101 protein-coding genes, 1 tRNA gene and 2 pseudogenes (1 of these 104 only partly in view) are annotated in these 113725 nt (G+C 71.2%); 37 read left to right on the forward strand and 67 right to left on the reverse strand.

The features are described 5' to 3' along the window. Positions 1-126: 126 nt before the first annotated feature. From ACFY2B_RS17350 to ACFY2B_RS17380, 7 genes are all read right to left on the reverse strand, one after another. Positions 127-1347 (reverse strand): hypothetical protein, encoded by a 1221-nt coding sequence (locus ACFY2B_RS17350; RefSeq protein ID WP_390763953.1) that lies wholly within the window; start codon positions 1345-1347, stop codon positions 127-129. Then, positions 1344-2018 (reverse strand): SigE family RNA polymerase sigma factor, encoded by a 675-nt coding sequence (locus tag ACFY2B_RS17355; protein ID WP_390763954.1) that lies wholly within the window; start codon positions 2016-2018, stop codon positions 1344-1346. Before ACFY2B_RS17355 ends, ACFY2B_RS17350 begins: the two co-directional genes overlap by 4 nt. Positions 2019-2483: 465 nt before the next feature. After that, on the reverse strand, positions 2484-3536 hold the full coding sequence (locus ACFY2B_RS17360) for an aspartate-semialdehyde dehydrogenase (protein WP_390763955.1): 1053 nt from the start codon (positions 3534-3536) through the stop codon (positions 2484-2486). Continuing rightward, positions 3533-4810 carry an aspartate kinase gene (locus tag ACFY2B_RS17365; RefSeq protein ID WP_376524894.1) on the reverse strand — a complete coding sequence of 426 codons (1278 nt, stop codon included), beginning with the start codon at positions 4808-4810 and terminating at the stop codon, positions 3533-3535. The genes ACFY2B_RS17360 and ACFY2B_RS17365 overlap by 4 nt, the downstream gene beginning before the upstream one ends. Positions 4811-5136: 326 nt before the next feature. Next, positions 5137-5811 (reverse strand): DUF5063 domain-containing protein, encoded by a 675-nt coding sequence (locus ACFY2B_RS17370; protein ID WP_390763956.1) that lies wholly within the window; start codon positions 5809-5811, stop codon positions 5137-5139. After that, the gene (gene recR / locus ACFY2B_RS17375) at positions 5804-6403 is read right to left on the reverse strand and encodes a recombination mediator RecR (protein WP_390763957.1); all 600 of its coding nucleotides are present in this window, start codon (positions 6401-6403) and stop codon (positions 5804-5806) included. Before recR ends, ACFY2B_RS17370 begins: the two co-directional genes overlap by 8 nt. A 96-nt stretch (positions 6404-6499) precedes the next feature. Next, positions 6500-6844 (reverse strand): YbaB/EbfC family nucleoid-associated protein, encoded by a 345-nt coding sequence (locus ACFY2B_RS17380; RefSeq protein ID WP_390763958.1) that lies wholly within the window; start codon positions 6842-6844, stop codon positions 6500-6502. A gap of 245 nt (positions 6845-7089) precedes the next feature. Here ACFY2B_RS17380 and ACFY2B_RS17385 point away from each other — a divergent pair, with 245 nt between their 5' ends. Further along, positions 7090-7839: an SLATT domain-containing protein gene (locus tag ACFY2B_RS17385; RefSeq protein WP_390763959.1), complete on the forward strand. Its 750-nt coding sequence runs from the start codon at positions 7090-7092 to the stop codon at positions 7837-7839. Positions 7840-7896: 57 nt separating this feature from the next. Here ACFY2B_RS17385 and ACFY2B_RS17390 read toward each other — a convergent pair whose 3' ends face one another. Then, positions 7897-9513 carry a PstS family phosphate ABC transporter substrate-binding protein gene (locus ACFY2B_RS17390; protein WP_390763960.1) on the reverse strand — a complete coding sequence of 539 codons (1617 nt, stop codon included), beginning with the start codon at positions 9511-9513 and terminating at the stop codon, positions 7897-7899. 183 nt (positions 9514-9696) lie between these two features. Next, positions 9697-12036, reverse strand: coding sequence for a protein kinase (locus ACFY2B_RS17395; protein WP_390763961.1), 2340 nt, complete (start codon positions 12034-12036; stop codon positions 9697-9699). Between the two features lie 298 nt (positions 12037-12334). Here ACFY2B_RS17395 and ACFY2B_RS17400 point away from each other — a divergent pair, with 298 nt between their 5' ends. From ACFY2B_RS17400 to ACFY2B_RS17420, 5 genes are all read left to right on the forward strand, one after another. Then, positions 12335-13690, forward strand: a complete 1356-nt coding sequence (locus ACFY2B_RS17400; RefSeq protein WP_390763962.1) for an aspartate aminotransferase family protein — start codon at positions 12335-12337, stop codon at positions 13688-13690. Between the two features lie 109 nt (positions 13691-13799). Further along, positions 13800-14492, forward strand: coding sequence for a GntR family transcriptional regulator (locus tag ACFY2B_RS17405; RefSeq protein ID WP_390764085.1), 693 nt, complete (start codon positions 13800-13802; stop codon positions 14490-14492). Further along, positions 14489-16936, forward strand: coding sequence for a dolichyl-phosphate beta-glucosyltransferase (locus tag ACFY2B_RS17410; RefSeq protein ID WP_390763963.1), 2448 nt, complete (start codon positions 14489-14491; stop codon positions 16934-16936). The genes ACFY2B_RS17405 and ACFY2B_RS17410 overlap by 4 nt, the downstream gene beginning before the upstream one ends. Before the next feature lie 80 nt (positions 16937-17016). Then, a complete protein-coding gene (locus tag ACFY2B_RS17415; protein ID WP_390763964.1) occupies positions 17017-17667 on the forward strand; it encodes a hypothetical protein in 651 nt (216 codons plus the stop codon). Positions 17668-17835: 168 nt separating this feature from the next. After that, positions 17836-18684: a poly-gamma-glutamate hydrolase family protein gene (locus tag ACFY2B_RS17420; RefSeq protein WP_390763965.1), complete on the forward strand. Its 849-nt coding sequence runs from the start codon at positions 17836-17838 to the stop codon at positions 18682-18684. 66 nt (positions 18685-18750) lie between these two features. Here the strand turns inward: ACFY2B_RS17420 and ACFY2B_RS17425 are convergent, their stop codons facing one another. The 3 genes from ACFY2B_RS17425 to ACFY2B_RS17435 form a co-directional block, all read right to left on the reverse strand. Then, positions 18751-23472: a hypothetical protein gene (locus ACFY2B_RS17425; protein WP_390763966.1), complete on the reverse strand. Its 4722-nt coding sequence runs from the start codon at positions 23470-23472 to the stop codon at positions 18751-18753. A 20-nt stretch (positions 23473-23492) separates the two neighbouring features. After that, positions 23493-23909, reverse strand: coding sequence for a hypothetical protein (locus tag ACFY2B_RS17430; protein WP_390763967.1), 417 nt, complete (start codon positions 23907-23909; stop codon positions 23493-23495). 179 nt (positions 23910-24088) lie between these two features. Continuing rightward, positions 24089-25372, reverse strand: coding sequence for an adenylosuccinate synthase (locus ACFY2B_RS17435; RefSeq protein ID WP_390763968.1), 1284 nt, complete (start codon positions 25370-25372; stop codon positions 24089-24091). 199 nt (positions 25373-25571) lie between these two features. Here ACFY2B_RS17435 and ACFY2B_RS17440 point away from each other — a divergent pair, with 199 nt between their 5' ends. Then, entirely contained in the window at positions 25572-26435 is an 864-nt protein-coding gene (locus tag ACFY2B_RS17440) for a diacylglycerol kinase family protein (protein ID WP_390763969.1), read from the forward strand. A 24-nt stretch (positions 26436-26459) separates the two neighbouring features. On the opposite strand, the gene ACFY2B_RS17445 is transcribed toward ACFY2B_RS17440, so the two are convergent. Both ACFY2B_RS17445 and ACFY2B_RS17450 read right to left on the reverse strand, forming a co-directional pair. Further along, entirely contained in the window at positions 26460-27083 is a 624-nt protein-coding gene (locus tag ACFY2B_RS17445; protein WP_390763970.1) for a Uma2 family endonuclease, read from the reverse strand. Positions 27084-27218: 135 nt separating this feature from the next. Then, a complete protein-coding gene (locus ACFY2B_RS17450; RefSeq protein WP_390763971.1) occupies positions 27219-27713 on the reverse strand; it encodes a GbsR/MarR family transcriptional regulator in 495 nt (164 codons plus the stop codon). Between the two features lie 104 nt (positions 27714-27817). Here ACFY2B_RS17450 and ACFY2B_RS17455 point away from each other — a divergent pair, with 104 nt between their 5' ends. The 3 genes from ACFY2B_RS17455 to ACFY2B_RS17465 all read left to right on the forward strand — a co-directional run bounded on the left by ACFY2B_RS17455 (position 27818) and on the right by ACFY2B_RS17465 (position 30839). Further along, positions 27818-28807, forward strand: a complete 990-nt coding sequence (locus ACFY2B_RS17455; RefSeq protein WP_390763972.1) for an ATP-binding cassette domain-containing protein — start codon at positions 27818-27820, stop codon at positions 28805-28807. Then, complete coding sequence (locus ACFY2B_RS17460) at positions 28804-30435, forward strand: ABC transporter permease (RefSeq protein WP_390763973.1); 1632 nt, start codon at positions 28804-28806, stop codon at positions 30433-30435. The genes ACFY2B_RS17455 and ACFY2B_RS17460 overlap by 4 nt, the downstream gene beginning before the upstream one ends. 176 nt (positions 30436-30611) lie before the next feature. After that, the gene (locus ACFY2B_RS17465) at positions 30612-30839 is read left to right on the forward strand and encodes a hypothetical protein (RefSeq protein ID WP_390763974.1); all 228 of its coding nucleotides are present in this window, start codon (positions 30612-30614) and stop codon (positions 30837-30839) included. An 8-nt stretch (positions 30840-30847) separates the two neighbouring features. Here the strand turns inward: ACFY2B_RS17465 and ACFY2B_RS17470 are convergent, their stop codons facing one another. From ACFY2B_RS17470 to ACFY2B_RS17490, 5 genes are all read right to left on the reverse strand, one after another. Next, positions 30848-32050, reverse strand: coding sequence for a cytochrome P450 (locus tag ACFY2B_RS17470; protein WP_390763975.1), 1203 nt, complete (start codon positions 32048-32050; stop codon positions 30848-30850). A 290-nt stretch (positions 32051-32340) separates the two neighbouring features. Further along, a complete protein-coding gene (locus tag ACFY2B_RS17475) occupies positions 32341-32679 on the reverse strand; it encodes an XRE family transcriptional regulator (RefSeq protein ID WP_390763976.1) in 339 nt (112 codons plus the stop codon). Positions 32680-32885: 206 nt separating this feature from the next. Further along, on the reverse strand, positions 32886-33086 hold the full coding sequence (locus tag ACFY2B_RS17480) for a DUF397 domain-containing protein (protein WP_390763977.1): 201 nt from the start codon (positions 33084-33086) through the stop codon (positions 32886-32888). 101 nt (positions 33087-33187) lie between these two features. After that, complete coding sequence (locus ACFY2B_RS17485) at positions 33188-33388, reverse strand: DUF397 domain-containing protein (protein WP_390763978.1); 201 nt, start codon at positions 33386-33388, stop codon at positions 33188-33190. Continuing rightward, entirely contained in the window at positions 33388-34239 is an 852-nt protein-coding gene (locus tag ACFY2B_RS17490) for a helix-turn-helix domain-containing protein (RefSeq protein ID WP_390764086.1), read from the reverse strand. The genes ACFY2B_RS17485 and ACFY2B_RS17490 overlap by 1 nt, the downstream gene beginning before the upstream one ends. Positions 34240-34472: 233 nt before the next feature. On the opposite strand from ACFY2B_RS17490, the gene ACFY2B_RS17495 reads away from it, so the two are divergent. Further along, on the forward strand, positions 34473-34898 hold the full coding sequence (locus ACFY2B_RS17495) for an ATP-binding protein (RefSeq protein WP_390763979.1): 426 nt from the start codon (positions 34473-34475) through the stop codon (positions 34896-34898). A 34-nt stretch (positions 34899-34932) separates the two neighbouring features. On the opposite strand, the gene ACFY2B_RS17500 is transcribed toward ACFY2B_RS17495, so the two are convergent. From ACFY2B_RS17500 to ACFY2B_RS17520, 5 genes are all read right to left on the reverse strand, one after another. Then, the gene (locus ACFY2B_RS17500) at positions 34933-35598 is read right to left on the reverse strand and encodes a response regulator (protein ID WP_390763980.1); all 666 of its coding nucleotides are present in this window, start codon (positions 35596-35598) and stop codon (positions 34933-34935) included. Next, the gene (locus ACFY2B_RS17505) at positions 35595-36947 is read right to left on the reverse strand and encodes a sensor histidine kinase (protein WP_390763981.1); all 1353 of its coding nucleotides are present in this window, start codon (positions 36945-36947) and stop codon (positions 35595-35597) included. The genes ACFY2B_RS17500 and ACFY2B_RS17505 overlap by 4 nt, the downstream gene beginning before the upstream one ends. Positions 36948-37069: 122 nt before the next feature. Further along, a complete protein-coding gene (locus tag ACFY2B_RS17510) occupies positions 37070-37957 on the reverse strand; it encodes an alpha/beta hydrolase (protein WP_390763982.1) in 888 nt (295 codons plus the stop codon). Between the two features lie 305 nt (positions 37958-38262). Continuing rightward, a complete protein-coding gene (gene kynU, locus ACFY2B_RS17515; protein WP_390763983.1) occupies positions 38263-39552 on the reverse strand; it encodes a kynureninase in 1290 nt (429 codons plus the stop codon). Further along, positions 39545-40393, reverse strand: coding sequence for a tryptophan 2,3-dioxygenase family protein (locus ACFY2B_RS17520; RefSeq protein WP_390763984.1), 849 nt, complete (start codon positions 40391-40393; stop codon positions 39545-39547). The genes kynU and ACFY2B_RS17520 overlap by 8 nt, the downstream gene beginning before the upstream one ends. Positions 40394-40709: 316 nt before the next feature. Between ACFY2B_RS17520 and ACFY2B_RS17525 the strand changes: the two genes are divergently transcribed. Next, on the forward strand, positions 40710-41129 hold the full coding sequence (locus ACFY2B_RS17525; protein ID WP_390763985.1) for a DUF3151 domain-containing protein: 420 nt from the start codon (positions 40710-40712) through the stop codon (positions 41127-41129). A 176-nt stretch (positions 41130-41305) separates the two neighbouring features. On the opposite strand, the gene ACFY2B_RS17530 is transcribed toward ACFY2B_RS17525, so the two are convergent. The 8 genes from ACFY2B_RS17530 to ACFY2B_RS17565 form a co-directional block, all read right to left on the reverse strand. Further along, positions 41306-42847, reverse strand: a complete 1542-nt coding sequence (locus ACFY2B_RS17530; protein WP_390763986.1) for an MFS transporter — start codon at positions 42845-42847, stop codon at positions 41306-41308. Positions 42848-42936: 89 nt separating this feature from the next. Then, on the reverse strand, positions 42937-43959 hold the full coding sequence (fbaA, locus tag ACFY2B_RS17535) for a class II fructose-bisphosphate aldolase (RefSeq protein WP_390763987.1): 1023 nt from the start codon (positions 43957-43959) through the stop codon (positions 42937-42939). A 159-nt stretch (positions 43960-44118) separates the two neighbouring features. Continuing rightward, the gene (pyrE, locus tag ACFY2B_RS17540) at positions 44119-44667 is read right to left on the reverse strand and encodes an orotate phosphoribosyltransferase (protein ID WP_390763988.1); all 549 of its coding nucleotides are present in this window, start codon (positions 44665-44667) and stop codon (positions 44119-44121) included. A 32-nt stretch (positions 44668-44699) separates the two neighbouring features. Then, the gene (locus ACFY2B_RS17545) at positions 44700-45488 is read right to left on the reverse strand and encodes an aldose 1-epimerase (RefSeq protein ID WP_390763989.1); all 789 of its coding nucleotides are present in this window, start codon (positions 45486-45488) and stop codon (positions 44700-44702) included. A gap of 75 nt (positions 45489-45563) precedes the next feature. Continuing rightward, complete coding sequence (locus ACFY2B_RS17550) at positions 45564-46583, reverse strand: SRPBCC domain-containing protein (protein ID WP_390763990.1); 1020 nt, start codon at positions 46581-46583, stop codon at positions 45564-45566. A gap of 82 nt (positions 46584-46665) precedes the next feature. Then, on the reverse strand, positions 46666-48306 hold the full coding sequence (locus ACFY2B_RS17555; RefSeq protein ID WP_390763991.1) for a polyamine aminopropyltransferase: 1641 nt from the start codon (positions 48304-48306) through the stop codon (positions 46666-46668). 179 nt (positions 48307-48485) lie between these two features. After that, on the reverse strand, positions 48486-49082 hold the full coding sequence (locus ACFY2B_RS17560; RefSeq protein WP_390763992.1) for a DUF2617 family protein: 597 nt from the start codon (positions 49080-49082) through the stop codon (positions 48486-48488). Positions 49083-49463: 381 nt separating this feature from the next. Continuing rightward, complete coding sequence (locus ACFY2B_RS17565; RefSeq protein WP_390763993.1) at positions 49464-49793, reverse strand: hypothetical protein; 330 nt, start codon at positions 49791-49793, stop codon at positions 49464-49466. Positions 49794-49932: 139 nt separating this feature from the next. On the opposite strand from ACFY2B_RS17565, the gene ACFY2B_RS17570 reads away from it, so the two are divergent. Continuing rightward, a complete protein-coding gene (locus ACFY2B_RS17570; RefSeq protein ID WP_390763994.1) occupies positions 49933-51123 on the forward strand; it encodes a pyridoxal phosphate-dependent aminotransferase in 1191 nt (396 codons plus the stop codon). 552 nt (positions 51124-51675) lie between these two features. Here the strand turns inward: ACFY2B_RS17570 and ACFY2B_RS17575 are convergent. The 8 genes from ACFY2B_RS17575 to ACFY2B_RS17610 form a co-directional block, all read right to left on the reverse strand. Further along, on the reverse strand, positions 51676-52317 hold the full coding sequence (locus tag ACFY2B_RS17575) for a hypothetical protein (protein ID WP_390763995.1): 642 nt from the start codon (positions 52315-52317) through the stop codon (positions 51676-51678). A gap of 40 nt (positions 52318-52357) precedes the next feature. Continuing rightward, a complete protein-coding gene (locus ACFY2B_RS17580; protein ID WP_390763996.1) occupies positions 52358-52990 on the reverse strand; it encodes a hypothetical protein in 633 nt (210 codons plus the stop codon). Next, the gene (locus ACFY2B_RS17585; RefSeq protein WP_390763997.1) at positions 52977-53390 is read right to left on the reverse strand and encodes a hypothetical protein; all 414 of its coding nucleotides are present in this window, start codon (positions 53388-53390) and stop codon (positions 52977-52979) included. The genes ACFY2B_RS17580 and ACFY2B_RS17585 overlap by 14 nt, the downstream gene beginning before the upstream one ends. A 9-nt stretch (positions 53391-53399) precedes the next feature. Beyond that, positions 53400-54749 (reverse strand): hypothetical protein, encoded by a 1350-nt coding sequence (locus ACFY2B_RS17590; protein WP_390763998.1) that lies wholly within the window; start codon positions 54747-54749, stop codon positions 53400-53402. Then, on the reverse strand, positions 54746-55036 hold the full coding sequence (locus tag ACFY2B_RS17595) for a hypothetical protein (protein ID WP_390763999.1): 291 nt from the start codon (positions 55034-55036) through the stop codon (positions 54746-54748). Before ACFY2B_RS17595 ends, ACFY2B_RS17590 begins: the two co-directional genes overlap by 4 nt. Before the next feature lie 39 nt (positions 55037-55075). Beyond that, complete coding sequence (locus tag ACFY2B_RS17600; protein WP_390764000.1) at positions 55076-56167, reverse strand: hypothetical protein; 1092 nt, start codon at positions 56165-56167, stop codon at positions 55076-55078. Next, the gene (locus ACFY2B_RS17605) at positions 56158-56829 is read right to left on the reverse strand and encodes a hypothetical protein (RefSeq protein ID WP_390764001.1); all 672 of its coding nucleotides are present in this window, start codon (positions 56827-56829) and stop codon (positions 56158-56160) included. Before ACFY2B_RS17605 ends, ACFY2B_RS17600 begins: the two co-directional genes overlap by 10 nt. A 253-nt stretch (positions 56830-57082) precedes the next feature. Then, positions 57083-57268: a hypothetical protein gene (locus tag ACFY2B_RS17610; RefSeq protein WP_390764002.1), complete on the reverse strand. Its 186-nt coding sequence runs from the start codon at positions 57266-57268 to the stop codon at positions 57083-57085. 156 nt (positions 57269-57424) lie between these two features. Here ACFY2B_RS17610 and ACFY2B_RS17615 point away from each other — a divergent pair. Next, positions 57425-57865 (forward strand): annotated as a pseudogene (locus tag ACFY2B_RS17615) (aminotransferase class I/II-fold pyridoxal phosphate-dependent enzyme); the annotation flags it as partial. 136 nt (positions 57866-58001) lie between these two features. On the opposite strand, the gene ACFY2B_RS17620 reads toward ACFY2B_RS17615, so the two are convergent. Together ACFY2B_RS17620 and ACFY2B_RS17625 are read right to left on the reverse strand one after the other, a co-directional pair. Then, positions 58002-58352 carry a hypothetical protein gene (locus ACFY2B_RS17620; RefSeq protein ID WP_390764003.1) on the reverse strand — a complete coding sequence of 117 codons (351 nt, stop codon included), beginning with the start codon at positions 58350-58352 and terminating at the stop codon, positions 58002-58004. After that, on the reverse strand, positions 58349-58834 hold the full coding sequence (locus tag ACFY2B_RS17625) for a prevent-host-death family protein (protein ID WP_390764004.1): 486 nt from the start codon (positions 58832-58834) through the stop codon (positions 58349-58351). The genes ACFY2B_RS17620 and ACFY2B_RS17625 overlap by 4 nt, the downstream gene beginning before the upstream one ends. 183 nt (positions 58835-59017) lie before the next feature. On the opposite strand from ACFY2B_RS17625, the pseudogene ACFY2B_RS17630 reads away from it, so the two are divergent. The 3 genes and pseudogenes from ACFY2B_RS17630 to ACFY2B_RS17640 all read left to right on the forward strand — a co-directional run. Beyond that, positions 59018-59458 (forward strand): annotated as a pseudogene (locus tag ACFY2B_RS17630) (aminotransferase class I/II-fold pyridoxal phosphate-dependent enzyme); the annotation flags it as partial. Between the two features lie 163 nt (positions 59459-59621). Beyond that, positions 59622-59879: a type II toxin-antitoxin system Phd/YefM family antitoxin gene (locus tag ACFY2B_RS17635; RefSeq protein ID WP_388925984.1), complete on the forward strand. Its 258-nt coding sequence runs from the start codon at positions 59622-59624 to the stop codon at positions 59877-59879. Between the two features lie 10 nt (positions 59880-59889). Beyond that, positions 59890-60150: a Txe/YoeB family addiction module toxin gene (locus tag ACFY2B_RS17640; RefSeq protein ID WP_390764005.1), complete on the forward strand. Its 261-nt coding sequence runs from the start codon at positions 59890-59892 to the stop codon at positions 60148-60150. On the opposite strand, the gene ACFY2B_RS17645 is transcribed toward ACFY2B_RS17640, so the two are convergent. Then, positions 60138-60623: a WD40 repeat domain-containing protein gene (locus ACFY2B_RS17645; protein ID WP_390764006.1), complete on the reverse strand. Its 486-nt coding sequence runs from the start codon at positions 60621-60623 to the stop codon at positions 60138-60140. The two genes, ACFY2B_RS17640 and ACFY2B_RS17645, sit on opposite strands and share 13 nt — an antisense overlap. Positions 60624-60986: 363 nt before the next feature. On the opposite strand from ACFY2B_RS17645, the gene ACFY2B_RS17650 reads away from it, so the two are divergent. Beyond that, entirely contained in the window at positions 60987-62201 is a 1215-nt protein-coding gene (locus ACFY2B_RS17650; RefSeq protein WP_390764007.1) for a hypothetical protein, read from the forward strand. 160 nt (positions 62202-62361) lie between these two features. Here ACFY2B_RS17650 and ACFY2B_RS17655 read toward each other — a convergent pair whose 3' ends face one another. Beyond that, the gene (locus ACFY2B_RS17655) at positions 62362-62889 is read right to left on the reverse strand and encodes a YbjN domain-containing protein (RefSeq protein ID WP_376524970.1); all 528 of its coding nucleotides are present in this window, start codon (positions 62887-62889) and stop codon (positions 62362-62364) included. A 309-nt stretch (positions 62890-63198) separates the two neighbouring features. Then, complete coding sequence (gene clpB / locus ACFY2B_RS17660) at positions 63199-65796, reverse strand: ATP-dependent chaperone ClpB (RefSeq protein WP_390764008.1); 2598 nt, start codon at positions 65794-65796, stop codon at positions 63199-63201. A gap of 274 nt (positions 65797-66070) precedes the next feature. Between clpB and ACFY2B_RS17665 the strand changes: the two genes are divergently transcribed. Continuing rightward, positions 66071-66496, forward strand: a complete 426-nt coding sequence (locus tag ACFY2B_RS17665; RefSeq protein ID WP_390764009.1) for a pyridoxamine 5'-phosphate oxidase family protein — start codon at positions 66071-66073, stop codon at positions 66494-66496. 290 nt (positions 66497-66786) lie between these two features. Here the strand turns inward: ACFY2B_RS17665 and ACFY2B_RS17670 are convergent, their stop codons facing one another. Continuing rightward, entirely contained in the window at positions 66787-67083 is a 297-nt protein-coding gene (locus tag ACFY2B_RS17670; RefSeq protein WP_376525039.1) for a (2Fe-2S)-binding protein, read from the reverse strand. Positions 67084-67437: 354 nt separating this feature from the next. Here ACFY2B_RS17670 and ACFY2B_RS17675 point away from each other — a divergent pair, with 354 nt between their 5' ends. After that, entirely contained in the window at positions 67438-68448 is a 1011-nt protein-coding gene (locus ACFY2B_RS17675; RefSeq protein WP_390764010.1) for a helix-turn-helix transcriptional regulator, read from the forward strand. On the opposite strand, the gene ACFY2B_RS17680 is transcribed toward ACFY2B_RS17675, so the two are convergent. The 7 genes from ACFY2B_RS17680 to ACFY2B_RS17710 all read right to left on the reverse strand — a co-directional run bounded on the left by ACFY2B_RS17680 (position 68411) and on the right by ACFY2B_RS17710 (position 77172). After that, entirely contained in the window at positions 68411-69457 is a 1047-nt protein-coding gene (locus tag ACFY2B_RS17680; protein ID WP_390764011.1) for a LuxR C-terminal-related transcriptional regulator, read from the reverse strand. The genes ACFY2B_RS17675 and ACFY2B_RS17680 overlap by 38 nt on opposite strands. An 851-nt stretch (positions 69458-70308) precedes the next feature. Next, the gene (locus tag ACFY2B_RS17685) at positions 70309-71421 is read right to left on the reverse strand and encodes a sugar ABC transporter substrate-binding protein (protein WP_390764012.1); all 1113 of its coding nucleotides are present in this window, start codon (positions 71419-71421) and stop codon (positions 70309-70311) included. Between the two features lie 406 nt (positions 71422-71827). Next, on the reverse strand, positions 71828-72274 hold the full coding sequence (locus tag ACFY2B_RS17690; protein ID WP_376524981.1) for a heat shock protein transcriptional repressor HspR: 447 nt from the start codon (positions 72272-72274) through the stop codon (positions 71828-71830). A gap of 5 nt (positions 72275-72279) precedes the next feature. Continuing rightward, on the reverse strand, positions 72280-73458 hold the full coding sequence (gene dnaJ / locus ACFY2B_RS17695; RefSeq protein WP_390764013.1) for a molecular chaperone DnaJ: 1179 nt from the start codon (positions 73456-73458) through the stop codon (positions 72280-72282). A 33-nt stretch (positions 73459-73491) separates the two neighbouring features. Continuing rightward, on the reverse strand, positions 73492-74214 hold the full coding sequence (gene grpE, locus ACFY2B_RS17700) for a nucleotide exchange factor GrpE (RefSeq protein ID WP_390764014.1): 723 nt from the start codon (positions 74212-74214) through the stop codon (positions 73492-73494). Further along, positions 74211-76058 carry a molecular chaperone DnaK gene (gene dnaK / locus ACFY2B_RS17705; protein WP_390764015.1) on the reverse strand — a complete coding sequence of 616 codons (1848 nt, stop codon included), beginning with the start codon at positions 76056-76058 and terminating at the stop codon, positions 74211-74213. Before dnaK ends, grpE begins: the two co-directional genes overlap by 4 nt. Before the next feature lie 94 nt (positions 76059-76152). Then, positions 76153-77172 (reverse strand): MraY family glycosyltransferase, encoded by a 1020-nt coding sequence (locus ACFY2B_RS17710; protein WP_390764016.1) that lies wholly within the window; start codon positions 77170-77172, stop codon positions 76153-76155. Between the two features lie 289 nt (positions 77173-77461). Between ACFY2B_RS17710 and ACFY2B_RS17715 the strand changes: the two genes are divergently transcribed. Further along, on the forward strand, positions 77462-79744 hold the full coding sequence (locus ACFY2B_RS17715; RefSeq protein ID WP_390764017.1) for a (Fe-S)-binding protein: 2283 nt from the start codon (positions 77462-77464) through the stop codon (positions 79742-79744). Between the two features lie 138 nt (positions 79745-79882). Here ACFY2B_RS17715 and ACFY2B_RS17720 read toward each other — a convergent pair whose 3' ends face one another. Then, positions 79883-80215, reverse strand: a complete 333-nt coding sequence (locus tag ACFY2B_RS17720) for an antibiotic biosynthesis monooxygenase family protein (RefSeq protein WP_390764018.1) — start codon at positions 80213-80215, stop codon at positions 79883-79885. Between the two features lie 221 nt (positions 80216-80436). On the opposite strand from ACFY2B_RS17720, the gene ACFY2B_RS17725 reads away from it, so the two are divergent. Both ACFY2B_RS17725 and ACFY2B_RS17730 read left to right on the forward strand, forming a co-directional pair. Next, positions 80437-81699 (forward strand): recombinase family protein, encoded by a 1263-nt coding sequence (locus ACFY2B_RS17725; protein ID WP_390764087.1) that lies wholly within the window; start codon positions 80437-80439, stop codon positions 81697-81699. 224 nt (positions 81700-81923) lie between these two features. Next, a complete protein-coding gene (locus tag ACFY2B_RS17730; RefSeq protein ID WP_390764019.1) occupies positions 81924-82982 on the forward strand; it encodes a Yip1 family protein in 1059 nt (352 codons plus the stop codon). A gap of 181 nt (positions 82983-83163) precedes the next feature. Here ACFY2B_RS17730 and ACFY2B_RS17735 read toward each other — a convergent pair whose 3' ends face one another. From ACFY2B_RS17735 to ACFY2B_RS17745, 3 genes are all read right to left on the reverse strand, one after another. Then, a complete protein-coding gene (locus ACFY2B_RS17735; protein WP_390764088.1) occupies positions 83164-83673 on the reverse strand; it encodes a phosphoribosyltransferase in 510 nt (169 codons plus the stop codon). A 14-nt stretch (positions 83674-83687) separates the two neighbouring features. Next, positions 83688-84263 (reverse strand): dCTP deaminase, encoded by a 576-nt coding sequence (gene dcd, locus ACFY2B_RS17740; protein ID WP_376524999.1) that lies wholly within the window; start codon positions 84261-84263, stop codon positions 83688-83690. Between the two features lie 291 nt (positions 84264-84554). Beyond that, the gene (locus tag ACFY2B_RS17745) at positions 84555-84680 is read right to left on the reverse strand and encodes a hypothetical protein (protein WP_376525048.1); all 126 of its coding nucleotides are present in this window, start codon (positions 84678-84680) and stop codon (positions 84555-84557) included. Between the two features lie 315 nt (positions 84681-84995). On the opposite strand from ACFY2B_RS17745, the gene ACFY2B_RS17750 reads away from it, so the two are divergent. After that, positions 84996-85069 (forward strand) — tRNA-Gly (locus ACFY2B_RS17750). A gap of 365 nt (positions 85070-85434) precedes the next feature. Here the strand turns inward: ACFY2B_RS17750 and ACFY2B_RS17755 are convergent. Next, on the reverse strand, positions 85435-86118 hold the full coding sequence (locus ACFY2B_RS17755) for a TetR/AcrR family transcriptional regulator (protein WP_390764020.1): 684 nt from the start codon (positions 86116-86118) through the stop codon (positions 85435-85437). 154 nt (positions 86119-86272) lie between these two features. On the opposite strand from ACFY2B_RS17755, the gene ACFY2B_RS17760 reads away from it, so the two are divergent. Beyond that, positions 86273-87223 carry a zinc-binding alcohol dehydrogenase family protein gene (locus tag ACFY2B_RS17760; protein WP_390764021.1) on the forward strand — a complete coding sequence of 317 codons (951 nt, stop codon included), beginning with the start codon at positions 86273-86275 and terminating at the stop codon, positions 87221-87223. 589 nt (positions 87224-87812) lie between these two features. Here ACFY2B_RS17760 and ACFY2B_RS17765 read toward each other — a convergent pair. Further along, the gene (locus ACFY2B_RS17765) at positions 87813-88859 is read right to left on the reverse strand and encodes a medium chain dehydrogenase/reductase family protein (RefSeq protein ID WP_390764022.1); all 1047 of its coding nucleotides are present in this window, start codon (positions 88857-88859) and stop codon (positions 87813-87815) included. Between the two features lie 105 nt (positions 88860-88964). Between ACFY2B_RS17765 and ACFY2B_RS17770 the strand changes: the two genes are divergently transcribed. Further along, positions 88965-89618, forward strand: coding sequence for a TetR/AcrR family transcriptional regulator (locus tag ACFY2B_RS17770; RefSeq protein ID WP_390764023.1), 654 nt, complete (start codon positions 88965-88967; stop codon positions 89616-89618). Positions 89619-89749: 131 nt separating this feature from the next. Here the strand turns inward: ACFY2B_RS17770 and ACFY2B_RS17775 are convergent, their stop codons facing one another. Both ACFY2B_RS17775 and ACFY2B_RS17780 read right to left on the reverse strand, forming a co-directional pair. After that, positions 89750-90382 carry an ester cyclase gene (locus ACFY2B_RS17775; protein WP_390764024.1) on the reverse strand — a complete coding sequence of 211 codons (633 nt, stop codon included), beginning with the start codon at positions 90380-90382 and terminating at the stop codon, positions 89750-89752. Between the two features lie 480 nt (positions 90383-90862). After that, entirely contained in the window at positions 90863-91408 is a 546-nt protein-coding gene (locus ACFY2B_RS17780; protein ID WP_390764089.1) for a TetR/AcrR family transcriptional regulator, read from the reverse strand. 135 nt (positions 91409-91543) lie between these two features. Here ACFY2B_RS17780 and ACFY2B_RS17785 point away from each other — a divergent pair, with 135 nt between their 5' ends. The 5 genes from ACFY2B_RS17785 (at position 91544) to ACFY2B_RS17805 (ending at position 96185) form a co-directional block, all read left to right on the forward strand. Continuing rightward, on the forward strand, positions 91544-92557 hold the full coding sequence (locus ACFY2B_RS17785) for an NADP-dependent oxidoreductase (protein ID WP_390764025.1): 1014 nt from the start codon (positions 91544-91546) through the stop codon (positions 92555-92557). 238 nt (positions 92558-92795) lie between these two features. Beyond that, the gene (locus ACFY2B_RS17790) at positions 92796-93089 is read left to right on the forward strand and encodes a hypothetical protein (RefSeq protein ID WP_390764026.1); all 294 of its coding nucleotides are present in this window, start codon (positions 92796-92798) and stop codon (positions 93087-93089) included. Positions 93090-93226: 137 nt separating this feature from the next. After that, positions 93227-93787, forward strand: a complete 561-nt coding sequence (locus ACFY2B_RS17795) for a TetR/AcrR family transcriptional regulator (protein WP_390764027.1) — start codon at positions 93227-93229, stop codon at positions 93785-93787. A 135-nt stretch (positions 93788-93922) separates the two neighbouring features. Continuing rightward, positions 93923-95152: an MFS transporter gene (locus ACFY2B_RS17800; protein WP_390764028.1), complete on the forward strand. Its 1230-nt coding sequence runs from the start codon at positions 93923-93925 to the stop codon at positions 95150-95152. Positions 95153-95264: 112 nt separating this feature from the next. Continuing rightward, positions 95265-96185: an MBL fold metallo-hydrolase gene (locus tag ACFY2B_RS17805; RefSeq protein WP_390764029.1), complete on the forward strand. Its 921-nt coding sequence runs from the start codon at positions 95265-95267 to the stop codon at positions 96183-96185. Positions 96186-96494: 309 nt separating this feature from the next. Here the strand turns inward: ACFY2B_RS17805 and ACFY2B_RS17810 are convergent, their stop codons facing one another. Next, positions 96495-97043, reverse strand: a complete 549-nt coding sequence (locus tag ACFY2B_RS17810; RefSeq protein WP_390764030.1) for a DUF4232 domain-containing protein — start codon at positions 97041-97043, stop codon at positions 96495-96497. 379 nt (positions 97044-97422) lie between these two features. Here ACFY2B_RS17810 and ACFY2B_RS17815 point away from each other — a divergent pair, with 379 nt between their 5' ends. Next, on the forward strand, positions 97423-97578 hold the full coding sequence (locus tag ACFY2B_RS17815; protein ID WP_390764031.1) for a hypothetical protein: 156 nt from the start codon (positions 97423-97425) through the stop codon (positions 97576-97578). 160 nt (positions 97579-97738) lie between these two features. Continuing rightward, entirely contained in the window at positions 97739-99907 is a 2169-nt protein-coding gene (locus tag ACFY2B_RS17820; RefSeq protein ID WP_390764032.1) for a PQQ-binding-like beta-propeller repeat protein, read from the forward strand. Between the two features lie 82 nt (positions 99908-99989). Here the strand turns inward: ACFY2B_RS17820 and ACFY2B_RS17825 are convergent, their stop codons facing one another. Beyond that, entirely contained in the window at positions 99990-100166 is a 177-nt protein-coding gene (locus tag ACFY2B_RS17825; RefSeq protein WP_390764033.1) for a hypothetical protein, read from the reverse strand. A gap of 686 nt (positions 100167-100852) precedes the next feature. On the opposite strand from ACFY2B_RS17825, the gene ACFY2B_RS17830 reads away from it, so the two are divergent. Then, the gene (locus ACFY2B_RS17830) at positions 100853-101326 is read left to right on the forward strand and encodes a hypothetical protein (protein WP_390764090.1); all 474 of its coding nucleotides are present in this window, start codon (positions 100853-100855) and stop codon (positions 101324-101326) included. Between the two features lie 432 nt (positions 101327-101758). Here the strand turns inward: ACFY2B_RS17830 and ACFY2B_RS17835 are convergent, their stop codons facing one another. Beyond that, positions 101759-102058, reverse strand: coding sequence for a hypothetical protein (locus ACFY2B_RS17835; RefSeq protein ID WP_390764034.1), 300 nt, complete (start codon positions 102056-102058; stop codon positions 101759-101761). Here ACFY2B_RS17835 and ACFY2B_RS17840 point away from each other — a divergent pair. From ACFY2B_RS17840 to ACFY2B_RS17850, 3 genes are all read left to right on the forward strand, one after another. Further along, positions 102057-104546 carry a tachylectin-related carbohydrate-binding protein gene (locus ACFY2B_RS17840; protein ID WP_390764035.1) on the forward strand — a complete coding sequence of 830 codons (2490 nt, stop codon included), beginning with the start codon at positions 102057-102059 and terminating at the stop codon, positions 104544-104546. The genes ACFY2B_RS17835 and ACFY2B_RS17840 overlap by 2 nt on opposite strands. Before the next feature lie 182 nt (positions 104547-104728). Beyond that, complete coding sequence (locus tag ACFY2B_RS17845; protein WP_390764036.1) at positions 104729-108625, forward strand: polymorphic toxin-type HINT domain-containing protein; 3897 nt, start codon at positions 104729-104731, stop codon at positions 108623-108625. A gap of 139 nt (positions 108626-108764) precedes the next feature. Then, positions 108765-109535 carry a barstar family protein gene (locus ACFY2B_RS17850; RefSeq protein WP_390764037.1) on the forward strand — a complete coding sequence of 257 codons (771 nt, stop codon included), beginning with the start codon at positions 108765-108767 and terminating at the stop codon, positions 109533-109535. A 79-nt stretch (positions 109536-109614) separates the two neighbouring features. On the opposite strand, the gene ACFY2B_RS17855 is transcribed toward ACFY2B_RS17850, so the two are convergent. The 3 genes from ACFY2B_RS17855 to ACFY2B_RS17865 form a co-directional block, all read right to left on the reverse strand. After that, positions 109615-109986, reverse strand: coding sequence for a hypothetical protein (locus ACFY2B_RS17855; RefSeq protein WP_390764038.1), 372 nt, complete (start codon positions 109984-109986; stop codon positions 109615-109617). A gap of 227 nt (positions 109987-110213) precedes the next feature. After that, complete coding sequence (locus ACFY2B_RS17860; RefSeq protein WP_390764039.1) at positions 110214-111833, reverse strand: ABC transporter substrate-binding protein; 1620 nt, start codon at positions 111831-111833, stop codon at positions 110214-110216. A 4-nt stretch (positions 111834-111837) separates the two neighbouring features. After that, on the reverse strand, positions 111838-113725 hold the 3' portion of the coding sequence (locus tag ACFY2B_RS17865) for a hypothetical protein (RefSeq protein ID WP_390764040.1). Its footprint extends 389 nt past the window's final position; the window shows 1888 of its 2277 coding nt (coding positions 390-2277); the start codon falls outside the window, past its right edge — the gene reads right to left on this strand; its stop codon occupies positions 111838-111840.

The following is a 113725-nucleotide window of genomic DNA, read 5'->3' on the forward strand; positions in this document are numbered from 1 at the left end:
CTGGGCCGCCGGAGGCCGTGCCGCCCGATCCCGCCGGGCCCGGCGTCCGGTCCGCCGACGGCCGGTGGCGTCCGGTCCGCCCCTGGCCGGTGGCCTCCGGGCAGGTGGAATGCCGGAGGCGGGTGTCTAGGAGCCGGCCAGCACGCCGGTCCAGTAGACCGTCCCGGCGCAGGCGCCGGGCACCGTCGTGGAGACGGTCGGCGCGCCCGCCTGCGGGGTGTGGGACACCTGGACGCTGCCGTCGGCCGTGCCCTCCGCGGGGAGCAGCTGCGTACTGGTGCCGGCCGCGCCGCCGTCGGACGTACTGCCCGAGGCGGCCGGGGGCTGGCTGGGGCTCGGGTCGCCGGTGGGTCCGCCGGTGCCGGGGCTGCCGGTGCCGCCGTTGCCCGGGGGACAGGTCTCCGAGGGAACGAAGGCGAACTTCTCCTCGTAGGCGGCGCCGGGCAGCAGGAGCAGGCCGGTGGCCTCCTGGGACGGGGCGGGCAGGCCGGCCGCGGCGTCGCCCGCGATGTGCCGGACCGTACTTATCCTGGTCGGGTCGGCGGCGCCCTGGGCGAGAGCGCTCACGGTGCCCGTGCCGTCGACGCTGCAACCGGCGGTGGAGACGTTGGTGACCCGGAAGGTGCCGTAGACGACGCCGGCGGAGTCGGGGGCTTCCACGGTGGCGGTGGCCTGGCCCAGCTGGGTGGCCGTGCACGCCGGGGCGACGGCGCCCTTGGTGGACACGGGGCCGGTGGCGCCGTCCGTGCCGCCCTCGGTGCCGCGGTCCTTGTCCGGGTTCACGTCCTTCGTGCCGCCCTTGTCCTGGCCTGCGGTCTCGTCGTGGCTGCCGCGCGTGGCGGTGGTCCCGCGGTCCGGGTCCTTGCCCCGGCCCGCGCCGCCCTGGGCCTGGGAGGCGTCACCGGCGATGGAGGTGTGGGGATCGGTGCCGCCGGACTGGGAGACGTGGACGAGGGCCGGGACGGCGGTGCCGACGAACAGGGCCGCCGCCGCCATGCCGACCGCGGCGTGCCGCCTGCGGGTCCGCCGGGCGGGCACCGCGCGCCGCAGGTGGTCCAGGGCGTCGTTGCGCGGCTGAAGGTCCTCGACCGCCGAGTGCAGCAGCCGGCGCAGGTCCGGTTCGTCCGGGTCGGGTCCTTCCGGCCCCGTGGGGGCCATGGACAGGCCCCGTTCCTCCTGGCCGAACCCGTCGGGCCCGGTGGGGGCCTGATCGTCGGGGCCGTGGTTCACAGTTCCGTTCCCAGCGTGCGATGGCGTCTTCTCTTGGTCGTGCCGCCCCGGCGGCTCGGGCCGGGCACCGGGCTCGGGACGGCCGAGGGACTCGCCTGACTCGCGGGGCTCGCTCATGTGGCCGCCTCCATGGCCAGCCGCAGCGCCGCGATGCCGCGCGAGCCGTACGCCTTCACGGAGCCGAGCGAGATGCCGAGGGACTCGGCGACCTGCGCCTCGGTCATGTCCGCGAAGTACCGCAGCACCAGGACCTCGCGCTGGCGGCGCTGGAGGCCCTTCATCGCCTTGATCAGGGAGTCGCGCTCCAACTGGTCGTACGCGCCCTCCTCCGCGCTCGCCATGTCGGGCATCGGTTTGGAGAGCAGCTTCAGCCCGAGGATGCGGCGGCGCAGGGCGGAACGGGACAGGTTGACGACCGTCTGGCGCAGATAGGCGAGGGTCTTCTCCGGGTCCCGGACGCGTTTGCGGGCCGAGTGGACGCGGATGAACGCCTCCTGGACGACGTCCTCGCAGGAGGCGGTGTCGTCGAGGAGGAGCGCGGCGAGGCCGAGCAGCGAGCGGTAGTGCGCCCGGTAGGTCTCGGTGAGGTGGTCGACCGTCGTACCGGCCGCCGCGGTCTCCTCGGCGCCCTCGCGCTGGCCGGGGATGCGGGCGGGCCGCGCTGCGGGCATGGGCGCGATCACCGGCATGCCGCCGGGCGCGCCGGGGACGCGGGGGCGCAGCGCCGCGGGGCGGGGGCGCAGGGACGCGCCACGCACCGCCGTACTGAATTCGAGTACCTCTGCCACGCCAGTTGGACACGCTTCCCCCCACAGGGGTTGTACGTGCCGGACGTCACTTTTGCGTCGGACGGCGCGACCGGCGACGCCTGCACGCCGGGCAGCCCGCCCGACGATTCCTCATATGTCGCCATGCGCCCCGTTCTTCCCCTGTGTCCCATATGAACGGGCGTCCCCACGCCCTGATCACGGCGTCCCCACGCCAGGATCATCGCGTCCCCACGCCCCGACGGGGGGACGTTCGCACGCACCGCCCCGGAGAGGCGATCGCAAAGACGCTCCCCGCCCTGCGCACGGTTGCGGAGAGCGGGGAGGAAAATTTTCGGATGCAGAGGGCACCCTGATCAAGTGGTCCGAACCATGCTCCCCGCCACACTGTCCCGCGGATCCGGCCCCCCGATCCCCACCGGACCAGGGCATTTCCGGCGTCCGGGCCTTTCCGGTGACCTCAGGTGAGTACGGAGCCGGCACCGGTCACGCGTACTCCGCCGCCACCAGCTCCGCGATCTGCGCGGTGTTGAGCGCCGCACCCTTGCGCAGGTTGTCCCCGCAGACGAAGAGTTCGAGCGCCGTGGGATCGTCCAGCGCCCGCCGCACCCGGCCCACCCAGGTCGGATCGGTCCCCACCACATCGGCGGGGGTGGGGAACTCGCCGGCCGCCGGGTTGTCGAACAGCACCACGCCGGGTGCCGTGGCCAGGATCTCCCGGGTGCGCTCCACGGTGACCTCGCCCTGGAAGCGGGCGTGGACGGTCAGCGAGTGCGCGGTGACCACCGGCACCCGGACGCAGGTCACGGCGACCGGCAGCTTCGGCAGCCCGAGGATCTTGCGGGACTCGTCCCGCACCTTCATCTCCTCCGACGACCAGCCGTCCTCCCGCGGCGACCCCGCCCAGGGCACGACGTTCAGCGCGACCGGCTCCGGGAACGGCCCGGTGCGCTCCCCCACGGCCCGCCGTACGTCACCGGGGCTGGTCCCCAGCTCCGTGCCCGCGACCAGGGCCAGCTGAGCCCGCAGCGTCTCCACTCCGGCCTGGCCCGCCCCGCTCACCGCCTGGTACGACGACACCACCAGCTCGCGCAGCCCGAACTCGGCGTGCAGCGCGCCCAGGGCGACGATCATCGACAGGGTGGTGCAGTTGGGGTTGGCGACGATCCCGCGCGGCCGGATGCGGGCGGTGTGCGGATTGACCTCGGGGACCACCAGGGGCACGTCCGGGTCCATCCGGAAGGCGCCCGAGTTGTCGACCACCACCACGCCCTTGGCCGCGGCGATCGGCGCCCACTGCGCGGAGACCTCGTCCGGTACGTCGAACATGGCGACGTCGACCCCGTCGAAGACCTCCTCGGACAGGGCCGCCACCTCGACCTCCTCCCCGCGCACGGTCAGCTTGCGGCCGGCCGAGCGCGGAGAGGCGACCAGACGGATCTCGCCCCAGACGTTCGCCCGCTGGGACAGGATCTGGAGCATGACCGTGCCGACCGCTCCGGTCGCTCCCACGACCGCGAGCGTCGGACGTGCGGTCATCGGCCGGTGCCCCCGTAGACGACTGCCTCGTCGCTCTCGGAGTCGAGGCCGAAGGCGCTGTGCACCGCGCGGACGGCCTCCGCCACGTCGTCGGCACGGGTGACCACCGAGATCCGGATCTCGGACGTCGAGATCAGCTCGATGTTCACGCCCGCGTCGGACAGCGCCTCGAAGAACCCGGCGGTGACCCCGGGGTTGGTCTTCATACCGGCGCCGACCAGGGAGATCTTGCCGATCTGGTCGTCGTAGCGCAGAGAGTCGAAGCCGATGCCGGGACGGTTCTTCTCCAGCGCGTCGATGGCCTTGCGGCCCTCGGTCTTCGGCAGCGTGAAGGAGATGTCCGTGAGGCCCGTGGCCGCGGCGGACACGTTCTGCACGACCATGTCGATGTTGATCTCGGCATCGGCGATCGTACGGAAGATGGCGGCGGCCTTGCCGGGCTTGTCGGGCACGCCGACGACCGTGATCTTGGCCTCGGAGGTGTCGTGCGCGACACCCGAGATGATGGCCTGCTCCACCTTCGCGTCCCCTTGCTCGATCGGCTCGCTGCTGACCCACGTGCCCTTGAGCCCACTGAAGGAGGAGCGGACGTGGATCGGGATGTTGTACCGGCGGGCGTACTCCACGCAGCGGTGGAGCAGCACCTTGGACCCGGACGAGGCCAGCTCCAGCATGTCCTCGAAGGAGATCCAGTCGATCTTCCGGGCCTTCTTCACCACCCGCGGGTCGGCGGTGAACACGCCGTCCACGTCGGTGTAGATCTCACAGACCTCGGCGTCGAGCGCGGCGGCGAGCGCCACGGCCGTCGTGTCGGACCCGCCGCGGCCGAGGGTGGTGATGTCCTTCTTGTCGGCGCTGACGCCCTGGAAACCGGCGACGATGGCGATGTTGCCCTCGTCCAGCGCCGTACGGATCCGGCCCGGTGTGACATCGATGATCCGGGCTTTGTTGTGGACGGAGTCGGTGATGACGCCCGCCTGGCTGCCGGTGAAGGACTGGGCCTCGTGGCCCAGGTTTTTGATCGCCATCGCCAGCAACGCCATGGAGATACGCTCTCCGGCGGTCAGCAGCATGTCGAACTCTCGCCCGGCAGGCATCGGAGACACCTGTTCGGCGAGTTCGATCAGCTCGTCCGTCGTGTCGCCCATCGCGGAAACGACGACAACCACCTGGTTGCCGTTCTTCTTCGCTTCCACGATCCGCTTGGCGACGCGCTTGATGCCCTCGGCATCGGCTACGGAGGAGCCTCCGTACTTCTGCACGACAAGGCCCACGTGCGCTCCTAGCTCATTGTGTCGATTGCCCGCCCAGTCTAACGATCGCCCGAATATCCCCTCCTGAGTACCGCATGGTGAGATGTCCGGACGTTCGGGCCGAGCGCTTGTCGGGTGAGTCCCTGCCCAAAGTTTTGCGACTGATACGCATGTGACCGCTGTGTGTCGGCTTACAGTTTCCGATGGTCGGCGCCCCGAAGGAGCCGAGAGCGGCGGACCTCCACAGCCGCGAGCCCCCACCCGGCCGTGGACGCACGACCGTCCGCCCCGCCCCGCTCAAGCGCACCCGCCCCTGTCAGGCGGCGTGCCCCGCGGCGCAGCGCCCGTCAGGAGCCGTCCACCGGAGCGCCCGCGCGCAGCCCCAGCGGTGTGGCGATCTCCTGCTGCATCACCCGGCCCGCCTCGAACTCCAGGGTCTCGTCGCCCATGCCCTGGTCCGTGTCGAGGCCGTCCAGCTCCTCCAGGGGCTGGTCGAGGCGGACGTGGGCGAGGACCGAGTGCAGGGCGCGCAGGGTGGCGGAGGCGGTGGAGCCCCAGTTGGAGAAGTAGGAGAACTGCCACCACCACAGCGCCTCCGTGGTGCGGCCGGCCCGGTAGTGGGCCATGCCGTGGCGCAGATCGGTGATCACGTCGGCCAGGTCGTCCGAGATGCGGGCGGGCACCGGTGCCGTACGCGGCTCGTAGGGGTCGAAGACCTCCGAGTACACGTCGACCGGCTCCAGGAGGCGGGCGAGGTTCTCGCGCAGTTGGTCCGCGTCCGGGTCCGGGCCGGTGTCGGTCTCGTAGCGCTCCTCGGGGACGATGTCCTCGTGGGCGCCGAGCCGGCCGCCGGCCAGCAGGAGCTGGGAGACCTCCAGGAGGAGGAAGGGGACCGCCGAGTCCGGCTGGTCGCCCCTGGCCACCTCCGTGACGGCCACCAGGAAACTCTCCACCTGATCCGCGATCTGGACCGCGAAATCGTCCGGGTTCTGCGTCGTGGCGTGCAGCGTGGCGTCAGACATCTAGGAGTCGTCTCCCCTCGAAGGCGCGGCCGAGGGTCACCTCGTCCGCGTATTCCAGGTCGCCACCCACCGGGAGGCCGCTGGCCAGGCGGGTGACCTTCAAGCCCATCGGTTTGATCATGCGGGCGAGGTACGTGGCCGTCGCCTCGCCTTCGAGATTGGGGTCCGTGGCCAGGATCAGCTCGGTGACGGAGCCGTCCGCCAGGCGGGCCAGGAGTTCCCGGATGCGCAGGTCGTCGGGGCCCACGCCCTCGATCGGGCTGATCGCGCCGCCCAGCACGTGGTACCGGCCGCGGAACTCGCGGGTGCGCTCGATCGCCACCACGTCCTTCGGCTCCTCGACCACGCAGATGACCGAGGGGTCGCGACGGGGGTCACGGCACACCGCGCACAGCTCCTCCTGCGCCACGTTGCCGCAGACCGCGCAGAACCGGACCTTCGCCTTCACCTCCAGCAGCGCCTGGGCGAGGCGCCGCACGTCCGTCGGCTCCGCCTGGAGGACGTGGAAGGCGATCCGCTGCGCGCTCTTGGGACCGACGCCGGGCAGCCGCCCCAGTTCGTCGATGAGGTCCTGGACCACGCCTTCGTACAACGGACTGCCCTTCCTGAAGTCGTTCCCGGTACGTAACGGTAGATGGCCGCCGCCCTCCCTAGGAAGGCGGTGCGGGTGGCCTGCGGGTGGCGAACGTCAGAACGGCAGGCCGGGGATGCCGGTGCCGCCGCCGAGACCCTGGGCCAGCGGGCCGAGCTTCTGCTGCTGGAGCGCCTGCGCGTTCTGGTTGGCCGCCTGCACGGCGGCGACGATCAGGTCGGCGAGGGTCTCCGTGTCCTCCGGGTCGACCGCCTTCGGGTCGATCTTCAGGCCACGCAGTTCACCGGCGCCGGTCACGGTCGCCGTCACCAGGCCGCCGCCCGCCTGGCCGGCGATCTCCGTGTTCGCCAGCTCCTCCTGGGCCTTCGACAGTTCCTGCTGCATCTTCTGGGCCTGCTGCAACAACTGCTGCATATTGGGCTGGCCTCCACCGGGAATCACGATCAGCTCCTGGTTCGGTGTCGTCTTCCTCCGTTGTGCACGAGCCTACGTGGTCCATGCGACCGTCGCTCCGCCACTCTTTCGAGTGAGAGCAGCACGGCTCCTATACCTGATTAAGCCCCTCTTACGGGTTGAAAAGCCGTGAAAGCTATGTCTTCGCCACCCATTGGGCGGTAGGAAGGACGCCGCGCGTGAGCATCCGTTGTCACGCGACGTGACCGGTCGTGATCAGTAGGGAGTGCCGGGTGGGTCAGCCGGAGATGCAGCCCGAGGGTCCCCCTCAGGACGGGCGGGGCGAGGGCGCGGCCGGGCTGCGGCCGGGCGACCTGACCGGCCGGGCCTTCCCGCCCGGGGACTGGGGAGAGCCGGCCGACCGGCTCGACGAGCTGTACCGGTGGGTGGAGCGGGGGGCGCTGGACACGGCGGCCTGGTACCTCGCGGGCCGGGTGTGGAAGCGGCGCGGGGCGCTGGTGCTGCGGGTGGGGACGGCCTCCGGGGCGGTGGGCGGGGCCACGCTCCCGCTGCTCGATCTGACCGGGGTGACCGACCGGGCCGCGCCCTGGGGGTACCTGGCCCTGATGCTCGCCGGGGCGTGCCTCGGGGTCGACCGGTTCTTCGGGGTGACGTCCGGGTGGATGCGGGACGTGGCGACCGCGCAGGCCGTGCAGCGGCGGCTCCAGGTGTTGCAGTTCGACTGGGCGTCGGAGAACGTGCGCGAGGTGCTGGGCCCGGCGGAGGGGACCGCGGGCGAGGCCGCCGACCGGTGCCTCGCGGTGCTGCGGCGGTTCTCGGAGGACGTGACGGAACTGGTGCGCACGGAGACGGCGGACTGGATGGTGGAGTTCCGCACCGGGACGGCCCCGCTGGGCCTCCAGACGGCCCTGGCCCCGGGCCCGCGCCCGGACCCGGCCGGCGCACCGGGCCGCTACCCCAGCCCGCCGGGCACCCCCACCCGCCCGAACATGCCGCGGCAACGGCCGCCGGAGCCGCGGTGAGCGTGCCTCACCACGGCGTCACGGCGGCCGGGGCCGGGGTCCGGTCGGCGGCGGCCGTCAGCGGGCGGTGGCGGGCGCGGGCGGACCGGGCGCCGGCGGAGGTGTGCGGGCCCACGCGCCGCAGTCCGCGTTCCCGGCCGAATTCTTGCAGTCGATGTAGCCGTGTTTCTGGATGATGTCCTGGCCGTCCCCGTCGGCGACGTAGTTCCTGAACTCGAGGGCCAGGGAGCCTTCGCGCGGCGTGCCCCGCGTGTAGACGTACTCGATCTCGCGGTACGGGTAGTCGTACGGCTTGAGGTTCTTCGCGCTCTCGTACGCGTCCCCCGGGGCCTCGCCGTTGATGTCCACGACGTGCAGTTTCCCCTTGGACTCCTGCTCCGCGAGGTTCCATTCGCTGTACCCGACGGCGCCTGGGATCTCGCCCACCTTGTCCAGCACCTCACTCGTGGAGTCGAGTTCGCAGCGCGGCACCCGGTCGCCCGAGGTCCGGTCGTAGTCCAGGTTCGCGCAGTCGAGGGCGGTGTGGGCGGGCTCTCTCCGGCCGAGCACCCGCCGCTGGAAGACCTGCCGCGTCCCGGAGCTGACGTCGCGGCTGACGAGGTGGACCGCCAGGTCCGGGAATCCCTCGCCCAGCTCCCGCCAACGGGTGACGTCGCCGCTGTACAGCTTCTGTATCTGCGCCGTGGTGAGGTTTCCCAGGGGCTTGCCGTTCACCCGCACGTCGTTGTTCACCACCAGCGCGTAGAACGGCATCGCCACCATTTCCGCTTCCAGGTCGGGCAGATTCTCCGGGTTGGGGGTGTCGGAGAAGGCGATGCCGGGGCCGTCCGCGCCCGGCCGTGCCAGTTCCCGCAGACCCGCCACCGAACCCTTCAGCTTCAGCTCGATCGCCGCGTCCGGGCACTTCTCCTCGTAGGCGTCCGCCACCGCTTCGAGCGCGGGCTGGAACGCCGTCGAGCCGACGACGTCCAGCGTGCCCGCCGCGCAGTAGGCCGGCGGTGGCTTCCCGTCCCTGCCCTGGGCCACGACGATGCTCGCGAGGGTGAGGACACCGGCCGTGAGCAGGATGCTGATGAGCCGCGCGGGCCGGCTGAACAGCGGCGGCTTGTCGTCCACGGGGATCGCGCGGTTGAGGCGGACCTGGCCGTTGCGAATGCCGCCCGTGACCCGTATCGGCCGCCCGACACCGCCGCCGGACAGCAGCACCAGCAGCTTGAAGTAGTCCCCCCGGTTGAGCGGGACCCGCGGGATGCGCAGACTGCTGCCCTCGTAGCCGAAGCCCCGCTCCGGCGCGAAGTGGCCCATCAGGTGGTCGGTGTGGTTCGGCTGGGTGACCGACACGCCCCGGACGATGCGGTCGGTGAACACCGCGGTCAGACCGTACTGGTCAGGGCCGGTGTAGTCCTCCCGGTCGATGCCCCCCGAGCCGTCGTTCTCGATGCGCAGCAGCACCAGGGTCGCGTCTGCCATGTCCGGCGCCTCGTCGAACAGACCCAGGCGGCGGTTGAGGTTGTCGGCCGCGCCCTCCCCTATGGGGTTGTCCATCTGCACGCGGTAGCCGATCCTCTTGCTGCGCGGTACCCGGCGCTCGTACCAGACCATGCCCGCCGACGCGGCGATGCCCACCACCGCGGTGCCGACGGCTACGACGTTCTCCGGATCCAGCCACCCCATGGTGAGCGCCCCCGCCACTGCTCCGAGTCAAGGTGGGGTCACCGTACGCGTATGCGAAGGGACATTCCGGTGGCGTTCGCAGAAGTTCTCCGGACGTTCAACCGCCCCACGGGAAACGGTGGTTCGGCGCACGGACCGCACCCGGACCACCGGTCGCGCCCGCCGTCCGCGCGCCCGCCGCGCTCATCCCCGGCTGTACGTCAGGGTCTCCCCGCTGCTCTGCGTCATGCGCCGGATCCGGCCGTCCGGCAGCAGGCTGATCTCGGTGGCCGATCCGGGAGTGCACGACGACGCCGGTTCGGCGGTGGCGACGCTGGAGGGGCCGATCCGCAACGGGCCCTCGCTGCCGGGCTGTTCGGTCAGCTCCGCCCGGAACACACAGTGGTAGGTGCCGCCGCCGTCGCTCGGCCCGTCGGCGACCAGCGTCAGGACGGAGTCCCCCACCTTCCCCTGCTCGATGGTGAGTTCGCGGGTGTTGTGCCCGGCGGCGTTCTCGATCGACGCCGTCCAGGTGCCCAGGTACGCGGTCGGCACCGCACCGTCCGCGGACCCCGAGGAGGGCGGCGCACCGGTCGTGGCCCTGCCGCTGTCCGGTGGGGCGGTGGTGGCGGTGCCGCCACGGGCGTCGTCGTCCGGGGCGCCCTGGTTCAGCACCGCGTACACCGAGCCGCCCGCGGCGAGCGCGGCGACCAGCGCGATCGCGACGAGCAGCACGGAGGCCCGGCTGCCGCGCCGCTCCTTTTTCGGGCCGGGTCCGGGTCCGTACGCGTCCGGGGCGACCGGCGAGGGCCCGTACCGCGGGGTCGGGCCGGAGCCGTCGCCGTACAAGGGGTACGGCTGCTGCGGGTGGCCGTGGCCGGCCGGCTGGGGGTGCTCCCGCGCGTGGCCGTACGCGCCGGGCGCCCCCGGATCCGCGTACCCGCCCGGAGCGCCGAACGCGCCGGGTGCGGGGGCTGCCGGGGAGGCGTCCGGCGGGGGTGTCCGGCCCGCGGCCATCGTGGGGAGGTGGTCGAGCGGCGGTTCGCCGGCCGGGCCGCCCTGGCTCCCGGGCCACGGCGGGGCGGCCGGGGCATGTTCCGGGGAGGCGTCCGGGGCGGGCGCGGCGGGCTCCCGCGCGGGCGGCACCCGGTCCCGCGCCGTCCCGCCCCCGTCCGGCACGGTCGCGCTTCCGTCCGGGGCGGTCGCGCCTCCGTGCGGATCCGCCGCGCCCCCGTCCGGGACCGTCGCGCCGCCGCGCGCAGACGCCGTGTCACCGTGCGGCACCGCCATGCCGCCGAGCACGGGCGCCGTATCACCGTTGCGAACCGGCACACCGCCGTACGGAGACGCCGCGTCACCGCCCGGCACCGCCGCGCCGCCGAACACAGGCGCCGTATCACCGTTGCGAACCGGCACACCGCCGTACGGAGACGCCGCGTCACCGCCCGGCACCGCCGCGCCGCCGAACACAGGCGCCGTATCACCGTTGCGAACCGGCACACCGCCGTACGGAGACGCCGCGTCACCGCCCGGCACCGCCGCGCCGCCGTCGTCGCGAACGGGTCCGCGGCCCGGCCCCGCCGGATCCGTGCCCGGTGCCGGGCCGGCCGCGGTGGTGCCGCCCTCCGGGTCCTCCGTGTCGAGCAACTGCACGGCGTGCCGGCCGAGTTGTGCCACCAGGGAGGCCGGCAGCCACGGGTCCCGTGACCGGCCGTCGGACACCATGTCCTCGGCGTCGGTGTGCGCAAGGATCCGGTCGAGCGTCGGCCGCGCGGCCGGATCCTTGCGCAGGCACTCCCGGACGAGGTCGGCGATGCCCTCGGGGACGCCCGTGAGGTCGGGGTCCTCCTGGGCGATGCGGAACATCAGGGCGGGCACCCCGCTCTTGGCACCGCCGAAGGGAAGCGCGCCGCTCGCCGCGTAGGCGAGCAGGGAGCCGAGGCAGAAGACGTCGCAGGCGGGGGTGATGCGGTCGCCGCGCACCTGCTCGGGCGCCATGAAGCCGGGCGAGCCGACCAGCGAGCCGATGCTGGTGAGCCCGTCGCCGTGCGCGGTCTCCAGGGCGCGCGCGATCCCGAAGTCGATGACCCGCGGCCCGTCGATGGTGACCAGCACGTTGGACGGCTTGAGGTCGCGGTGGACGATCCCGGCGGTGTGGATGTCCTTCAGGGCGTGGGCGAGACCGGCCGCGAGGATCCGTACCGACCGCTCCGGCAGCGCCCCGTGATCGTGCTCGACGACCTGCTGGAGGCTGGGCCCCGCGACATACCCGGTGGCCACCCACGGGACGGCGGCCTCGGTGTCCGCGTCCAGGACCGGCGCCGTCCAGGCTCCGCCGACCCGCTGTGCGGCCTGCACCTCCCGCCGGAACCGCGCCCGGAACTCCTCCTTCCGGGCGTGCTCCTCGCGGACCAGTTTCACGGCGACGGTGCGGCCCCGGCCCGACCGGGCCAGGTACACCTGCCCCATGCCGCCCGCGCCCAGCCGCGCCAGCAGCCGGTACGCCCCGATCTCGCGCGGGTCGCCGGGCCCAAGCTTCTCCACGGAACCGCTCCCTCCCCCAAGTGTGTGTGCCGCGCACCGAGAATAGTGCGACCCTCGAACATGTCGGCCGACACCGTCCGCGCGACTGCGGCATCCCCTGCTCCGGGCGACACCGAACCCGGCATCCCCTGCCGGCACCGGGTACGGCACGGAGCGCGGCACCGAGCACGAGCGCGGCGGAGCACCCAGCACGGGCGCGGCGGAGCCGACGCCGTCGACAACCTGTCGCGGAAACCCCTCCACCACAGAACAGGACGCCGATGTCCGACCCGCGTCCCGGACATCTAACCTCACCGCCATGACCCCTCAGCCCAACCCCGCCGCCGGCGCCGCAGTGAAGGCGGCGGACCGTGCGCATGTGTTCCATTCCTGGTCCGCCCAGGAGCTGATCGACCCGCTCGCCGTGGCCGGCGCGGAAGGGTCGTACTTCTGGGACTACGACGGCACGCGCTACCTGGACTTCACCAGCGGGCTCGTCTTCACCAACATCGGTTACGGGCATCCCAAGGTCGTCGCCGCCATCCAGGAGCAGGCCGCGTCCATGGCCACGTTCGCGCCCGCGTTCGCGGTCGAGGCCCGCTCCGAGGCGGCCCGGCTGATCGCCGAGCGGACGCCCGGCGACCTGGACAAGATCTTCTTCACCAACGCCGGCGCGGACGCCGTCGAGCACGCCGTGCGCATGGCCCGGCTGCACACGGGCCGCCAGAAGGTGCTGTCGGCGTACCGCTCGTACCACGGCGGCACCCAGCAGGCCGTCAACCTCACCGGCGACCCGCGCCGCTGGGCCTCCGACAGCGGCTTCGCCGGCGTCGTCCACTTCTGGGCGCCGTTCCTCTACCGCTCCCGCTTCTACGCCGAGACCGAGGAGCAGGAGTGCGCGCGAGCGCTGGAGCACCTGGAGACCACGATCGCCTTCGAGGGGCCGCACACCATCGCCGCGATCATCCTGGAGACGATTCCCGGCACGGCGGGCATCATGATGCCGCCGCCGGGCTACCTCGCGGGCGTGCGGGAGCTGTGCGACAGGTACGGGATCGTCTTCGTCCTGGACGAGGTGATGGCCGGGTTCGGGCGGACCGGCGAATGGTTCGCGGCCGACCTGTTCGACGTCGTACCGGACCTGATGACCTTCGCGAAGGGCGTGAACTCCGGATACGTGCCGCTCGGCGGGGTGGCCATCTCCGGTGAGATCGCCGAGACCTTCGGCAAGCGCCCCTACCCGGGCGGGCTGACGTACTCCGGCCACCCGCTGGCCTGCGCCGCCGCCGTCGCCACCCTCAACGCCATGGAGGAGGAGGGCATCGTCACGGGCGCGAAGCGGCTGGGCGAGTCCGTGGTGGGGCCGGCGCTGCGCGAGCTGGCCGAGCGGCACCCCAGCGTGGGCGAGGTGCGCGGCGTCGGCATGTTCTGGGCGCTGGAACTGGTCAAGAACCGGGAGACCCGCGAGCCGCTGGTGCCGTACAACGCGGCGGGCGAGGCGAACGCCCCGATGGCCGCGTTCGGCGCCGCCGCCAAGCAGCACGGACTGTGGCCCTTCATCAACATGAACCGCACCCACGTCGTGCCGCCCTGCACCGTCTCCGAGGCCGAGCTGAAGGAGGGGTTCGCGGCCCTGGACGCGGCCCTGACCGTGGCCGACACCTACACGGAGTGAGCGCTCCCGGACACCGAGGCTCACCGGCTGCAACCCGAACGCGTAAGGTGGCGTGCTCGTAGACATAAGCGAGTACGTCACCCGTTCGTGTGAGGAGAGGCCGCCGACGATGCCGGGCAACGGCGCCGTGACGCGCAGCACCCTGCGCCAGCAGATCGCGGACGCGCTTCGTGACGAGGTGCTCGCGGGGCGGCTCCAGCCGGGGCTGGCGTTCACGGTGAAGGAGATCGCCGACCAGTACGGCGTGTCGGCGACCCCCGTCCGGGAGGCGCTGGTCGACCTGTCCGCGCAGGGCATCCTGGAGGCCGACCAGCACCGCGGCTTCCGGGTCCCCCAGTACTCGCCGGCCGACTTCCGCGCCATGGTCGCGGCCCGCAGCCTGGTCACCGACGGCATGTTCCGGGCACTGTCCGAGGAGCACGACGCCTTCCGGGACCCCGCCGACCCGCGGGCCACGGCGGCGCTCGCCGCGGTCCGGCGGCGCGGCGAGGAGGCCGAGCGGGCCGCGCGGGCCGGTGAGCTGACCGTGCTCATCGGCTACGACCTGCGGTTCTGGCGCGAGCTGAGCGCCCTGTTCGGCAACCCCTACCTGTCCGGCTTCCTGCACCGGCTGCGCCTGCTGTCCTGGATGTGCGCGGTGCAGCACCTGCGCCGCCTGCCGGAGGTGCGCGGCCTGCTGTGGTCCGGCCACACCGAGCTGGTCGACGCGCTGGGCCGCCGGGACGCCGCCGCGGCCCGCGCGGTCGTCGCCGCGTACAACGCGCACTCCCTCGCCCTCATCGAACGGCTGGCGGCGCGGTGAACGGCGGCCCGGGGACGGTCGACACGGTCGACCTCAGCGTCGTCGTCCCCGCCTACAACGAGGAGGCACGCCTCGGCCCCACCCTCGCCGCGATCACCCGCTATCTGAGCGAGACCGAGGGCCGCTGGGGCGCATGGGAGATCGTCGTCGCCGACGACGGCTCGACCGACGGCACCCGGGACGTCGTCACCGGTCTCGGGCATCCCCGGGTCCGGCTGGTCCGCTCGCCCCGCAACCGCGGCAAGGGCCACGCCCTGCGGCTCGGCGTCGCCGACTCGCGCGGACACCGGGTGCTGGTCACCGACGCCGACCTGGCCGCCCCCATCGAGGAGCTGGAGCGGCTGGACAAGGCGCTCAGCGAGGGCAACACGGGGGCGATCGGCTCGCGTTCCGTGCCCGGCGCGGACATCGCCCACCGGCAGCACCCGGTGCGCGAATGGCTCGGCCGGGCCGGGAACCTCCTGATACGCGCGACGGCGGTGCCCGGCATCCGGGACACCCAGTGCGGCTTCAAACTGTTCGACGGCGACCGGGCGCGCACCGCGTTCGCGGCCTCCCGGCTGGACGGCTGGGGCATCGACGTGGAGGTGCTCCACCACTTCCACCGCTCGGGCTGGCCGGTGGCCGAGGTCCCGGTGCGCTGGAGCCACCAGCCCGGCTCCAAGGTCGGTCCGCTCGACTACGCGCGCGTGCTGGCCGACCTGGTCCGGCTGCGGGCCCGGGCACTGCGCCCCGCCGACCTGCTGGCGGCCGTCCTGTTCCTGCTGATGGCCGTCGCCCTCTACTCGGGCCGCTTCTTCGACCCGGGCCACCGCTACTTCCCCGACTCCCTCCAGGACCAGAACCAGTGGGAGTGGTTCTTCGCGGTCACCGCGCACAACGTCGCCCATCTGCACAACCCGCTCTTCTCCGACCTCCAGGGCTTCCCCGACGGCGTCAACCTGATGGCCAACACGGTCATGCTGGGCGGGTCGGTGCCCCTCGCCCCGCTGACGCTGCTGGCCGGACCGGCGGTCGCGCTGAGCGTCTGCATGGCGCTGGGCCTGGCCGCCACCGCGGCGGCCTGGTACTGGCTGATCGTGAAACGGGTGGTGCGGCACCGGGCCGCCGCCTTCCTCGGCGCGTCCCTGGCCGCCTTCGCCCCGCCGATGGTCAGCCACGCCAACGCGCACCCCAACTTCGTGGTCCTGTTCATGGTCCCGCTGATCATCGACCGGCTGCTGCGGCTGTGCGCGGGCACCCGGGTGGTGCGGGACGGCATCGTGCTGGGCCTGATGACGGCGTACCAGATCTTCCTCGGCGAGGAGCCGCTGCTGCTCGCCTCGCTCGGCCTGCTGCTGTTCACCGCCGGGTACGCGGTCGTCCGCCGGGACGTGGCGCGGCTCGCCTGGCGGCCCCTGGCCAAGGGCGTGCTGATCGGCGCGGCGGTCTGCCTGCCGCTGGTCGCCTACCCGCTGTACTGGCAGTTCGCCGGACCACAGAGCTACAAGAGCGTGCTGCACGGCGACAACGCGGGCAACAGCCCGCTGTCCCTGGTCGCCTTTGCCGAGCGCTCGCTGATCGCCGGCGACGCGCAGACCGCGAACTCCCTCTCGCTCAATCCCACCGAGCAGAACGCCTTCTACGGCTGGCCCCTGGTCGCCCTCGCCCTCGCGATCGTCGTACGGCTGTGGGAGCGGGCCCTGGTCAAGGCGCTGGCGTTCACGGCGGTGGCCGCGGCGGTGCTGTCGCTCGGCCCGAAGATCCGCATCCCGCTCACCGACACGGTCTTCCCCGGTCCGTGGGCGTGGCTCGGCCGGCTGCCGCTGTTCGAGTCGGTCATCGAGGGCCGGGTGGCGATGATCTGCGCGCCCGCGCTGGGCGTGCTGCTCGCCGTCGCCGTGGCACGGCTGGCCACCGCGGTGCGCACCCCCGAGGCCCGGTACGCCGGGTACGCCGGACTGCTCGGTGTCGCCCTGGCGCTGCTGCCGCTGGTCCCGGCGCCGCTGAAGTCGGTGGAGCGGGCGCCGGTGCCGGCGTTCATCGCGGACGGGATGTGGAAGCCGTACGTCCACCAGGGCGAATCACTCGTCCCGGTGCCGCTGCCCGACCCGGGGGCCGCGGAGGCGCTGCACTGGCAGACCGCGGCCGGCCTCGGCTTCAAGCTGCCCGGCGGCTATTTCAACGGCCCCTACGGCGCGGACCGCATCGGCATCTACGGCGCCGTCCCGCGCTACACCTCCGACCTGCTGCGCGACGTGCGCTACTCGGGTGTCGTCCCGGACCTCGGCAAGGACTGGCAGGCGCAGGCCCGGCGGGACTTCGCGTACTGGAAGGCGGGCGCCCTGGTGCTCGCCCCGCAGACCAACGACGGTCCGCTGCGCGAGGCCCTGACGAAGCTGACCGGGGAACCGGGGAAGTGGACCGGCGGCGTATGGGTATGGGACCTGCACGAGGGGAGCTGACTCCGCACCGCAGCGACTACCCTTCCCTGACCACCTGCTGTGCGGGCAACCGTGCCGCGCGCCGATGCGAGGAGCCCTCTTTGGCCTGTGACCTGTGGCTGGTACCGCTCGTCGACGTGTTGTGCCACACCCCCGACAACCCCTTCGCCGAGGAACTCGCGCTCTACAACAAAGTGCTCGCCGAGGCCGGGCTCCCGCCGGTTCCGGTGTACCAGTACATGCCGGGCCTGTCCGGCGACGTCGCCCCGGTGGCCGGTTTCGACTACGACGCGCTGCACTTCCTGCGCCGGGCCCATCTGCTCCAGATCTGCGGACTGCCGGTGACCCCGGTGGACGACCTGGGGGGTGACTACGAGCAGCTGCTGGAGATGTTCGAGTCGACGGCCCAGCAGTCGCACCTGGTCTGGCACTACGACCACGCGGGCGCCTATGTCCCGGTCGACTTCCCGCAGCCGCTGTCGAATGACGAACTCCTGGCGGGCAACGGCCCGTTGGGCTCCTCGCACGGCCTGCTGCGGGAGCTGGAACAGGTGGCTCCGGCGATCGGCATCGACCCGGCGAACCCACCGGCCGCCCCGGCGGCGCCGAGCGCGCCCACGACGCTGGAGGAGCCGGCCTCGCCCGCGCCGTACGACCCGAGCCCGTTCGCCCGGGAACGGCACGTCTGGCTCGGCCTGCACGCCGCGGCCACCCGGAGCCTGGCCCAGGGCTCGATGATCGTCTTCAGCTGACGGGCCCGCGACGCCTTCGGCCGGGGGTCCTGGTCGCCTTCGGCCGAGGGTTCGTCGAGCCGGGTCCGGCATCGTGTTCGGCATCCACTTCGGCCGAGGGTCCGCGCGTGTTCCGCCGGCCGTTTCCAGAGGGGCGCGGTTGTCGTAGCCCTCTGCCATCATCACGAGGTGATCACAGCTTCCCGACGTTCCGTCCTCACCGTTCTCGCCGCCGCCGGGCTCGGCACCGCGCTGCCCACCGCGCTGGGTGCCGTGCCCACGGCCGCCGCGGCCGACAACTACGCCTCCAACACGGACCTCTACCAGCAGCTCGCCGGGCTCGAAGGCATCGACTTCGCCCGCCGCTACAGACGTCACGCGTACACCGACGACGACCAGTCCACGACCCCCGCCACGTACGCCAGAACGGCCGTCCTCGCCCTGCACGGCGGCGGCATCGAGACCGGCACCTCCGAACTGTGCCTGGGCATGGCGGGCTACCACCCGAAGGACCTCACGCCGCACTACGGGGCCGGGGCACCGCTGTACGACTACTGGATGTTCGAGGGCATCAAGTCCAGCGGCAACTCGGCGCTCCACGTCACCGCCACCCACTGCGACGACCGCGTGGCCCGCTCGCTCGCGGCCGGAGTCCTCAACGTCGTGAGCGTGCACGGCTGCAAGGCCGACCAGGCGGGCGCCCCCGCGACCCGCCCCGAGGCGGTGGTGATCGGGGGCCGCAACACCGTCCTGCGCCAGTACCTCGACGAGGAGCTGAGCGCGGCGGGCGTCCAGACGATCGACGTGGCCGCCGACGACGACATCGCCGGCGTCTCCCCGGACAACATCTGCAACCGGACCCTGCTCGGCATGGGCGCCCAGCTGGAACTGACGACGGAACTGCGGGCTTCCATGTTCGACACCAACACCCTCAAGGGCAGGGCGGGTTCGGTCAACGCCGAGTTCTGGAAGTTCACGGACGCGGTGCGGGCGGCGGTGGCCCGCATGGAGGCGGATCCGTCCCAGGCCGTCCTCTGACGGAGCCCGGTGGGGGCGGGCCCCGGCGGTCGGTCGAACGCCGGGGCCCGCCCGCACGGCGGAGCGTCAGTCGCAGGACTCGCGGTAGGACAGGTGCGGGAACAGCCCTTCCCACTGGTCCCGCGGGACGTTCAGGGGGTACGACGCGCACATCTGCGTGTAGAGGCGGTCGGTGTCGAAGTCGAGGAGGTAGGTGGTTCGTTCGCGGACGAAGAGGCTCCCGCCCCCGTCGATGTTCACCGCCATCCGTCGAGAGTCCTCGGGTGAGTCCGAGGGGGGTACCTGGACATCGTCCGCGCCCGGCAGCTCGGCGAACTCCGGGGTGTCCCACCTGCCGTCAGGGCCGACGGTCCAGACGCGGTACGGGTCGCCCGTCACGACACGGCGGCCGTTCGGGGTCATGGCGATGGAGGAGATCTCACGGTCGAACAGCTGCTCGTGCTTCTTCCTGGGGTGGGCGGGGTCGCTGATGTCCCAGAACTCGACGGTGCCGTCGCTGAGCGCGGTCGCCAGCTCTCCCTTGGCGGTGGGGTAGTAGTTGCCGGGGGCTCCTGGAAGCAGGGCGCCTTCGACCACCTTCGCGGGGCGGGACAGGTCCCACACCCGGATGTTGTCCCCGGTCTCCTCGGTGATGAGCTGCTGGGACCCGGCGACGTACATCGCGCCCTGCATCGCCGCCACGTCCTTGACGCGATCGCCCTTGCGGGGACGGGCCGGGTCGGAGAGGTCCCACAGCCGGAGATCCGCCTCGTTCTCGACGGTCGCCAGTGAGTGGTTCCCCGTGAACCAGAGCGCTCCCATGCCGATGAGTCCCGGGCTGATCGAGGCATCGACCGTGCCGACCCGTACCGGTTTCGCCGGGTCCTCTATGTCGTAGAGGGCGATGCCGGACTCCTCCGCCGAGCCCGCGGCCAGCAGCCGGCCGTCCGGGCTCACCACGACATGCGGGGTGTCGGCGGTGAGACGGATGCTGCCGCCCCTCGTCGGCCCGCCGTCGGAGCCGAACCCCCAGAACTGGAAGGTGTGCTCCAGTCCCCCCGACCAGTAATGGCCAAGGAGCACAGGCGTCTTGCGGCCGGTCAGGAAGTAGTTCGCCTCCCAGCCCTTCGGCAGGATGTAACGGACCCTCGGTGTCTGCGGGTCGCTGATGTCCCACACACGTGTCGTGGACGTGAAGTCGGGGTTGTCGGTCTCGGCGAGGACCAGCCCGCCGTCGCCGCTGAAGGCGCTGGTGCCCGCCTCGGCGACGGACGGCACCCTGCCCTCGATCGAGGGCGCCCGAGCCCGGCGGGGCCACAGCCGGATCTCGCCGCCCACGTCACCGGACGCGAGGTACCGGCTGTCCGGGCTGTAGGCGACCGACTCCGCGGGCTCTCCCGTCGGCAGTTCGGAGAGGTTCTGCCAGTGCTCCAGGTCCGACACCTCTCCCGTCACGTCGCCCCGGTGAACGCCGTTGTCCCGGTCCGCGCCCGCGAGGAGTCTGCCGTCCGGGCTGAAACTGAGCGAGGGAATGCCGTCCCTGTCCGTGCCCCAGGTGTCCGAGGACTCCTCCACCTGGACGCGCCGCAGTTCCCGTCCCCCCACCAGCTCCCACCAGGCGGCCTTGCCGCCGGCCCCGGTGGCGATCACCAGGTCGCGCTTCGGATGGGCGGCGACCGCCATCACCGTCTCGGCCGTCTCGGTGTCCCGCAGCACGGGCCGGTCCGGATCGGTCAGGTCCCACAGCCGCACCTGGGCGGGCGCCTTGCTGACGCCTTTGCCGCTGCCGCTGCCCGTGATCAGGTGACGCCCGTCGCGCGTGAACGCCAGGGAGATCACCGGCGCCTCGGCGATCGTCCGGTCCGTCCGCAGCACGGGATGCGCCGGGTCGGCCACGTCCCACAGCCACAGCCGACCCGCCTCGCTGCCCGTCTCGCTGCCCGCCGCCAGTGTCCTGCCGTCCCCACTGAACGCCAGGGTGTAGGTCTGGCCCTTGGCGATCGGCACCCGCGCCACCCGCTCGGGGTGCCGCACGTCCGCGGTGTCCCACAGCGTCAGCGAGTCGTCCGTCTGCGCGGCCAGCAGCCGCTGACGCGGGTGGTAGGCGATGGCCGCGCTGCCGTCCACGCTGAACCGGCCCCCCTCCACCGGCACCGACGGCTTCGAGACGTCCCACAGCCGCACCCTGCCGCCCACGTGACTGGCGGCCAGCACCTCGCCGTCCGGGCTGTAGGCCAGGTTGAGGACCGGCTTGCGCTCCGCACCGGCCGGGCTGAGGTGCGTCGGCGCCACCGTCGTCGCCGCCGCGTACAGGCTGGACCGGGTCTCCGAGGTCCGCGCCGTGCGGTACGCGGCGAGGCTGAGGCGCAGAGCCGTCTGCGGGTCGCGCTCGCGCATGACGTCGGCCTGCGTGGCCAGTTCCCTGGCGATCAGGCTGCGCTCCCGGTCGGCCGCCCGGCCGTTCTCGTAGAACGCCCAGCCCGCCAGCGACGCGGCCACCAGGGCGAGGGCGGAGAGCCCGGCGATCCAGGTCCGGGTGACCTGTCGCCGACGCCGCTGCGCACGGTCGGCCGCGCTGACGAAGTCCCGCACCACCTGCCGGACCGGCAGGCGGGAGGACTCCTCGGCGGGCTCCCCGACGGACGACTCCTCCGGGGAGCCCGCAGCGGACTTCCCGGCAGACCCCTCAGCGGATTTCCCGGCCGCCTTCCCGGCCGACTTCCCGACCGGCTCCCCGGCGACCCCCTCGGCAGACTCCCCGGCGGACTTTGCAGCCCGCTCCCCGGCGGACTTCCCGGCGACGAGCGCCTTCGCCTCGTCCAAGCCGGTGCCCGTCCACAGCCCGCTGCCGTGCTCGGCCCAGGACTCCGCCGCCTCCGTCAGCCGCCGCAGCCGCAGCAGGTCACCGCGCACCTCGCCGATCCAGTCCTGGAGCCGCTGCCAGGCGTAGAGCAGCGAATCGTGGCCGAGCTGTGCCCCGCCCTGCTCGTCCACGACGACGAGGCGGGCGTCGGCGAGGCCGCGCAGCAGGTCCTCGGCGCCGGACAGTTCCTCCCGTGCGACCCGGCGGCGCACCAGCCGGCCCTCGCCGTCGGCGACCTGGACCATGGCCAGCAGCAGCCGGCGCAGCCGGGTCCGGCCCCGGCCGTCGAGGGCGTCGTAGATCCCTTCGGCGGTCCGGGCGACGGCGTCGCGGATGCCGCCGGTCTCCTGGTAGGCGGCGTAGGTGAGCGTCGTACCGCGCCGCCGCAGCCAGATCTCCCGCAACGCGTGGGCCAGGAACGGCAGCGCCGCCGCGTCGCCCGGACCGCCGCCCGCCGCCCGCTCCTCGGTCACCTCCCGCCGCAGGATCTGCGGCACCCCCTCCTCCCACTGGAGTCCCTCGTACCGGGCCGGTCCCACGATGGCCGCCTCGACCTCGGCGTCGTCGAGGGCGGGCACGGTGAAGTGGTCGCGCGCCACGAGCGGGGCCAGCTCACGGTCGCGCAGGGCGTCGTCGTGGTAGTCGGCGCGCAGGGCCAGCACGATGCGGGGGCCCTGCGCGGCGGTGAGCGCGGCGGCGAAGCGCGCCCGCTCGGTGCCGTCCGCGCCGTGCGTGAAGTACTGCTCCAACTGGTCGACGACCAGGACTTCCGGCGCCCTGACGGCCTGCTCGCCGCGCTCGGCTCCGGAGGCCGGGCGACTGAACCTGCCCTCCTCCAGATCCCGTACGACCTCGGCGAGCGGTCGGTCCACGGCCGCCGCCCAGCTCTCCGCCAGCGCCCGGAACGGTCGCGCGCCCGGCGCGGACACGATCCGTACGCTCCCCAGGCCGGCGTCCTCGGCCGCCACGCTCAGCCCGGCCCGCAGCAGCGAGGACTTGCCGACGCCCGAGGTGCCGAGCACCACCAGCGGCTCGCCGGGCCGGGTCCGCTCGACGCGCCGCAGCAGCTCGCGGGTCACCTTCTCGCGGCCGAAGAAGAGGTGGTGCTGCTCGGGGAGGAAGGGCACGATGCCCGGATAGGGGCTGACCGCGTCCGGGTCGCCGGGGACGGTGTCGGTGTCGGCACCCGCGCTCGGGGCGTACCGGTGGTTGGCCGTGACCACCAGCTCCGCCATGCGGGCCGTGCCGCCGCCGTACGGCCGGGCGGGACCGCCCTGGAGCCGCTGGTCGAGGAGCCGGTAGAGGCTGCCGGGCGTCAGCCACCTGGGGCCGCCCGCGTCGCCCCGCCGCAGCAGGTCCAGCAGCTCACCGGTGAACAGGGTGTACTCGGCGCCGTCGGGGGCGTACGCCAGTGTGTCGCGCAGGGCGGAGGCGAGCAGATAGCTGCCCTGGGGACGGCTGCCGCCGAACGGGTCCGAGGCCGGCGGACGGCTCGGCTCCCGGGCGTTCCCGGCGAAGCAGCAGTCGAGGACGACGAGCGGGTCGCCCGGCCCGTCGCTGAGATAGCGCTCGATCTCGTCGTACGGGACGGAGTGCGCCGTGTCCGTGAGGGACCCGGTCGCCGCGGTCGCCAGGTACAGCCGCCCGCCCGGCCCCCGCAGTCCGTGGCCGACGTGGCAGAAGACGACGGTCCCGCTCTCGTACCGCCCCTGCGTGGGCCCGGCCAGGTCCACGGCCTCGGCGAGTGCCGCGAGGACCTCGCTCGGTGACTCGGGATCGCACAGCAGCCGGACCCGGTCGCCCATGCCGCACTCCGTGGCCAGCGCCTCGGCCAGGGCCCGCGCGGACCGCACGGCGGACGGCAGCGGGGTCACCCCCTGGCCGGGGTGGGTTCCGGTGCCGACCACCACCGCCCGGCAGCCCGGCCCGCTCAGGTCCCGCCTCACCGTCCCTGGTAACGGCACGGTCAGTCCCCCTGCCCGGCCGGGACCTGGGTCCCCTCGTCGGCCGGCGGCTCCCGCAGGGCCTCGGCGACCCGCTGGGCCAGTTCGCCCGCGCCCTGTGCCGTCAGCCCGCGGACCTTCTCGGAGGAGACGACGACCTGGGTGCCATCGGGCTGGTTGATGGTGACGGTCTGGTTGCCCCGGCGGTTCTGCAACCAGACCACGACCGCCGCTCCGACCGCCGCCGTCGGCCCGCCCGGGGCCAGGACCAGCGTCAGCACCTCGCTCCACGCGCCCATGGCCCCCGCCGGGGTGCCGGCCGGGGACTCCCGCCGGAGCAGACCCCGCAGCTCGGGGTCCTGACGCAGCCAGTCGTACAGGTCGTCCGTGGCGCCCGCGCGGTCGCCGGTCCCCGTCTCGACGGCCAGTGTGATGCGCACCTTGCTCCTCCTGGAGAAGACCAGTACCCGATCGCAGCTGTCACCAAGAAGCTAACATCCCCAACTACCCTTGCAAACAGGGCAGTTGGGGATGTCATATGCGGAAACCGGTCCGGGACGCCCCGGACCGGGAACGCGGAGAGGTCCGGCGCAGGAGACGGGAAAGTCCGGATCGGATGTCAGAGGAACGAGTTGATCTCGATCGTCTCGTCCCGGCCCGGGCCGACCCCGATCGCGGAGATCGGCGCCCCGGACATCTCCTCCAGCGCCTTCACGTAGTTCTGCGCGTTCTTGGGCAGGTCGGCGAAGGACTTGGCCTGGGTGATGTCCTCGGACCAGCCGGGCAGCGTCTCGTAGACCGGCTTGGCGTGGTGGAAGTCCGTCTGCGAGTACGGCAGCTCCTCGACGCGCCGGCCGTCGATCTCGTAGGCGACGCAGACCGGGATCCGCTCCCAGCCGGTGAGCACGTCCAGCTTGGTGAGGAAGAAGTCGGTCAGGCCGTTGACCCGGGTCGCGTAGCGCGCGATCACCGCGTCGAACCAGCCGCAGCGCCGGTCGCGTCCCGTGGTGACGCCCCGCTCGCCGCCGATGCGGCGCAGCGCCTCGCCGTCCTCGTCGAACAGCTCGGTCGGGAACGGTCCGGCGCCGACCCGGGTCGTGTACGCCTTGAGGATGCCGATGACCCGGCTGATCTTCGTCGGTCCGACGCCGGAGCCGGTGCAGGCGCCGCCCGCCGTGGGGTTGCTGGAGGTGACGAACGGATAGGTGCCGTGGTCGATGTCCAGCAGCGTGCCCTGCCCGCCCTCGAAGAGGACGACCTTGTCCTGCTCCAGCGCCTGGTTGAGGACCAGCACCGTGTCGGCGACGTACGGCTTGAGCTGCGCGGCATAGCCGACCAGCTCCTCGACGACCTGGCCGGTGGCGATGGCGCGCCGGTTGTAGAGCTTGGTCAGCATCTGGTTCTTTGCGTCGAGCGCCGCCTCGACCTTCTGCTGGAGGATCGACTCGTCGTACAGGTCCTGGACCCGGATGCCGACGCGGTTGATCTTGTCGGCGTAGGTGGGGCCGATACCGCGCCCGGTCGTGCCGATCTTCCGCTTTCCGAGGAAGCGTTCCGTCACCTTGTCGACGGTGACGTTGTACGGGGTGATGATGTGGGCGTTACCGCTGATCAGGAGCTTGGAGGTGTCGACGCCGCGCTCGTTCAGACCGCTCAGCTCGGAGAGCAGGACCGATGGGTCGACGACGACGCCGTTGCCGATGACCGGAGTACAACCGGGCGAGAGGATTCCGGAAGGGAGCAGGTGGAGTGCATACTTCTGGTCACCGACGACGACCGTGTGGCCGGCGTTGTTGCCGCCCTGGTACCGGACGACGTAATCCACCGAGCCACCGAGCAGGTCGGTGGCCTTCCCCTTGCCCTCGTCACCCCACTGAGCACCGAGCAGCACAAGTGCGGGCACGCGCGTACACCCCTTCCGGGCGGGGCATGTCCAAGGTCAGGGGCGTACGCGCAGGGTTCACCGCCACGCACCACCGCGACCGCCGTCGGCCGCACACAACCGTCGGACCGGATGCCCCGGAATAGACGAAGCCCCTGGCGCAATATCGCAAGGGGCTCTTGCACAAAGATGCTACCCGAGGAAGTGAGGCAGGACCGAGGTGGCGACTTTCGCGACGTCCGATCAGCTGCTGGTGATCATCGACCCGGTTGCCCGGCGGACGGACGGCGAATCCGTACGCATCGCGAAAGACGTGCTGAGCGCGGGTGCCACCGCGAAGCTGTGCCTGCCCGACGGTCCCGAGGAGTTCGCGCGGGCGCTGGCGCGCCGGGGCTCGCGGCGGCCGGTGGTGGTGGGCGACGACCGGGCGCTGGTACGGGCTGTGTCCCTGCTGCACCGCCAGCGGGAACTGGCCGGATGCGTGCTGTCCATGGTGCCGGTGGGGAGCGTGCTGACGCTCGCGGAGGCCCTCGGGCTGCCGACGGGGGCGGTGGCCGCCGCGCGGGCGGTGCTCGACGGGGTCGGCCGCCCCATGGATCTCCTGGTGGACGACAGCGACGGGGTGGTCCTCGGCGGTCTGCGGATACCGCCCGTGGTGCCACGCGCGGACCGGCCGGTCGAGCCGGTGGGCGCCACCGCCGTCGCCGGCCGTCCGTGGCTGCGCTCGACCTACCGGTCACTGGTCAGGACCCTGGCGTCGTCCAGGCCGTCCCGGCTCGCCCCGGCCCCGCCCGGCCCCGCCCGGCTGCGGGTGGAGGTCGACGGGGTGACGCTCGTCGACCTGGACCAGCCGGTGGAGGCGGTGTCGGTGACACGGGGCGCCGGCGGGGTCGTCGAGGTCGAGGCGCGGCCGGTGTCGGTGGGGGCGGAAGCCTCGCCCCTGCGGGCGGCCGGCCACGCGGTGACGGTGACCGGGTCGTCCTTCCGCTACCAGGCGGACGCGACGGTGACCCTGCCGGTACGGACCCGGACGTGGCGGATCGTGGAGGGGGCGTGGCGGCTCACGGTACCGAGGGGGTCGTGAGTCAGACGGTCCTCGTGCGGACAGTCAGTCCTCGTGCGGATCCTCGGGGTCGTCGTCGGGGGCCTGGAAGCCGGAAGTGTCGAGTACGCAGTCGAAGGGAGCAGGAATCGGAAGTTTCTCACCGAACGGCATCGAGCAGTTCGACTCGTACCCCTTGGCGAAGGGCGCCCAGAAGACAGTGGCCCGTTCCTCCTGCATGTCCAGGATCAGGTAGACCGGGACTCCTGCCTTGCCGTATGCCTCGGCCTTCTCGGTCAGGTCGGCGTCGCGCGTCGAGGTGGAGGTCAGTTCGGCGACGAAGGAGAGCCCCTCGCCGTCCAGGCGGTTGCTGGCAGTCCGGAAGGTACGGCGATGGGCCACATGGATGTCCGGGCCGTAAGCGCGCTCGGCACCGGGGAACACGTACAAGTAGGGACTGCTGCTGATGCGGTGCCCTTCCGGCAGATGAGGACGCAGTTGGTCGCAGACCAACTGGACCAGATCCTCGTAATACCCCTTCGACCACGGCGACACGACGATGTTCCCCCTGACGATCTCGGCCTTGTAGCCGTCCGGCACGTTCAGCTGGTCGAGGAGGTCCAGAAGCTCCTCGAAGCCGCCACGGGGTTCGACGTCGTCTATCACGGGTCGCTCTGCCATCAACGTCATGATGCGCCCTCCCTCGCCAGCAGACCAGTCGCGACCCAGAGTAGCCGAACGCACACGCATCGAAAGGATGATTTTCGCAGCCCGCCGGCGCCCGCCGCCGTCACCTCCACCGCCCGGCCCGCGCCGCCGGACGGGTCACCCGCCGAAGGTCTTCTCCCGGTGCACGCGCCAGCGCTCCACGAGCATGTCGAACTCACTCTCGACGAACTCGAAGAACGCGAGCGTCTCGGCGAGGCGGCGGCCCGCCGGCGTGTCGGCCCCCAGCGTGGCGACGCCCTCCCGCAGGGCGTCCTCCCACTGCTTGATGACCGACTCGCGGTTCGCCAGCGCCTCGTACCACTGGTCGCTGCGCACCCGGTACAGCTCACGGCGCGAGCCCGGCTCACGCTGCCGGGAGACCATGTGCACGTGGGCCAGGTACCGCACCGCGCCGGAGACCCCGGCCGGTGAGACCTTCAGGCGTTCACCCAGCTCGGCCGAGGTGAGGGAGCCGGAGTCGGAGGCCAGCAGCGCCACGAAGACCCGGGCCGCCATCCGCGGCATCCCGGCCTCGACGAGCTGTGCCGCGAAGTGCTCCACGAACCGCGATACGACTTCCGGATCCCGCGCGCCCCCGGCTGTTTCCGTCATGCGTCGATCATCTCCCCTGGTAGGACCCGCCCGGCCATCCTAACGGTGGTTCATGCGCTTCCTTAACTTCACAAATTTCTGAAAGAAGCGTACGTTCTGAATCCATGACGAAGGCAATCACGGTCTCGGGACTCCACAAGTCCTTCGGCCGCACCCACGCGCTGGACGGCCTCGACCTGGACGTCGAGACCGGCGAGGTGCACGGCTTTCTCGGCCCCAACGGCGCCGGCAAGTCCACCACCATCAGAGTCCTGCTCGGTCTGCTGCGGGCCGACTCCGGCGCCGCGCAGATCCTGGGCCGCGACCCGTGGGCGGACGCGGTCGAGGTGCACCGGCGGATCGCCTACGTGCCCGGAGACGTGAACCTGTGGCGCAACCTCTCCGGCGGCGAGGTCATCGACCTCTACGGCCGGCTGCGCGGCGGCCTCGACCAGCGGCGCCGCGCCGACCTGATCGAGCGCTTCGAACTGGACCCCACCAAGAAGGGCCGCACCTACTCCAAGGGCAACCGGCAGAAGGTCGCCCTGGTCGCCGCCTTCGCCTCCGACATCGACCTGCTGATCCTGGACGAGCCGACGTCCGGCCTCGATCCGCTGATGGAAGAGGTCTTCCAGAAGTGCGTCGAGGAGGAACGCGACCGGGGCCGTACGGTCCTGCTCTCCTCGCACATCCTCAGCGAGGTGGAGGAGCTGTGCGACCGGGTGAGCATCATCCGCAAGGGCCGCACGGTCGAGAGCGGTTCGCTGGCCGACCTGCGCCATCTCACCCGGACCAGCGTCACCGCCGAACTCGCGGCGCCGCCGAACGGTCTGACGCGCCTGCCCGGCGTCCACGACCTCGACGTGCAGGGCCGCCGCGTCCGCCTCCAGGTCGACACGGACAAGCTGAACGGCGTTCTGCGCGCGCTGAGCGAGGCGGGCGTGCGCTCACTGACGTCGACCCCGCCGACGCTGGAGGAACTGTTCCTGCGGCATTACCAGGAGGACGAGGAAGACGGGGACGGCGAGGGCAACGGCGGCGGCCGGAGCGCGACCGTCTCGGCGGGCGACGACCCGGCCGGGGTCGCACACGGGACCGGCGAGGTGGCGCGGTGACCGCCACGACGACCCGCGCGCCCGAAGGCCGGAGCACCCCGAGCGCCCGCGCCGGCGGCTCCCGCCACCTGGCCGGCACCGGCGTCCTGCTGCGCTTCGCGCTGCGCCGCGACCGGGTGCTGATCCCGGTGTGGGTCGCGGTGAACGCGCTCATGGTCCTGTCCATGCCGAAGTCGCTGACCAGCCTGTACGGCACCCAGGCCGCGCGCGCCGACCTGCTGCGCCAGATGGACACCAACTCCTCGCTGCGCGCCCTCGTCGGCCCGGTCTTCGACGACTCGCTGGGCGCCCTCACGGCCTGGCGCGTCGGCGTCTACGCGGCTGCGCTCGCCGCGGTGACCAGCCTGCTCGTCGTCGTCCGGCACACCAGGGACGAGGAGGAGAGCGGCCGGCAGGAACTCGTCTCGTCCGGCATGGTCGGCCGCCGGGCCCCGCTGACGGCGGGCCTGCTGGCCGCGGCGGTGGCCAACGCCGTACTGGCGCTGCTCGTCGCCGCCGGGCTGGCCGGGCAGGGCAGCTCGGGGGCGCTCGCCTTCGGCCTGGGCATCGCCGGGGTCGGCATGGTCTTCGCCACGGCGGCGGCGATCGTGGCCCAGCTGACCGAGAGCGCACGGCTGGCCCGCGGCCTGACCGCGGGCGTGCTCGGTGCCGCCTTCGTGCTGCGCGCGGCCGGCGACTCGGCGTCCGCCGACGGCTCCTCGGTCCTGACCTGGCTGTCCCCGCTCGGCTGGCTGGAGAACCTGCGGCCGTTCGCCGGTGAACGCTGGTGGGTGCTGCTGCTCCTCGCCGCCGCCGTCGCCGCGCAGGCGGCCGTCGCCTACCTGCTCGCCGGCCGCCGCGACACCGGCATGAGCTTCCTGCCCACCCTGCCGGGTCCGGCCCGGGGGCGGCTGGGGTCGGCGGGCGCGCTGGCCTGGCGGCTCCAGCGGGGCGGCGTCCTCGGCTGGGCGGTCGGTTTCTTCCTGGCCGGGGTGGTCTACGGCGGGATGACCGACGGCGCGGCCAAGCTGGTCGGCGACAACCAGCAGGCCCGGGACCTCTTCGAGCGCCTGGGCGGCCAGTCGGGGATCACCGACGCGTTCCTCGCCTCGATGGTCGCGATCATGGGTCTGGTCGCCGCCCTGTACGTCGTCTCGTCCGTGCTGCGGGCACACGGCGAGGAGACCTCGGGCCGGGCGGAACCGGTCCTGGCCGCGGCGGTGGGCCGGCTGCGCTGGGCCGCGGGCCATCTGACGATCGCCTTCGGCGGGGTGGTGCTGCTCATGCTGCTGACCGGCCTCGGCTTCGCCGCCGGCTACGGCAAGGAGGCCGGCCCGATCCTCGGGGCGTGTCTGGTGCAGGTGCCCGCGGTGTGGGTGGTCGGCGGCCTCGCGGTCCTCCTGTACGGGGTGCTGCCGCGCGGCGCGACGGCGGCCTGGGGCGTCGCCGGGGCGGTGCTGCTGATCGGCTGGGTCGGCCCCGCGCTGGACGTCCCGCAGGCGGTGCTTGACCTGTCCCCCTTCGGCCATCTGCCCAAGCTGCCGGGCGGCCCGATGGAGTGGGGTCCGGTGCTCGCCCTGCTGGCGCTGGCCGCGGCGCTGACCGGCGCGGGTCTCGCCGCCCTGCGCCGACGGGACCTGACGACCTGACCCGGCCCGATCCGCGGTGCCGGACCTGGCGGCCCGCCGACCTCGTGGCCCGCCGCCGGGGCTCCGCCCGCCTGCCTGCCGCTCCGGCGTCGCCGGCACCCGGCACCCGGCACCCGGCACCCGGCACCCGGCACCCGGGGGGAACCTTCGGCGGCCCGTACGCGTCCGTCCCGGGCATGGGACAGCGTATGCAGGCCGCCGCAGGATGCCTGACCGCGGCCGTCGGCGCGGGCGGCGGGCTCGCGCTGTGGTCCGTGGATTTCCAGGGCCGGTTCGTGCGCTTCGAGCAGAGCCCCGACTGGAGGGTCCTGTACGCCGAACTCCCGCTGGCGGTCCTCGGCGGCATCGCCGCCGCACTCGGCCTGTGGGCGCTCTGGAACTTCGTACGCCGGACCAGAACATGACGCCCGGCTCAGAGGGTGACGCTCAGCCCCTTCAGGCCGCGGATCACGAAGTTCGGCTTCCGTTCGGGCTCGGCCGCCAGGGCGAGCGCCGGGGCCTTCTCCAGCAGCGCGGTCATCGACGCCGCCAGCTCGATCCGGGCCAGCGGGGCGCCGATGCAGTAGTGGATACCGGCGCTGAAGGAGATGTGCGGGTTGTCCTTGCGGCCGAGGTCCAGCCGGCCGGGGTCCGCGAAGACGGCCGGGTCGTGGTTGGCAGAGCCGAACAGCATGGCGACCTCCGCTCCCCGCGGGATCGTCGTGCCGTCGATCTCGATCTCGTCCAGCACCCAGCGCTCGAACAACTGGAGCGGGGTGTCGTAGCGCATCAGCTCCTCCACGGCGGAGGGGACGAGCGAACGGTCGGCGCGCAGCGCGGTCAGCTGGTCCGGGTTGCGCAGCAGCGCCCACCACCCGTTGACCGTGGCGTTGACGGTCGCCTCGTGGCCCGCGTTCAGCAGCAGGACCGCCGTCGAGACCATCTCCTGCCCGGTCAGCCGGTCGCCCTCGTCGTGAGCGGCGATCAGCCCCGAGATCAGGTCCTCGCCCGGCTCCCTGCGCCGGGCGGCGATCAGCTCCAGCAGATACTCCGAGAACTCGGCCGACGCCCGGACCGCCCTCGCCGCCGCCTCCTCGGACGGGTTCAGCTCGTACATCCCGCAGATGTCCGCCGACCAGGGCCTGAGCTGCGCCCGGTCCGACTCGGGGATGCCCAGCATCTCGGCGATCACCGCGACCGGCAGCGGCTCCGCGACCTCCGCCAGCAGATCGCCGCCGCCCGCCGCCACCAGCGCCGAGACCAGTTCGTCCGCCAGCCCGTGGACGTACGGCTTCAGCCGCTCCACCGTCCGCGGCGTGAACGCCTTCGACACCAGCCGCCGGATCCGGGTGTGGTCCGGCGGCTCCAGATCGAGCATCCCGTGATCGTTGAGCGTGTGGAACGGCTCGTGCTCCGGCGGCGGAGCCGTACGCCCGAAGTCCTCGTGGGTGAAGCGGTGCTGATACGTCCGGCCCAGCCGGCGGTCGCGCAGCAGCGCCGAGACGTCCGCGTGGTGCGGGACCAGCCACTGGTTCGTGGGCTCGTAGTAGTGCACGCGGCCCTTTTCGCGCAGTTCGGCGTAGGCGGGGTACGGGTCGGCGAGGAACGCCGGGTCCCACGGGTCGAAATCAGCCATACCGGGGACGCTAACCCGGCGCCTACCCCTCTGACCAGGGGTGTTCCTTCAGGTGGTCGATGAGGGCGGTGAAAGAGGCGGTGGGGAACGAGAGCGCTGCCCGGGAGACTGCGGCAACAGGATCTCCTGAGACTGCTCGGACGGGAATTCACCCCCGAACCACCGAGAGGCCCTGCCTTCATGCGCCGCTCCTGCCACAATCAACCGATCAGGACCCCTGTGAGACCAGACAAGCCCGTTGAGCGGTAAGCGGAAGCCTTCTCAACTCCACGGCTTCTGGCAGCAAGCTCTCAGGCGACGGTGTATTCAGCATCCCCGAAGTCCGCGACTACGCGCAGTCGACCGCCGAGCGCTTCCACGTAGGCCCGGAGGGTCGCGACCTCCGCGCGATCCAGCTCACCGTGCTCGATCGCGGAGACCCGAGGTGCTGAGACCCCCATCGACGCGGCCACTTGGCGCTGAGTCAGCGCCTGTTCCCGCCTGACCTCCGCGAGCTTGTGAGCACGCACTTCGGCGGTCAGCCGGTCCATGGCCGCTTGTTTCTTCTCAGCTGACCGCACCGGCAACCCAGCGGCCGCACGCAGCTCGCGCGCCTTGCACTTGGTTTCCTCCCAGCTCACCGTGGTCATTCGTACTCCCTGGTTTCAAGATCAGCCAGATGCTTCCGGTACCGCTCCTCAGCAAGCGGAATGTTGATGTCGTACCAGCGCTGCCAGTTCCCGGCCTTGTCGCCGGCCACCAGCAATACGGCCCGGCGCACCGGATCGAAGACGTGGAACCGGCCGCTGGTCGGTCGGCTCGTAGTACAGCCCCCGCCCCGGGCGGGCTGGGGACGCTAACCCGGCATCTGCCCCTCTGACCAGGGGTGTTCCTTCAGATGGTCGACGAGGGCCGTGAAGGAGGCGGCGGGGAAGGAGAGAGTGGCGCGGGTGGGGGCTTTGGAGTCGCGGATGGCTATGCGGGAGGGGCGGGCGGCGATCTCGACACAGGTGTTGCCGTCGCCGCCATCGGAGTACGTGGACTTACGCCAGTTCATCAGAGTTCCTTGATCAAACGATGGGTGAAGTGCTGCGTTGCCCTGGTCCGCCTGGCGCGGGGAGAGCCACGTTCCGGCAAGTACTGCACCCTCCGGGGACGCTAACCCGGCATCTGCCCCTCTGACCAGGGGTGTTCCTTCAGATGGTCGACGAGGGCCGTGAAGGAGGCGGCGGGGAAGGAGAGAGTGGCGCGGGTGGGGGCTTTGGAGTCGCGGATGGCTATGCGGGAGGGGAGGAGGGCGATCTCGACACAGGTGTCGCCCTGGCCTCCACCGGAGTAAGTCGACTTCCGCCAGTTCATTACGTCTCCTTCGCCAGTCGATGGATGAAGTCCCGCGACGCAATGGGGTCCAGCGACGCTGCCCGCATCCTAAGGAAGAGCGTTCGAAGCTGCTTCAACTGAGCTTCTGCATCGATGAATGCGACGCCGGTGGGAGCATCCCTCAGACCGGTGTCCAACTTTGGCACCGGACCGCACACGTACATCATCGAAATCCCGGCGCCCCCGAAGCCGTCCTGCTCAAAAGGGATGACGCGCACCGTTACGTGCTCCTGTTCGATCCGATCGAGGATCTGCTGGAGCTGAGCCCGCCAGACGCTGCGGTCCGACACTCGTACACGCAGAGCGCACTCGTGGATCAGTGTCTCGTACGACGTAGGGCTGTCGCCCTCGATCACGGCTCGTCGCCTCATCCGGTGTTCTACCCAAGGGGTCAACTCACTCTCGGGTAGTTCGGGCTGTGCGTAGGCATAGACCGCGCGGGCGTAGTCAGCAGTCTGCAACAGCCCTGGAACGTAGGTGATCACGACCTCGCGGAGGGAGGTCGCATGGTGCTCGGTCTCGGCAGTGTCCAGGAACACCGGGTGAAGGACTCCCCTGTACTCCTCCCACCAACCGCGTGTGCGATCGGTCGCCATCGCCACGAGCGCGTCGATCAACGCATCGTCCGTACAGGCGTAATAGGCAGCCAGGCGACGAACGCGCTCCGCGCTGACGGCAGCGATGCCCAGTTCTACATGACTCATCTGCCCCGAAGTCGAGTTGAGGAACGCAGCTGTGTCCCGAGCCTTCAAACCGGCCGCCTCGCGCAGCCTGCGCAGTTCGGTTCCCAAGCGCACCTGACGCGCAGTGGGATTGCTTCTCGGCGGCATACGCCCTCCCGCTTCCAACGCCTCTGCTGAGGCGCCACGTTCGGGTGTCAGGTTACGCCAGCCGGTTGCGCTGGCACGAATTTGTGCCATACCGTCAGTCACGCGACGCACACGCTGCGAAACCCCGGGACACCGGAAGCGCACCGCCCCGTCCTGCCACGACGGCTGCGGCACTGCCACCGCCCGACACCGCCGCGAAACTCCACCACCCCACCTCGACCTGGAGTTCACGCATGCCCGAGAACGAACCCGACTCCTGGGAATACTCCCTCCACATCCCCAACGACCCCCGCGCCGTCACCGTCTGCCGCCGCACCCTCCGTCTGATCCTCACCCTGCACGGCCTGATCACCCTGGTCGACACGGCCGAACTCCTCGCCACGGAGCTGGTGTCCAACGCCGTGCTGCATACCAAGGGTCCGGCAGCCCTGCGGGTGCGCTGGTCGCCGCCGGGGACGCTGCGACTCGGCGCCTGGGACACGGACCCCGAGCCGCCGGAGCCCCCGCGACCGCTGGACCACCTCACCGATGCCGAGAACGGCCGCGGCCTCACCCTGGTCCGCGCCTGTGCGGACGTGTGGGGCTGGCAGCCGCAGTCCAGGAACGGCAACCGCGGCAAGTACGTCTGGTGCGAGTGCACCCTGGCGGCCCTGAACTGAGCCGCCTCCCGTTCCGGAGGCGAGACGCCTTCCTTCAGCCCGGAGTGACCAGTCGCGCCTCATACGCGAACACCGCCGCCTGCGTGCGGTCGCGCAGGCCCAGTTTCACCAGGACGCGGCTCACATGGGTCTTGATCGTCGACTCGGCCACCACCAGACGCTCGGCTATCTCCGAGTTGGAGAGGCCGTGGGCGATGAGGACCAGTACCTCCGTCTCCCGCTCGGTCAGATCGCCGTACGCGGCCTGCGCGGTGGGGGTCAGGCGCGGAGCGTCGGACAGCTTGGAGAACTCCGTGATCAGGCGCCTGGTGACAGAGGGCGCGAGCAGGGCCTCGCCCGCCGCCACCACCCGGACGCCGTCCGCCAGTTGCCGGGCCGAGGCGTCCTTGAGCAGGAAGCCGGAGGCTCCCGCGCGCAGCGCCTCGTACACGTACTCGTCCAGGTCGAACGTCGTCAGGACAAGCACCTTCGCCGTACCGTCCGCGGCGACGATCTCCCGTGTCGCCTCGATGCCGTTCAGCTCGGGCATCCGGATGTCCATCAGCACGATGTCGGGGGCGAGTTCCCGCACCCGCTCGACCGCCTCTCGGCCGTTGACGGCCTCGCCGACGACCTCGATGTCCGGCATCGCGTTGAGCAGCACCGAGAAGCCCTCACGCACCATCATCTGGTCGTCCGCGATCAGTACGCGGATCGTCATGCCTCGTCCTCGCCCACCATGGCGACCGGCAGGAACACCGTCACCTCGTAGCCTCCGTCGACCGGGCCCGCCGTCATGTCGCCGTCCAGCATGGAGACGCGCTCCCGCATCCCGGTGATGCCGTGCCCGGCGCCGGGCGAGGGTTTCACCAGTTCCTTCGCGGGCGGCGGCCCGTTGACTATGCGCAGGCCCAGCCCGCCGAGGACGTACCCGATCTCCACCCGCGCGCTCGCGCCCGGCGCGTGCCGCAGCGTGTTGCTCAGCGCCTCCTGGACGATCCGGTACGCGGACAGCTCCACGCCTTGCGGGAGTTCGCGCACCGCGCCGGTGACCACCTTCTCCACGTCGAGCCCTGCCTCCCGCACGTTCGCGAGCAGCGCGTCCAGGTCGGCGAGGGCGGGCTGCGGGGCATCGGGTGCCGCGTAGTCCTCCGCGCGGACGACCCCGAGGACCCGGCGCAGTTCGGTCAGCGCCGCCACCGCGTTCTCCCGGATGGTGACGAACGCCTTCTCCAGCTCCGGCGGCGGGTTCTCCACCCGGTAGGGGGCGGCCTCCGCCTGGATGGCGACCACCGACATGTGATGGGCGACCACGTCGTGCAGTTCGCGGGCGATGGTGGTGCGCTCCTCCAGCAGGGTGCGGCGGGAGCGCTCGTGCGCGGTCACCGTCTGCTGCGCGGTCACCTCCTGCTCGGCGTCACGGCGTATGTGCCAGATGGTGACGGCGAGCAGGAGCAGCGCGGCGAGGAGCAGCATGGGGCCGGTGTTCGGGCTGTAGTAGTAGCCACCGGTGAAGACGGCGGCGGCCACGACGCCGTAGCCCGCCGTCACCAGCCACATCCAGGCCGCCGTGCGCGGGCGGGTGCGGATCGCGACCACCGTGAGCACCGTCAGATGGGCGAGGAAGCTGCCCGGCAGCCACGGAAAGTTGCCCCCGTTCGGACTGAGAGCGGCGACGACCATGGCCGCCGGGAACGACAGCCAGAACGCCGCCACCGGGCGGACCAGCGTGAGCAGGACCGGGGCCAGGGTGAACAGACCGCACACCAGGGCCGCTATGCCGAAGCCGGCGTATCCCAGGGAGATGAGCATCGCCAGGACGCCGAACGCGGCCACTGTGGCGTGCGGTGCCCAGGACGCGTACTCCCGCCTGCGGTCGGAGAGCCGACGGGTGAGTGGTCCGTCGGCGCTCGTGCGAGGCAGCGGGCGGTAGGCGAAGACGTCGTGGAACAGGTCCTTCTGCAGCCCCCGAAGGGCCCCGATCGCCGCCCGGACCTCCGGGCTGCGCGGCTTGTACGCGTCGTACCGGCTGTCCGGTCGCGTGGTCTGCGTGTGCGTCGTCTCGGTCACGTACAGAACGGTAGGCCGGGGCGGGGGGAGCGGTCGTCACCTGTGAGAGGGGTCGTCGCGGGTCCCTCTCAAGTACTACGGGTGCGAGCGGGGTCCGCCCGACGGAGCACGCCGCACCCCGTTCACCACGCCAACTGCCCGATTTCCTCCGCCACCACCGCGCACGCGTCCGCCGCCGGATCGATGAGCGGGAAGTGCCCCACGTCCTCCAGCAGGGTCAGGCCCACCACCTCGCCCGCCTTCGCCGCGGCGTCCGCGTACGCCTCGGCGACCGCCTGCGGGACCACCATGTCCCTACGGCCCTGGACGAGCGTGGTCGCGATGCCGGTCGGCAGCAGCAGGGCCGGGTCGGCGTACGGCCGGCGCACGTGGAACTCGTCCTGGCCGCCGAGCAGTTGCAGCGCCGCGTTGCCGCAGACGTTGAGCTTCTCCGCGACCGTGAAGTCCGCGATGGGGGCGAGGACGACCACCCCGCGCAGTTGAGCGGGCCGGCCCGTGCGCCAGGGGGAATCCGCGGGCAGCACGTGCCGGGCCGCCGCCCACAGGGCCAGCTGACCGCCCGCCGAGTGGCCGGTTATCACCGTGCGGCGCAGGTCGGCCTGCGGAAGTGCCTCGCGGACCAGCGCGGGCAGCGCGTCCAGCGCGGCGGCGACGTCGTCGAAGGTGTCCGGCCAGCGGCCCGCTACCGGGGTTTCGCCGCCCCCGGCCGGTTCCGCGCCGCCGCGCCGGTACTCGACGTTGGCCACGGCGAAGCCGCGCCGCGCCAGGAAGTCCGCGAACGGGGTGATGTGCCGCCGGTCGTACGGCGCCCGCCAGGCACCCCCGTGCAGGACGACGACCAGCGGGCTGGGAACGGCCGGTGACGAGGACGCCGTGTCGCGTGGGGCATAGAAGTCGATCACCTGGTCGGGGTGGTCGCCGTAGGCGGCCGTGCCATCGGGATCGACCGGTGGGTGCGAGAAGGCCGACTCCTCTTCGGCGGCGGCACGGGCCGCGGCGTCGTCCGGCATGCTCAACCTCTCAGCGACGATGGGGGTACCTCCCAGGCTTTCGGCACGGGGGGAGGTTTGGCGGACCAGAGATGATGGCAGCCGTTGGCGGGGACGCTATCAGGCCAGTGACGTGCGGGGACACGGGGATGTCACGCTCGGTGAGGGGCAAAACGGTGCTGTTTCGCGCGAGCCGGGCAACCGGTACAGACCGGCGCCACCGGGTGAGCGCGCGACGGCGACCCGCAGGCCACCGAGGCGGTCATGCGCGCGCCGCCCGCCCGCAGACCCGCAAGCTCGCAAGGGCCCACGGGGCTACCCCGCCGTCACCTCCCCAGTACCTCCTCCAACACCTCCCCGAGCACCCGCGCCGCCCGTTCCACGTCCCCGAAGCCCACGTACAACGGAGTGAAGCCGAAACGGAGGACGTCGGGACGGCGGAAGTCCCCCACCACCCCGCGCGCGATCAGCCGCTTCATCACGTCCCCGGCGGCGGCGCAGCGCAGGGCGACCTGGCTGCCCCGCTCCGCGTGGGCCACCGGCGTCAGGGACTCCACCAGACCCGCGGGAACGTACGCCGCGACGCACTCCAGGAAGAAGTCGCCCAGGGCGAGGGACTTGGCGCGCACAGCCGCCACCGACACCCCGTCCCAGACGTCCAGCGCGGCCTCCAGCGCCAGCATGGACAGGATGTCCGGGGTGCCCACGCGCCCGCGCCGGGCCCCCGGTGCCGCCTCGTAGTCGGGGCGCATGCCGAAGGGCTCGGCGTGGGAGTTCCAGCCGGGCAGCGGGGAGTCGAAACGGTCCTGGTGGGAGCGGCGCACATACAGGTACGCCGGTGCGCCCGGGCCGCCGTTCAGGTACTTGTACGTGCAGCCGACCGCCAGGTCCACGCCGTGCTCGTCCAGCCCCACCGGCAGCGCGCCCGCGCTGTGGCACAGGTCCCAGACCGCCACCGCGCCCGCCGCGTGCACCGCCGCCGTGAGCGACGGCAGGTCGTGCAGGCGGCCGGTGCGGTAGTCGACGTGGTTCAGCAGCACCGCCGCCGTACGGTCGCTCAGGGCCGCCGGCACCTCGGCGGGGGCCACCGGGCGAAGGGTGTGGCCGGTCAGCCGGGCCGCCGACTCGGCGATGTAACCGTCCGTGGGGAACGTCGTCGCGTCGACCAGGATCTCGTCCCGGGCCTCCCCCACCGGCCCCGTCGGCCCCGTCGGCCCCGCCCGCCCCACCAGCCGCACGGCGCCCACCAGTGCCTTGAACACGTTGACGCTCGTCGAGTCGCCCACCACGATCTGCCCCGGTGCCGCGCCGACCAGCGGAGCGATCCGGTCGCCGATCCGTTCGGGCGCCGTCCACCAGCCGCTCTCGTCCCAGGAGCGGATGCGCAGTTCGCCCCACTGCCGGCGCACCACGTCGGAGATCCGGTCGGCCACGTGCACGGGCAGCGCGCCCAGCGAGTTGCCGTCCAGGTACACGGCGTCGTCAGGGCTGCCGGGGTCGTCCAGGACGAACCGGGAGCGCAGCGGGGCCAGCTCGTCCGCCGCGTCCAACTGCCGTGCGGTGACGGCTGGTTCGCCGCCCGTCCGGATGGTGGCCGGTTCGGTGGTGTCAGACATGGGACCTCGCCGTCCACAGCTCGGGGAACACGTTGTTCTGGGTGCGCTTCTCCAGCCAGGCGACCCCGGCCGAGCCGCCCGTGCCGGTCTTGGCGCCCATCGCGCGCCGGGTCGCGACCAGGTGGTCGTTGCGCCAGCGCCAGACCAGCTCGGCCACGTCCGTCAACGCCTCGCCGAGGCGCGCGAGTTCACCGTTCTGGTCGCCGGAGTAGACCGCCGTCCAGGCCGCCTCGACCGCCGCCGAGGGCTCGTGGCGCCGGGACACGTCCCGCGCCAGGACCTCGGGCGGGATCGCGTGGCCGCGGCGCGCGAGGAGCCGTACCACCTCGTCGTACAGGCTCGGCTCGTGCAGGGCCTTCTCCAGCTCGGCGTGGACGCGCGGCGCGCCCCGGTGCGGGACCAGCATCGACGCGGACTTCTCGCCGAGCAGGAATTCCATCCGCCGGTACATCGCCGACTGGAAGCCGGAGCCCTCGCCGAGCGCGGAGCGGTACGAGTTGAACTGGGCCGGGGTGAGCGCGGCGAGCGGCTTCCAGGAGGCGTTCAGCGCCTCCAGCTCGCGTACGGACCGCTTCAGCGCGTCGATCGCGCCCGGCACCCGGTCCTCGCGCAGCGCCCGTGCCGCCGTCTCCCACTCGTGGACGACGACCGTGAACCAGAGTTCCATCACCTGGGTGGTGACCAGGAAGACCATCTCGCCGGGATCGTCGGAGAGGGTGTGCTGGAGATGGGTGAGCACGTCCGCCCGGACGTAGTCCTCGTACGGCGTCGTGCCCGCGAAGTCGAGATGCGGGGTCTCGGGCTCAGCGGCCTCGGGAAGGGGGTGAGCCGGTTGGGACATCGCTGTCTCCTGCTGTACTCCGGGTAGCGGTCCGCCCCTGCCGATGCCGGCACGGGGGCCCCGGTCCCCACCGGCATCCTCCGCAATCACCCCGGCCCCGGCAAGCCCGGACCGCCCGCCGACGCCCTCACCCGCGCCCTTACCCGCGCCCCCGCCCACTTCCTCGCGCACTTCCTCGCCCACGCGCGCCCGCCGCCCACCGGCCACCGGCCCCCACGTCCCTCCCGCGATCCGCCGCCCACCGGCCCCCGCCTGCCCTCCCGCCATCCGGCGCCCACCGGCCCGCCCCGCCCGCCGCCGGTGGCACACTGCATCCATGACGACCCACACGAACCTGCTCGGCGGCCCCGACCCGACGTACCTCCCCGAGAACGCGGAGGCCGCCCGGCTGCTGGACGAGGAATCCCTGTCGCCCGCCGAGGTCGCCGCGCAGCACCCGACGTTCTCGCGGGCGTGGGCGGCGCTCGCGGAGGAGGCGTTCTCGGCGGGCCGGGTGGTCGAGTCGTACGCCTACGCCCGTACCGGTTACCACCGCGGACTCGACGCGCTGCGGCGGAACGGCTGGAAGGGCCACGGCCCGGTCCCCTGGAGCCACGGCCCCAACCAGGGTTTCCTGCGCTGCCTGGCCGCGCTCGCGCGCGCGGCCGAGGCCATCGACGAGAAGGAAGAATACGAACGCTGCCGCCAGTTCCTGCGCGACAGCGACCCCGCGGCCTACGCGGAACTCCTCGCCTGACCCCCACGCCCCACGGCCCGGGACCCTGAACCCCGGTATACCCCGGACCCGAGCCGGAGCCCCCGCCCCGGGCCTGCTCCGGACTCGGGTTCGCCCCCGTTACTCGGGGCGGCCACGTCACCCGGGTTCGGCCCCGTCACCCGGTTCGCCCCTCCGTTTCAGGCGCGGCATCGCCCTCAGCGCGGGTCCCGGCCGCGCTTCCCGGTGTCCAGGGGCGGTGACGTGATGTTCCCGTGGGTACGGCACTCCGGGACGTTGCAGTCCGGGGCCGGGCGGCGCACCGCGGCGAAGGCCAGCACCGCGCCCAGCACCAGGACGCCCGCGCACCACGGCATCGCCCGCCGGAACGCCGCGTCGAAGGCGTCCGCGGAACGGTAGGCGTCCGGCCCCATCCCGGCCAGCAGCGGCAGCGCGGCCACCGCGATCAGCCCGGCGGCACGGGCCGCCGCGTTGTTGATGCCGCTGGCCAGACCCGCCCGCTCGGTGTCCACGGAGGCGAGCACCGTGGCGGTGAGCGGGGCGACCAGGATGACCATGCCCGCGCCCATGACCAGGAGCGCGGGCAGTACATCCGTGAGGTAGTCGGCCTTCTTGCCCACCCGCAGTATCAGCAGCATCGCCGCCGCGCAGAGCAACGGCCCGACGGTGAGCGGGATGCGCGGCCCGATGCGGTCGGCCAGCGCGCCCGAACGGGCCGAGAACAGCAGCATCAGAACGGTGGTCGGCAGCAGCGCCGTACCGGCCTGGAGGGGCGAGTAGCCCGCGACGACCTGGAGTTGCAGCGCGGTCAGGAAGAAGAAGCCGCCGAACGCCGCGTAGACGCACATCGTGACCAGGTTGACCACGGTGAACTGGCGGGACGCGAAGATGTCGAGCGGCATCATCGGGTCGGCGCGGTACTTCTCGACGTACCCGAAGGCGACCGCGGCCGCGACCCCGGCGACGGCGGTGACGGCGACGACGGCCGAACCCTGTCCGGCCTCGATCAGGGCGTACGTCACCAGGGCCAGGGCGAGCGCCCCGAGGGCCGCGCCCAGCACGTCGAAACCGCCGTGGCCCCCCTCCGCCTCCGTACCCGCTCCACCGCCCCCGGCCCCAGTCCCGCCTCTGGCCCCGGCCCCGTGCGGCCGGAACTCGCGTCCTCCGGACTCGGGCACGTGCCGTACGGCGATGGGGGCGCACACCAGCGCCACCGGCACGTTGATCAGGAACACCCAGCGCCAGCCGGGGCCGTCCACCAGCCAGCCGCCCAGGAACGGCCCGACGGCCGCCCCGATACCCCCGAACCCCGACCACAGGCCGACCGCCTTGGCCCGGTCGTCGGGGTGGAAGGACGCCTGGATGAGCGCGAGGGAGCCGGGGGTGAGCAGCGCGCCGCCGATGCCCTGGAGGGCGCGGGCGCCGACGAGGACGCCGGCGGTCGGGGCGACGCCGCACAGCAGGGAGGCGGCCGCGAACCAGACGACCCCGATCACGAAGATCCGGCGGCGCCCGTAGCGGTCGCCCAGCGCACCGCCGAGCAGGATCAGCCCGGCCAGCGTGACCAGGTAGGCGTTGACCGTCCACTGGAGGGCCGCCAGGTCCACGTTCAGGTCGCGGCCGATGCGCGGCAGGGCCACGTTGACGACGGTCGAGTCCAGCAGGGCCATGCTGGAGCCGAGCACGGTGGTGAGCAGGATCCACTTGCCCTGGGGCGAGGCGAGCCGGACGTCGGGCATGCCCCAGGTATACCGGATACACCGCGAGCCCGACCCTGGGCGGGCCGGGCTCGCTGAAATCCCTCGTACGGTACCGCGGACGGACGGAGCTACTTGATCTTCGTGCCGGCCGACCGCAGGTGCTGGGTCGCCTCGAAGACGCGCCGGGCCATCGACGCCTCGGCCAGCTTGCCCCAGGTGCGCGGGTCGTACGTCTTCTTGGAACCGACCTCGCCGTCGACCTTCAGGACGCCGTCGTAGTTCTTGAACATGTGGTCGGCGACCGGACGGGTGAAGGCGTACTGGGTGTCCGTGTCGATGTTCATCTTGACGACGCCGTTCTCCAGCGCGGTCGCGATCTCCTGCTCGGTGGAGCCGGAGCCGCCGTGGAAGACGAAGTCGAACGGGGACGGCTTGTTGTACTTGGCGGCGACGCCGTCGTTCAGCTCCTTCAGCAGCTCGGGGCGGAGCACCACGTTGCCCGGCTTGTACACGCCGTGCACGTTGCCGAAGGAGGCGGCCAGCAGGTAGCGGCCCTTCTCGCCGAGGCCGAGCGCCTCCGCCGTACGGATCGCGTCGTCGACCGTGGTGTACAGGGAGTCGTTGATCTCGTGCGAGACGCCGTCCTCCTCGCCGCCGGTCGGGGTGATCTCCACCTCAAGGATGATCCTGGCGGCGTGGGCGCGCGCCAGCAGTTCCTGCGCGATGGCCAGGTTGTCGGCGAGGGTCTCCGCAGAGCCGTCCCACATGTGGGACTGGAACAGCGGGTTCTGCCCGGCCTTCACGCGCTCCTCGGAGATCGCGATCAGCGGACGGACGTACCCGTCGAGCTTGTCCTTCGGGCAGTGGTCGGTGTGCAGGGCGACCGTCACCGGGTACTTCTCGGCGATGATGTGCGCGTACTCGGCCAGGGCGACCGCGCCGGTCACCATGTCCTTGCTGTACTGACCGCCCAGGAACTCGGCGCCACCCGTGGAGATCTGGATGATGCCGTCGCTCTCCGCCTCGGCGAAGCCGCGCAGAGCCGCGTTCAGGGTCTGGCTGGAGGTGACGTTGATGGCCGGGTAGGCGAACTTGCCTGCCTTCGCCCGGTCGAGCATCTCGTTGTAGACCTCGGGGGTTGCGATGGGCATCTGTCCGCTCCTTGAGTGTGCGGGTCGGCAATCTGCGTACTACGGCCCTGACCTAGACCTTGGGGGTGACGTCGTCGTCGTCCCCATCCTTCCAGACATTGGGCCCGTGCTCGGCTCCCCCGGCGGCACGGCGCCCCGGGGTGCGGTCGACGCCGTGCGTCAGTCGAGCCCCAACTCGTCCTTCGAATAGGCGAAGAGGTACGGGACGCCCGCGCCCTCCTGGATCTTCTCGGCGGCGCCGGTCGCCCGGTCCACGATCGTCGCGACGGCGACGACCTCGGCACCGGCCTCGCGCACGGCCGCCACCGCGGTGAGCGGCGAGCCGCCGGTGGTGGAGGTGTCCTCGACGACCAGCACCCGGCGGCCCTTGATCTCCGGGCCCTCGACGCGCCGCTGCATGCCGTGCGCCTTGGCGGCCTTCCGTACGACGAACGCGTCCAGCCGGCGGCCGCGCGCGGCGGCGGCGTGCAGCAGTGCGGTGGCGACCGGGTCGGCACCCATGGTCAGCCCGCCCACGGCGTCGAAGTCGAGGTCCGCGGTCAGGTCCAGCAGCACCTGTCCGACCAGCGGCGCGGCCTCGCCGTCGAGGGTGACGCGCCGCAGGTCGATGTAGTACTCCGCCTCCAGGCCCGACGAGAGCGTCACCGTGCCGTGCACCACGGCCTTGTCCTTGATCTGCTGCAGCAGCGCGCCGCGTACGTCCGTCATGCCGCCCAGCTTAGAGGCGGCGCCGGGGCCGGTCAGAGGCGGCGCCAGCGCCAGGCGGCCGTGGCCTCCAGCGGCTCCAGCGGCGTGACCAGGCGGGGCAGGGTGTTGAGCCCGTTGGGCGGGCCGGTCTGCGGCTCGACGCAGACGGCGGCCTCCTGTTCGTCGTAGACGACCGCCCACTGCTCGCGACTGGTCACCGTCAGCTCCAGCTGTCCGGGCCAGGTGAGGGTGACGTCCACGCCGTCGGGCATGCCGAAGCAGTCGTCCCAGGGGCCGGGCCGGGGCTCGATCCGGTTGCCGGTGGGCAGGTGGTCGGCGCCGCGCTCCTCCTGCCAGGCGGGCGTGAAGTCGAGCCGTACGTCCTCGCCGCCCAGGTTCCGGTTGAACCACGGGTGCCAGCCGACCTGCGCCGGGAAGGACGAGCCGTACGTCTCGACGGACAGCGTGAGGGTCAGGCTGTCCTCGGTCAGGGCGAAGACCTGGGTGACGCGGCCGGGGTAGGGCCACGGCTCGACCAGGTCGTAGGTGATGACGGCCTCGTCGGCCAGGACGCGGGCGGTGCGCCAGGCACCGTCGCGGGCGGTGCCGTGGATGGCGTGCGGCGGGGAGTTGAGCGGCATCTGGTGCGCGGTGGCGCCGTTCAGGAAACGGCCGTCCCTGATCCGTCCGCACCAGGGAACCATCGGGAAACAGCCGAAGCGGTCGCCCTGCCGGAGCAGCTCGGTACCGGCGATCCGGAGCCCGGCGACCCGCCCGCCGTTGTCCGGCCGCAGGCTCACCTCCGCGTCACCCGCGGTCAGCGTGATGGGTTCGTTACTCACGGGACGACCCTACTGGGGCGGTACGGGAGAACGGCAGCACCCCCAGGGCCCTTCTGATGGATCTCCGACAGGACCCTAGCGACGTCTGCGCAGCGCCCTGCCGACCACGATCGCCGAGGCGAGGGCGAGGGCCGCCGCGGGGGCGGCCCAGCGCAGCGCGGAGTTCGCGGCGACCGTCTCCGGGACCGGTACGGGGGCGTAGCGCCCGCGCGGCGGGGCGTGGTCCACCTCCTCCGCGCTGCGGCCGATCATGGTCCGTCGTGCGTGCGCCGCCTCGGCGGGCAGGCCGCCGACGGGCGCGACGCCCGCCGGGCCGCCACGGGCGCCGTCCGCGGCGCCTGCCGCGCCCCCTTCTCCGGCCCCTTGCTCGTCCTCGGCCTCGGCCTCGGCCTCGGCCTCCGCGTCGGGCGCCGGCGCGGGCGGCGGCACCTCGGTCTCGAAGACGGACTCCTGCGCGTCGTCCTCGGAGACCGCCTCGGAATCTGCCGCGGAATCCGCCTTGGAATCACGGGCGTCCGCCCCGGGAACCCCGGCGTCCGCCCCGGAACCCCCGGATTCGGCACCGGAACCCAACTCGGCGCCGTCTGTGCGCCCGGCCCCCTCGGCCGCGTCGGCCGCCCGGGTCCCGGCCGCAGGCCCGACGGAGTCCTCCGGCGCGCCGCCGGGGGTGTCCTCCGGTGCCGTGGCCAGGGCCTCCACGCTGCGGTTCAGCAGGCGGATCGCGGCCGAACCCACCGCGTCCGCGGGCAGTTCGGCGACCCGTCCATCCGCGGCGGCCGTGCCCTCCACGGTGACGGCGGTGCCGCCGTCGGCGTCGCGGAGGCGGAGGACGAGAGCGAGTTTGACCTGGCCGGTGCCGCGTGCCTCGGTCGCCTCACCCGCCACCTCGTAGGAACCGTCGTCCCGCGCCGAGACACGCAGCGATCCCCGGTAGGTGATGGAGTGGCCGGCGACACGCACCTTCAGCCGCCCCGCGACCGGTTCGGCACCGGCGTCCTGCTGGAGCCCGGGAACCGCCCGGGCGATGCGCGCGGGCTCGGCGAGCGCCTGCCGCAGCCGCTCGGCCGGAACCGGAACGAAGACCTCATGCTCCATGTCGGCTGAGCCTACCCACGAGCGGCCGGTACGTACCCCCCTGTGAGCCGCCCGGTCGTCATGACCCCCGGACCACCGGTCGTCAGTACCGCGGATGCACCAGCGTGGAGGCCGGCCCGCCGGTGATCCGGATGCCGGCCGCCGCACGGGCGTCCGCGGCGAGCGACTGCGGCGTCAGGGTGCGCAGCCGCGGCCCCGCCGGGTCAAGCCGCAGCGGCGGCGCGGCGGAGCCGGGCGCGGCCAGCACGAATCCCCAGTCGTGCGGGGTACGGGAGGCGCCCGCGGAGCGGTCCGGACCCGCCTTGAACCCGGGGTCGTGGCCGAGCACCCGGTAGGGCGCGGTGCCGAACCCCGCCGCGCGCAACGTCGCCTCCACCGTCCAGAAGACCCGCGGCCGGGCGGCCACCGGTCCGGCGTGCACCACGAGCCGGCCGTGCTCGGCCAGCACCCGCCGGGTCAGACCGTAGAACTCCTCGGAGTAGAGCTTCGTACTGGCCGTGATGCCGGGGTCCGGCAGATCCGCGATCACGACGTCGTACGTGCCGGTGGGCGCCCCGCGCAGCCAGCCGAAGGCGTCGCCGGTGGTGACGTGGACGCGGGCGTCGCCGTAGGCGTGGCCGTTGAGGGCGGACAGCCCCGGGTCGCGGCGGGCCAGCCGGAGCAGGCCCGCGTCGAGTTCGACGACGTCGATCCGGCGCACGCCCGGGTAGCGCAGCGCCTCCCGGGCGGCCAGCCCGTCCCCGCCGCCGAGGATGAGCACGCGCGCGTGCGGGCCGGTCATCGCGGGGTGGACCAGCGCCTCGTGGTAGCGGCCCTCGTCCCGGCCGCCGACGCGCAGCCGGCCGTCGAGGTACAGATCGAGGGGGTGGCCGCGGGTACCGCCGGTGAGGACCACCTCCTGGACGTCGGTCTGGAGGGCCACGCGTACGTCGCCGTCGTACACCGCCTGCCGGGCGAGCCGTTCGAAGTCGTCCACGAGGACGGCGGCGGAGGCGAGCAGGCCGAGGACGGTGATGTTGGCGAGCAGCAGCGCCCAGCGGGGCCGGCGGCCGAGGTCGCGGCGGAACAGGCCGAGGACCAGGGCGCCGCCCGCGACGGCGTTGACCGCGCCGGTGAGCAGTGCGCCGGTCAACTGGCCGAGGAACGGCAGGAGCAGGAAGGGGAAGGCGAGGCCGCCGACGAGCGCGCCGACGTAGTCCGCTGCGAACAGGTCGGCGACCGCGCCGCCCGGGTCCTGCCGCCGGATGCGCTGGATCAGCTCCATCAGCAGCGGCACCTCGGCGCCGATCAGCAGGCCGATGGCGAGCGAGAAGGCGACCAGCAGACAGCGGGGGCCGCTGGCCCACAGGCCGCCCCAGTCGCCGGTCCAGGCGAACAGGGCGTACAACGCCATCGCGCTGCATCCGCCGACCAGCGCGAGGCCCGCCTCGATGGCACCGAAGGCGGCGGCCGCGTGCCGGCGCAGCCGCTTCGCGGCGAGCGAGCCGAGGCCCATCGCGAAGACCATGACGGACAGCACGACGGAAGCCTGGGTGACCGAGTCACCGATCAAGTACGAGGCGAGGGCGACCAGTTCGAGTTCGTAGACGAGTCCGCAGGCGGCGCAGACGAAGACGCCCGCGAGGACCAGGAACCGTCCGGTCCCGGGCCGGACGGACAGCCGCGCGGGTCCGCTCCGGAGCGGCGGGACACCGGGAGGGGCGGGAGCGTGCGGTTCGATCACTCTGCGACGTTACGTCACATGACGGGCACGCTTCGTCACCCACACGTGTGGAACTGCCCCCGGATGACGCGCGAGGCGTTTATCCCGCCACAACGCTGTCGGCGCCCTGCCCGCCCGTGCCGAAGGCCGTCCGCACGGCATCGCGTTCCGGCGGACGGCGGCGGCTCCCGCCGCCGGCATCACGTTCCGGATGACGTTCCGGATCCCGTTCCGACGGACGGCGCCGCGGTCCATCCGGGCTGCACGGCGGCCCATCCGGGCTGTACGGCGGGCACCCGCACGCCCACCCGTGTCCGCGTGGCCACCAACTGGCCGTCCTGCGGGTACGCGTGCCAGGTGCGCCAGTGCACCTGGCCCTCGTGGTGCTGGGCGAGCATCGCCGTGAAGGCGTGGGGGCTGCCGGGGAAGACGCCGGCGAGACCGTGGGGATGGTCGGAGACCAGGGCCAGCAACTCCTGGGCCCGGCCCGCGAAGGAGCCCGGCGGCAGGAACTCCACACGGGCGGCGAACTCGTATTCCCAGTCGCCGACGCGCTTGACGACGCCCAGCGGCAACGGCGTGCTGGAACCCGGGATGCACGCCACCGTCTCCGAGCAGCTGCCCCGCTCCTCCTCCAGGAGGACCTGGTGGGATGCGCCGAGCAGTCTCAACTGGAGCTTCGCTCCTGTGAGTTCGAGATCGAGGGTGGCGAGGGCGGGAAGCGGCTCGCGTCCCAGCGCCCAGGCGAGGTCGGCCGCGCGCGTGTCGGTGTAGGAGGTGTTCAGGGTCGTGAGCATGGATCGGCTCCGCTAAGCACGCAAAGATGAAGAGGGAGTGTGGTCCGGCACGCCACGGTCGACACCGGGAGATCGGCCACTTCAGCCCGGTCGGCGGCCCAGCCAGCCCAGCCAAGGAGCGGGGTGTCTGCCGGACGTCCGAGGGGCTGCGTTGGTGATTTAGAGGGAATCACGAACTGTGCTGTCGCCACAGCGTTTTTACCCAACTTAGTCGGGTTTCCATCCCTCAGAGGGCTCCACAGCTCATCTGTTCAAGCAAAGCGTGCGCTGGGCGCACGTTTTGCACGGCTGGGCGCCCGTCGGAAGCCTTCGTCCGACGGGCGCCCCCTGCGCGGGCGAGGGTGAGCCGGATGATGCCCGGTGAAGCTCAGCTGCCCCGTGTCAGCTGCCTCCGCCGCATCCGCCCCCGCCACCGCACGACGACCCGCCGCCGCAGGACGAGCCGCCGCCACAGGAGTGCCCGCCGTGCCCGCCGTGCCCGCCGCCGGAGGACGAGCCGCACGACGAACCGCCCGCGTCACCCGCCCACCAGCTGCCGCCGCCGGCCGAAGACGAAGACGAAGACGAAGACGAGGACGAGGAACGGGACGAACGGGATGCCCGCCCCCGGCCGCTCATCACGTACGCGCCCTTCTTGCGCCTGCGTGCGCCCTTCGCCACAGACCCGATGACCAGGATCACGATCACCGCCAGGATGATGCCGAAGACCATGGCGCCACCCTCCTTCCATTCCCCCGAAGCGACCCCCCGTGGGCGCCTCTCGTGGTGCGTGACTGCCGTGTGCACGGGGGATGCCCCACCCTCTCCCGGGCCAAAGCAGAGTTGAGGAACTCCAGAGCTTCGGCGCAGGATGACCGGCATGACCTCCACCGCACGCCCACTGCTCAACCGCCGGCTCGCCGAGTTCGGGACGACGATCTTCGCCGAGATGTCCGCGCTGGCGGTGCGGACCGGGTCGATCAACCTGGGCCAGGGCTTCCCGGACACGGACGGCCCCGAGGAGGTGCGGGAGGCGGCGGTACGGGCGTTGCGCGAGGGGCGCGGCAACCAGTACCCGCCCGGCTCCGGCGTTCCCGAACTGCGCACCGCCATCGCCGACCACCAGCTGCGCTTCCACGGCCTGGGCTTCGATCCGGACACCGAGGTCCTGGTCACCGCGGGTGCCACCGAGGCCATCGCCGCCGCGATGCTCGCCCTGCTGGAGCCGGGCGACGAGGTCATCGCGTTCGAGCCGTACTACGACTCGTACGCGGCGAGCATCGCGCTGGCGGGCGGCACCCGGGTGCCGGTGACGCTACGGCCGCACGAGGACGGCTTCCGCCTGGACCTGGACGAACTGCGCGCCGCGGTGACGGACCGCACCCGGCTGCTGCTGGTCAACAGCCCGCACAACCCGACGGGGACCGTGCTCACCCGTGAGGAGCTGGCCGCGATCGCCGCGCTGGCGGTGGAGCGGGACCTGCTGGTGGTGACGGACGAGGTGTACGAGCACCTGGTCTTCGACGGCGCGGAGCACCTGCCGCTGGCCGCGTTCCCCGGCATGCGCGAACGCACGGTCACCATCGGCTCCGCCGGGAAGACCTTCTCGTTCACGGGCTGGAAGGTCGGCTGGGTCACGGCGCACGGTCCGCTCGTCTCTGCCGTCCGGACGGCCAAGCAGTACCTGACGTACGTCAGCGCGGGCCCGTTCCAGTACGCGATCGCCGAAGCTCTGCGGCTGCCGGACTCTTACTTCGACAACTTCCGCAGCGGCCTCCGCCGCAAGCGCGACCTGCTCGGCGACGGCCTGCGCGCGGCCGGATTCGAGGTCTACCAGCCCCAGGGCACATACTTCATCACCACCGACATCAGGCCGTTCGGCGAGAAGGACGCCTACGCATTCTGCCGCGCCCTCCCCGAACGCTGCGGCGTCGTCGCCATCCCCAACTCCGTCTTCTACGACGACCCGGACGCCGGCCGCAGCCAGGTCCGGTTCGCCTTCTGCAAGCGGGACCACGTTCTCCAGGAGGCTGTCGGCCGCCTGCAACGACTGGCGTCCTGAGCTCATGCCCCTTCGCCGCGAATGAGACTGGGGCAAGACCAGCACCGGTGTGAGCGGAACCCGACTCCCAGGCCGGTCTGCAATCGTTCGAGTACAGACCGGCCGATCGAACTCGGCAGCATCCAGAACCCCGTTGCGTCACAAAAGTAGAGTGCAGACACGTAGCCCATGGTGTGCCGCTTGAGGAGTACCAGCTGACGCGTGCGGATCACCGTCGGCAGGAAGAGGCGGTGGCCAGGACGGACTGGGTGCGGCGCCAACTGGCCAAGGCACCGCCTTGGTCCGATGAAAAATTCAAGGGCCTCGGCCAGCAGCGCATCCGCGTCCCAGCCCCGACAGCAAGCCCTCGAACACCTCCCGCGGCTCCGGCCGCGCGAACAAGTCCCCCAACCGTGCGGCGAGGCCAGTTCCTCCGGCCCACTCCTCCGCGTGCTCGGGCACCACGTCAACGAGCATGACCAGCCAACGACATCATTGTTTGGCGTCCTGGACGGGCATGCGGATTGCCGCTCGACAATGCTCACCGCTTGAATCCGCCCCGGTCGGCGCCGGTCATGGGGCCGTCCCGGGAAGTCGGAGCGTCCGCGCGAAGTCGTCCAGTGCCTCCATTGCCGCGGCGATCACTTCCGGATCGTCGTGGTGACCGCGGAGCAGGACGTCGGGGATGCCAGGCGGGGTGTGCCAGTGGTACGTCACCGAGGTCATCATGATGGTGCTGTCCGCAGGGTAAGAGCGAGTGACCCGGACCCCGTTCGCGCCCAGGTGTGGAGAGGCGAACGGAACACTGCCGGTTCGCTGCTGCCACTCGGGGATGTCCGGGTGCGGCGCCGGGACCGCGGTGATTCCCTCGCAGGAGGACGCGTCACGGGCCTCGCAGTGGAGGCGGGTGGCGTGCATCACCAGCGGCATGTAGGTCGGCGGTACGGCGTGGTAGATGAACGCCTCGTCGGCCTGGAGTTTGTCCCGGAGCATGACGATCGTCTGTTCGTAGAAACTCTTGTGGAAACGTCGCAGTTTGCGGGTGAGTTCGATGTCATGGACGGCGGCCAGGCCGGTTAGGTGCAGATCCAGCCATTCCTTGAAGGTCTTCTTGTCGATCCGGAGGTGAAGATAGCCCCAGAGGTCTGGGTTGGCATCCGTGTCGACGTGGAGTGGGGCGCCGAGGTCGTTGCTCCACAGGGTGCCTTCGGACATGAGTGGTCTCTTTCTTCGGGGGCACGGCAGAAGGGAGCCTTCAGACGTAGCTCCAGCGGAAGGTGCCCATCACAGCATCGAACAACTCCACGAGGGTGTCGTAGAAGGCGGGATCCGAGCCGGGCGCGATCAGGGCGCTGAAGGAGAAGGTGAGGTACTGATGGGGGGCGCTGTCCGGGACCGGAACGAAGTATTCGACCCGGCGGTGAGCGACGTCGACGCCCTTGGCCGTGTCGGCGGGTACGTCGCGCTCCGAGCGCAGGGCCGCGGTGCCGTCGAGCTCCCGCGACTCGGCACCGAGAGTCGCCGAGGCGAGCGCGGCCAGGACCGCTTCTGGGCCGCTGTTGGACCTGACCCGCGGAATCTCGATCGGCTCGGAGGCCACGATCGAGACAGGCAGCGCGATGCCGTGGAGGCGCTCAGTGGGGAGGTAGAGGGTCATTCCCCCCTTGGCCCTGGCCCGGCGGACGACCTTCTTCATCTCCTGGGTGAGCTTCACCCGGGCTTTCGGAATGTCGTCCTTGGGGAAGCCGACGGGCAACTGTGCGACGGCCTTGCGCACGATGCGGTTCATCGCTTCCTCGGTACCCGTGCGCAGCGGAATCACGTCCCAGCCGGGTGGCGGCACGAGGTTGAAACCGTTCGGGGCCCGGCGGGACTCAGCGGTGGTCATTGCGCCCCCGCATCATTTCCACGGCATAGGCAACGCCTACGAAGAGCGCCCATGCCGGGGCGGCGATCATGCCTGGCCAGAAACCGAAAAACAGCGAGGGCAGGAAGAAGCCGCCGCCCATGGCGAGATCCCGGGTGAGGTAGGGCGGACGGCCCGCGTACCGGGGGTACTTCACGAACACCCAGACGTAGTGCAGGAGGCAGCCGACGATCCCGGCCTCATAGACGTAGAGCACATCATTCATGCGGGACTTCGGCACCAGGATCATGATTCCCAATACCGGCAGGAACAGCGGCATCCCGATGATCAGCGTCAGCCGGAGCCGCCGGTTGGGGCCGGTGCCGAGTCCGGTGCGGGCGGCTTCGGCCTCGGCAATGCGATGCGCCGAGTTCAGGTCCATGGTCATTCCTCACCAGTGGGTGTCGGGGGCGGGCTTCAGGGTGTTGTCCTTCCAGTCCGAGTACGCCACGTTGTACGGCTTCTCGCCGGTACCGAACTTCTCCATGGTCCAGCTTGTCAGGTCGCTCTTTCCCAGCGCCTTGTCCATGACGTCCATCCCCATGCCGGTCCAGGCGATACCGAGGCCCACCTGATAGGACTTGTACGCCTTGTCCGCCGCAGCACCCGCGGCCTCCGGGAAGGCGGCCTTGTTCGCCTGCAGCATCTTCGCCATACCGGCCATCTCCTTGTCGCCGAGGTGCACCAGCGTCGACAACGGGCTGACCCTCAGCGGCCCTTTGGCGACCAGGCCGACGTTCTGGGAGATGGACTTGCGCATCGCGTTACGGGCCGCTCCGAGGGCCTGCCGCCCCGGCCCTTCCGGCAATCTGGTCATCATCCGCCCCGTGCCGTCCAGGATGCCCTTGACGCCCCTGAGCCCTCGGCTCAGGCCGGCGGTCCGGGCAGCCTGAGCGGCGCCCACGGTGGCCTTGGCGCCACTGGCGAGCTTCGCGGCAGCCCCGAGACCACCGACGACGAGGAGTCCGCCCACGACGTCGAAGATGACATCCGTCCAGCTGGCGTCGCCGGACGCCACCAGCAGGAGTCTGAGCCCGATCGTGAGGGCTGCGATGCCAAGGACGAGCAGGTTCAGGCCGGGAATGGCGAGCGCCAGGAAGCCTGCCGCCGTCGCGACCCAGCCGAGAGCGTCGATGAACGCCTTGATCCCGTCCGCATGGTCATGGACCCAGCCCTTGACGTCGTCCCACCACGAGTCCTCGATCACGTCCTCGATCTCGTCGCGGACCTTCCCGGCATAGTGGCTGGCGCGGGTGTCCCGGGCTCCAGTGATGTCGTTCAGCCGGTTTCGGTACGGCTGGAGGGGATCGTGGTCCGTGCCGCTGACGGAGTGCCGGGGAGTGTCCTTGTCGGCGGAGCCGGCTTCCTTCTTCTTCTCCGCCTCGATCTCGCCCTGCTTCTCCTTTGCCTGGTGCAGGACCCTGGCGGCGTCCGACTGGAAGTCCTCCAGCTCGTTCGACCACTTGGTCAGATGGCCGTGTACACGCTCGTAACGGCCGGCCACCTCCCGCATGTGCTGCTCCAGCGTGCCGGACTCCTCGCGCAGGCGTTTGACGTACTTGCCCTTGAGGGTGTCCTCGTCGCTGATCGCCTTGAGGTTCTTGGCCTGGTCCCGGAGTTTCCTGGCGACCGAGACCATGTGCTTGACCTCGGCGCGGATCTCCTCCGGATCACCGGGCACGGGGTCGGAGTCGCACAGCGGCTGCCAGTCGACCGGACGGCGCCTGGATGCAGGTGTCACTTCTTCTTGCCCTGCTTGGCCAACTGCTCGTCCAGGTCCTCGAACGCCTTCTTGGTTCCGGCCACCATCTCGCCCACCGACTTGAGTGACTCGACGAGCCGGGTGCGGTAGTCATCCCAGTTGTCGACGAAGTCCTCCATGACGTCGGCTATGGCACCGGAGCCCCAGTGCTCGTCCATGTCGTCGCGACGGTTTTCGATGTCCTCGAAGGTCTTCTTGAGCTGCCCGAGCTTCCGTTCGCAGTCCGCGAGGAAGTCGTAGTCGACCGTCAGGTCCGAATCGCCCATGGATGCCCCTCCCCCGTGCGTGTTCTCACTGCTGTCGGTTCACCGGTTGACGGCCTGGATCTCCTGGACGGTCACCGCCTGGTTGTTGCCGAACATCCCGTCGGGCAGGTCGCCGCCCGCGCCGCCGGTGCCGGTCCAGGCGACCTCCCAGGTGACCGTGGCCTGGAGCTTGAATGTGCCGTCCCCGGAGGAGCGAAGGTACTTGATGCCGCATGGCGGCTCCTGGTCTGCCTTGCCCTTGGCGTACGGCTTGCCGATCGAGCCGTCGTCGTTGATCGCGCACTCGCCGGAGGCAGGATAGGTCTCGGCGTCTGGCGTACCGGGTTCGATCTTCAGGGCTACCGGCTTGGCGGTGGTCGTGGCTTGGATGTTGAAGCCAAGGACGTTGAGGGCTGCTGTGGCCTGGACCTCGTTGAAGACGGCTTTGTCGAGCCAGGCCCAGGTCGGCAGGTTCACCTTGGTTGTGGCTTCGGGGGCGAGGGTGACTTTGGTGTCGGGTAGTTCCATGTGCTGGTAGGCCAGGGCGGCGAGCATCTCGGGTGTGATGGCCTCCGCGTACTGAGGTGGAGGGGCTTCGCCGTTGTCGACCCAGAAGGGGAGGTCGCTACAGGAGCTGCGCTTCAGGATGTCGGGCTCATTGGGGTTCTCGACGGCGGCCCAGAACATTCCCTCGCCGTCTTTGTCGACGTTGTAGTCCTTGTAGCCGGGGGTGTCGGTCCAGCCGTACTCGCCCTCGTAGTGGCGCTTGACTTGGCTGAGTGCCGCGCCCGCGGTGCCGCCCATGCCGGGGGTGTCCATCTGGCGCTCGATGTCCTTGGACATCTCCTTCTTGAAGTCCTTGGCGCCGAGGTAGGGGGCGTACCAACAGGGAGGTGGCGTCCAGTTGGCGTCCGAGGAGGTCACGTTTCCGGTGCCGCCGTCTTTGGTGACAGATCCGGAGTACTGGATGCGGGCGGCGGCATAGATGCCTGTTTTGTCGCCGCCGCCCTGCTGCTCGGTGTCGTCGCCCTTACCGTAATCCACCGGTTCCGCTGCGGCGTTGGGCGCCGTGAGGATGAGTGATCCAAGGAATAGCGCGAGGGTCACAGTGCTGGTGATGAGGGTGCTACACCATAACCGGTTCACCGGCATTCCTCAGCCTCCGTCTCGACGAACACCTTGGATGCCTGCCACAACCCCTCGCCCGTGGGGTACTTGACCATGACGATCTTGTAGTAGCCGAAGTCCTTGAGGCTCGGCTTGGCCTTCAGGACTTTCCCTGTCTTGACGTCCTTGCCATAGAACTTGCTGGTGTCCGCACAGAACGCGACCTCGACGGACTTGCCATTCGGCGCGGACCGCGTGGTGGCGTCATAGTGACGGCGAGTGCCGATGGCGGTCCAGCCGCCCTTGATCCATTCGTTGATCTGTACCTGCGCATAGTGCAGTCCGTCGCCGGTGGCGTAGGCGATCACGGCCGCGTCCTTGGTCGTGCGCTTGTCGACGCCTCGGTAGATGGCGCGGAGGAAGTTCGCGGCGTCGTCCATGGCGGCCGCCTCGTTTTTGTCCTTCGGCTTGTCCCAGTCGAAGACCAGGTCCATGTCCTTGGGCAGGGCCACGTCCACGCCGTCCGGATTGCCCTCTGCCGACGCTCCCGAGGGTGATGCTGACTCCTTCGGCGTCTCCGCCCCCTGGTCGGCGCCGGCGATCTTGTCGTTGTCGCTGGGCTTGCCGTCCCCGCTACCGCAGGCCGTCAACAGCAGTGTTGCCGTCGCAGCCACCGCGGCGGCAACGGGCAATGGGCGGCGCTTCACAGTGGATTCTCCCCGTAAGACGGATGTGAGGTCAGGGGAGACGCTATCGGTGCGGTTATGGCTTTCGCCACAGCGAACTTGTCGAAGTGCGGGTGCACTTAGGGCGTATGGGGTGTAGCGACATGGGTCGTGTCCTGATCGCGCCTCGCCGACGAAGGCTCCGGCCGCTTGGTCGTGCTGCGTCCGGGGCGGTCAGCGTGTTGTCGGGCGTTTTGCTATCGCGTCACCCTGCATCGAGGGCAGGAGCAGGTGGCTACGGGGAGGTGTACGGCACGGGCTCGGCGGGGCCGCCGGTCACGACCTCGACCTTGTCGTGTTCCTCTGTCACGGCGTCCTCCGCGTCGACCCTGTAGACGTGGAGGGTCATGCGTGAGCAGCGGCGCGGGGATTCCAGGAGTTCGACTGCGTCTTGCAGGGCCGGGTAGTGGGCGACGCCCATGTGTTGTCAGGATACGACGGACAGTGCCGCGTCACCGAGCCCGGCGGTACGGCCGGAAGGCCGGTCCGGACGGACTGTGCGGCCGGCTCGCCGGCGGTCCCGAAGAGCCGCGACGGGGCCTGTCGCACGACAAGCGAATAGGTAGGCCAACGAGGCGTCGGCTGGGTGACGGCGACGCCTGCCCTCGTCTCCGCCGTGCGCTCGGCCAAGCAGTTCCTGACGTACGTCTCGGCCGGCCCCTTCCAGTACGCCGTCGCCGAAGCACTGCGACTCCCCGACAGCTACTTCGACGAACTGCGCGCCGATCTGCTCGCCAAGCGAGACCTGCTCGGCACGGGGCTGGAGCAGGCCGGGTTCAAGGTCTTCCGCCCGGCCGGTACATACTTCATCACCGCCGACATCACGCCATTGGGCGAGTCCGACGGCTTCGGCTTCTGCCGCGCCCTGCCGGAGCGCGCCGGGGTCGTCGCGATCCCGAACGCCGTCTTCTACGACCACCGGGAGGCGGGCGCCCCGTTCGTACGGTTCGCGTTCTGCAAGCAGACGAGCGTACTGGAGGAGGCGGCGGAACGACTCCGCAAGGCGTTCGCACACTGACCGCCGCCCCGCGGGGCCGGTCGTCCCTGGCGTGACCATCCTCCGACTCCGGTCGGTCCGCGACCTTCACCGCAGGAGCCCATCGCAACCCGCGCCCCGGTTCGCTCTGCCTTCTGCACGGGCGAAGCGCCGGAGGCTATTCGGTGTCCTTCGGGTGTCGCGGGGAGGCGTGCACAAGGATCACAGTCGAGGTGTCCGGGCTGACCAGGTAGCGGACCCTGCCGCCGCTGGTGATTTCGTACTCCCACTGCTCCAGCTCAGAGCCCTTCCATTCCCTGGTGGCGTGTCTGCCTCGGAGCTGGTGCTGGCGGTTCCAGTTAGCCCGCGACAACGGGTCTGCGCGAAGGGCTTCCAGGCAGCGATGCGCGTTCGGCAAGGCCACCCGGCACAGCTCCTCCCAACCGGTCGCGGCCTCCGTCGTCCCGTGGATGACGTTCCAGCCGCTCAGCGGAGGGACGCTGACCCGATCGCCCTTCTTCGGGCTCACTCGTGCACCTCAACCGGGCCGAGGTGCACGTCACCAAGCGGACGGAGCGCTTCCCTGAGTTGGTCAGGGTCGGCGTTGATGCGGGCGGTGGCCCGCCACGAGACGATCGCTCGGTGCACAGCCTCCCTGGCGCCCAGTTCAGCGGCGTCGGACAGCGCTTCCAGAAGCTCGACAGTGAATTCCCGAACTTCCTCAGCGTCCAGGTGGCGCACCCACGGGAACACCTCGGGCAGCGCGAGCAAAAGCGACTTGGCACCGTCGTCCTGCTTCAACAGCGCAAGGAACAGCCGGGACGCCGTGGTCAGGTTCTCCTCGGCGCGCTCTGCGTATATGGCCGTGGTCAACACCATGTCGGGCGCGTCTCGGTGCGTGACACGCAGGCATCCCAGGGCGGCGGCCCTGGCAGCGACGGCCTTCGGATTCCGCGACAGATCAGTGAACGAGACGGACTCCGATTCGAATGCCAAGGGTGCGATGCTCATACTCAGACTGTACTCTGATTGTGTTCTGATTTCTATGCGCACGGTGGGCAGCAGCCGAAGGCCCTACTCCTGCGACAGGGCCCACCCCATCCGACGCTGCTGCCGCTGCGCCGGCAATGAGTTCACAGGGGGCCGACCTGGCCCGACGCAGAGCCAGGAAACGAATGGGTGCATGCACACGGAGTGGCCCGGGTGACGGCGACGCCTGCCCTCGTCTCCGCCGTGCGCTCGGCCAAGCAGTTCCTGACGTACGTCTCGGCCGGCCCCTTCCAGTACGCCGTCGCCGAAGCACTGCGACTCCCCGACAGCTACTTCGACGAACTGCGCGCCGATCTGCTCGCCAAGCGAGACCTGCTCGGCACGGGGCTGGAGCAGGCCGGGTTCAAGGTCTTCCGCCCGGCCGGTACATACTTCATCACCGCCGACATCACGCCATTGGGCGAGTCCGACGGCTTCGGCTTCTGCCGCGCCCTGCCGGAGCGCGCCGGGGTCGTCGCGATCCCGAACGCCGTCTTCTACGACCACCGGGAGGCGGGCGCCCCGTTCGTACGGTTCGCGTTCTGCAAGCAGACGAGCGTACTGGACGAGGCGGCGGAACGACTCCGCAAGGCGTTCGCACACTGACCGCCGCCCCGCGGGGCCGGTCGTGGCGTTCCTCGCCGCCCGCCGTACCTCTCCCGCCCGGAACCTTCACGCCGGGGGCCGTAAGGTCGCGGCCGTCATACCGGCACTTGTCCCGCCACAGGGAGGTACGTACAATTTCTTGTACGTGAAGGGAGGGTTGATCGTGAAGACCATGACGTATTCCGAGTCGCGCGCGCGGTACGCCGAGGTGCTCAACTCCGTCACCGACGACCGCGAAGAGGTCGTCATCACCCGGGCCGGACACGAGCCGGTCGTCATCGTCTCCCTTGAGGACTACGAGTCCCTGAAGGAGACGGCGTACCTGCTGCGGAGCCCGGCGAACGCCCGGCGCCTGCTCGCGTCCATCGACGAGCTGGAGAACGGCGGCGGCACCGTACGCGAGCTGGCGACCGACGCATAAGGGCCGCGAGTTGAAGATCACCTTCTCCTCCGGCGCCTGGGAGGACTACCTGTGGTGGCAGCTTCAGGACCGGAAGATCCTGAAGCGCATCAACACACTCATCGCGGACATCGCCCGGAACGGCAACGAGGGGATCGGTAAACCAGAACCGCTCAAGCACGGGTTCCAGAGCTACTGGTCGCGCCGCATCAACGACGAGCACCGACTGATCTACAAGGCCACCGAGGACGCCGTCCTGGTCGCACAGTGCCGCTACCACTACGAGAGCTGACCGGTGGACCGCCCGAACGAGGGGCAGGCGGGGTCCGGGGACGGTTCCCGCAGGGGTGCTACGGCGTTTTCCACAGCCATACCGTGCGGTCGTCGCGGTCGTTGCCCGCGACGAGCCGGCCGTTCGGGCTGAAGGCGACGGCCCCCTTGACGCCTTGCGTCTTGCTCCTTGCTGTCCGCCAGGACGGCGCTCGGTTTGCGGTCGGCCACGTTCCACAGCATCAGACCGAAGTCGGCGGAGGTGGCGAGGGTCCTGCCGTCCGGGCTGAACGCCAGGTCCTTGACCGAGGTGGCGAGGTCGTCCTTGAGGGAGGCTTCGCCGCGGCCGGTGGCCGCGTTCCACAGCCGTATCGTGCCGTCTATGGTGCTGGTGGCGACCGTCTTGCCGTCCGGGCTGAGTCGTGGACCGGTCGTGCCGTTGCGGTCGTGGACCGGTCGTGCGGTACATGGCCCGGCGGTGGCCGACGGCCACACCCCGCTCCCGTTCCCCGTCCCCGTTCCCGTTCCCGTTCCCAACCGCCCGGCCGGGCCGCTGACCGTACGAGCGAGCGACAGCGTAAACGACGCCACCACCGCCGCGCAGATCTCCCCCAGGACGCTCACAAGCCGACCGCGCCGACCGCCGTACCGCCCGTGTGCCGACCGCCGTACCGCCCGTGTCCTGCCCCACCCGTCGCCCCTCCGCGCCGGCCGTCCGGAGCTCCGGGACCCGGGCCCCCGCGGCTGCGGGGGCGGCGCCCGTGGCTGTCACGTCGCCACGCCGACGGCCGTCACGACGTACCCGCTCGGCCGCACACTGCTCGCGCGCCCGCGCTCGCCCCTGCAAGCTGCGAAAATGTGAGCCACGCAAGTCCCACCCTCGTCCCTGCCGCTCCCGCGGTGTCCCAGGAGCCCGGCCCCCGGGAGCGTGCCCGGGCCCGGCTGTCCCTGCTGACGGCGAGCGGGGTCGCGCTCGGGGTGTTCGCCGTCACCCGGATCGCCGGGATCGCCGTGCTGGCCCTGGCCGCCTGGACCAGGGACAAGCAGCCGCTGGCCCTGCTCGGCCGGTCCTGGGACTCCGTGTGGTACCTGGGCATCGCCGCGCACGGCTACGGCCGCACCCTGGCCTTCGAACCGGATGTCATCCACAGCGACCTGGCGTTCTTCCCGCTGTACCCGGCGCTGGTACGGGTCGTGACCGCCCTGACGCCGTTCGGCGGGGGCGCGGCGGGACTGCTGGTGTCCTGGACCGCCGCCGGGGTCGCCGCCTGCGGGATCTACGCGGTGGGGGCACGCCTGTACGGCCCCGGCGTGGGCACCGTGCTGGTGGTGCTGTGGGGGCTGCTGCCGCACTCCGTGGTGCTGTCGATGGCGTACACCGAGCCGGTGCTCACCGCGTTCGCGGCCTGGTCCCTGTACGCCGTGCTGGCCGGGAACTGGCTGTGGGCGGGCGGCCTGGCCACGTTCGCCGGGCTGTCCCGGCCCAACGGCATCGCGGTCGCCGCCGCCCTGATCGCCGCGGCGGCCTGCGAGGCGTACCGGATCCGGCGGCGCGGCGGCCGGTTTTCCCACAGGCTGTGGACGGGCGCCGCGCTCGCGCCGCTGGGCTGGACGGCGTACGTGCTCTGGGTCGGGCGGCGCAAGGACGACCTGCTCGGCGGCTACTTCGAGGTGCAGCGGCTGTGGGGGTCACGGTTCGACCTCGGGCGCGGTTCGCTGCATTTCGTCCGCGGGCTGCTGGTCCGGGGCGACCGGTTCGTCTTCTCCGTGGCGCTGCTGATCGTGGCGCTGGCCGTGCTGCTGTACGCGCTGCTGGTCGCCGAACGGGCCCCGCTCCCCCTCCTCGTGTACAGCGGGGTGCTGCTGCTGATCACGCTCGGCGGCTCCGGCTTCTTCGAGTCCAAGCCGCGCTTCCTGCTGCCCGCGTTCCCGCTGCTGATTCCGCTGGCCCGGGCCCTGGTACGGACGGCGAGAGCCCGGCCCTGGCACGCGACCGTGGTGGTCTGCGCCCTGGCCGGGCTCTCCTTCGGATACGGCGCCTATCTCGTCGTGCTCGCCCAGACGCCACTGTGACGGCCGTGACCGCGCGGACGCCGCCCCGGCACGCACAAGAGGCGCGGAACGCACAGGACGAACAGGATGAGCAGGACGCACGGGAGTCCCGGGACGGTGGCGGCTCACGTGCCGCGCCGGGCCGCCGCGCCACCGCGCGCGAGGGTGCGGAGCGACGGTGTCACTCCTCGTCGTCGGGCTTGTCCGCCTCGTTGACCTCCTGTTCGAGGCCGAGCTGCTCCACCAGCCACTTGTCGAACTCGATCGCGGCCCGCACCCAGCTGACCGTGGAGGTGACGAAGTGGTTGAGGTCGACGCCAGTGCTGATCAGCATCTGCGCCTCACCGATGAGGCGGACAGTGCCGTCGTCATGGGTGTGGGTGTACACCTTGGGCCACAGCGTCCTGCGGTTCCAGTCGTCGATCGACTCCAGGAGCTGCGGCTTCTCCTCGATCTGGTGCGGCCGGTCGTAGAAGGTCCGCACCGAGAAGACCGCCTGATCGGGCTCCCCACGGAACATGAAGTACGTACGGAACTGCTCCCACGGCGCCGCGAGGTCACCCTCTTCGTCGACGACGTACTTCAGCTCCATCTGGTCGAGGAGCTGCTTCACAAGATCCTGATCCGGGACGACGGGGCCCGCCGGTCCTTGGGGCTGCGGCTCGGGCTGGCCCCCGAAGTTCGGAATCGAGGACGGGTCGATGGTCACCGTGAATTTCCCTTCGTACGGATTCCGCCATCCTCCCTCATCCGGGGAGGGGGGTGGCAAGCCCCGACGGTGCTTCCGCCACGGGCAGACACGATCCGGTCAAGCCTTTACCCGCGCGCCACGAAGCACGTGCCCGCACGCCACCCGGCCACGCCGGCCGCCCGTCTCCCCGGCCCGGTTCCGGCCGGGGAAGACGGGCGGCCCGGACCCCGTGACGGGGCAGATCCTCGTAGCGGGCGGATCAGAGCCCGTGGCAGGAAGGAGCCGGTGACAGGCCGGAGCCGGCGGCTGTCCGGACCCCGCGAGGGGTCAGAGCGTCTTGCCGGTGGACGGGCCGACCAGCAGGCCGTCGCCGAAGGCGTCCACCCGGACCGTGTCGCCGTCCTTGACCTCCCCGGAGAGGATCTCCTTGGCGAGCCGGTCGCCGATGGCGGTCTGGACCAGACGGCGCAGCGGGCGGGCACCGTAGGCCGGGTCGTTGCCCTCGTCCGCCAGCCAGGCCAGCGCCTCGTCGGTGATCTCCAGGGTGAGCCGGCGCTCGGCCAGCCGCCGGGCCAGCCGGTCGATCTGGAGCCGAGCGATCCGGGCCAGTTCGTCCTTGCTCAGGGCGGAGAAGACGACCAGGTCGTCGAGCCGGTTCAGGAACTCCGGCTTGAAGGAGGCCCGGACCACTTCGAGCACCTGCTCCTTCTTCTCGTGCTCGCTGGTGGTCGGCTCGACCAGGAACTGGCTGCCCAGGTTCGAGGTGAGGACGAGGATCGCGTTGCGGAAGTCGACCGTACGGCCCTGCCCGTCGGTCAGCCGGCCGTCGTCCAGCACCTGGAGGAGGATGTCGAAGACCTCGGGGTGCGCCTTCTCCACCTCGTCCAGCAGGACGACGCTGTACGGGCGGCGGCGCACCGCCTCGGTCAGCTGACCGCCCTCCTCGTAGCCGACGTACCCGGGGGGCGCGCCGACCAGCCGGGCCACGCTGTGCTTCTCGCTGTACTCCGACATGTCGATACGGACCATGGCCCGCTCGTCGTCGAAGAGGAAGTCGGCGAGCGCCTTGGCCAGTTCCGTCTTGCCGACGCCCGTCGGGCCGAGGAACAGGAAGGAGCCGGTGGGCCGGTCGGGGTCGGCGATGCCGGCCCGGCTGCGGCGCACCGCGTCGGAGACGGCCCGCACGGCCTCGGTCTGGCCGATCAGCCGGCGGCCCAGCTCGTCCTCCATGCGCAGCAGTTTCTGCGTCTCGCCCTCCAGCAGCCGCCCGGCGGGAATGCCGGTCCAGGCGGCGACGACGTCGGCGATGTCGTCGGAGCCGACCTCGTCCTTGACCATGGTGTCCTTCGCGGCCTCCTCCTCGGCCTCGGAGGCGGCCTCCATCTCCTTCTCCAGCTCGGGGATCTCGCCGTACAGCAGCTTGGAGGCGGTGTCGAAGTCGCCGTCGCGCTGGGCGCGTTCGGCCTGGCCGCGCAGGTCGTCGAGGCGTTCCTTCAGCTCGCCGACCCGGTTCAGGGACTGCTTCTCCTTCTCCCAGCGGGCGTTGAGACCGCGCAGCTCCTCCTCCTTGTCGGCGAGGTCACGGCGCAGCTTCTCCAGGCGCTCCCGGGAGGCCGCGTCGGTCTCCTTGCCGATCGCCAGCTCCTCCATCTTCAACCGGTCGACGGCGCGCTGGAGTTCGTCGATCTCCACGGGCGAGGAGTCGATCTCCATGCGCAGCCGGGAGGCGGACTCGTCGACCAGGTCGATGGCCTTGTCGGGCAGGAAACGGGAGGTGATGTAGCGGTCGGAGAGGGTGGCGGCGGCCACCAGCGCGCTGTCCGCGATCTGCACCTTGTGGTGTGCCTCGTAGCGGCCCTTGAGACCGCGCAGGATCGCGATGGTGTCCTCCACGGTCGGCTCGGCGACCAGCACCTGCTGGAAGCGCCGCTCCAGCGCCGGGTCCTTCTCGATCCGCTCGCGGTACTCGTCGAGCGTGGTCGCGCCGACCATGCGCAGCTCACCGCGGGCCAGCATCGGCTTGAGCATGTTGCCCGCGTCCATCGCGGAGTCGCCGCCGGCGCCGGTGCCCACCACCGTGTGCAGCTCGTCGATGAAGGTGATGATCTGCCCGTCGGAGTCCTTGATCTCGGCGAGGACGGTCTTCAGCCGCTCCTCGAACTCACCCCGGTACTTGGCGCCCGCGACCATCGCGCCGAGGTCCAGCGCCACCAGCCGCTTGTTCTTCAGCGACTCCGGTACGTCGCCCTTCACGATCCGCTGGGCGAGGCCCTCGACGACGGCGGTCTTGCCGACGCCGGGCTCGCCGATGAGCACGGGGTTGTTCTTGGTACGGCGGGACAGCACCTGGACGACCCGCCGGATCTCGTGGTCCCGCCCGATGACGGGGTCGAGCTTGCCGTCGCGGGCCGCCGCGGTGAAGTCGGTGCCGAACTTCTCCAGGGCCTTGTACTGGCCCTCCGGATCGGCGGTGGTCACGCGTCGTCCTCCCCTTGCCTTCTGGAAGGCCGTCTGCAGTTTCTTCGCGCCGGCGCCCTGCCGGGCCAGCACCTCGCCGGCCGCGCCGCCCTTCGCCGCGATGCCGATCAGCAGGTGCTCGGTGGAGAGGTAGTCGTCGCCGAGGGCCTTCGCGCGCTCGGCCGCGTCGGCGAGGACGGCGAGCAGCTCGCGGTTGGGCTGCGGGGGCGCGACTGTGGACCCGGCCACGCTGGGCAGCCCGGCGAGCACCTGCTCGGTCCCGGACCGTACGGCGGCCTGGTCGGCGTCGACGGCCGCGAGCAGGTCGGTGATGTTCTCGTTCTCCTGCCCCTGGAGCAGAGCCAGCAGCAGGTGGGCAGGCGTAAGGTCCGGGTGTCCCTCGGTCACGGCTCGCGTGCTGGCCGCGTTGATCGCGTCCCGGCTCCTGTTGGTCAGCTCGGCGTCCACGTTCGCGTTCTCCTCCTCGGCGTCGGCTCGTCGGCCACTCGTCGGCCGCGTCTCCCGGTACTCCCAGTGCTGACTTGACCAACGTACACAAAGTTGAGTCTATTCCACTCAAGGCGAGACCGGGAGCCCGGGGACCACCTGGCATCGGCCGGGGCGGGTCCCGGCCCTCGACTCGGCATCGGCCGGGGCGCGGGCGGGTCCCGGCCCTCGGCTCCGCGGGCAAGCCCACCTCCGCGCCGACGTGCCGCCCGGCCCTGGAGTAGCTTCCGGAGGCATGAGCCGACAGACCGTGGACTACGCCGTGGACCTGGACGCACCGGACGCGTCGTATCTCGCCTTCTGGCGGGAGCGCCATCTGTGCACCCTGACGACCCTCCGCCCCGACGGCAGCCCGCACGTCGTGCCCGTCTCCGTGACCTACGACCCCGAGGCCCGGCTGGCCCGGGTGATCACGAACGGGACGAGCGCCAAGGCGGGCCATGTCGTCGCGGCCGGCGCGGCCGGTGCCCGGGTCGCCGTCTGCCAGGTGGCCGGGCGGCGCTGGGCCACCCTGGAGGGCCGGGCCTTCGTCAGCACCGACCGGGAGCGCGTCGCGGAGGCGGAGCGGCGCCACGCGGAGCGGTACGAGCGGACGCCGTCGCCGAACCCTTCCCGCGTGGTGATCGAGATCCAGGTGGAGCGGGCGCTGGGGAAGGCGTGATCCCGGGGCGGCGGCCGGGGTCCGGGCCGCACCGGGAGGGCTGGGCGGAATCCGCCCCGGGGCGGGTCGAGCCGGGGCGAGCCCGGCCGGGTCGAGCCCCGTTCCCGCCCCGGCGCCCTTCCGGTGCGCAGCCGACCACGGACCGCCACAAGCGGTTTTGAGCCAGCATGGGAACAGGGTGATGTCGTGAAATATCCGCTGAAACGACAGCGGCGTCACCGTGTTCAGGTCACGGTGACGCCGCTGCGGGGGGAAGTACCTGAGCGATCTATAACGACGGGGGAATCGCGTCAGGCACTGCGGGGGGTGGCCGAGATAGTCCTCACATCCGGGACCTCCGGCTCTGCCAGCCGATGGTCCCGCTGATCCAGGTTCACAAAAATCATTCCGTACCGAATGGCACATCGCACAGGTTGCGGAGCCCCTCGGGGCTTCCGCAGACACCGGTACGCCCGTACGTCCTCGTCCTCGTCCCGCGTGACGACGACCGGCTCGCCGAACACGGTCACCATCAGCGAGTCACCGCTGTGGGGGATGGCGGTGACCAGGTCGATGAAGTGCCAGCCGGATCGATAGGCGGTCGCCATCTCACGGCGGAAGGAGCGGTCGTCGGGTGGAGTGCTCACGTCAGCCCCCGGCTCCCATTACCGGCGGGAGCGGCCACGACGTGTTGCTCGTGCTCTGCGCGGGGGGCCACTGGGTGCCCTGCGCGACACTAGGCCAGCTGGTGTTTGCCCGAACATCGCCCTTCGTGCCGGAGAAACCGCCCAACGCACCGACGGCCACCAGGGCAGAGAAGGCAGCGACAAGCACCGAGCGAAGCATTTTCTTACCCATAGTCGGCTTCGTCCTCACTTGAAGGTCCCCTTTTCCCCCGTCAGGTACGACGATGGCTTATTCGGGCACGTCATGGCCACACAATCGGTGCATCATGTTCCTGCATGTTCAGGACCCTGGGGGGTGGAGATTTGGCAACGAGTCACTCAAAAGCGACACATCCCCACGCTGTGACGGAGCTGTGTGAGGATGGTGGCCGCGTCTATGCCACAGCTCTACGCACGGGACACGTCGCGCGCACAGCTGTGGAAGCCGCCCCCTGCCTGCTGGAGTTCGGCCTGCTCCACCCGGACCCCGACGACCCGGACCGGCTGCGCCCGGTGCTGCCCTCGGTCGCCCTGGCCCAGCGGCTCGGCCCGATCGAGCGGGAGATAACCGAGCGGCGGCGGCTGACGATCGAGCTGGCCGACGCCTTCGGGCCGTTCATGACGCTCAGCACGCAGGACACGGCGAGCAGCGATTCGATGACCCTGCTGGAGGGCAGCGAGCGGATCAACGCCGCGCTCAACCTGGCCACCGAGCAGTGCCGCACGGAGGTGCTGACGGTCCAGCCGAGCGACCGCATCTCCGAACGCAGCGTCCTGAAGGGGCTGGAGCGCGACCGCCCGCTGATCGAACGCGGCGTGCGGATTCGCACCCTGTACCAGCACACCGCCCGCCACAACCCGGAGAAGCTGGCCTACGCCGCGCACCTCGCCGACGGCAAGGCGGAGTACCGCACCATCGACGAGCTGGTGGAGCGCCTCATCATCTGCGACGAGACCGTCGCGTTCATCCCCATCCGCGACGACCAGCAGGTCGCGCTGGAGCTGCGCCAGCCGGGCCTGGTCCGCTATCTGGTCAAGGTCTTCGAGTTCATGTGGAACCGCGCCGTCCCGCTGGGCACGGACGGGCCCTACGAGGCCGCCCCCGACGGCATAACGGAGATCCAGCACTCCATCGCGAAGCTCCTCGTCGAGGGTCATGTCGACGAGGCCATCGCCCGCCGGCTCGGCATGAACGTCCGTACCTGCCGCGCCCACATCGCCAAACTGGCCCAGTCCCTGGGCAGCGGCAGCCGCGCCCAGCTCGGCTATCTCATCGCACGCTCGGGGATCCTTGATCAGGAATACTGAGCGGGCTCTCGCCGGCCGGGCGGGGTGTGCCGTCCAGGCCCACCTGGGCGATGCGGACGCCCAACTGGGTGCGGCTGGCGGCGCCGAGCGTCTCCGACAGCCGCGCGATGTGCGCACGGCAGGTACGGACGCTGATCCCCAGGCGCTCGGCGATGACCGCGTCCTGGTGCCCCTCGGCCAGCAGCGCGGCGATGGACTGCTCGCGGTGCGAGATGCCCTCGATGCCGGTGTCGGGCAGCGGGGCGGTCAACGGGATCGCGAGGCGCCACAGCCGTTCGAAGACCGTCACCAGGTATTCGACCATCGCCGGGTGCCGCAGCTCCAACGCCATCGTGCGGTCGGTGTTCGCCGGGATGAAGGCGACCGTACGGTCGAACAGGATCAGCCGGTCGATGACCTCGTCCAGGGTGCGGGCCTCGACCGCGTCACCCATCAGCTCCAGGTAGTTGAGCAGCCCCTGGCCGTGCCGTGCCACGTGCGTGTACAGGTCGCGCATGCGCACGCCCCGGCCGCGCAGCGCCAGCGCCCGGTGCAGCCCCTCGGTCAGCTCGGCCTCCCGCCGGATGCCGCCGGGCTGCACCGTCAGCACCTCGGTGGTGCAGGCCGCGGTCGCCTCGTCCATCGCCGCCTGGATCCGGGACAGTCCGTCGAGGACCCGGATCGCAGTGCCCTCGGCCGGGGCCGACGCCGGGGCCGGCAGCTGACGGCCCAGACCCGCGTACCGCTCGAAGGCCGCCACCGCCGAACCCACCCGGCGCTGGCTCTCCCTGACCTCGTCGTACATCACGCGCAGCAGCCGGGTCATGACCTCCTGCGGGGAGGTCGGCACCAGCCAGTCCATGTCGTCCGGGTCCGGGTGCAGCAGGGCGAGATCCAGCAGGCAGGGCACCGGCTCGGCATCCATGCGCGGCACCCGCCCGCTCCGTACGGCCCGGGAGTACACGCGGTCCCCGGCTTCGCACAGGCGGTCGGCACCGTGTGGATGCTCCTCCGTTCCGCGCCCGGTCATCGCCCATTCCACCCCCGGTTGCTGCCACTTCCGCAGCGCAACTATGCGCGGCCCCGACCGGCTCCGCAACACGGCTGCCCGCGCCGTGCCCAGCATGATCCGGTGGATTCTCCCGGTTCCTCCCCGGCGTCTTTCGGCCCTCCCGCAGCCGCCCGGCCGGTCCGCCGACGCCCGTCGGCGAACTCCCGCACCGCCGTGAGCAGGTGAATTCCCCTCAGCGACCGGTGTGTCACCCTGCGCGTCCGCGCCGCCTCGGGCCGTATGCGGAAGGCGCCCGCAGACCGGCCGGAACTCAGATAAGGATCTTTGTGCGAGCGGGCCGGAACAGGGGTTTCTACGGGGCCCCGGACAGCGGCATACGGGACTCCGGACGGGCATGGCGGGCGGGTACGGCGGGCGGTACGGCGGGGCGACCGGGCCTGACCGCGCATCGCGTGCGGCGGTGGCGGGCGCGCGGCGACCGCAGGCGCGTACGGAGGCAGCGGCGCGGGACGACAACGGCGCGCGCAGCAGCCGGTGGGGCGGGCGACCGGCGGGGAGGGCGACCGGCGGGGTGCGGCCTACGCCGTGGATGGCGCGGAGGTCGCGTACCGGCGCTCGGACGGACGCGTCCGCGCCCCCGGCGGTGTGCCTCCGGCGGGACGGCCGGAACCCGGTGAACGGCCCTCAGCAGCCCCACAGCGGCCGTCAGGCCCCCCTGGGCACTCCTTCCTCACCCGTCCCGCGCACCGCCCGCACACGACCACCTCGGCGGACACGGCCACGGACACGGCCACGGACACGAGCACGGGCACGAACACGGCACGGAGCGCCGCGTTCACGGCTATGGCCCGCGTTGACGGCCGTAGCCGCTACTTCAGGCCGAGCGCGTCACAGTCCGCCTTGTAGTCGGGCGTGCAGATGTCGGAGACCTGGTAGATGCCGTCCGCGATGACCGTGCTCTTGATGTTGTTCTTCGTCATCGCGCTCACCTGCACCAGTTGGGCCGGGATGCCCTTCGTGGTGGGGCTGTTCACCCGGTCCGGAGTGAGCGCGTCGAACTGGATGTCCTTGCCCTGGACCTTGGCGAGCGCCATCTCGGCGGCCGTTTCGGCCTCGTCCGGGTAGGACTTGTAGACGGTCATGTACTGCTCGCCGGCGACGATCCGCTGCACCGCCTCCAGTTCGGCGTCCTGGCCGGTGATCGGCGGCATCTCGACGACCCCGGCGGCCTTGAGCGCCTTGACGATGCCGCCCGCCATGCCGTCGTTGGCGGAGTAGACGGCCGCGATGTCGTCCTTGCCGATGTCGTGGACGGCGCGGGCCATGTTGGCCTCGGCGTTCTCCGGCTTCCAGTCCTTGGTGTCGAACGACGCGGCCACCGTCACCTTGCCGTTCAGCGCGGCGAGGGCGCCCTGCTTGACCTGCTTGGCGTTCGGGTCGGTCAGCGCGCCGTTCATCATGACGATCTTCTTGGAGGAGGATCCGGTGCCCGACCCCAGCGCCTCCAGCAGGGAACGCCCCTGCAACTCGCCGACGAGTTCGTTGTCGAACGAGATGTACGCGTCGACCGGCCCCTCGGCCGGCCGGTCGTACGCGATGACCGGGATGCCCGCGTCCTTGGCCTTGCGCACCTCGCCCGCGATGCCGTGCGCGTCGACCGCGTCCAGCAGGATGACGTCGACCCTGTCGTCGATCATCTTCTGCATCTGCGTGGCCTGCTTCGCCGCGTCCGCCCCGGCGTTGGCGTAGTCGACCTTGCCCTGCCGGCCGGTCAGCGAGTCGACCTTCGACTTGATGATGGGGTAGTCGAACTTCTCGTAGCGCGTGTTGGCCGTCTCCGGCAGCAGCAGGCCCACGGTGACGTCGTCGCCCTTGGTGGGACTGGCGCTGTCGCCCGAACTGCCCGTCGCGTTCAGAACGCCACAGCCTGCGAGCGGGAGGATCACCGTGGACGCAGCCACGGCCATGACCATACGACGCATTCGAGTGCTCACCTTAGGTGCGTTCGGGACGTGAGGGCTGGATTCGGCCCAGGTGACTGAAAAGCCAACGCGTCGACACCAGCGGCGTCAAGGAGAAGTTCCTAACGAGTGCGCAACGTAACGTCCAGTCATTGCTGTGAAGGTCTGGCGGAACTCTCTTGAAGCCGCAGGTACGGGGCCTCCACCCAGGGCAGTTCAGGAGAAGGCAAAGATCCTTCCCACCTTGATTTCTTCACATGAGCCGGCGTCAGGAACGGCCGTCGTGACCCCGGCCACCCCGGCCCACTCCTCCGCGCCCCTCCCCGGTCCTCGGAACGGCAGGTGCCCGCGGAGCGCGAGCGGACACGGCAGAGGCCCGGAGGATCACCTCCGGGCCTCTGCCGTACGTACTGCCGTGCCGCGCCGGTCAGTCCTTGGCCTTCTTCGGCCGCCACACCACCAGCGCGCTGGTCTGCTGGACCTCCTGGTACGGCACCAGGTCGCGGCGGTAGGAGGCGTGGACGGCGGCCTCGCGCTGCCGCATCGCCGCCGCCGCGCCGTCCAGGGCCGCCTGAAGTTCCGCGGCGCGGGCCTGCAAGGCGGCGACCTGGTTCTCCAGTTCGATGATGCGCTTGATGCCGGCCAGGTTGATGCCCTCGTCCTGCGACAACTGCTGTACCTGGCGGAGCAGTTCGATGTCGCGGGCCGAGTAGCGGCGGCCCCGTCCCGCGGTGCGGTCCGGGGAGACCAGGCCCAGCCGGTCGTACTGGCGCAGCGTCTGCGGGTGCAGGCCGGAGAGCTGGGCCGCCACCGAGATGACGTAGACCGGGGTCTCCTCGGTCAGTTCATACGGGTTACGTCGACGGCCGTCCATCTCTCTCAGGCTCCCTTCGCGGCCTCGAACAGCTCCGCCCGCGGGTCCTCACCCACGGTCGCCTCGCGATACGCCTCCAGCGCGTCACGAGCCTTCCCCGTCAGGTCCTTGGGAACACTCACCTCGACGGTGACCAGCAGATCCCCGTGGGTGCCGTCCTTGCGGACCGCGCCCTTGCCCCGCGCCCGCATGGTGCGGCCGTTGGGCGTGCCCGGCGGGAGCTTCAGCGTGACCGGCGGGCCGCCGAGGGTCGGTACCCGGACCTCGCCGCCGAGCGCGGCCTCGGTGAACGTCACCGGGACGGACACCGTGAGGTTGTCGCCCTTGCGGCCGAACACCGGGTGCTCGCCGACGTGGACGACGACGTACAGGTCGCCCGCCGGTCCGCCCCGCTCGCCCGGGGTGCCCTTGCCGCGCAGCCGGATCCGCTGCCCGTCCGTCACCCCCGCGGGGATGCGGACCTGCATGGTCCGGGACGACTTGGCCCGCCCGCTGCCCTTGCACTCCGCGCAGGGGTGCTCGGCGATCAGGCCGCGGCCCTTGCAGTCGGGGCAGGGGTCGGTGAGCGAGAAGCCGCCGCCCGAACCCCGCGCCACCTGCCCGGTGCCGACACAGGTCGGGCACACGCGCGGCGTGCCGTTCTTGTCGCCGGTGCCGGAGCATGCCTTGCAGGGCGCCTGCGAGGACATCCTGAGCGGCACCGTGGCGCCCTCGATGGCCTCCGTGAAGCTCAGCGTGACCTCGGACTCGATGTCCTGGCCGCGCCGGGGCTGGGTGCGCGTGGTCCCCGCGCCGCCCCGGTTGAACAAGCCCCCGAAGACGTCACCGATGCCACCGCCGAAGCCGCCCGCGCCCTGACCCTGGCCCTGGGCGCCGCCTCCGAAGAGGTCGCCCAGGTCGAAGTTGAAGTTGCCGCCCGCGCCCGGCCCCGGGCGGTAGCCGCCGTTGCCGAAGAGGGCGCGCGCGTCGTCGTACTCCTTGCGCTTCTTGGGGTCGCCGAGGATGTCGTTCGCCTCGGAGATCTCCTTGAACCGCTCCTCCGCCCTGGCGTTGCCCTTGTTGGCGTCCGGGTGGTTCTCGCGGGCGAGTTTCCGGTACGCCTTCTTGATCTCGGCGTCGGTGGCGTCCTTGGGGACGCCGAGGACCTTGTAGTAGTCCTTCTCGATGAAGTCCTTGGTGCTCATCCCCGACGTCCCTCCTTCCACTCGGTGCTTACGTCAGCCCTTCTCCGGGCCACCGCTCTCCTTGTCATCGGCGGACCCGCCGGAACTACCGGAGCCACCGGAGCCACCGGAACCACCAGCGCCACCGGAACCGCCCGCCGCGCTCTCCTCGCCGCTCTCCGCCTTGGCCGACTGCGCCCCGGGCTGGGGTTCGGCCACGGCCACCCGCGCGGGGCGGATGGTGCGCTCGCCGAACCGATACCCGGGCTGCAGGATCGCCACGCACGTCGTCTCCTCGACGTCCGGCGCGTACGAATGCATCAGGGCCTCGTGGATCGTCGGGTCGAAGGGCTCGCCCTCCTTGCCGAACTGCTGCAACCCCATCTTCGCGGCGACGGTCTCCAGCGATTCGGCGACGGACTTGAAACCGCCGACGAGTTCGCCGTGTTCCCGGGCCCGGCCGATGTCGTCGAGCACGGGCAGGAGTTCGGTCAGGAGGTTCGCGATGGCGATCTCCTTGACCGCGACCCGGTCGCGCTCGACACGGCGGCGGTAGTTCTGGTACTCGGCCTGCAGTCGCTGGAGGTCCAAGGTGCGCTCGTTGAGCGCGGTACGCACCTGGTCCAGCTGGGCGACCAGACCGGCGTTCTGCGTTGCGTCCCCGGCCGGGGCCGCCGCCTCCTCCGCGGAGGGGGCGGCCTGCGGCTCGGCGTCTTCGGGGGTGGCGCCGGAGGGGACGTCGGGCTTCTCGTCGAAGCCCGGGGTCTCCTCCGTCACGCGGCACCGTCCTTGCGCTCGTCGTCGACGATCTCCGCGTCGACGACATCGTCGTCGGCCTTGGCCTCACCGGCACCGGCGGACGCGCCGCCGGCGGCGGCCTGCCCGGCCTGGGCGTCGGCGTACATGGCCTGGCCCAGCTTCTGCGAGACGGCCGCGACCTTCTCGGTGGCGGTGCGGATCTCGGTGGTGTCCTCGCCCTTGAGCTTCTCCTTCAGCTCGGCGAGGGACTCCTCCACCTCGGTCTTGATCTCGCCGGGGACCTTGTCCTCGTTGTCCTTGAGGAACTTCTCCGTCTGGTAGACGAGCTGCTCGCCCTGGTTGCGGGTCTCGGCGGCCTCGCGGCGGCGGTGGTCCTCCTCCGCGTACTGCTCGGCCTCCTGGCGCATCCGGTCGACCTCGTCCTTCGGCAGCGAGGAGCCGCCGGTGACGGTCATCTTCTGCTCCTTGCCGGTGCCGAGGTCCTTCGCCGTGACGTGCATGATGCCGTTGGCGTCGATGTCGAAGGAGACCTCGATCTGCGGGACGCCACGCGGCGCCGGCGGCAGACCGGTCAGCTCGAACATGCCGAGCTTCTTGTTGTACGCCGCGATCTCGCGCTCGCCCTGGTAGACCTGGATCTGCACCGACGGCTGGTTGTCCTCGGCCGTGGTGAAGATCTCCGAACGCTTCGTCGGAATCGTGGTGTTGCGCTCGATCAGCTTGGTCATGATGCCGCCCTTGGTCTCGATACCGAGGGACAGCGGGGTCACGTCGAGCAGCAGGACGTCCTTGACCTCGCCCTTGAGGACACCGGCCTGGAGCGAGGCGCCGATGGCGACGACCTCGTCCGGGTTCACACCCTTGTTGGCCTCCTTGCCGCCGGTCAGTTCCTTGACCAGTTCGGCGACGGCGGGCATACGGGTGGAGCCGCCGACGAGGACGACGTGGTCGATCTCGCCCAGCTGGATGCCGGCGTCCTTGATGACGTTGTGGAACGGCGTCTTGCAGCGCTCCAGCAGGTCCGCGGTCAGCTGCTGGAACTGAGCGCGGGTCAGCTTCTCGTCCAGGTGCAGCGGGCCCTCGGCGGACGCGGTGATGTAGGGCAGGTTGATCGAGGTCTCGGTGGACGAGGACAGCTCGATCTTGGCCTTCTCCGCGGCCTCACGCAGGCGCTGGAGGGCCATCTTGTCCTTGCCGAGGTCCACGCCGTGACCGGACTGGAACTGCTTGACCAGGTAGTCGACGACGCGCTGGTCCCAGTCGTCACCGCCGAGGTGGTTGTCGCCGTTGGTGGCCTTCACCTCGACGACGCCGTCGCCGATCTCCAGCAGGGACACGTCGAAGGTGCCGCCGCCGAGGTCGAAGACGAGGATGGTCTGGTCGTCCTTGTCGAGGCCGTAGGCGAGGGCCGCCGCGGTGGGCTCGTTGACGATGCGCAGGACGTTGAGACCGGCGATCTCGCCGGCTTCCTTCGTCGCCTGACGCTCGGAGTCGTTGAAGTACGCCGGGACGGTGATGACCGCGTCGGTGACCTTCTCGCCCAGGTAAGCCTCGGCGTCCCGCTTCAGCTTCTGCAGGATGAAGGCGGAGATCTGCTGCGGGTTGAAGTCCTTCCCGTCCAGCTGGATCTTCCAGTCGGTGCCCATGTGGCGCTTCACGGAGCGGATGGTCCGGTCCACGTTGGTGACCGCCTGGCGCTTGGCCACCTCGCCGACGAGCACCTCGCCGTTCTTGGCGAAGGCGACGACGGACGGCGTGGTCCTGGCGCCCTCTGCGTTGGTGATGACGGTGGGCTCGCCGCCCTCCAGAACGCTGACGACGGAGTTAGTCGTGCCCAGGTCGATGCCGACCGCACGTGCCATGGTGATTTCCTCCAGCTGACTTGAGTGGAACGGACTCAAGTGTGCATGAGGTCGACCGCTGGGTCAACAGACCTGAGCCTGTGACGCTCAACTCTTATCCGCTCCTTACACGCAACTGAGCGCTGACCTGCGACGACGTAACGCGACGAGCGCCGTACACCGGCACGCGCAGCAGCAGAAGGATGACGAGCAGCGCGCCGCCCGCTACCCACAGCACGCTCTCCTCGTCCGCCCAGCCGGTGTGCGCGAGCACCCCGGTGAACACCCCGGAGAACGCCGCGACGGCCGACAGCACGGTGGCCCCCTGCGGGGTGAGCCCGAGCCGCCGCAGCCGGTGCGCCAGATGGTCGGGGCTCGCCCGCAGCAGCGACCGCCGGGCCGCCAGCCGGGACACCGCGACCAGCACCAGATCCAGGCCGGCGACGGCGGTCAGCGCGAACAGCACTTCGGCGCTGGACCCGACCCCGTACCCGGCGCGGGTGAACACGCCCGCCGCGGCCAGCAGGAACCCGGTGAACAGGGAGCCGCAGGCGCCGAGCCCGATCCGCGCGGGATGCCAGTTGTGCATGAGGAAGCCGGTGAGCGCGGCGGCGAGCACACTGAGCAGCACGGCCAGCCCGTCCATCAGCTCGGCGGCGGCACAGACGCCCACCCCGAACGCGGTCAGCACCCCCACGGTGCCCGCGAGCCCGTCGGCGTGGTCGAGGGCCCGGAAGCCGAGCGTGACGAACACGATCCACGCCACGGCCAGCGCCCCGGCGGCCACCCCGGTGTCCTGGTACGGCACGACACCGGCCGCCGCCACCGCCGTACCCGCCACCAGCACCCGGGCGCGCAGCCGCCACACGTCGGCGACCAGCCCGAGCAGGGCGACCCCGGCGGCGGCGAGGAGCAGCTCGCCCACCCCGTCGCCGAGCGGCGCGACCCCGGTCCACTGTCCCGCGCCGGCGACCAGACAGGTGACGAGGACGACAGCCGCACCGCCGAACAGCGGCACGGGCCGTCGGCTGCGCCGGTCGACGAACCCGGCCCGCAGTGCGGGCACGCGGAGCAGCGCCGCGAGCAGGGCGGCGAGCAGGAGTGCGGCGGTGGCCGCGAGGATCCCGTAGAGCACGGCTCCCAAACTAGGAGTGAAGTGAGCAATTCTGTATGAATAACACGAATAACGCGATTGACTCGTACGATTTGATCACCTGACGGACGGAACGAACTCCGCGGACCGGCGGCCCCGAGAGGGGCGGCGGGAGCGCGTCACGGCCCCCGCCCCGACCGCCCGCTCACGTGCCGCTGAGCGATTCAGATCACCCCACGCCCCGCTACAGTGCGACGCAAGATAGGGGTAACCTCAAACCGACTACATAAGTTACCGCTCAGTAATTACGAGGCCGCCTCAGGAGCCCCACATGCAACTCGCCGCGATCATCGTGTCGCTGGTCCTGGCCGTGGTCGGCGTGGCACTGTTCGCCCGAGCCATCGGCCAGATCTACCGCTTCGTCCGACTCGGACAGAACGTTCCCGCCGGCACCCGCACCAATGACCCCACGCAGCGCACCCTCACCGTGGTCAAGGAGTTCCTCGGCCACACCCGCATGAACCGCTGGGGCATCGTCGGCGTCGCGCACTGGTTCGTGGCGGTGGGCTTCTTCACCCTGGTCCTCACCCTGGTCAACGCCTTCGGCCAGCTCTTCCAGGCCGACTGGTACATCCCCGTCATCGGCGACTGGCCGCCCTACGAGGTCTTCACCGAACTCGTCGGCCTGCTCACCACGCTGGGCATCCTCACGCTGATCGTCATCCGCCAGCTGTCCCGGCCGGACCGACCGGGCCGCAAGTCCCGCTTCGCGGGCTCCAGCTTCGGCCAGGCGTACTTCGTCGAGGCCGTCATCCTCATCATCGGCCTGGCGATCCTGACGCTGCGCGGCCTGGAGGGCGCCCTGCACCACGTCGACGGCTACGAGGCGTCGTACGTGATCTCGTACCCGCTGGTCACGGCCTTCAAGGGGCTCGGCCTGAGCACGCTGCAGAACCTGGTCTACCTGGTCGCGCTGATCAAGATCGCGACGTCCTTCATCTGGATGATCACCGTCGCGCTCAAGACGGACATGGGCATCGCCTGGCACCGCTTCCTCGCCTTCCCCAACATCTGGTTCAAGCGCGAGAGCGACGGCGGCACCGCCCTCGGCGCCCTCCAGCCGATGACCTCCGGCGGCAAGCCGATCGACTTCACCGACCCCGGCGACGACGACGTCTTCGGTGTCTCGCAGATCGAGCAGTTCTCCTGGAAGGGCCTGCTGGACTTCTCCACCTGCACCGAGTGCGGCCGCTGCCAGAGCCAGTGCCCCGCCTGGAACACCGGCAAGCCGCTCTCCCCCAAACTCCTGATCATGTCCCTCCGGGACCACGCGCACGCCAAGGCGCCCTACCTGCTGGCCGGCGGCGGCAAGACGGCGGAGGGCGAGGAGAAGGCGTCCGCCGAGGCACTGAAGGACGTCTCCGCCGCCGCTCTCGCCGAGGCCGAACGCCCCCTGATCGGCACCGCCGACGAGAGCGGCGTCATCGACCCGGACGTCCTGTGGTCCTGCACCACCTGCGGCGCCTGCGTCGAGCAGTGCCCCGTCGACATCGAGCACGTCGACCACATCGTCGACATGCGGCGCTACCAGGTGATGATCGAGTCCGCGTTCCCGTCCGAGGCGGGCACGATGCTCAAGAACCTGGAGAAGAAGGGCAACCCCTGGGGCCTGAACAAGAAGCAGCGCCTGGAGTGGACCAAGGAGGTCGACTTCGAGGTCCCGGTCGTCGGCCAGGACATCGAGGACCTCACCGAGGTCGAGTACCTGTACTGGGTCGGCTGCGCCGGCGCCCTGGAGGACCGCGCCAAGAAGACCACCAAGGCGTTCGCGGAACTCCTGCACATCGCGGGCGTCAAGTTCGCGATCATGGGCGGCGACGAGAAGTGCACCGGTGACTCCGCCCGCCGCCTCGGCAACGAGCCCCTCTTCCAGGAGCTGGGCATGGAGAACGTCATGGCCCTGAACATGGCGTTCGGCGAGGAACTGGACGACGACGGCAAGGCCACGCCCGAGTCGCGGAAGCCGAAGTCCGCGAAGAAGATCGTCGCCACCTGCCCGCACTGCCTCAACACCATCGGCAACGAGTACCCGCAGCTCGGCGGCGACTACGAGGTCGTCCACCACACCCAGCTGCTCCAGCACCTGGTGGACGAGGGCAAGCTGATCCCGGTCACCCCGGTCGAGGGCATCATCACCTACCACGACCCCTGCTACCTGGGCCGCCACAACAAGATCTACACGCCCCCGCGCGAGATCATCGGCAAGGTCCCGGGCCTGCGCAACGAGGAGATGCACCGCCACAAGGAGCGCGGCTTCTGCTGCGGCGCGGGCGGCGCCCGGATGTGGATGGAGGAGCGGATCGGCAAGCGCATCAACAACGAGCGCGTCGACGAGGCCCTCTCCCTGAACCCCGACATCGTGTCGACGGCCTGCCCCTTCTGCCTGGTCATGCTCACCGACTCGGTCAACGGCAAGAAGAACGAAGGCAAGGCCAAGGAATCCATCCAGGTCGTGGACGTGGCCCAGTTGCTGCTCGACTCGGTCAAGACCCCGGTCGACCCGGCGGGCACGGCGGAGCCGGAGAGCGAGCCGGAGCCGGAGCCGGTGCAGTAACCGGTGACGTAGCCGACCCGCCCGACGCCCCTGTGTCCGCACGGACACAGGGGCGCGGTCATGTCCGGCCCCGGCCCGGCCCGGCACAGGCGGCCACCCCCGACGAACCGGCCCCCGGCGCGCGAGCCCGGTCCACGCCTACTCCTTCTTCTTCGCCCCCGTGTGCTGGACCACCTCGAAGGACCACAGCGTGGAGTCGGTGGCCGCGGGCTTCGGGCGCTCCCCGCCCTCGCCGGCGCCCTGGTGGGCGGCCTTCATCGGCCCCTCCATCCACGCCTGGAACGACTCCTCGTCCCGCCAGCGCGTGTAGACGAGATAGGTGTCGGTACCCGCCACCGGGCGAAGGAGTTCGAACCACTCGAACCCGTCGGAGTTCTCCACGGCGTGCGCCCGGTGGGCGAACCGCTGCTCCAGCGTTTCGCGCTGCTCCAACGGCACGGTCAGTACGTTGATTTTTACTACGCTAGGCACATGACACCTCTCGTCGAACGGGGCCCCGGCTGGACCCCTGATCTGGACCCTGTGCGCGCAGTGTCCTACATCCGACAGTCAAGGAAGCGTGAGGACGACTCCGCGTCGTCCCCCGAAGCACAGCGGACCAAGTAGAGACCCTGAGGGCGGCGGGCAGCCACGTGTCCGGCACGCCCCCGTACGGCTTCCGGTCGACGCGTGAGCCGCGCGGGGAACTGGTGGTGGTCAAGCTCGTCCCCGATCCCGCTGAGGCCCCGTACGTGCGCGACATGGTGTCCTGGGCGCTGGGCGGCATGACCGCATCGGCCGTGGCCCGCAAGCTGAACACCGAGGGCGTACCGACCAAAGCAGCGGACATGCCCGCGCGTGTGACCGCCCGCCAGGCCCGAGGCGTGAGCCGGCCGCTGGAGCGTACGACGTGGGTGTCGTCCACCGTCCTGCGCATCCTCCGTGACCCGCGCCTTGCCGGCTACGCCGCCGAACGCCGGGGGACCAAGCGCGTCATCCTGCGCGACAGCTCAGGGGCCCCGCTGGCTGCGCATGAGCCGATCATTCCGCCGGATGACTGGTGGCGCCTTCAAGACGTACTCGACGGCCGTGCGCCCCAGGTGGTCCGCCAGGGTGGGCGCTCCGTGCCGTCGCTGCTGGGTGGTGCCGGGATGCTCTTCTGCGGCGTCTGCGGCTCGTCCATGGTCACCGACCGGAGGAACGGCAAGCAGCTCTATCGGTGCAACCGCGCCCAGTCCGGCGCCGTACCGGGACACGGCGGTCTGGCCATCACCATGGACGCCGCTGATGACGTGGTGGCCCGTACCGTGTGGTCCCGCCTGACCGCGCTGGACCCAGAAGACCCCGAAGACCCCGAAGATCTCGAATGGCTCGCTGAGGCCGCACGCCGGTTTGCAGCGCAAGCGGACACGGGCGAGCGGCAGATCGAACTAGCAGCCGTATGCGCCGAGTTGGAGCACGTACGGGAAACGCTCCGCACGCTGTATGCCGACCGGCAGGCAGGCTTGTACGCGGGCGCCGTCGGTGACCGGATGTTCCGTGAGTCCGTGGAGCGGTTGACAGCGCACGAGGCGCGAACGACCGGACGCGTGGCAGAACTGGGGACCGCCGAGGCCGGCACGGTGGCGATCCCCTCGGAGTGGACGGCCCCGGAGGGCGACCCGCTGGGGCCGGAGTCGACGTGGGGCCGTTGGGGCCTGGAGGACCGGCGTAGCTTCTTGGCGTTCTTCGTCGACCGCATCACCATCGCCAGGTCCATCGGCCGTGGCCGGAACGCGAACACGGCGGATCGGGTGGCTGTGCACTGGGCAGAGGCACCAAGCAGCCAGGCGCGCCCGAGCGCCGTTCACCGCCCGTTGCTGGAATCCTCCGGTGGCAGGCCGTTCGCCACTCCTGGGAGAGTGTGTGCCCTCCGCGGCTGTGTCCGGAGTCGGGCACGGTCTCGCGCTTCGGCTCAGGTTTCGTCGGTGGGGTGACGAAGTGAGGTTCGGGGGGTGGGGCCCGCTGACCCCTGCTTTGCTTCTTCATCCCTTGCGGCTGGACGGAGAAGCGGCCGTGCCCCCTCACCCGCCGCGCCACCGTGCGCTGTGCCACCATCCTGCCCGCTGCCGGACCCGCACGCGCCCGGGGGCACACCACCGCCACCCGGCCCGCACCCCTAAGGGACGGCCGCCCTCTCGGCCGCCCGGCCCCTTAGGGGATGTCACAGGTCGGCCGCAAAGGCGGTCCCGAATGGCCGGGCCCGGCCCGTGACTCTCCGAGACCGGGTACGTTCGATGACGTGGCTGGATTCAGGATCGGACGCGGCGGCCGTAACGACCGCGCCCCGCAAGCGCGACCGCAACAACCTCCGTACGGGCAGCAGGCGCCGCAGGGACGCCCGGCATCCCAGGGAGGACGGCCCGCGCCCCAGGGGCCGTCGTACGGCTATCCGCCGGCGCCGCCGCAGCCGTACCCCGGCCGGCCGCAGCACCCGCAGTACGGCGGCGGTCCGGGCGGCGGCCAGTGGCCGCAGACGAACGGCGGCTACGGCGGCCAGGGCGGCCACGGAGAACCGGAGTACTTCGGCGACGGAGGCGGCTACCCGCAGCACGGCGCGCACGACCCGTACGCGGCCGACAACCCGGGCCACACCCAGGCGTTCCCGGTCGGCGAGGACCCCTACCAGCAGGGCGGGACCTACCAGGCGGGCGCGGCGGCCCCGGCCGGTCCGATCGGCCCGCGCCTGCACTGGAAGGACCTGCTGCGCGGCATCGTCGTGGCGCCCGACCAGACCTTCCTGCGGATGCGGGACTACACGATGTGGGGCGCGGCCCTCGTCGTGACCTTCCTCTACGGCCTCCTTGCCGTCTTCGGCTTCGACGGGGCCCGCAAGGACGCGATCAACGCGACGCTCTCCAACGCCGTCCCGATCGTCCTGACGACGGCCGTCGCGATGGTGCTGGCCGCCTTCATCCTGGGCGTGGTCACGCACACCCTGGCCCGTCAGCTCGGCGGCGACGGCGCCTGGCAGCCCACGGTGGGCCTGTCCATGCTGATCATGTCCATCACGGACGCGCCCCGTCTGGTCGTCGCCATGTTCTTCGGCGGCGACGCGGGCTTCGTCCAGGTCCTGGGCTGGGTGACCTGGATCGCCGGCGGCGTACTGCTGACCCGGATGGTCAGCCGCTCCCACGACCTGCCGTGGCCGCGAGCACTGGGCGCGTCGGCGATCCAGTTGATCGCGCTGCTGTCGATCGTGAAGCTGGGCACCTTCTGACCCGGAGGCCCACCGCACACGACACGGGCCACACGGGCCCCTGACCGCCCCCCGCGCGACCTCACCGGCGGCGACGTCCAGGGGCCCGCCCCGCCCAGGGGCCCGCCCCGCCCAGGGGCCCGCCCCGCCCAGGGGCCCGCCCCGCCACACCTCACCCGCCGACTCGGCCCCCCCCCGGCCGTCAGATCGCTTCGGTGTTCTCCTTGGGCACCTGCCCCGGCCGGACGACCGGCGGCAGCACGCTCCAGGGGAAGTTGATCCACGCGTCCGTACGCTTCCAGACGTACTCGCACTTCACGAGGGACTGCGGCTTCTCGTAGATCACGGCCGACCGCACCTCGGCGACCGTGTCCAGACAGAAGTCGCGCACCAGCTTGAGCGTCTTGCCGGTGTCGGCGACGTCGTCGGTGATCAGCACCTTCTTCTCGGAGAAGTCGATCAGCTTGGGAACGGGCGCGAGCATCACGGGCATGTCGAGGGTGGTGCCCACACCGGTGTAGAACTCCACGTTCACCAGGTGGAGGTTCTTGCAGTCGAGGGCGTAGGCCAGCCCGCCCGCGACGAAGACACCGCCGCGCGCGATGGACAGCACGATGTCCGGCTCGTACCCGTCGTCGGCGATGCTCTGCGCCAGCTCGCGCACGGCGACGCCGAACTGCTCGTAGGTCAGGTTCTCGCGTATGTCATGCACGCCGCTCACGCCGCTCACACCTGCGTCCGGTGGAAGTTGAGGTAGGAGCGGGAGGGGGTGGGCCCGCGCTGCCCCTGGTACCGGGATCCGTACCGCTCGCTGCCGTACGGGAACTCGGCCGGCGAGGTGAGCCGGAACATGCACAGCTGCCCGATCTTCATGCCCGGCCAGAGCTTGATCGGCAGGGTGGCGAGGTTGGACAGCTCCAGCGTGACGTGCCCGGAGAACCCGGGGTCGATGAACCCGGCGGTGGAGTGCGTGACGAGCCCGAGCCGCCCGAGGGAACTCTTGCCCTCCAGACGCGAGGCAAGGTCGTCGGGCAGGCTGATGACCTCGTACGTGCTGGCGAGCACGAACTCCCCGGGATGCAGGATGAAGGGCTCGTCGCCGTCCGGCTCGACGAGCCGCGTCAGATCGGCCTGCTCGACGGAGGGGTCGATGTGCGGGTACCGGTGATTCTCGAACACCCGGAAGAAGCGGTCCAGCCGCACGTCGATGCTGGACGGCTGCACCATGGATTCGTCGTAGGGATCGATCCGCACCCGCCCGGCGTCGATCTCGGCCCGGATGTCCTTGTCTGAGAGAAGCACGTCCCGAGGATACGCACGGCGCGCGGAGCCGCGACAATCGCGACGACTCCGCGCGCCGACGAGACGAGCGGGAGGCCCCGACGGAAACCAGGCGGAAACCAGACGACCACCGCCGCCACCATCCCCGGCTCACCCCGAGGTGCTACGCCCCCTCACCCCCACTACGCCATCTCACACCCCGCACACCCACAGCCCGGCCCACCCCAGCAGCCACCCCTGTCAGCCCTGCGCCCACCGCTTCCCTACTACTCCCCCACAGCTTCCCTGCCGAACTGCTTCCCTACTGCTTCCCTACTGCTTCTCGACGAGCGCGACCGGCACGGCGCTGCGCAGCCGGGCGCACCGTGGACACCGGACGAGCCGGCCGGGGCCGAGCCGCTCGGCCTGCTGCATCGGGAACGTAGCGGTACTGAACACGTGCCCATCGGCACAGCGGACGACGGTGCGTTCCATCAAGTCCAAGAGTCCCTTCCCCAAGAGCTGCGTCTGGCCAACTGCCCTGACGACAAAAGCCACATTACGGGATCAAAGAGACGACGCTCCAGGCGGCACTCCGGCCCCACCCGGCCCCTCTCCCAGGCCCACACCGTACGCCCCAACTCCGGCCACCCGCACGCGGATCCCACCCCTGAAACGCACTCAGGCCCACGGCATCAGCGCCGGGGGCCTGCGATGAGGTAGAGTGAGCGAGCATTCGGACACCGAATCGGACAACTCCGGTCGGCGTCTTACGCGGGTGTAGTTTAATGGTAGAACATCAGCTTCCCAAGCTGAGAGCGCGAGTTCGATTCTCGTCACCCGCTCCATGCTCAAGGCCCAGGTCAGAGACCTGGGCCCTTGTTATTGTCCAGACCGACTCGGGGACGATGTGCCCCACATGGCGGCTGTCACGCACCGGCCTCCGTGACAGGCCGGCGGACAGAACTTCGGGCGCGGGCCACGCATGGTCGGTGGTGTCCTGCGACATCGCCCCAGCGGGGCTCGCGCCCTCGTCGGCTCACCGGACGACGGACAGGTGGGACCGGTTCGCCTTGCCGATGCGCTGTTGCCCTTCGCCCTCCCGCGTGGTGACGACGAGACCGAAGACGAGGTCATTGGGCGGTGCGTACTGGGGCGGGAATTCAGGGGCAAGCGTCAGGCGTTGGGGCGCGTCCCAGGCAGAAGTCGCCGGTCAGTCGGTTCGGTGTGGCGGCCCGTAAAGGTCGTCGAGGCGGAGCGGTGCGGGCGGGGGCAGCGACGGCGCGCCATCCGTGGCCCGGCAGGACTGGAGGAAGTAGGCGAGCAGGCGGCGAGAGGCGGCGAGGGACGTCTCCGGGGACTGTCGCACGACGCCGCTGTTCGCCAGGAGCAGGAGGGTGACGTCGCTGGGGTCGAAGTCCTTGCGCAAGCACCCTGTGTTCTTCGCGCGTTGTACCAGCTGGGCGAGTCCTGCCTCGGCGCGGGCGCGCTCGCGATGGAGGTCGGGATCGTCGGGAGACTCGTCGAGGAACGCGGCGCTGAACCCGCGGTCTTCGGCCTGCATCCTGCACACCTTGGCGAGGGCGGAGCAGAGACCGCGCCAGGGGTCGTCGTCCCGTAGCGCCTCGTCCAAGGCTGCGACGCACTCGGTGAGCTGCTCGGAGAACGCCGCGGCGATCAGCGAGCCCCGGGTCGGGAAGTGCCGGTAGAGGGTGGCGGCGCCAACGCCGGCCCTGCGGGCGATGGCGCTGGAGGGTACGTCGGTGCCGTTGAGGGCGTACGCCTCGCGGGCGGCCTGGAGGAGCTGGGCGCGGTTGTGCCGGGCGTCGGCCCGCTGCCCCCGGACGGGGGTCCCGGAGGCGGACAAGGACTGGTTTCGAGACGGCTGAACAGGCATGTCTCTCACTTAACCACAAATGGAAGAGGTCATCCGTTTAGCGGGTTAGCGTGCTCTGGTGCCGCGGCTTCGAGGTTACCGAGGACGTCTGAGCCTCGTTGTTCGGCAGCCGCTCCCCCTTTCATGCGCGACAAAAACGGTACGAGGAGACATCATGCGTGCAGTAGAGATCACCGAATTCGGTGGACCGGAGAACCTCAAGCTGGTCGAGCGGCCGGACCCGACCGCCGAGCCGGGCCATGCCGTATTGGCGGTCGCAGCGGCCGGGGTCGGCTTTTTCGATGTCCTGCTACGGCAGGGCGCCAAGCCCGACGTCGGCACCGGCACCGTACCCGGTCTGGAGGTGGCGGGCACGGTGGTCGAGGTCGGTTCAAAGGACGACGCCGGGTGGGTGGGACGCCGGGTCTTCGCGACGACCGGGCACGGCGGCGGCTACAGCGACCGCGCCATGGTGCCCGTCGAATCTCTCGTGGAACTGCCCGAGGACGTCTCGTCCCATGATGCGGTAGCGCTCGGGGTGAATTCCCTGGTCGCCGCGGCAAGCGTGGAAAGGGCCGGCGTCAAGGCGGGCGAGCGGGTGCTCGTTCGCGGCGCCGGTGGCGGGATCGGCGTGCTCACCACCCAGCTCGCGGCCGCTCGGGGTGCGACGGTGATCGCCTCCGTGCCCGACCGGTCCGTCGCGCAGCGACTGCACGACCTGGGGGCCACGGACGTCGTGGGCGTGGACGCGGTCGACCCGGGCCCGGACGGCCGCTATCACGCCGTCATCGACATCGTCGCCGGTTCTGACGTGGCCGACTTCATCCCCCTGCTCCGCCCGAACGGCAGGTACGTGATCAGTGGTGTCGTCGCGGGTGCCCCCACCCCCGACTTCGGCATGGCACTGTTCGCGAACTTCCAGCAGTCCTGGACCATCTCGGCCCTCAGTCTCTCCAGCGCACCGTCGAAGACCGCCGCCGAGACCTTCGCACTCCTCTTCGCCGACTTGCGGGAAGGCCGGCTGAAGCCGGTGCTGCACGACACCTTCCCGCTGGACAAAGCCGCGGCCGCGCACACTCTGCTGGAGTCCCGCGCCGCCTTCGGCAAGATCATTCTGACCGTCTGATTCGACGGGACGAGCAGATCACCCGCGTGTACTGCCTGATGGGTGGTGCGCCCGGTCGGAAGCAGCGGCTGTCGGGCACGGACGGTGCCCCGGTCGACGACGCGGCGTGTGGTCGTCAGGGTGTCTTCCGGGGCGGGATGTCGGCCGGCCTGTCGTGTCTGTGCCGCGTGTGCTGTGCCGGCCGACTCGGTGTCCGAGAGCTCGGCCAGGAGCCGCAGTTTCTCGTCGCTGTCGCTGTCCTTGTCGGGGTAGTGGACGACGGAGATGACCTCGTCGATGGCGCGTTCGTCGCGGTGGAGGCGTAGTGCGCCGACGACGGGGTGGTGGACGGTGGTCGTGCCTTCCGTCGGTGGGCGAGCAGCTGGTGCACCCGCTGCGGTACGTGCTCGGGCCGCTTGCGGCGCGATGCCCCGGGGCGTGCCGCCGCGAGGCCGAGCAGATACGTCCGTAGCGGGGCCCTGGCGCCAGGCACTCCAGTGGTACGGCCCTGAAGCCGGCAAGTGAGCCAGGTGCAGGCGGGATGCTTTGCCGGCTGTCCCTCGTCGCAGCGCTTCTTCGGGTGTTCCTCCTGTGAAGCCGACGGAGTTGCTCATCGCTGGTGCGGGTCCGGGATGATGACGACCTTGCCGGCCACGGTCCGGGACTCGGCAAGAGCCAGCGCCGCACCGGCCTCGGCCAGCGGGAACTGTGCGGCGATCTGTGGCGTGAGTACACCGTCGGCCAGCAGTCCCAGCACCTGGGTGAGGTCCTCGCGCAGTCGGCTGCGGAAGACGTCCGGGCGTCGCTTGCCGGCCCAGAAGTTGTAGAAGTGCGCGCCCTTGCCGTTGGGCAGGTGGTTCCAGAGCATCAGCCGGGCGAACAAATGCAGCACCGGCAGCTGGGAGTTGCCGTCCTCGTCCTTCGTGGCCGCGGTGCCGTAGGAAACCAGCGTCCCGCCCCGGCGCAGCAGCCGCCACGACTCCTTCAGGCCGGACCCGCCGACATGGTCGAACACCGCGTCGACACCGTCCGGGGCGATCTCGCGGATGCGCCGGTACAGGTCCGGGTCGCGGTAGTCGACCGGGATGGCGCCCAGTTCGCGCACGGCCTCGTGGTGACGGGCCGACGCCGTGCCGATCACGGTGATGCCGGCGTGCCGGGCCAGTTGCACGAGGGTGGATCCGACGCCGCCGTTGGCGCCCAGCACCACGATCGTCGCGCCGGAGCGCACCTTGGCGGTGCGGTGCAGCATCTGCCAGGCGGTGATCCCGTTGACCACCACGGTCTCCGCGGAGGCGGCGTCCACCTCGTCCGGCACGGCCACCAGGTCCGCGGCGTCGACCAGTAGATGACTGGCCCAGCCGCCGACCTTGGTGACCGCGGCAAACCGGCGCCCGACCAGGGTGGCGTCCGCCGCCGAGCCGACGGCGGTCACCGTGCCGACCACGTCGTACCCGGGGACGAAGGGGAAGGGTGGCTGGTCGAAGTACCTGCCGCGGCGCATCTGCTGCTCGGCGAACGAGACGCCGGTCGCGTCCATCCGTAGGACCACTTCTCCCTCGGCCGGGGCAGGCAGTTCCCTCAGGCGGACTTCGAGGCCGCTCGGCTCGACCTTCCCGGGGAGGAGGATCTCGGTGGCAGTGGTGCTGACATTCATGGCTGGCTCCAGGTCGCCATTTACCTAACGGCCGTAAGGCTACGCATGTTAACTCCCGGCCCGCAAACGAGAACGCTTGTAAGTTTTCCTGCGTAAGATGACGCCATGGGAGAAGACGCCTCGCCGCCGACCCCGCCGGGGACCGCCCGGGCCCGTAACCGCAGGGGGGAAGGGGGCCGCCTGCGCGACGACATCGTGGCCGCGGCGGTCGGGCTGCTTGAGGAGACCGGCGACGAAAGCAGCGTCACCCTGCGGTCCATCGCCCGCCGCGTGGGAGTCGCCGCCCCCTCGATCTACCGCCACTTCCCGGACCAGCCGAGCATCATGCTGGCCGTCGTGCGGCAGGCTTTCGCGATGCTTGAAACCGAGTTGCGCACTTCCCTGGACACCGCCGGTGGCGGTGCCAGGGAGCGGCTGTTCGCCGTGTGCGGCGCCTACCTGGGCTTCGCGGACAAGCATCCCGGGCGCTACCGCACGATGTTCGGCGGCGTCTGGATGCCCGACCTCGCCGGCGGCTCGGTCACCGACAGCGACGTGTCCTCACTCGGCGGAGCGAGCCTGGCGCTGCTCGCGGACGCCGTTGCCGACTGCGTCTCGGCGGGCTGTGCGACCAGTACCGACCCGGCCGCCGACGCCGTCGCCCTGTGGCTCGGCCTGCACGGGCTCGCCCACCAGCGGTCGGCGACCGTCGCCTTTCCGTGGCCGCCGGACATCGCCGAACGGATCATCACCACGCTCGCCCACCTCGACCACGCATAGGTCGGCTCTGCGGGGCGGACCGCGGACGTGACAGCGGCCGGCCACAGCCGGGGCAATCGCCGGTCCTCAACCGGCGGCGTGCCGGGCGGGCCGCGCAGGACCGGTCGAGGGGGTTCCTCGACGGCGACGGATCAAGCGGCCGGACCCGTAGTGCCGGGCGGGGTCCAGACACCGGCGGGAAGGCCGACCTGACGGAGGAGGTCGGCGAGGTTGTAGTAGTCGGTGAGGTGTTGGATCTTGTCGCCGTTGAGGTCCATCACGGTGCTGACGGGAACATGGAAGGACTTGCCGGTGGCGGGCCGGTCCTTGGCGAACGCCCCCGTGTCGGTGCCGGAGAAGTTCCAGCGAACGGCGATCTTGTTGCCCTCACGGAAGGCATCGACGACCTGTACGTGTGCGTTCTTGATGCTCTGTTCGGTGATGGTCACCCACTGGGCCGCGCCGGCCGGACCGGTCATGGCGACCTGGAAGGCGTTGTCCTGGTAAATGCCGTCCTCGGTGAACAAAGCGGCCATCTTTCGCGGGCTGGCGGTGTTCCAGGCGTCAGCCCAGGCAGCGACCATACGGGGGAGCCGGGTGCCATGGGGGTGGTAAGCCACGGGCTGGACCTCTCCCTCGTTCACTGTTTTCACGGTCTTGGGAATCGGAGCGTCTGCCTGAGCACCGGCGTGCGAGAGGCCGGTGATGGTCACTCCGACTACGGCCGCCGCCGCGGTCACCATGGCGATGACAGTGGTGCGGGCACGGCGCGCATGCGTGGTCATGAGAGTCCCTCGGGTTCGCGGACACTAAGCTTACGGACGTAAACTTACACTATGAGCTAACGCATGTAATGTCATCCGCCGACCGCTGCACGGCGCGCCCTGCCCTGTCGGTGAATTCCCCGTCGGAGCTGGCGGGGATATGGCTCCTGGCCTGGCAGGTCGTGCAGCTCAAGCACCAGCGGCGGACCGCCGCCGTCCGGCTGGAGGGCCTGCGTGCCAAGGTTGCCGAGACGGTGACCTGGGGCGACACGTGCGCACTGCCCCGCCGGGAAGCCGCGAGCGTACGCCTCGACTCGGACGACATCCCCTGGATCGCCATCCCCCGGATTGCCCGTCTCGCCGAGTCCTCGGCGCACTCGGCGGCGAACCGCTCCCTGCGGGGCGCGCGGCCGAGTTCGCCGGTCCGCGCGCCCGGCGATGTTCGGCTACGGGCCCGGGGGGGGGCGGCGTTCGTTCTCGGTGTCGCTGCTCCCGCGCTCGTCAGCTCGTCAGAATCGCGCCGGCGACGACATCGAGGAGATGATCGGCGCGTGGCGCGAACGAGGGCTGATCGCCGAGCCACGCGAGCGCCGCCACCAGCGCGAACAGATCGGCGCCGTCGATGTCGGTCCGCGCTGCGCCCGCGGCCTGGGCGCGGGCGAGGAGCCCCGTGCCGGCTGCCCGCATGGCGACGCACGAAGCATGGAGTGCGGATTCGGAGTCCTCGATGGCAGCTGCCATCAGCTCCGTCACGCCCCGGTACTCGCGTGCGACGGCGACGCAGTCGCGCAGCCACGAGACGAGGGCGTCTTCGGGCGAGTTCGACGTTTCGAGTTCGCCTGCCCTTGCCGTCAGTCCGTCGAAGCTCGTGCGGAGCAGGGCGTCGAGCAGTGCCTCGCGTGTGGGGAAGTGGCGGAGCAGCGTCGCGAGCCCCATGTCGGCCCTGCGCGCGATGTCGCGCAGTGATGCCTCGGTGCCCTGCTCGGTGATGACGGTGCCTGCGACGGCGAGCAGGTGGTCGCGGTTCTTCCTGGCGTCGGCCCGCACGTGCCCCTCCCGGCTATCCGGATCGGTGGTCCACTTGACGATCCGGATCGGTGGTCCATATATTCGGATCAGCGGTCCGGATAACCGGATCACTGATCCAGTCAGCGTACCCCCAGGTCGGGGCGGGAGGAAACGATGCCAGCACACACGATGCGGGCGGTCCGGCTGCATGCGCACGGCGGTCCTGAGGTTCTGAGTTACGACGAGGTGCCGATGCCCGTGCCGGGGCCGGGTGAGGTGCTCGTCCGTGTCCACGCGGTCGGCATCAATCCTCCGGACTGGTACCTGCGCGACGGGCTGAGCAACATACCTCCGGACGTCAGGCCGAAGTTCGGCCTGCCCGTGATCCCGGGGACGGACGTGTCGGGCGTCGTCGAGGCCGTCGCCGCGGACGTGCAGGGCTTCTCCGCCGGTGACGAGGTCTTCGGTCTCCTTCGCTTTCCCAGCTTCGACGGCCAGGCGTACGCCGAGTACGTGGCCGCACCGGCGTCGGACCTCGCACACAAGCCGGCCGGCATCGACCACGTGCACGCCGCCGGGGCGCCCATGTCCCTGCTGACGGCGTGGCAGTTCCTGATCGAGCTCGGTCACGACCACCCCTCGCCCTTCCAGGAGGCGCGGCACCGCCCGGTGACCCTCGGCGCCGGCACGACGGTGCTCGTCAACGGTGCCGCGGGCGGCGTGGGGCACTTCGCACTGCAACTGGCGAAGTGGAAGGGCGCACGGGTCATCGCGGTGGCATCGGGCGCGCATGAATCGTTCCTGCGCGAACTCGGCGCCGACGAGTTCATCGACTACACCAAGAGCCGTCCCGAGGAAGTCGTCAACGACGTCGACCTCGTTCTCGACGCCGTCGGCGGTCGCGAGAGCAGCCGCTTCCTGCGCACGCTCAGGCGCGGCGGTGCCCTGTTCCCCGTGTTCTTCGGCGCATACGACGACGCGGAGACCGCGAGACTGGGCGTCACGGTCTCGGGCACCCAGGTCCGCTCGCACGGCGCGCAGCTCACCGAAGTGGGACGCCTGCTGGACGCGGGCACGGTCCGCGTCGCGATCGACAGCACGTTTGCGCTCGCGGATGCCCGATCGGCGCACGAACGCGCCGCCCGGGGCCACATCCAGGGCAAGATCGTGCTCACGGTCCCTCGGTGACGAACGAGCCGTTGTACGGGTGCGTCCGACGGTCGCCCTCGGCCGGCAAGGCCCGCGAACTCGTCCACGTCAAGGTGGTCGCCCCCACCCTGCTCACCCGCGCCGCCGTCGCCGGCATGCAGGAACGCGGCGAAGGAAAGATCATCAACGTGGCCGGAATGATCGCTTTCAGCGGTCCCGCCGACAAGTCCGGCCCCGCCGGGCCGTCTACGCCGGCTCCCTGGCCCACCTCGTCGCCATGTCCCAGACCCTCAGCGCCGAGCTGGAGGACACCGGCGTCCAGGTCCAGGTGCTGTGCCCCGGCGTCGTCGCCGCCGAATTCCACACGCGCCAGGGCCTCGACATGAGCGTCGTGCCGCGCATGTCCGCCGAGGACGTCGTCACCGCCGGCCTGCGCGGACTCGAACTCGGCGAAGTGGTCTGCGCCCCGGGCGTCGAAGACGACGGCCTCCTCGACGCGGTCTTCCAGGCCGACCTCGCTGCCTTCGGCGGACAGAGCCCGGAACTCGCCTCCCGCTACCGGGCCAACTGAACGAGCCCCGACGCACAGCACCGGCCGGATGGCCAGGGCTGTGGAATTCCGGGCTCCGCCGGAGCATGAGCCGCTGGCCGGCGCGGTCGCACGGACGACCCTGCTGAAAGCAATTTCTTCGCGTTAAGCTGGGTGTCATGAGTCCCCGAGCCTCCGTGCGCCCCGGCGGGCGCAGTGCGCGCGTCCAGCAGTCCGTCCATCAGGCCGTACGGGAGCTGGAGGCCGAACGCGGCCGCGACGCCCTGACCGTTCCCCTGATCGCCACCCGGGCCGGGGTCACTCCTTCCACGATCTACCGGCGCTGGGGCGACCTGCGCGAACTGCTGTCCGACGTAGCGGTGGAGCGGCTGCGCCCGGACGCGGCCCCTGCCGACCAGGGCAGCCTGCGCGCCGACCTGGAAGCGTGGGTCGAACAGTTCGCAGAGGAGATGTCCTCGACTGCGGGGCGCACCTATATCCGCGACGCCCTCCTGGGCGATCCCGAGCAGGGCAACGCCGCCCGCTGCTCCGACTACGCCGCCGAACAGCTCACGGCCATCGGCGTGCGGGCCGCCGGCCGCGGCGAGGCGGTGCCCGGGGTGGAGACACTGCTGGACGCCGTCGTCGCCCCGCTGATGTACCGCATCCTGTTCCGCCCCTCGGACCTGTCGGCCGCATACACGCACGCTCTGGTCGCCGCGGCGCTCGATCGGCACTGAGCAGGTCGGAGCCGCGCCCGAGAGCGCAACGCCACCACGCCCGCGCGACCCAAAAGCTAAGGATTTGCTTTAGATGGAGGGCGGGTCTACTCTGACTTAAAGCTAAGAATTCGCCTTAAGTAGCGAGAAGACCTCATGCCCAGTGCCACAGCCTCACCGTCCCGCCCCCGCCGCCTTCCTCCCCTCAGCCGCAGCGGCGGCTTCGGACTGCACACGTCCGTGCTCGTCGGCCTGCTGGCCGCATCCAGCGCTCCGACCCCGCTCTACGCCGAGTACCAGGCGCAGTGGCACTTCTCCGCCCTGACGCTCACCATCGTCTTCAGCGCCTACGCGCTCGCGCTGCTGGTGGCACTCCTGGTCGCCGGCACGCTCTCGGACTACCTGGGGCGGCGCCCCGTGCTGGCCGGCGCGCTGGTCGCCGAGGCCGTCTCCATGGCCGTCTTCGCCACCGCGCAGGGGGTGACGGAGTTGATCGCAGCCCGGGTCGTGCAGGGGCTGGCCACCGGTGTGGCCACCGGTGCGGCGGGCGCCGCCCTGCTCGACTTCGAGCACCCCGGTCACCCGGGGCGGGCCGCGCTCACCAACAGCGTCACCCCCGTCTCCGGCATGGCGGCCGGTGTCCTCGCCTCGACCGGACTCGTCCAGTACGCACCTGCCCCCACCCACACCGTCTACCTCCTGCTGCTCCTGCTGTTCACCGCGCAGGCCGCCCTCGTCACCCGCACGGCCGAGACCGCGAGCCCGCACCGCGGCGTGTGGCGGTCGCTCCAGCCCGGCACCACCGTCGCCCGTGCCTCCCGCGCGGCCATGCTGCTCATCGCGCCCGGCGTCGTCGCCGCTTGGGCCCTCGGCGGTTTCTACTCCTCGCTCGGCCCGCAGCTCGCCCGCCTGATCGCCCCGCGTGCCCCGGGTGCCACCGGCGGTCTGGTGTTCTTCACCCTCACAGCCGGTGCCGCCCTGACCATCTGCGCCACCCGGACCCGGCCCGCCCGTGCGGTGAGCGCCGCGGGCGCCGTCGCCCTGGTGTCCGGGGCGCTGCTGACCCTGCTCAGCCCGCACGTGCAGAGCCTGACCGTCCTGTTCGCCGGCACCCTGCTGGCAGGTGCCGGATTCGGGGCGGTGACCCAGGGCGCGCTGCGGCTGTTGCTGCCCCCGGCCGCCCCGGACGAGCGTGCCGGAACCCTCGCCGCCTACTACGTCCTCAGCTACCTCGCGATGAGCGTGCCGGCCGTCCTCGCCGGACTCCTGACCATGCGGTACGGCCTGGAGACCGCGGTACTGCTGTACGCCGGCTCGGCCGGCCTGCTCGCCCTGGCAGCCCTCGTCGCCCTGGCCACCAGCGGCCGGTGCCCCCACCGCGCCTGACGCCCCGCAGGCGCCACCCTCAAGAACTTCAAGAGCTCCAAGAACTCCAAGGGTTTCAAGAGCTCCAAGGGCTTCAAGAACTCCAAGGGCTTCAAGAAACAAGGACCCGCACATGAACACCGCCACCCCTGCCCAGGGCCACCCCGCCTGGAGCCTCGGAGGCACGGTCGTACGCCGCATCGACGAGATCGTCCTGCCCCCGCAGACCGGGCCCTGGCTGCTCCCCGAGGCCACCGCGGAGGTGATCGACGAGGCAGCCTGGCTGCGTCCCGACTTCGCCGACGGCGGCACGCTCCTTCTGGCCAGCCACACCTTCGCCGTGGAAGTCGGCGGGCTGCGCGTCCTCGTCGACACCGGGATCGGCAACGGCAAGGCGCGCGCCAACCCGGCCTGGAACGGCCTCAGCACCGACTACCTGCGGCGCCTGACCGACGCCGGATTCCCGCCCGATTCCGTGGACCTCGTCATCACCACCCACCTTCACACCGACCACGTCGGCTGGAACACCCGGTTCGTCGAGGGGAACTGGCGGCCGACCTTCCCCCACGCCCGCTACCTCACCAGCCGCGCCGAATGGGACCACTGGGCCACGGCCGAGATGGACGAGGCGCGCCGCCAGATGTTCCGCGATTCCGTCGACCCCGTCCGCGACAGCGGACAGTACGACCCCGTGGACGTTCCCGGCCAAGGGCGGGAGGTGGCCGACGGGATCCGGCTCGTCCCGGCCCCCGGTCACACCCCCGGGCAGATCGCCGTCGAGGTGCGCGGCACCGACCGCACGGCCCTGATCACCGGCGACAGCATCCACCACCCGGTGCAGCTGTCCCACCCCCACCTCACCAGCTGCGTCGACATCGACGCAGAGCAGGCGGTACGCACCCGAGCCCGCCTCCTGGAGCAACTGGCCGGCACGGACAGCCTGTTGCTGGGCACTCACTTCCCCGATCCGACCGGCGGCACGGTCCACACCGACGGCACTCGCTACCGCCTGCGTCCCGAGCCCGGCACCGCGACCCCGCCCTCCGCAGCCTGACCCAGAAGTCCGGGCAGGCCCCCGGACACCTGACGGCCCGCAGCGTCACAGGCGCAGCCGACGACGCACCCCGCACACGCGCCGACAAGGCGTGCGGAATCCCAGAAAGGGGTTCTTACCGCAGTAAGGGACCATCCAGCGGCGCTGAACTTCCGCACCGGCTCTTTGAACCGACGCAACTTCCTCGGCGTAGCCGCAGCTACGAGGGGGGGCGCCCGCGTCCTCACGCGTCGTGGGCCCGGCCCAGGCACGCCACGCCAACGCGGTGCCGGCAGCGCCCCCTGTCTCATCGACTCCGCGCCGGGGCGGCTACCAGAAGAGGGCGTCGTTGGCGTTGTCCTGCCAGTAGGTGACGGTGGCGGTGCTGTTGAAGAAGACGCCGCCGTTCGGCAGGTTCAGGGTCTTCTCCTTGTTGGTCGCGTTGCCGTTCCTGTCAGTGAAGATCACGCCCAGGGTCTTCTCCTTGCCGCCGCCTTCGCCCTCGGGGGTGGACGTCGTGATGCCCGCGTACGCGGACTGGCCGTGCTTGAGCGTCACCACGGCCTGCGGCGTGGTGTCCTCGGCCCACGCCACCGGGGCCTGGGCGTCGGCGCCGGCCCTCAGGAAGGGGGCGATGTAGGCGTAGCAGGGCTTGGTGCCGGTGTTGGTGGCCTTGAGCAGCAGGTGGTTGATCGGGCGGGACACCTTGGTGACGGTCAGCTTGGTGTTCGCGGCGGTGCAGGTGACGACCGAGGGCGCCTTCTTGGTGGCGGCGGAGGCGGTCTGCGCGGTGGCCTGGAGGCCGACGAGCGCGAGGGCGGCGGCGACGACCATGGAGGAGGCGGCCGCGCGGGAGACGAAACGAGTGGCGATACGCATGAGTGGGCTGCTTTCTCGGAATATCCGGAAGGTGATCTTCCGGTTGTGGGCTGTACCGGTGTCGGTCTGGTCCTGGCCGTGCTGCGTGCGGTGTGCGTGGGCGCGCCGGAAGCGCGGGCCATGAGCACGGAGTTGAGCGAGGACGATCGCCATGTGCGATGCGGCGCCCCGCTTGGATGACCCAAGCCTGTGCCATACGGCGTTCCATCCGCCATTCCGTTCGGGAGTTTCGGGATGCTGGAACGCTCACACCAGCTCTGAACTGCAGAAACGCGGCCTTCCTGGGATGCCGGATGGAATGGCGGACCGGGGAGGAGGGCCGGGGTGGAGGACAGTGAGGACGGCTGACGAGACCGTCGGCTCGGCGAAACGAGCCCACGTGAACACCTCGACGTGCCTCGACATCGACATCGGCTTCGACTTCGACTTCGGCTTCGACTTCGACTTCGACTTCGGCCTTGACTTCGACTTCGGACTCGGCTTCGGCTTCAACATCGGCCTCGGCTTCGACACCGGACGGACAAACGGAAGTTGAGCCCGCGGTCAGGAGTTGAGCCCTCGCCTGGACGGATGACCCATCGCACGGCACCGCGACTCAGGGACGCCCAGGCGCGATGTGCGCGACTCCGTTTCCGGGCGGCAGGCCCTACTCTGATCCCCGTGAGGCAGGCAGGCGCTGGGAAGGATGATCGGCGATGACGTCCCTGAGCACCGGGGACCCCGAGTCCATAGGCGGGTACACCCTTCTCGGTCGGCTCGGGGCGGGCGGCATGGGAGTCGTCTATCTGGGGGTCTCCGCCTCGGGACGGCAGGTCGCGGTCAAGCTCGTACACGGTCCGCATGCCCAGGAGGAGGAGTTCCGGACGCGCTTCCGGCAGGAGATCGCGGCAGCGCGCAGAGTGAGCGGTGCCTTCACCGCGCCCGTCGTGGACGCCGACCCGGACGCCGAGCGGCCGTGGATGGCGACGCTCTACGTGCCGGGGCTCAACCTCACCGAAGTCGTGAAGCAGGACGGCCCGCTGAGCCTGCGGGAACTGCGCGCGCTGGGGCTGGGGCTCACCGAGGCGCTGCGCGACATCCACCGGGCGGGTCTGGTGCACCGGGACCTCAAACCGGGCAACGTCCTGATGACCGAGGACGGGCCGCGCGTCATCGACTTCGGCATATCGCGCGCTTCTGACAACCAGAGCCTCACCACGACCGGGCGGATGATCGGCACTCCGCCTTTCATGTCGCCGGAACAACTGGCCTCTCCCCGAGACGTCACCCCGGCCTCGGACGTGTTCTCGCTGGGGTCCCTGCTGGTGTTCGCGGCCGTCGGCACGGGACCGTTCGACGCCGACAGCCCGTACATCACCGGCTATCAGGTGGCGTACGGGACCCCGGACCTCGGCGGGGTGCCCGAAGCGCTCCTGGGCATTGTCGAGCGCTGCCTGGACAAGGACCCGGCCGCGCGGCCGGAACTGACGGACATATACCGCATGCTCCAGGCGCTGCCGGAATCCGACGCCCCCGGGTCCCCGAAGACCGGGAAGTCCGGGCAGTCCACGCGCCCCCGGCACCGCACCGCTTCTCGGAACGCGGCCACCACCTCCGCGAGCGCCGCGACCGTCACCGGCACCGGCAAGCGCCGCCGAACCCGGACGCTGCTCACCGGCCTCGGCGCGGCACTGGCCGTCACGGGGCTGAGTATCGGGGTGGGTGTCTTCGTGTCCGATCCGAACACCACCACCGCAGCCGAGAACGCCGCCTCCACCAGGGCCGCCGCCCGTGCCGCGTCACTGCCCGACGGCTGGCGGCCGTGGCAGAGGGAACTGCGGTACGACGTGCAGGGCATCCCCCTCGACTACGGCAACCCCGGATGCGTGACGGAGGGAAGCGCCCTGTTCTGCGGCGGTACGGGATTCACGGCCGCCAGGATCGACGCGGCCTCCGGCCGCACCCTGTGGCGGACCGGCACCCGCCCGCAGGGGGCGCAGCCGATCGGCGTCCGCGACGGGCTGGTCTACATGTACGAGCAACCGGACGACAGCACAAGGCGCGTGGTGGCCCTCGACGCCGGTACCGGGCACCGGCGGTGGCAACGCGACATCAACGTCGCCGAGCCGGCGATCCTGTACGACGGCGGGCTGCTGACCATGTCACCCGACTCCTCGTCGTTCGTGGCCTACGGGCCTGCCGGCAAGGAACTGTGGCGGGCGCCCTCGCTGGACGAGTACTGCACTCCGTCGGTACTGGGAGGAGCCCCCTACGCCCTGTGCTCGGCGGCCAGGGAGGCCGGTCAGGCCCCGGTCGATCTGATGAAGCTCGCACCCGGCAGCCTGACCGAAACCGCCACGCTGCCCAAGAAGGCGGAAGCGCTCGGCGCTGTCGGCGAGCAACCCCTGTTCCTCGCCCCCCAGACCGCGAAGGACGTGTACGAGAGCGGGTACGAACGGCCGTACAACGCGCTGCTGCGGGTGGACTTGGAAGCCTGGGAGGTCAGACGGATACCGCTGGCGCGTCCGCTGACCGGCGCGGCCACCCTGGTGGACGGCGTCGTCTACTTCGTCCGGTCCGACGGGACGGTCACCGCGGTGTCGGCGGACAGCGGCAAACAACTCTGGCAGAAGGTGACGGACGTGGAGAGTCTGTCCGCGCCCGCGGTGTCGACGACGTACAAGCGGGTCTATTTCGCCAACCGCTTCGGCCGTCTGCTGGCGCTGGACAGTCGCACCGGAGCGGAGGAGTGGCGCACCTCCGCACTGGACGCCCCGGGGGACAAAGCGCAGAACTACCCGCCGCGGGTGCTGCTCGTCAAGGACGCGCTCGTGGCGATGGCCGGCGACACGGCCTTCTCCCGGAGCCCGAACGGGCCCAACTGACCGGCCTGGGCGATCGCCGCGCGGCCCGCACCGTCCGTGGACCCGGCCCAGGCAGCCGATTTCCAGATGCCGGCGAGGGAGTTCAGAGGACCGCGTCGGGGCGGGCGTACGCACCCTTGCAGAGGTACATGTCTCCGCGCGCGATCCCCGACGGGTCGGTGGCGGTGGACTTCGCCCTGAACTCCCGCATCGGCTGGTCGGTCGGCTCCACCGGCTTGCCCGCGTTGACCACGACGTTCGAGATGCGGGTCGCCCCCACCGTCCCGTCGCCCTGCGGTGCCGGACCGGCGACGGTCGGTGCCGGACCGGGCCGGCCTCGTCGTGGGCGCCGACGCCGGATCGCGGTGGCCGAACCTGCTCCATCGCGACCGGGTCGTCGAGCGCGTTGCGTCGGCGCCACCGCCGTCGGACACCGTCCGGACATACAGATTTCACTGCGTGTTTGATGTACGCAATGTTTGTCGGTCGCAAAGTGCACAGATGTTCCAATTTTGAAGATTAAAACGGTGGACAAGATTCGGAAAATGAGATCTCATAAAGCGGCCGAAGGAGCGTCCGCGAAAGTCGGACAGACAACGTCAAGATATGCACCACACCTGACGTTCCCGAGGCGCGGTTTTTGCCATGCCGGATGTCGAAGGCCGTCGGACGGGGGTAGGGGGGCTTATGCGTGTTTCTTTTCTTCGTGCTCGAATTCGGATAAGGAATTCGACTGCGCGCGCCAACGGTCGCAGAATTGCTCGACATCTTCGAACCGCTTGTTCCCACTGCCGTGCACCACGGTCTCCGCATCCGTCGACCCACGATTCCGGCCGCGAGCCGGAACCGGCGATGAGGACTGCAATGAAGGCAGAGAGAACCAGTCGGCAGGCGCCTTCCGCGGCGTCGGCCGGTACGTCCGGCACGTCCGGTACGTCACGGAAGAAGCTCGTCGGCACCGCCGCCCTGGCCGCCGCCGCGGGTCTGCTGACCTGGAGCGTCACGGCCGGCGGAGCGCCCGCCGACGACGGGGCACCGGTCGGCACGCCGGTGGCCGACGAGGCCCCGGGATTCGCGGTGGAGAACTTCGGCTACCCGCAGGCCGACAAGATCCTGGCCGAGCAGAACATCGTGCTCAAGCGCGGTGACGGCCACATCATCCTCGCCGACTGCACGAGCGGTACGGGGCTCCTGGAGGTCTGGGCGCGGGTGAACAAGAAGGTGTGCTTCCGGGTCACCGGCACCTCGGGCTGGCTGACCATGGAGATTCCCGCCGTGTACGCCGTTCGCGGCAACGACTACACGACCCAGGTGGACATGACGGTCGGTGCGGAGAAGAAGTCCTTCGACATCGTCGAGAACACCTGGACCCCGGTCGGCGAATCGGTGGACGACCAGGCTCGTCAGTACATGCTCGTGGAGATCAGGACCTCCGCGTAGCCGCCGGACGCGAGCCGCCGGACGCGAGCCGCCGATCACTGACCGCTGACCGCTCACCGCTGACCGCGCTCCGCTCGGCCGCCCGCCGACGGGCCGCGACCACGTACGCAGGTCTCCCCCGGGCGTGATCCAGCGCTCGGAGCGGACGCTCGTGGCGGAGCGGACGGCTCAGAGCGAAACGTTCGTGGCAGACGGCTCAGACGGCTCGGCGCAGCAGGCTGGTGACGACCGCCGGTGACAGCAGGCCACGGCTCGACGGTCGTGACCGGGCGTGGTGTCTGCGGTGCGGCGCCGAACGCTTCTCTCCGCCTCCGTTCCGCGTCCCCACCCCGCCCTCTCCGCGTCCTCACCGAGTCCTCGTGCCGACCGCCGAAAGGTTCGAAATCAACGTCGGGGCACGTCGCCCGAGTGACCTCCGTATCCCCCTGCACATCAGCCCCGCGCGCCTGCGCCTGCGCCACCGCACCGACCCACGTCCGCCCTCTTCCCCCGGTCCCGCAGCAATCCGAGGAATGCCATGTCTTCCAGATCTTCCCGATCTTCCAAGTCTTCTGGTTCTTCCGGGTCCTCCGGATTTTCCGAGCCTTCCGGAATTTCCGGGTCTTCCGAGTCTTCCGCGTCTTCCAGGTATTCCGGGTCTTCCAGGTATTCCGGGTCTTCCAGGTATTCCGGGTCCGCCCCTTCTTCCCGGTCCCGCGGCATCTCCCGCGCGACGTTCAGTGCCGCGCTCATGACCACCGTGGTGGCAGCCGGGATGCTCAGCGCACCGGCCGCGGGTGCCCTCACCGGTGCCGCCAGCAACTCGTACGCGTTCACCGCGCGGTTGGACATCGGTGGCGGTCAGCGCGCCTGTTCGGGCACGCTGGTGTACACCGACTGGCTGCTGACGGCGGCCAGTTGCTTCGCCGCCGACCCGGCCGTGAGCCTGGACGTCCCCGCGGGGGCTCCGGCGCCGGCGACGACCGCGACGATCGGCCGCGCCGACCTCACCGGCACGGCGGGCCAGGTCCGCAGTGTCGTCGAGCTGGTGCCGCACCCGGACCAGGACCTGGTGCTCGCCCGCCTCGCCACCCCCGTCACCGGCATCACCCCGGTCGGCCTCGCCACCACCGCGCCCACGGACGGCGAGACGCTGACGGCGGCCGGCTACGGCAGGACCGTCGACGAGTGGGCGCCGCTGCACCTGCACTCGGGCACGTTCAAGGTCGACTCGGCGGCAGCCACGGAGGTGTCCGTCACCGGTCAGAACGGCGCGGCCGTCTGCGCGGGCGACACCGGCGGCCCGCTGGTGCGCGACGTGAACGGGACGCCCCAGCTCGTCGGCATCAACAGCCGTTCCTGGCAGGGCGGATGCTTCGGCAGTGACAAGTCGGAGACCCGTACCGGTGCCGTCGCCACCCGGATCGACAAGCTGCGCACCTGGATCGGCGAGAACGCCGGACCGGTCTGCAACGCGCAGGGTGTCCTGTACTCGGCGACCACGGCGGGCAGCCTGCTGCGGCGCAACGTCGACGATCCCGCGGGCGGCTCGGCGACCGTGCCGGAGGCCAGCACGATCGACACCGGCTGGGACCAGTACGGGCGCGTCCTGGCCGGCCCGGGGGCCACCTTCTACGGCGTCAAGAGCGACGGCCTGTACCTCAGTCACCGGGTCTCCTCGACCGCGACCTGGGACGTCCACCACCAGAAGATCAGCTCCGATCTGGGCACGTACGCCCAGGCGGCGAACCACAACAAGATCACCGTGGACCGCAGCGAGCACATCTGGTACGTCGACGGGGGCGGTGACCTGCGTTTCCAGAAGTACGACCGGACCACGGCGACCTGGGACCCGCAGGGCAACAAGAAGATCGACTCGGGCTGGGGCGCGTACACGCACATCTTCGCCGGTGACGACGGTGTGGTGTTCGGCATCGACTCGGCCACCGGCCATCTGGTGCGCTCCCGCTACGACTTCGAGAGCCAGCGCTGGATCGAGCACCAGGAGACGGTCAGCTATTCCGACTGGCGGGACACCAAGGAGATCACGTCCTGGGGCGGTGACACGGTCATCCGGGTCAAGCCCAGCGGCGAGATCCGGTACTACCGGTACAACGAGGGCACCGGGGTGTTCGGCACCACCTGGAACAAGCTGATCGGTTCGGGTACCCACTGGGCCGGCTACACCAGCATCAGCGGCGCGCCCGACTCCTGCCGCCTGCGCGGCGACCACACCCCCGACGCCCCGGCCGTGGACACCGGCCGCACCAGCGGCCCGGCGGTCCTGCAGACCAGCACCGGTGAGATCGCGTACGCCACGACCGACGCCACCGGACGCCTGATGGTGGGCCGGCAGACCGACCCGGCGGACGCCTCCACCGTCCAGTGGACCACCGGCCCCGCCACCGAACTCTTCGCGGGGCAGCCCCAGCTCTCCGAGCAGCCCGACGGGAGGATCGCGCTGAGCGCGCACACCCCGGGCGGTGACACCCAGTGGCGCCGGCGCGGTGCGACCGACGGCGTCTGGGGGTCCTGGGTCTCCCTGGCGGGCGCCATGAAGGGCCACCCGGCCCTCGCCAGGACGGCGGCCGGTGTCCTGGTGGAGTTCGCCGTGGACGCCGACGGCCACCCCTGGTACCGGGCCCAGCAGCGGGCCAACGTGGACTTCATGGGCTGGGTCCGGCTGTCCGGCGACGGCTTCGCAGGGCCGCTGACCGCGGTCGCCGTCCGCAGCGGCATCCAGTTGTTCGGCACCGGCTCGGACGGGCAGGTGCGCACCGCCACGTTCACGGACGGCGTGCTCGGCGCGTGGAGCACCGTCGGCGACCGGAAGGTGACCGGTGCCGTGTCGGCCGTCGTGTACGGCGACTACCGGGTCGGGGTGTTCGCGCGGGGCGAGGACGGCACGGTGCTGTCCGCCGTCCAGGGCGCGGAGAACGCCGCCTTCCCGGCGGCCTGGACGCCGGTGGCGGACCTCACGGCGACCGGCACCCCGTCGGCCGTGATCGACCCGGCGTCCGGCTACACGCAGGTGCTCGCGCGGGCCGCGGACGGCACCCTGCGCCGGTCCTGGGAGGCCGCGCTGAACGAGTTCGGCACCTGGCAGCCGTCGGTCCAGGCCGGCAGCGAGGTCTCCGCGACCGACCCGACCGCCTTCGCCTACACGGCGGGCACCTTGTCGAAGTGGGCGTTCGCGTTCCGTACCGACTCCGGCTCGGTCCGGGTGACGCCCGGGTCCTGAGCCGTGGGGCCGGCCCCCGGGCCGGCGGACAGGCAGTGCCGTGGGGCGGTGGCCGGCCGGTCCCGCCCCACGGCCGAGGTGACCGATTCCGAGCTCGAAGTGCGGGCGGCACGGACGGGCGGCCCGTGCCGCCCGCGCTGTGCCGCCCGCGCTGTCCATCCCCGATCCGAGGAGACAGACAGTTGAGTGCCAGAGGGAGAACCGCGGCCTTGTGGCGCGGTGTGACAGCCGCGCTGACAGCGCTGCTGCTGGTCCTGGGCGCCGAGTCGCGCCCGGCGACCGCGGCCGCGGAGGACGAACCGCCCTTCGACCGGGCGGACGTCGTGGAGGCGTGGAAGTACGGCGGCCCCGGCGTGAAAGAGGCCGCCGCGGCGGCCCTGCTGGGGTCCGACGACGACATCCAGACCTTTATGACCCAGGACATGCCGGACATCTGGGAGGACGACCTGCGGGTGCAGGTCGCGCAGGTCATGTCGCTGGGCGGGCCCAGCGTGCGGGCGGCGGCCGGCACGGCGCTGAGCGGCGGCGCCACGGAACTCCAGGCGTTCCTGAACGAGAACTACGAGCCCGCCTACGAGGACGACCTGCGGGTCGAGGTCGCCACGGTGATGGCCACCGGCGGCCCGAGCGTGACGGCGGCCGGCAGCGCGGCGCTCGACGGCACGTCGGACGACCAGGAGGCGTTCCTCCAGAGCGGCCAGTACGCGGCCCGCGAGGACGACAACCGGGTGCAGGTCGCCCGGCTGCTGGCCGGCGGCGGTACGAACGTGAAACTGCTGGCCGGGCAGGCGCTGGACGGGACGGCCGACGACCTGGAGGAGTTCCTCGACCACGGCTGGGAGGTCGCGGCGGCCCGGGACCAGGAGACGCTGACGGTCTCCCAGCTGGCGGATCTGGCCGACACGGCGCGCAAGCGGGCCGCCGAGCTGACCGAGACGGCGAAGGAGCAGGCGGCCAAGGCCGAGGCGGCGACGAAGGCGGCCAAGGCGGCGGCCCTGGAGGCGGCGCAGGAGGCGCAGGCGGCGAAGGACTCCGCCGGGAAGGCCGCGGCCGCGGCGTCCCGCGCGGCGGCGGCAGCCGACCGGGCCGCGCAGTCCGCGCGTACGGCGGTGGCGGCTGCCGCGGCCGCGAACGAGACGGCACGGGTCGCGGCGACCGCCGCGGCGCAGGCCGCCTACGCCGCGAGCAAGGCCGGCGGAGCCGCCTCGACGGCCCGGTCGGCCGCCGCCGCGGCGGCCGGTGACGCCGCTCAGGCGGCGCAGGCGCGGCAGGCCGCGCAGAAGGCGCGGGACGCCGCGAAGGGCGCCAAGAAGGCGGCGGACGCCGCCGACCAGGCGGGTGTCGCGGCCGACAACGCGGCGAAGGCGGCCGGGGCCGCGGCCGCCGCGGGGATGAACGCGGCGGCGGCAGCCGCCGCCGCCGCGGACGCCGACCGGTGGGCCGTGGAGGCCGGTGCGCAGGGCACGAAGGCCGCCGCGGCGGCGGCGCGCGCCAAGCGCCTGGCGGACCAGGCGTCCCGGGCCGCGGCCAGCGCCCAGGCCAACGCCAACCAGGCGGCGGTCGCGGCCCGGCAGTCCCGGGACGCGGCCAACGACGCGGCAGCACACGCCGAGGCCGCCGCGACGGCCGCCGACAAGGCCGCCGACGAGGCGGGCCACGCGGTCGACGCCGCGGCGGCGGCCACCGCGGCGGCCAACGCGGCGACGGAGTCGGCGAACAACGCGACGAAGGCGGCCGACCAGGCGGCGGGCGTGATCGACCTGGCCCGCAAGGCCGACGCGGAGCGGCTGGCCCAGCAGCAGGAGGAGGCCGTCCTCGCCGCCGAAGAGGCCAACGCGATGTACGAGGCGAAGCAGGCCGAGCAGAAGTACGAGATCGGCAAGCTGGCGGAGCTGGACGCGCAGACCAGGACGCTGGTGACGGAGGCGGCGGCGTCCTCGGACCCGGCGGTCACCGCGGCCAAGGGCCGGCAGGCGGCCCTGAACCTGATGGGCGGCGGCACCTGGGTGAGCGACGCCGCGGAGACCGCCCTGTCCGGCGACGACGCCGAGGTCGGCGAGTTCGTGCGGACCCGGCTCGCGGTGGCCATGGAGCAGGACGACCGGGCCGGCGTCGCCCACATCGCGGCCACCACCACGATTCCCGCGCAGCAGCAGGCCGCCCTCGACGTGCTGGACCAGCCCGTCGAGCAGGTACGGGAGTTCCTGCGCACCCGCGCCTACCCGGGCAAGGAGGACGACGACCGGGTCGCGGCGGCGAAGATCGCCTCCGAGGGCGGGCCCGGGGTGAAGGCCGCCGCGAGCAAGGCTCTCGACGGAACGCCCGCGGACGTCGTCGAGTTCCTGGAGCGGGGACAGTACGCGGTGCGCGAGGACGACGACCGGGTCTCCGTCGCCCAGGCGCTGGCCACCGGTGGCCCCGAGGTGCAGGCAGCCGCGCAGGCGGCGCTGTCCGGCCCGCCGGACGGTCTGCGCACCTTCCTGGAGATCGGCCTGTACAAGGCGCGGCAGCGGGACGCCAACGCGGCGGCCCACATCGCCGAGGTCAACACGCTCCTCCAGGCGGCGTACAAGTCGGCGTCGCTGGCGCAGAAGGACGCGGCGCTGGCGCAGAAGCTGGCCGCCGAGGCCCGCAAGAACGCCGCGGAGGCCGTCTCCTGGGCGAACAAGGCCCAGCAGTCCGCCGACCAGGCGGCGGGCTACGCGAAGCAGGCCGACGCCTCGGCCGACCAGGCCGCCAAGTCCGCGGCCGACGCGGCCGAGTCGGCCCGCACCGCCCAGGACGCGGCGGCCTCGGCGCAGAACGCCGCGCGGTCCGCGGCGCACTCCGCCGAACGGGCCGAGCACTCCGCCGCGGTCGCCGGTGACTACGCCTACGAGGCGGGCATCTCCGCGTACCAGGCCGGGATCTCCGCGGAGGCCGCGGGCAAGGACGCCACGGCCGCCGCGGCGGCGGCCACGGACGCCATGAAGATCGCGGCGGACAAGCTGGTGGCGGAGCTGAAGGCGCAGATCGAGGAGGAGGCCCAGCAGACCAGCAAGCCGCTGTCGGACGACGAGCTGCGCAGGTCGCTGGAGAAGCGGCTCGTGGAGTACCGCAGCCAGTACGTCATCGGCAACGAGGACTGGAAGTCCGGTGACGTCCTGCTCGTCTGCGGCGGTGACGGCGCCGGCGGCATGGGCTGCATCAGCAGCACCTACCTCGACCGTCTCATCGCCTGGTACGTGGGCGCCGACGAGATCGAGAAGTGCCTCACCGGCAAGTCCCTGACCTGCCTGGACGATCTCGCCCTCAGCGCCCTGAAGTTCAAGTTCCTCAAGCGCTCGCCCTGCGGCAAGAGCAGTTTCGTCCCGGGCACCCGGGTGCTGCTCGCCGGTGGCGGCACCAAGGCCATCGAGGACGTCCAGGTGGGCGACCGGGTGGTGGCCACCGACCCGGAGACCGGGCGCACGCGGGCCGAACCGGTCGCGGACACCATCACCAGCCGCGGGGCGAAGAACCTGGTGACGGTGACGGTTCCCGCGGCCGGCGCGGGCAGGGGCGGGAGCGTCACCGCCACGGACAAGCACCAGTTCTGGGCGGCGGACTCCGGCTCCTGGACCGAGGCGGCGGACCTCGCCCCGGGCACCCGGCTGCGGACGCCGCAGGGCGCGCGGGTGCCGGTCGGCGCGGTGAGCGAGCGGGCGGCCCCGGACCAGCGGGTCCACAACCTGACGGTCGCCGAACTCCACTCGTACTACGTGCTGGCGGGCGGCACGCCCGTCCTGGTGCACAACGACAGGTGCCCCAACGGCCGGCTGTCCGACAAGCTGCCGAAGGGCATGAGCAACGAGATCGCCGCGGCCTACGACCTCTACAAGGAGGGCAAGCTCGTCTCGCACGACGTCTACCAAGGCATCGAGTGGCCGAAGTGGGCGGGAGCCCGGGAGTACGCGGTTCCGGGCGCCGCCGACAACGAGCGGATCCTGGTGAAGACCCTGCCGAACGGGATCGAGATGATCGGCTGGACGTCGACCCACTACAAGAAGATCCAGCGGTTCACGGCCCCGCACTTCCCTGACTGGGGCTGGAAGAAGTAGCAACACGGCTCGGGCGGCGGCGAGTTGAATGCGCGTGCAGTATCGTCTGTGGTTCGGCGATACCGGTACCGGATTCGGCTCGCCCCGTCCGGGCTTTCGCGCAGGACCGGCGCCCCGTGAAGGGATCGGAAAAGACGACGTGGAAGCCAAGGATGCGAACGGTTCGGAAAACCTTCCCTTTCGACTGGTCGACAAGCAGTCGCAGACCGTGCTGCTGACGGCCGAGGACATTCTCGGTTTCTTCGTCGCCCCCGATCAGATCCCTCCTGACCTGGTCACCTTCACCGGTGTGCAGCATCTCGGCACAGGCCGTGGAAAAACGGAGGAAGCCGAATTGCAGGTGGTCGACCGGCACGGCGATCGGATCGGCGCGTACTACCTCGGCCGGGTCAGGGCAGCCCGCTCTCGCACGCCCGACATGAACGACGAGCGGACTACGGAAGTGCCGTACGACTTCTTCGGATTCACCGAGGAGTTTCCCGAGGCCGGTCGGATCTGGAAGAGATGGGCGGGCGGGGGCCCGGTGGAGTCCGGCGAATGGGCGCGCGTTCCCGCCGACTGGCAGGAGAGCTGGCTGCACGTCGTACAGACCTCGTGGTTCACCACCGGCCGGCGGGCCACCCGCTACCGGGGCGGCGGGACGGTGGTGCTGGACGGCTCGCTGATCACCGGCAGGGACGCCTTCTACTGCGCCCTGGGCGAGGCGGCCAACGGCCCCAGGGGGTACTTCGGCTCCAACCTGGACGCCCTCTTCGACTGCCTGCGCACAGCGCGGGCCGACGGGACCGCGCCGTTCGACCTGGTGTGGCGGGAGCAGGCGGCGTCCCGTGCCGCGCTGGGGGCCGACTTCACCGGCGCGGTGCTCGCTCTGCTCGCGCAGTGCGGCGTGCCGGTGCGCACCACCGGCTGAATGCCCCGTCCCGCGCGAGTCCGGGTGCCGTCGTCCCCGTAGGGGCCCCGGGGAACGGGACCCCTCCGGTGTACGGGGGTCAGCGGGGCGGGCAGCCGAACCAGTTCACCGTGCCCTTCTCGGACGTGTAGCCCATGCAGCTGAGGGTCTTCTTGCGCAGGGTCTCGGTCCGGCTGACCCCTCCGTCCAGGTAGTCCGACTTGTAGTCGGGCTGTGCGAGGTTGTCGATCTCGACGACGTACCAGCGGCGCTTGTCCTTCGGCAGGTCGCAGCCGTGGGCGGTCAGGTTGCGGCTGGGCCCCTCGCTCCACAGGGGCCGCTCGGCACGGTCGCAGTGCACACGGACGCGGCCGGCGGCGTCGGCGGTGCCGACGCCGGTGCCGAGCAGGGCCGTGGCGCCCGTCGCCACCGCCGCGGCAGCGCCGAGCAGGCGCTTCAGGGTGAGGTTCATCGATTGGTCCTCCTGCCAGCTGTGGTGACGGCCCGGAGTCGCCGAATCACCGAGTGCATTTATCACACTTATCCGGAAAATCCGGTAGCCGACAGCGCAGTCACCCGGCCCGGTGACGCGGGTGCTGCCAATGCAGCAGGCGCACACCACGCCCGCGCGGCGGGGAGGACCGGCACCGAGGACCGGCACGGGGCAGCGCACAAGGGGTGCTGCTCAAGAAGTGCCGCTCAGGGGTTGCTGCTGGGGATCACGCAGTTCTTTGGCTGTGCCCGGCCGGTGGGCCAGCCGAGGCCGACGAACTTCAGCGTGCCCCGGCCCTTCTGACTCGGATCCAGCTCGACCACCGCGACCGGTTTGTCGTACGAGTTCCCGCCGCTGGTCAGGCAGATCAGGCCGCTCGTGCCCTGCACCCGGTGCCGGGACTGGAGCTGCGGCCACTCCCGGCCGACGTCCGCCAGGGTGGGCACCGTCCTGGCGGTGCCGCTCTGCACCTGGTGCAGTGCCGTGCCGATGGTGACCAGGCCGTCGTACACGAGCATCGTCCGGGAGTCCTTCAGGTCCGGGACGGACCCGAGGTCCGTGCCCGCGCGGCGCGTGGTCTCGATCAGCTTCTCCAGCCGGTCCAGGGCCGCCTTGGGCTCGGTGAGGTACTGGGGCAGCTCGTCCGCGGTGGGCTCACGGTGATGGTCCGCCTCCCACTGGGTCTTCCAGGCGGTCAGTTCGGTGGTCCAGGCGTCCGGGTGCGCGGGGGCGGCGTACTGCACCGTCACCTTCGCCGCGCCGTCCGCGCCGCGCAGCTGCGCCCAGTCCTTGTCCGTCATGGCCTGCTGGAGCGAGGCCGCGTCCGAGCCGCTGATGATGGTGTAGTGCCGGTTGTCGCACCCGACCGCGGCGAGCTTGAGCGCGAAGATCCGCAGGTGCAGCGTGCGCCCCGCGAAGTAGACGGTGTCGGCCTGCGAGTCGCAGATGTTGTTGGCTATCTGGGTGAACTGGTTGCCGGTCGAACCCGCCTCGTCGATCGCCGGGGACTCGAACGGCATCGCGGCGGGACCGGGCGGGCCCTTCTCCTCGATCCCGCCGAACGCCTTCGCCAGCGATTCGACGTAGCTGTCCTGACGTGTGTCGTGGACCAGCACCGTCCTGCGGTTCTCCCGGCCCCGTTCCCCGTTGAAGTTGGCCAGCGCCTGGGACGCGTCGTAGTTGGTGGGGATGATCCGGGCCAGGCCGGGGAAGCGCGGCTTCGCCATGCCGTCCGGCCCGTCCTCGTTCGCTATCCGGTCCCCGCTGATCCGGGAGGCGAGCACCGGAATCCGGTGTTCGGTCAGCCGCCTGACGGCCTGCTCCGTCGTGTCGAGGCTGAGGTTGAAGCCGGTGACGGCGCGCAGCCGGTCCTCGGACGAGTCGGCCATGCGCAGCAAGGTGTCCACGACCGTGGACTGGTGGGCGTAGTCCCGTCCCGGGTTGGCCAGCACCAGCCGGATCTTCGGCGGTTCCCCCTCGCCCTCATTGGCCTCCAACTGCCCGAGGTAGGCGCCCTGGAGGTCGCTGCGCATCTGCCGCCGCAGCGCGGCCTGGTCCGACTGGAGCGGCAGCATCACGGCCACCGTCACATGGGGCTGGCCCTCGATCTTCTCGTTCTGCCGGGCGATGGCCCGGGCCACGGCGGAGATCTCCGGGGTGCCGAAGTCGTAGCCCGCGCCGTCGACGCCTATGCACTCACCGCCGATCCGTTCGACCCCCTTGTGGCAGGTGTCCGGCCGTTGCAGGAAGGACCAGCCGAACCAGCCCACGGCCACGGCCGCCACCGCGACCAGCAGCGTGTAGAGGAACTTCTTCCACCTGGGCATCCCGTCATCTCCTTCGGCCGAGCTGATCGGTGCAGGCGCAGCGCAGCAACGGCTGCTCGTTCTCCGCCAGGCCGCTCCAGTCGGTGGCCGTCCTGCCGAGTTGTCCGGCGCCGTCGAACTCCATGATCGAGAGAAGGTCCAGCAGCTTGGCCAGGGTGCGGGCCGTCTCCCGCCCGGTCGGCCTGGTCCGCTCCTCGCACAGCCACACCGCGTGCAGCAGTTGGTCGACCGTGCGGCGCAGCGCCGGTCCCGCCACCGCCACCAGGCCCCGGGCACGCTCCCGGCGGGTGTCCGCGCCGCCCGGATACGGCGCCTGGGCGATCTCCAGGAGTTCCGCGCACCACTCCTCGGGCCGGCCGGGCAGCGTGGCGGCCAGGTAGCGGACCACGTCGTCCGCGCCGCCGGACACCAGGTGGTGGTTCATCCGGTGGGCGACGACCGAGCGGAACGCCCGGCCGTCCGGCGCTTCCGCGTCCGCCGCGGATCCGGTGTGCGTCGCGGATCCGGTGCCGGCCGTCCGTCCGCCGTCCCCCGTCCGTCCGCCGTCCGCCGTACGCCCCCCGTCCGCCGCGGGTCCGCCGTCCCCCGTACGGCCCGCGGCCGCCACCCGTGCCGTGTAGTGGTCCCGCAGCAGGTGGTGGTCGGCGTACCAGGCGGCGCCGTCGGGGCGCAGCCCGTACAGCCGGTGCACCAGCAGCTGGCGCAGCCCGAAGTCCCCGATGAAGTGGCGTTCGCAGCTGGGCCATCCGGTGTCGGTGAGCAGCCGCGCGACCTGGTGTGCGGTCAGCCGGTGCACGTGGCCGGACTGATGATGGCGGAGCAGGACGTCCGCGCACTCCCTGTCGTGCGCCACCGACAGGTGGGTGAGCAGGTCCAGCCACTGGTCGTGGTGCTCGGTCGGCAGCCGCACCGGCAGTTGCTCCAGCACCAGCTCCTGGAGCAGGACGTCCGCGACGGGCCGTTCGGGGACGCCGTCACCCGAGAGCCGCAGCGGGGCGTCCAGGATGTCCCGGTCGTTGGCGTCCGCCGGCATCCGGAAGGCGGCGGCCGCGGCGGCCAGCCGGATCACCGTGTGCGGCCGTCCGCCGCTCAGCCGGGCCACGGCGGCGTCGATACGGCGGCGGTTCGCGCCGCGCTCCGGCTCCGCGCGCCGCTGGACGCGCTCGGTCTCCCGGCGGAGCTGGTCACCGGTGAGGAAGGGCATCCGCAGCAGGAGCACCCCGCCGGCCAGCGGCGTCCGGTCCGCCTCCGCGTCGGCGCGCCGCGACCACTCGGGCGGCCCGCCGTCGGCGGGCCGGAACTCCGCCGGGGGCGGCACCTCACCCGGGGGCAGACCCCCGTACAGGAACGCGCCGCCGTCCGCCCGGCGCGCCGTGCCCACGATCACCACCCGGTCGCGCTGCCCGCCCCTGCGGTCGGTGAGCACCGCGCGCAGCAGTTGCTCCCCCAGCGGTGTCTCGGCGTGGTCCAGCAGCAGCGCCGGGCGGCCGACCCGGCGCAGCCAGCCGGTCGCCGACGCGTACGCCGCCTCGATGTCCTGGCGCAGCGCCCGGAACAGGAAGCTCTCCGCCAGCTCCCGCGCCTCCCCGCCGGCCTGGAAGTCGGCGGCGAGGCCGCGCAGTCCGTGTTCCGGCTGGCCGGCGGCGCCGGGATACGCGCCGTAGATCCGGGCCAGTTCCGCCCGGCCCCGGGGGGCCAGGCCGGCGAAGAGGGCGTCGAGCAGCGCAGTGCTCACCGAGGCCGCGTACGGGTCGAGGGTCTGCCCGGACAGGGTCGTCAGCAGGTTCCGGATCGCTCCGCGCAGCACACCCCGCCAGAAGTCACCCGCGCCCAGGCCGCGGAAACGCTGCTTCTGCGGCAGTTCCTCGTACCGTTCGACCTCCGCGGCGACC

It is taken from the genome of Streptomyces sp. NPDC001270, from assembly GCF_042896695.1.
In the GTDB taxonomy this organism is placed as follows: Bacteria; Actinomycetota; Actinomycetes; order Streptomycetales; family Streptomycetaceae; genus Streptomyces.

Excerpts from the sequence above, each read along its gene's own strand:
- ACFY2B_RS17350 (WP_390763953.1), bottom strand. The coding sequence starts at position 1,347 with ATGAGCGAGCCCCGCGAGTCAGGCGAGTCCCTCGGCCGTCCCGAGCCC.
- ACFY2B_RS17360 (WP_390763955.1), bottom strand. The coding sequence starts at position 3,536 with ATGACCGCACGTCCGACGCTCGCGGTCGTGGGAGCGACCGGAGCGGTC.
- ACFY2B_RS17370 (WP_390763956.1), bottom strand. The coding sequence starts at position 5,811 with ATGTCTGACGCCACGCTGCACGCCACGACGCAGAACCCGGACGATTTC.
- ACFY2B_RS17390 (WP_390763960.1), bottom strand. The coding sequence starts at position 9,513 with ATGGGGTGGCTGGATCCGGAGAACGTCGTAGCCGTCGGCACCGCGGTG.
- ACFY2B_RS17400 (WP_390763962.1), top strand. The coding sequence starts at position 12,335 with ATGACCCCTCAGCCCAACCCCGCCGCCGGCGCCGCAGTGAAGGCGGCG.
- ACFY2B_RS17405 (WP_390764085.1), top strand. The coding sequence starts at position 13,800 with ATGCCGGGCAACGGCGCCGTGACGCGCAGCACCCTGCGCCAGCAGATC.
- ACFY2B_RS17445 (WP_390763970.1), bottom strand. The coding sequence starts at position 27,083 with ATGACGTTGATGGCAGAGCGACCCGTGATAGACGACGTCGAACCCCGT.
- ACFY2B_RS17450 (WP_390763971.1), bottom strand. The coding sequence starts at position 27,713 with ATGACGGAAACAGCCGGGGGCGCGCGGGATCCGGAAGTCGTATCGCGG.
- ACFY2B_RS17455 (WP_390763972.1), top strand. The coding sequence starts at position 27,818 with ATGACGAAGGCAATCACGGTCTCGGGACTCCACAAGTCCTTCGGCCGC.
- ACFY2B_RS17465 (WP_390763974.1), top strand. The coding sequence starts at position 30,612 with ATGGGACAGCGTATGCAGGCCGCCGCAGGATGCCTGACCGCGGCCGTC.
- ACFY2B_RS17470 (WP_390763975.1), bottom strand. The coding sequence starts at position 32,050 with ATGGCTGATTTCGACCCGTGGGACCCGGCGTTCCTCGCCGACCCGTAC.
- ACFY2B_RS17475 (WP_390763976.1), bottom strand. The coding sequence starts at position 32,679 with ATGACCACGGTGAGCTGGGAGGAAACCAAGTGCAAGGCGCGCGAGCTG.
- ACFY2B_RS17480 (WP_390763977.1), bottom strand. The coding sequence starts at position 33,086 with ATGAACTGGCGTAAGTCCACGTACTCCGATGGCGGCGACGGCAACACC.
- ACFY2B_RS17485 (WP_390763978.1), bottom strand. The coding sequence starts at position 33,388 with ATGAACTGGCGGAAGTCGACTTACTCCGGTGGAGGCCAGGGCGACACC.
- ACFY2B_RS17490 (WP_390764086.1), bottom strand. The coding sequence starts at position 34,239 with ATGCCGCCGAGAAGCAATCCCACTGCGCGTCAGGTGCGCTTGGGAACC.
- ACFY2B_RS17495 (WP_390763979.1), top strand. The coding sequence starts at position 34,473 with ATGCCCGAGAACGAACCCGACTCCTGGGAATACTCCCTCCACATCCCC.
- ACFY2B_RS17500 (WP_390763980.1), bottom strand. The coding sequence starts at position 35,598 with ATGACGATCCGCGTACTGATCGCGGACGACCAGATGATGGTGCGTGAG.
- ACFY2B_RS17510 (WP_390763982.1), bottom strand. The coding sequence starts at position 37,957 with ATGCCGGACGACGCCGCGGCCCGTGCCGCCGCCGAAGAGGAGTCGGCC.
- kynU (WP_390763983.1), bottom strand. The coding sequence starts at position 39,552 with ATGTCTGACACCACCGAACCGGCCACCATCCGGACGGGCGGCGAACCA.
- ACFY2B_RS17520 (WP_390763984.1), bottom strand. The coding sequence starts at position 40,393 with ATGTCCCAACCGGCTCACCCCCTTCCCGAGGCCGCTGAGCCCGAGACC.
- ACFY2B_RS17525 (WP_390763985.1), top strand. The coding sequence starts at position 40,710 with ATGACGACCCACACGAACCTGCTCGGCGGCCCCGACCCGACGTACCTC.
- ACFY2B_RS17530 (WP_390763986.1), bottom strand. The coding sequence starts at position 42,847 with ATGCCCGACGTCCGGCTCGCCTCGCCCCAGGGCAAGTGGATCCTGCTC.
- fbaA (WP_390763987.1), bottom strand. The coding sequence starts at position 43,959 with ATGCCCATCGCAACCCCCGAGGTCTACAACGAGATGCTCGACCGGGCG.
- pyrE (WP_390763988.1), bottom strand. The coding sequence starts at position 44,667 with ATGACGGACGTACGCGGCGCGCTGCTGCAGCAGATCAAGGACAAGGCC.
- ACFY2B_RS17550 (WP_390763990.1), bottom strand. The coding sequence starts at position 46,583 with ATGGAGCATGAGGTCTTCGTTCCGGTTCCGGCCGAGCGGCTGCGGCAG.
- ACFY2B_RS17560 (WP_390763992.1), bottom strand. The coding sequence starts at position 49,082 with ATGCTCACGACCCTGAACACCTCCTACACCGACACGCGCGCGGCCGAC.
- ACFY2B_RS17565 (WP_390763993.1), bottom strand. The coding sequence starts at position 49,793 with ATGGTCTTCGGCATCATCCTGGCGGTGATCGTGATCCTGGTCATCGGG.
- ACFY2B_RS17570 (WP_390763994.1), top strand. The coding sequence starts at position 49,933 with ATGACCGGCATGACCTCCACCGCACGCCCACTGCTCAACCGCCGGCTC.
- ACFY2B_RS17575 (WP_390763995.1), bottom strand. The coding sequence starts at position 52,317 with ATGTCCGAAGGCACCCTGTGGAGCAACGACCTCGGCGCCCCACTCCAC.
- ACFY2B_RS17580 (WP_390763996.1), bottom strand. The coding sequence starts at position 52,990 with ATGACCACCGCTGAGTCCCGCCGGGCCCCGAACGGTTTCAACCTCGTG.
- ACFY2B_RS17585 (WP_390763997.1), bottom strand. The coding sequence starts at position 53,390 with ATGGACCTGAACTCGGCGCATCGCATTGCCGAGGCCGAAGCCGCCCGC.
- ACFY2B_RS17595 (WP_390763999.1), bottom strand. The coding sequence starts at position 55,036 with ATGGGCGATTCGGACCTGACGGTCGACTACGACTTCCTCGCGGACTGC.
- ACFY2B_RS17600 (WP_390764000.1), bottom strand. The coding sequence starts at position 56,167 with ATGCCGGTGAACCGGTTATGGTGTAGCACCCTCATCACCAGCACTGTG.
- ACFY2B_RS17610 (WP_390764002.1), bottom strand. The coding sequence starts at position 57,268 with ATGGGCGTCGCCCACTACCCGGCCCTGCAAGACGCAGTCGAACTCCTG.
- ACFY2B_RS17625 (WP_390764004.1), bottom strand. The coding sequence starts at position 58,834 with ATGAGCATCGCACCCTTGGCATTCGAATCGGAGTCCGTCTCGTTCACT.
- ACFY2B_RS17665 (WP_390764009.1), top strand. The coding sequence starts at position 66,071 with ATGAGCCGACAGACCGTGGACTACGCCGTGGACCTGGACGCACCGGAC.
- ACFY2B_RS17670 (WP_376525039.1), bottom strand. The coding sequence starts at position 67,083 with ATGGCGACCGCCTATCGATCCGGCTGGCACTTCATCGACCTGGTCACC.
- ACFY2B_RS17675 (WP_390764010.1), top strand. The coding sequence starts at position 67,438 with ATGTTCAGGACCCTGGGGGGTGGAGATTTGGCAACGAGTCACTCAAAA.
- ACFY2B_RS17680 (WP_390764011.1), bottom strand. The coding sequence starts at position 69,457 with ATGACCGGGCGCGGAACGGAGGAGCATCCACACGGTGCCGACCGCCTG.
- ACFY2B_RS17685 (WP_390764012.1), bottom strand. The coding sequence starts at position 71,421 with ATGCGTCGTATGGTCATGGCCGTGGCTGCGTCCACGGTGATCCTCCCG.
- ACFY2B_RS17690 (WP_376524981.1), bottom strand. The coding sequence starts at position 72,274 with ATGGACGGCCGTCGACGTAACCCGTATGAACTGACCGAGGAGACCCCG.
- dnaJ (WP_390764013.1), bottom strand. The coding sequence starts at position 73,458 with ATGAGCACCAAGGACTTCATCGAGAAGGACTACTACAAGGTCCTCGGC.
- dnaK (WP_390764015.1), bottom strand. The coding sequence starts at position 76,058 with ATGGCACGTGCGGTCGGCATCGACCTGGGCACGACTAACTCCGTCGTC.
- ACFY2B_RS17715 (WP_390764017.1), top strand. The coding sequence starts at position 77,462 with ATGCAACTCGCCGCGATCATCGTGTCGCTGGTCCTGGCCGTGGTCGGC.
- ACFY2B_RS17730 (WP_390764019.1), top strand. The coding sequence starts at position 81,924 with ATGTCACAGGTCGGCCGCAAAGGCGGTCCCGAATGGCCGGGCCCGGCC.
- ACFY2B_RS17755 (WP_390764020.1), bottom strand. The coding sequence starts at position 86,118 with ATGCCTGTTCAGCCGTCTCGAAACCAGTCCTTGTCCGCCTCCGGGACC.
- ACFY2B_RS17760 (WP_390764021.1), top strand. The coding sequence starts at position 86,273 with ATGCGTGCAGTAGAGATCACCGAATTCGGTGGACCGGAGAACCTCAAG.
- ACFY2B_RS17765 (WP_390764022.1), bottom strand. The coding sequence starts at position 88,859 with ATGAATGTCAGCACCACTGCCACCGAGATCCTCCTCCCCGGGAAGGTC.
- ACFY2B_RS17770 (WP_390764023.1), top strand. The coding sequence starts at position 88,965 with ATGGGAGAAGACGCCTCGCCGCCGACCCCGCCGGGGACCGCCCGGGCC.
- ACFY2B_RS17775 (WP_390764024.1), bottom strand. The coding sequence starts at position 90,382 with ATGACCACGCATGCGCGCCGTGCCCGCACCACTGTCATCGCCATGGTG.
- ACFY2B_RS17785 (WP_390764025.1), top strand. The coding sequence starts at position 91,544 with ATGCCAGCACACACGATGCGGGCGGTCCGGCTGCATGCGCACGGCGGT.
- ACFY2B_RS17790 (WP_390764026.1), top strand. The coding sequence starts at position 92,796 with ATGTCCCAGACCCTCAGCGCCGAGCTGGAGGACACCGGCGTCCAGGTC.
- ACFY2B_RS17795 (WP_390764027.1), top strand. The coding sequence starts at position 93,227 with ATGAGTCCCCGAGCCTCCGTGCGCCCCGGCGGGCGCAGTGCGCGCGTC.
- ACFY2B_RS17800 (WP_390764028.1), top strand. The coding sequence starts at position 93,923 with ATGCCCAGTGCCACAGCCTCACCGTCCCGCCCCCGCCGCCTTCCTCCC.
- ACFY2B_RS17805 (WP_390764029.1), top strand. The coding sequence starts at position 95,265 with ATGAACACCGCCACCCCTGCCCAGGGCCACCCCGCCTGGAGCCTCGGA.
- ACFY2B_RS17810 (WP_390764030.1), bottom strand. The coding sequence starts at position 97,043 with ATGCGTATCGCCACTCGTTTCGTCTCCCGCGCGGCCGCCTCCTCCATG.
- ACFY2B_RS17820 (WP_390764032.1), top strand. The coding sequence starts at position 97,739 with ATGACGTCCCTGAGCACCGGGGACCCCGAGTCCATAGGCGGGTACACC.
- ACFY2B_RS17840 (WP_390764035.1), top strand. The coding sequence starts at position 102,057 with ATGACCACCGTGGTGGCAGCCGGGATGCTCAGCGCACCGGCCGCGGGT.
- ACFY2B_RS17835 (WP_390764034.1), bottom strand. The coding sequence starts at position 102,058 with ATGAGCGCGGCACTGAACGTCGCGCGGGAGATGCCGCGGGACCGGGAA.
- ACFY2B_RS17855 (WP_390764038.1), bottom strand. The coding sequence starts at position 109,986 with ATGAACCTCACCCTGAAGCGCCTGCTCGGCGCTGCCGCGGCGGTGGCG.
- ACFY2B_RS17860 (WP_390764039.1), bottom strand. The coding sequence starts at position 111,833 with ATGCCCAGGTGGAAGAAGTTCCTCTACACGCTGCTGGTCGCGGTGGCG.